The organism is Mesorhizobium loti CJ3sym (genome assembly GCF_000472785.1).
In the GTDB taxonomy this organism is placed as follows: domain Bacteria; phylum Pseudomonadota; class Alphaproteobacteria; order Rhizobiales; family Rhizobiaceae; genus Mesorhizobium; species Mesorhizobium loti_E.
Map to the genome: position 1 here is coordinate 57,672 of NZ_AXAL01000022.1, position 81,138 is coordinate 138,809.

The 81,138-nt window shown below is 62.3% G+C and carries 77 protein-coding genes, 1 tRNA gene and 1 riboswitch (1 of these 79 cut by a window edge); of the genes, 44 read left to right on the forward strand and 34 right to left on the reverse strand.

Features of this window, described 5'->3' with window-relative positions:
- On the reverse strand, window positions 1–75 hold the start of the coding sequence (locus tag A3A9_RS39565) for an amidase (protein WP_161634543.1). 1,338 nt of this gene lie to the left of the window's left edge; 75 of the gene's 1,413 nt are visible here — the first part of the coding sequence; it begins with the start codon at window positions 73–75; its stop codon lies off the left edge, out of view.
- Between the two features lie 272 nt (window positions 76–347).
- Between A3A9_RS39565 and A3A9_RS41905 the strand changes: the two genes are divergently transcribed.
- Window positions 348–1,430: a LacI family DNA-binding transcriptional regulator gene (locus tag A3A9_RS41905; RefSeq protein ID WP_051371187.1), complete on the forward strand. Its 1,083-nt coding sequence runs from the start codon at window positions 348–350 to the stop codon at window positions 1,428–1,430.
- A 6-nt stretch (window positions 1,431–1,436) separates the two neighbouring features.
- On the opposite strand, the gene A3A9_RS0126615 is transcribed toward A3A9_RS41905, so the two are convergent.
- Together A3A9_RS0126615 and A3A9_RS39575 are read right to left on the reverse strand one after the other, a co-directional pair.
- Window positions 1,437–1,814 carry a nuclear transport factor 2 family protein gene (locus tag A3A9_RS0126615; protein WP_033838813.1) on the reverse strand — a complete coding sequence of 126 codons (378 nt, stop codon included), beginning with the start codon at window positions 1,812–1,814 and terminating at the stop codon, window positions 1,437–1,439.
- 38 nt (window positions 1,815–1,852) lie between these two features.
- A complete protein-coding gene (locus A3A9_RS39575; RefSeq protein ID WP_161634544.1) occupies window positions 1,853–3,286 on the reverse strand; it encodes a pyridoxal phosphate-dependent decarboxylase family protein in 1,434 nt (477 codons plus the stop codon).
- Window positions 3,287–3,309: 23 nt separating this feature from the next.
- Here A3A9_RS39575 and A3A9_RS0126625 point away from each other — a divergent pair, with 23 nt between their 5' ends.
- From A3A9_RS0126625 to A3A9_RS0126655, 7 genes are all read left to right on the forward strand, one after another.
- Window positions 3,310–4,407 (forward strand): ABC transporter ATP-binding protein, encoded by a 1,098-nt coding sequence (locus A3A9_RS0126625; RefSeq protein ID WP_027061356.1) that lies wholly within the window; start codon window positions 3,310–3,312, stop codon window positions 4,405–4,407.
- An 11-nt stretch (window positions 4,408–4,418) separates the two neighbouring features.
- The gene (locus tag A3A9_RS0126630) at window positions 4,419–5,552 is read left to right on the forward strand and encodes an extracellular solute-binding protein (RefSeq protein WP_027061357.1); all 1,134 of its coding nucleotides are present in this window, start codon (window positions 4,419–4,421) and stop codon (window positions 5,550–5,552) included.
- 21 nt (window positions 5,553–5,573) lie between these two features.
- Window positions 5,574–6,467 carry an ABC transporter permease gene (locus A3A9_RS39580; protein WP_051371191.1) on the forward strand — a complete coding sequence of 298 codons (894 nt, stop codon included), beginning with the start codon at window positions 5,574–5,576 and terminating at the stop codon, window positions 6,465–6,467.
- Entirely contained in the window at window positions 6,467–7,285 is an 819-nt protein-coding gene (locus tag A3A9_RS39585) for an ABC transporter permease (protein ID WP_033838823.1), read from the forward strand. Before A3A9_RS39580 ends, A3A9_RS39585 begins: the two co-directional genes overlap by 1 nt.
- 103 nt (window positions 7,286–7,388) lie before the next feature.
- Window positions 7,389–8,615, forward strand: a complete 1,227-nt coding sequence (locus A3A9_RS0126645; protein WP_027061358.1) for a M24 family metallopeptidase — start codon at window positions 7,389–7,391, stop codon at window positions 8,613–8,615.
- Between the two features lie 57 nt (window positions 8,616–8,672).
- Window positions 8,673–9,452: a hydroxypyruvate isomerase gene (gene hyi, locus A3A9_RS0126650; RefSeq protein WP_027061359.1), complete on the forward strand. Its 780-nt coding sequence runs from the start codon at window positions 8,673–8,675 to the stop codon at window positions 9,450–9,452.
- A 3-nt stretch (window positions 9,453–9,455) separates the two neighbouring features.
- Window positions 9,456–10,334, forward strand: a complete 879-nt coding sequence (locus A3A9_RS0126655; protein WP_027061360.1) for a 2-hydroxy-3-oxopropionate reductase — start codon at window positions 9,456–9,458, stop codon at window positions 10,332–10,334.
- A 1,094-nt stretch (window positions 10,335–11,428) separates the two neighbouring features.
- Here A3A9_RS0126655 and A3A9_RS0126660 read toward each other — a convergent pair.
- The 3 genes from A3A9_RS0126660 to A3A9_RS0126670 are packed head-to-tail and all read right to left on the reverse strand — an operon-like array spanning window position 11,429 to window position 14,402.
- On the reverse strand, window positions 11,429–12,754 hold the full coding sequence (locus A3A9_RS0126660; RefSeq protein WP_027061361.1) for a HAMP domain-containing sensor histidine kinase: 1,326 nt from the start codon (window positions 12,752–12,754) through the stop codon (window positions 11,429–11,431).
- The gene (locus tag A3A9_RS0126665) at window positions 12,751–13,518 is read right to left on the reverse strand and encodes a response regulator (protein ID WP_027061362.1); all 768 of its coding nucleotides are present in this window, start codon (window positions 13,516–13,518) and stop codon (window positions 12,751–12,753) included. Before A3A9_RS0126665 ends, A3A9_RS0126660 begins: the two co-directional genes overlap by 4 nt.
- Window positions 13,519–13,535: 17 nt before the next feature.
- Window positions 13,536–14,402, reverse strand: a complete 867-nt coding sequence (locus A3A9_RS0126670; RefSeq protein ID WP_027061363.1) for a MipA/OmpV family protein — start codon at window positions 14,400–14,402, stop codon at window positions 13,536–13,538.
- Window positions 14,403–14,626: 224 nt separating this feature from the next.
- Here A3A9_RS0126670 and A3A9_RS44295 point away from each other — a divergent pair.
- Window positions 14,627–14,711, forward strand: a tRNA-Leu gene (locus A3A9_RS44295).
- Between the two features lie 145 nt (window positions 14,712–14,856).
- Here A3A9_RS44295 and A3A9_RS0126675 read toward each other — a convergent pair.
- A complete protein-coding gene (locus A3A9_RS0126675; RefSeq protein WP_027061364.1) occupies window positions 14,857–15,819 on the reverse strand; it encodes an AraC family transcriptional regulator in 963 nt (320 codons plus the stop codon).
- Window positions 15,820–16,033: 214 nt separating this feature from the next.
- Between A3A9_RS0126675 and A3A9_RS0126680 the strand changes: the two genes are divergently transcribed.
- Window positions 16,034–16,804, forward strand: a complete 771-nt coding sequence (locus A3A9_RS0126680; protein WP_027061365.1) for an alpha/beta fold hydrolase — start codon at window positions 16,034–16,036, stop codon at window positions 16,802–16,804.
- Window positions 16,805–16,956: 152 nt separating this feature from the next.
- Here A3A9_RS0126680 and sucD read toward each other — a convergent pair whose 3' ends face one another.
- The 5 genes from sucD to A3A9_RS0126705 all read right to left on the reverse strand — a co-directional run bounded on the left by sucD (window position 16,957) and on the right by A3A9_RS0126705 (window position 22,043).
- Window positions 16,957–17,856, reverse strand: a complete 900-nt coding sequence (sucD, locus tag A3A9_RS0126685) for a succinate--CoA ligase subunit alpha (RefSeq protein ID WP_027061366.1) — start codon at window positions 17,854–17,856, stop codon at window positions 16,957–16,959.
- Window positions 17,857–17,870: 14 nt separating this feature from the next.
- Window positions 17,871–19,055, reverse strand: a complete 1,185-nt coding sequence (locus A3A9_RS0126690) for a malate--CoA ligase subunit beta (RefSeq protein WP_027061367.1) — start codon at window positions 19,053–19,055, stop codon at window positions 17,871–17,873.
- Window positions 19,056–19,092: 37 nt separating this feature from the next.
- On the reverse strand, window positions 19,093–20,046 hold the full coding sequence (locus A3A9_RS0126695; protein WP_027061368.1) for an HpcH/HpaI aldolase/citrate lyase family protein: 954 nt from the start codon (window positions 20,044–20,046) through the stop codon (window positions 19,093–19,095).
- Window positions 20,047–20,059: 13 nt separating this feature from the next.
- Window positions 20,060–21,250 carry an aminotransferase class V-fold PLP-dependent enzyme gene (locus tag A3A9_RS0126700; protein ID WP_027061369.1) on the reverse strand — a complete coding sequence of 397 codons (1,191 nt, stop codon included), beginning with the start codon at window positions 21,248–21,250 and terminating at the stop codon, window positions 20,060–20,062.
- 124 nt (window positions 21,251–21,374) lie between these two features.
- On the reverse strand, window positions 21,375–22,043 hold the full coding sequence (locus A3A9_RS0126705; RefSeq protein ID WP_082222237.1) for a response regulator transcription factor: 669 nt from the start codon (window positions 22,041–22,043) through the stop codon (window positions 21,375–21,377).
- 396 nt (window positions 22,044–22,439) lie between these two features.
- Between A3A9_RS0126705 and mgtE the strand changes: the two genes are divergently transcribed.
- Window positions 22,440–23,852 carry a magnesium transporter gene (gene mgtE, locus A3A9_RS0126710; protein ID WP_027061370.1) on the forward strand — a complete coding sequence of 471 codons (1,413 nt, stop codon included), beginning with the start codon at window positions 22,440–22,442 and terminating at the stop codon, window positions 23,850–23,852.
- 153 nt (window positions 23,853–24,005) lie between these two features.
- Window positions 24,006–24,392 carry a MerR family transcriptional regulator gene (locus tag A3A9_RS0126715; RefSeq protein WP_006203215.1) on the forward strand — a complete coding sequence of 129 codons (387 nt, stop codon included), beginning with the start codon at window positions 24,006–24,008 and terminating at the stop codon, window positions 24,390–24,392.
- 8 nt (window positions 24,393–24,400) lie between these two features.
- On the opposite strand, the gene A3A9_RS0126720 is transcribed toward A3A9_RS0126715, so the two are convergent.
- Both A3A9_RS0126720 and A3A9_RS0126725 read right to left on the reverse strand, forming a co-directional pair.
- Window positions 24,401–24,871: a methyltransferase family protein gene (locus A3A9_RS0126720; RefSeq protein WP_027061371.1), complete on the reverse strand. Its 471-nt coding sequence runs from the start codon at window positions 24,869–24,871 to the stop codon at window positions 24,401–24,403.
- Window positions 24,868–25,866: a DUF1624 domain-containing protein gene (locus A3A9_RS0126725; RefSeq protein ID WP_027061372.1), complete on the reverse strand. Its 999-nt coding sequence runs from the start codon at window positions 25,864–25,866 to the stop codon at window positions 24,868–24,870. Before A3A9_RS0126725 ends, A3A9_RS0126720 begins: the two co-directional genes overlap by 4 nt.
- 219 nt (window positions 25,867–26,085) lie before the next feature.
- Here A3A9_RS0126725 and A3A9_RS0126730 point away from each other — a divergent pair, with 219 nt between their 5' ends.
- Window positions 26,086–27,285, forward strand: a complete 1,200-nt coding sequence (locus A3A9_RS0126730) for an MFS transporter (RefSeq protein ID WP_027061373.1) — start codon at window positions 26,086–26,088, stop codon at window positions 27,283–27,285.
- Between the two features lie 3 nt (window positions 27,286–27,288).
- Here A3A9_RS0126730 and A3A9_RS0126735 read toward each other — a convergent pair whose 3' ends face one another.
- Window positions 27,289–28,464, reverse strand: coding sequence for an aromatic ring-hydroxylating oxygenase subunit alpha (locus tag A3A9_RS0126735; protein WP_027061374.1), 1,176 nt, complete (start codon window positions 28,462–28,464; stop codon window positions 27,289–27,291).
- 136 nt (window positions 28,465–28,600) lie between these two features.
- Window positions 28,601–28,798, forward strand: a riboswitch (cobalamin riboswitch).
- A gap of 33 nt (window positions 28,799–28,831) precedes the next feature.
- Here A3A9_RS0126735 and A3A9_RS0126740 point away from each other — a divergent pair.
- From A3A9_RS0126740 to A3A9_RS39590, 5 genes are read left to right on the forward strand one after another with little or no spacing between them, the layout of a single operon-like run.
- Window positions 28,832–29,011 carry a CbtB domain-containing protein gene (locus tag A3A9_RS0126740; RefSeq protein WP_027029535.1) on the forward strand — a complete coding sequence of 60 codons (180 nt, stop codon included), beginning with the start codon at window positions 28,832–28,834 and terminating at the stop codon, window positions 29,009–29,011.
- 15 nt (window positions 29,012–29,026) lie between these two features.
- Window positions 29,027–29,830 (forward strand): CbtA family protein, encoded by an 804-nt coding sequence (locus A3A9_RS0126745; protein ID WP_027061375.1) that lies wholly within the window; start codon window positions 29,027–29,029, stop codon window positions 29,828–29,830.
- On the forward strand, window positions 29,823–30,338 hold the full coding sequence (cobU, locus tag A3A9_RS0126750) for a bifunctional adenosylcobinamide kinase/adenosylcobinamide-phosphate guanylyltransferase (RefSeq protein ID WP_027061376.1): 516 nt from the start codon (window positions 29,823–29,825) through the stop codon (window positions 30,336–30,338). The genes A3A9_RS0126745 and cobU overlap by 8 nt, the downstream gene beginning before the upstream one ends.
- A gap of 1 nt (window position 30,339) precedes the next feature.
- On the forward strand, window positions 30,340–30,954 hold the full coding sequence (cobO, locus tag A3A9_RS0126755) for a cob(I)yrinic acid a,c-diamide adenosyltransferase (RefSeq protein WP_027061377.1): 615 nt from the start codon (window positions 30,340–30,342) through the stop codon (window positions 30,952–30,954).
- 26 nt (window positions 30,955–30,980) lie between these two features.
- Entirely contained in the window at window positions 30,981–31,295 is a 315-nt protein-coding gene (locus A3A9_RS39590; RefSeq protein ID WP_051371193.1) for a hypothetical protein, read from the forward strand.
- A gap of 18 nt (window positions 31,296–31,313) precedes the next feature.
- Here the strand turns inward: A3A9_RS39590 and cbiB are convergent, their stop codons facing one another.
- Window positions 31,314–32,285, reverse strand: coding sequence for an adenosylcobinamide-phosphate synthase CbiB (gene cbiB / locus A3A9_RS0126765; protein ID WP_027061378.1), 972 nt, complete (start codon window positions 32,283–32,285; stop codon window positions 31,314–31,316).
- On the opposite strand from cbiB, the gene cobD reads away from it, so the two are divergent.
- Window positions 32,284–33,330 carry a threonine-phosphate decarboxylase CobD gene (cobD, locus tag A3A9_RS0126770; RefSeq protein WP_027061379.1) on the forward strand — a complete coding sequence of 349 codons (1,047 nt, stop codon included), beginning with the start codon at window positions 32,284–32,286 and terminating at the stop codon, window positions 33,328–33,330. The genes cbiB and cobD overlap by 2 nt on opposite strands.
- On the forward strand, window positions 33,327–33,836 hold the full coding sequence (locus A3A9_RS0126775; RefSeq protein ID WP_027061380.1) for a tyrosine phosphatase family protein: 510 nt from the start codon (window positions 33,327–33,329) through the stop codon (window positions 33,834–33,836). The genes cobD and A3A9_RS0126775 overlap by 4 nt, the downstream gene beginning before the upstream one ends.
- Window positions 33,837–34,120: 284 nt before the next feature.
- On the opposite strand, the gene A3A9_RS0126780 is transcribed toward A3A9_RS0126775, so the two are convergent.
- Together A3A9_RS0126780 and A3A9_RS0126785 are read right to left on the reverse strand one after the other, a co-directional pair.
- Entirely contained in the window at window positions 34,121–34,924 is an 804-nt protein-coding gene (locus tag A3A9_RS0126780) for a creatininase family protein (protein ID WP_027061381.1), read from the reverse strand.
- A 55-nt stretch (window positions 34,925–34,979) separates the two neighbouring features.
- Entirely contained in the window at window positions 34,980–35,363 is a 384-nt protein-coding gene (locus A3A9_RS0126785) for a RidA family protein (protein WP_027061382.1), read from the reverse strand.
- 265 nt (window positions 35,364–35,628) lie between these two features.
- On the opposite strand from A3A9_RS0126785, the gene A3A9_RS0126790 reads away from it, so the two are divergent.
- From A3A9_RS0126790 to A3A9_RS0126820, 7 genes are read left to right on the forward strand one after another with little or no spacing between them, the layout of a single operon-like run.
- A complete protein-coding gene (locus tag A3A9_RS0126790) occupies window positions 35,629–36,633 on the forward strand; it encodes an ABC transporter substrate-binding protein (protein WP_027061383.1) in 1,005 nt (334 codons plus the stop codon).
- An 11-nt stretch (window positions 36,634–36,644) separates the two neighbouring features.
- On the forward strand, window positions 36,645–37,463 hold the full coding sequence (locus tag A3A9_RS0126795; RefSeq protein WP_027061384.1) for an ABC transporter ATP-binding protein: 819 nt from the start codon (window positions 36,645–36,647) through the stop codon (window positions 37,461–37,463).
- Window positions 37,450–38,301, forward strand: a complete 852-nt coding sequence (locus A3A9_RS0126800; protein ID WP_027061385.1) for an ABC transporter permease — start codon at window positions 37,450–37,452, stop codon at window positions 38,299–38,301. The genes A3A9_RS0126795 and A3A9_RS0126800 overlap by 14 nt, the downstream gene beginning before the upstream one ends.
- A 4-nt stretch (window positions 38,302–38,305) precedes the next feature.
- A complete protein-coding gene (locus tag A3A9_RS0126805) occupies window positions 38,306–39,607 on the forward strand; it encodes a cytosine deaminase (protein WP_027061386.1) in 1,302 nt (433 codons plus the stop codon).
- Window positions 39,607–41,010: an FAD-binding oxidoreductase gene (locus A3A9_RS0126810; RefSeq protein ID WP_027061387.1), complete on the forward strand. Its 1,404-nt coding sequence runs from the start codon at window positions 39,607–39,609 to the stop codon at window positions 41,008–41,010. The genes A3A9_RS0126805 and A3A9_RS0126810 overlap by 1 nt, the downstream gene beginning before the upstream one ends.
- Window positions 41,010–41,591, forward strand: coding sequence for an NAD(P)H-dependent oxidoreductase (locus A3A9_RS0126815; RefSeq protein WP_027061388.1), 582 nt, complete (start codon window positions 41,010–41,012; stop codon window positions 41,589–41,591). Before A3A9_RS0126810 ends, A3A9_RS0126815 begins: the two co-directional genes overlap by 1 nt.
- Entirely contained in the window at window positions 41,591–42,178 is a 588-nt protein-coding gene (locus A3A9_RS0126820; protein ID WP_027061389.1) for an NAD(P)H-dependent oxidoreductase, read from the forward strand. Before A3A9_RS0126815 ends, A3A9_RS0126820 begins: the two co-directional genes overlap by 1 nt.
- A gap of 191 nt (window positions 42,179–42,369) precedes the next feature.
- On the opposite strand, the gene A3A9_RS0126825 is transcribed toward A3A9_RS0126820, so the two are convergent.
- The 5 genes from A3A9_RS0126825 to A3A9_RS0126845 are packed head-to-tail and all read right to left on the reverse strand — an operon-like array spanning window position 42,370 to window position 49,962.
- Complete coding sequence (locus tag A3A9_RS0126825; protein WP_027061390.1) at window positions 42,370–44,817, reverse strand: GcvT family protein; 2,448 nt, start codon at window positions 44,815–44,817, stop codon at window positions 42,370–42,372.
- On the reverse strand, window positions 44,814–45,995 hold the full coding sequence (locus tag A3A9_RS0126830; RefSeq protein ID WP_027061391.1) for a pyridoxal phosphate-dependent aminotransferase: 1,182 nt from the start codon (window positions 45,993–45,995) through the stop codon (window positions 44,814–44,816). Before A3A9_RS0126830 ends, A3A9_RS0126825 begins: the two co-directional genes overlap by 4 nt.
- Window positions 45,995–46,894: a homocysteine S-methyltransferase family protein gene (locus A3A9_RS0126835; RefSeq protein ID WP_027061392.1), complete on the reverse strand. Its 900-nt coding sequence runs from the start codon at window positions 46,892–46,894 to the stop codon at window positions 45,995–45,997. Before A3A9_RS0126835 ends, A3A9_RS0126830 begins: the two co-directional genes overlap by 1 nt.
- Window positions 46,891–49,344: a GcvT family protein gene (locus A3A9_RS0126840; protein ID WP_027061393.1), complete on the reverse strand. Its 2,454-nt coding sequence runs from the start codon at window positions 49,342–49,344 to the stop codon at window positions 46,891–46,893. The genes A3A9_RS0126835 and A3A9_RS0126840 overlap by 4 nt, the downstream gene beginning before the upstream one ends.
- Window positions 49,345–49,365: 21 nt before the next feature.
- Window positions 49,366–49,962: a helix-turn-helix domain-containing protein gene (locus tag A3A9_RS0126845; protein ID WP_430515896.1), complete on the reverse strand. Its 597-nt coding sequence runs from the start codon at window positions 49,960–49,962 to the stop codon at window positions 49,366–49,368.
- A 171-nt stretch (window positions 49,963–50,133) separates the two neighbouring features.
- Here A3A9_RS0126845 and A3A9_RS0126850 point away from each other — a divergent pair, with 171 nt between their 5' ends.
- Window positions 50,134–50,838: a nitroreductase gene (locus tag A3A9_RS0126850; protein WP_027061394.1), complete on the forward strand. Its 705-nt coding sequence runs from the start codon at window positions 50,134–50,136 to the stop codon at window positions 50,836–50,838.
- 39 nt (window positions 50,839–50,877) lie between these two features.
- Here A3A9_RS0126850 and A3A9_RS0126855 read toward each other — a convergent pair whose 3' ends face one another.
- The 5 genes from A3A9_RS0126855 to A3A9_RS0126875 all read right to left on the reverse strand — a co-directional run bounded on the left by A3A9_RS0126855 (window position 50,878) and on the right by A3A9_RS0126875 (window position 57,691).
- A complete protein-coding gene (locus tag A3A9_RS0126855) occupies window positions 50,878–52,320 on the reverse strand; it encodes an MFS transporter (protein WP_027061395.1) in 1,443 nt (480 codons plus the stop codon).
- A 205-nt stretch (window positions 52,321–52,525) separates the two neighbouring features.
- Window positions 52,526–53,113 carry a sarcosine oxidase subunit gamma gene (locus A3A9_RS0126860; protein WP_027061396.1) on the reverse strand — a complete coding sequence of 196 codons (588 nt, stop codon included), beginning with the start codon at window positions 53,111–53,113 and terminating at the stop codon, window positions 52,526–52,528.
- Window positions 53,106–56,114: a sarcosine oxidase subunit alpha gene (locus tag A3A9_RS0126865; RefSeq protein WP_027061397.1), complete on the reverse strand. Its 3,009-nt coding sequence runs from the start codon at window positions 56,112–56,114 to the stop codon at window positions 53,106–53,108. Before A3A9_RS0126865 ends, A3A9_RS0126860 begins: the two co-directional genes overlap by 8 nt.
- Window positions 56,111–56,407 carry a sarcosine oxidase subunit delta gene (locus A3A9_RS0126870; RefSeq protein WP_027061398.1) on the reverse strand — a complete coding sequence of 99 codons (297 nt, stop codon included), beginning with the start codon at window positions 56,405–56,407 and terminating at the stop codon, window positions 56,111–56,113. The genes A3A9_RS0126865 and A3A9_RS0126870 overlap by 4 nt, the downstream gene beginning before the upstream one ends.
- 24 nt (window positions 56,408–56,431) lie before the next feature.
- The gene (locus tag A3A9_RS0126875) at window positions 56,432–57,691 is read right to left on the reverse strand and encodes a sarcosine oxidase subunit beta (RefSeq protein WP_027061399.1); all 1,260 of its coding nucleotides are present in this window, start codon (window positions 57,689–57,691) and stop codon (window positions 56,432–56,434) included.
- 206 nt (window positions 57,692–57,897) lie between these two features.
- On the opposite strand from A3A9_RS0126875, the gene A3A9_RS0126880 reads away from it, so the two are divergent.
- The gene (locus A3A9_RS0126880; RefSeq protein WP_027061400.1) at window positions 57,898–60,387 is read left to right on the forward strand and encodes a mechanosensitive ion channel family protein; all 2,490 of its coding nucleotides are present in this window, start codon (window positions 57,898–57,900) and stop codon (window positions 60,385–60,387) included.
- Window positions 60,388–60,485: 98 nt separating this feature from the next.
- Here A3A9_RS0126880 and A3A9_RS45880 read toward each other — a convergent pair whose 3' ends face one another.
- The 3 genes from A3A9_RS45880 to A3A9_RS0126890 all read right to left on the reverse strand — a co-directional run bounded on the left by A3A9_RS45880 (window position 60,486) and on the right by A3A9_RS0126890 (window position 62,313).
- The gene (locus A3A9_RS45880) at window positions 60,486–60,776 is read right to left on the reverse strand and encodes a hypothetical protein (protein WP_245279126.1); all 291 of its coding nucleotides are present in this window, start codon (window positions 60,774–60,776) and stop codon (window positions 60,486–60,488) included.
- Entirely contained in the window at window positions 60,773–61,369 is a 597-nt protein-coding gene (locus tag A3A9_RS41350; RefSeq protein ID WP_245279127.1) for an NAD(P)H-binding protein, read from the reverse strand. The genes A3A9_RS45880 and A3A9_RS41350 overlap by 4 nt, the downstream gene beginning before the upstream one ends.
- Before the next feature lie 116 nt (window positions 61,370–61,485).
- Window positions 61,486–62,313, reverse strand: coding sequence for an AraC family transcriptional regulator (locus A3A9_RS0126890; protein WP_027061401.1), 828 nt, complete (start codon window positions 62,311–62,313; stop codon window positions 61,486–61,488).
- A gap of 220 nt (window positions 62,314–62,533) precedes the next feature.
- Between A3A9_RS0126890 and A3A9_RS0126895 the strand changes: the two genes are divergently transcribed.
- From A3A9_RS0126895 to A3A9_RS0126945, 11 genes are all read left to right on the forward strand, one after another.
- Window positions 62,534–62,797 (forward strand): hypothetical protein, encoded by a 264-nt coding sequence (locus A3A9_RS0126895; protein ID WP_027029501.1) that lies wholly within the window; start codon window positions 62,534–62,536, stop codon window positions 62,795–62,797.
- Window positions 62,798–63,023: 226 nt separating this feature from the next.
- A complete protein-coding gene (locus tag A3A9_RS0126900; RefSeq protein ID WP_027061402.1) occupies window positions 63,024–64,457 on the forward strand; it encodes a UbiA family prenyltransferase in 1,434 nt (477 codons plus the stop codon).
- A 2-nt stretch (window positions 64,458–64,459) separates the two neighbouring features.
- Window positions 64,460–65,809, forward strand: a complete 1,350-nt coding sequence (locus A3A9_RS0126905; RefSeq protein WP_027061403.1) for an FAD-binding oxidoreductase — start codon at window positions 64,460–64,462, stop codon at window positions 65,807–65,809.
- Between the two features lie 142 nt (window positions 65,810–65,951).
- Window positions 65,952–66,386, forward strand: coding sequence for an EamA family transporter (locus A3A9_RS0126910; RefSeq protein ID WP_027061404.1), 435 nt, complete (start codon window positions 65,952–65,954; stop codon window positions 66,384–66,386).
- On the forward strand, window positions 66,383–67,390 hold the full coding sequence (locus A3A9_RS0126915) for an NAD-dependent epimerase/dehydratase family protein (protein WP_027061405.1): 1,008 nt from the start codon (window positions 66,383–66,385) through the stop codon (window positions 67,388–67,390). Before A3A9_RS0126910 ends, A3A9_RS0126915 begins: the two co-directional genes overlap by 4 nt.
- Before the next feature lie 103 nt (window positions 67,391–67,493).
- Window positions 67,494–68,924, forward strand: coding sequence for an aspartate aminotransferase family protein (locus A3A9_RS0126920; protein WP_245279128.1), 1,431 nt, complete (start codon window positions 67,494–67,496; stop codon window positions 68,922–68,924).
- 21 nt (window positions 68,925–68,945) lie between these two features.
- On the forward strand, window positions 68,946–70,178 hold the full coding sequence (locus tag A3A9_RS0126925; protein ID WP_027061407.1) for a glycosyltransferase 87 family protein: 1,233 nt from the start codon (window positions 68,946–68,948) through the stop codon (window positions 70,176–70,178).
- Complete coding sequence (locus A3A9_RS0126930) at window positions 70,175–70,933, forward strand: FkbM family methyltransferase (protein ID WP_027061408.1); 759 nt, start codon at window positions 70,175–70,177, stop codon at window positions 70,931–70,933. The genes A3A9_RS0126925 and A3A9_RS0126930 overlap by 4 nt, the downstream gene beginning before the upstream one ends.
- A 155-nt stretch (window positions 70,934–71,088) precedes the next feature.
- Window positions 71,089–73,650, forward strand: a complete 2,562-nt coding sequence (locus tag A3A9_RS0126935) for a GcvT family protein (RefSeq protein ID WP_027061409.1) — start codon at window positions 71,089–71,091, stop codon at window positions 73,648–73,650.
- A 93-nt stretch (window positions 73,651–73,743) separates the two neighbouring features.
- Complete coding sequence (locus A3A9_RS0126940; RefSeq protein ID WP_027061410.1) at window positions 73,744–74,583, forward strand: DUF1194 domain-containing protein; 840 nt, start codon at window positions 73,744–73,746, stop codon at window positions 74,581–74,583.
- Between the two features lie 87 nt (window positions 74,584–74,670).
- A complete protein-coding gene (locus A3A9_RS0126945; protein ID WP_027061411.1) occupies window positions 74,671–75,012 on the forward strand; it encodes a peptidase inhibitor family I36 protein in 342 nt (113 codons plus the stop codon).
- 21 nt (window positions 75,013–75,033) lie between these two features.
- Here A3A9_RS0126945 and A3A9_RS0126950 read toward each other — a convergent pair whose 3' ends face one another.
- The gene (locus tag A3A9_RS0126950; RefSeq protein ID WP_027061412.1) at window positions 75,034–75,876 is read right to left on the reverse strand and encodes a hypothetical protein; all 843 of its coding nucleotides are present in this window, start codon (window positions 75,874–75,876) and stop codon (window positions 75,034–75,036) included.
- 90 nt (window positions 75,877–75,966) lie between these two features.
- Here A3A9_RS0126950 and A3A9_RS0126955 point away from each other — a divergent pair, with 90 nt between their 5' ends.
- The 4 genes from A3A9_RS0126955 to A3A9_RS0126975 all read left to right on the forward strand — a co-directional run bounded on the left by A3A9_RS0126955 (window position 75,967) and on the right by A3A9_RS0126975 (window position 79,475).
- Window positions 75,967–76,761 carry a class I SAM-dependent methyltransferase gene (locus A3A9_RS0126955; RefSeq protein ID WP_027061413.1) on the forward strand — a complete coding sequence of 265 codons (795 nt, stop codon included), beginning with the start codon at window positions 75,967–75,969 and terminating at the stop codon, window positions 76,759–76,761.
- 105 nt (window positions 76,762–76,866) lie between these two features.
- A complete protein-coding gene (locus A3A9_RS0126960) occupies window positions 76,867–77,817 on the forward strand; it encodes an ABC transporter substrate-binding protein (RefSeq protein ID WP_027061414.1) in 951 nt (316 codons plus the stop codon).
- Window positions 77,818–77,907: 90 nt separating this feature from the next.
- Entirely contained in the window at window positions 77,908–78,681 is a 774-nt protein-coding gene (locus tag A3A9_RS0126970; RefSeq protein ID WP_027061415.1) for an ABC transporter permease, read from the forward strand.
- Entirely contained in the window at window positions 78,678–79,475 is a 798-nt protein-coding gene (locus A3A9_RS0126975) for an ABC transporter ATP-binding protein (RefSeq protein WP_027061416.1), read from the forward strand. The genes A3A9_RS0126970 and A3A9_RS0126975 overlap by 4 nt, the downstream gene beginning before the upstream one ends.
- Before the next feature lie 25 nt (window positions 79,476–79,500).
- Here the strand turns inward: A3A9_RS0126975 and A3A9_RS0126980 are convergent, their stop codons facing one another.
- On the reverse strand, window positions 79,501–80,514 hold the full coding sequence (locus tag A3A9_RS0126980; protein ID WP_430515897.1) for a GlxA family transcriptional regulator: 1,014 nt from the start codon (window positions 80,512–80,514) through the stop codon (window positions 79,501–79,503).
- Window positions 80,515–80,857: 343 nt separating this feature from the next.
- Window positions 80,858–81,138: IS481 family transposase (locus tag A3A9_RS0126985; protein WP_027060141.1), on the reverse strand; the 281-nt coding region annotated here is incomplete at its 5' end.

The window sequence follows — 81,138 nt, forward strand, 5'->3', positions numbered from 1 at the left end:
GGCTGTGATCCGCCCCTGTTGCACGGCCTGGGCGATTTCAGTCACGGGTGACCATGGGCCCACTGGCGACGTCATGCTTGCATCCATGAGGCGGAAGGGATCATCGCCGCGCAACCTTCGCCATACTGGTGATCGCGACGATGGCACGGACGGTCAAACGATTTGATCCGATGGCTCGCAACGACAGGGCGCGACAAATCAGGAAGACGCCTCAAAACGGATGCTCCGATGCTCAGGGCTATTGCCACGATCAGGCAACCAGCGGTCAATTTCTACTTGAAGAAACGTTTCTTCACGTACTTTTATGCTCGCTCGACACTTTGTCAAGCCCCTGTTAAGAGAAAGCCATGAAGGCCCCGAGGAAACCGACAATCAGGGACGTCGCCGCCGCGGCGGGCGTGTCGCTGACGACCGTCTCCGACGCGCTGTCGGGCAAGGGGCGCTTGCCCGAGGCGACGCGCAAGAAGGTGCACGAAGTCGCCACGCAGCTCGACTATCGGCCGAGCGCCATCGCGCGGGGATTGCGCGGTCAGGGCCTGGGCTTGATCGGGATTTCGATCGCCACGGCCGAGCCGGCACACATTTCTGACGTCTGGAACTGGGCGTCGATCGCCATACACGCCAGCGATGCGACCTTGTCGGAAGGCTTCGCTCCGATTCTTCTGCCGCACAACGTATCGTCGCTGCACAAATTGCGCGTGCCGCTGGACGGCGTCATCGTGGTGGATCCCATCGAAGATGACGGCGTGCTCGCGTTCTTTCGCAACAAGGAAATCCTGACTGTTACGGTCGGCTACGATCCAAACAACCAGCACGCGCCGTGGATCGACGATGACAATGAGAGGGGCATTGCAGACCTTCTCGGCCAGACGGTCATCCCCGGCGAAAAAATAGCGTTCATTACACTGGGCGCACGAAAAAGCTTTGTCGTGGACGCCCTGCGCGGCATGCAACGATGGGCTTCCGATGCGGGTTGTGATGTTCGAGAATTTCACTGCGCGACGCTTGACGACGACAGTGTCGACGAGATCCTTAGGACGGTGCGCGAACTGCACAGCGATGTGATCGTGACCCAGAACGATCGCGTTGCCGTCAAGGTCCTGGCTCGCCTTCAGTCGCTGGGTATCGGCGTGCCGGCCGAGGTTCGCGTAGTTTCGGTCACCGATGCGCCAGCCCTACAAAATACGGAGCCGACAATAACCGCTCTGCGCCAACACCCAGGCCCGCTTGGCCAACTGGCGGTCAAGGTCCTGTTCGACCTCATTCGCGGCATTGAAACGAAAGACTGCCAGTTCCTGCCGCTCGAGGTCGTCCTGCGGGGCTCGGCCCCAGATGTTGGTCATCGCGCCGCGGCAGAGCCTGCACGCTTGCGTTCGATGGCGTCGCCCTCGGCCACGACCAAAGCGGTCCTGACGTCGAAACCATCCTGAACAGGCCTACGCCGGCACGTTCTTGCGCAACGTATCCTTGTGGCAGATGCGTCCGTCGCGAAACCGCAACAGATCCACGCCCCGCGCTTCAATGGCTTGTCCCCCGGCCTTGGTTCCCCGGAACGTCCAGGTGGTGAAACCCTGATCCCCACAAACAAAATGCTCAGCATCGGCCCAGCAGGCATCCGGAAAGGCCTGCCATATCGCGGCAAAGGCTTTTCCCAATTTTTCGTGTCCGACATGGCGGTCACCCGATGGCGCTTTTCCCGCGGCCGCATCGTAGATGCAGTCTTGTGTCATAAGCGCGAGCAGTGCGTCAACGTCATGGGCGTTCCAGGCTGCCGCATGCGCCTTCATCAGCTGGATTGCGTCATCCTCGTTCATCAGTTCACTCCATCAAGGGGTTGGGCCGGGCCGGGCGGTCAATGCAACTGCTGTTCGCGCAGTTCGGCGACGCAGTCGCGGACACCTTGCAGATAGGCGCCGACGACCGGAGCCTGATGCATGGTGATCATACCCATGTGGATCGCTTCGGGACGAGCCATCGGCCGCACAAACCAGCCCCGCATAGTCATCGCCGCGGCGACTGCGCCTATGGGATATTCGGGAACGCGCCACGCCAGGATCGGTAGGTCTGGAGTGCACACCAGTTCGACCCCGTCGATCGCCTGTAGCCCGCATTCAAGTTTCCGACTGGCTTCCAGGATCTCGCGGGCAATCCTGGTGTAGCCATCGCGGCCGAGATAGCGCATCACCGCCCATGCGGCAGCGATGGGCCCAGCCGATCGTGTTCCGGCCAGTCCGGTTGAGCCATAAGAGCCGATCGGCCAGTCGTCGAACTCAAACGCATAGGAGGCCCGCCAGCAGCGATGGCGAAACAGAGCCGCCGATGCTCCTTTGGCTCCGAAACCGTATTTGTGGATATCGGCCGAGATGGAGCGGACGCCCTCAATGGTAAAATCGAAGGCCGGAACGGCAACGCCGGCCAGCCTGGCGAACGGCGCGATGAGGGCGCCGATGCAGGCATCGACATGCATCCAGAGATTATGGCGAAGGGCGAGGGCGGCAATGTCCCCAATCGGGTCCACAACCCCGTGGGCGAATTGCGGGGCGGACCCGGCAACCATGACAGTTCTCGGACAGATCTGCGCCTGCATCGCTTCGACATCGGCCCGATAATCCGCACGCAGGGGCGTGCGCACGACCTCAAGACCCAGAATGGCACCGGCTTTTTCAAAAGCAGGGTGAGCGCTTTGAGGAACCAGTACCTTCGGCACCGCCAGATCGGGGCGGCGCGCCCTTGCCCAGTCTCGGGCCGCCTTGAGCGACATTAAGATGCTTTCACTGCCGCTGGCCGTGAAGCAGCCGTCCGCAAACGGTCCGCCGCCAACGAGGCTCAAGAGCCATTCAAGCACATCGGATTGCAGTTTCGCCACGCTCGGGAAAGCCGCCACGCCATGGGCGTTCTCGGAGTAAAAGAGATCAGCGGCACTGCGCGCGACGGCCAGGACATCGTCGCCGCCGAACTGCACGTAGAGGTTTGTTCGACCCGAGTGCCAGTCGACGTCTTGCGATTTGGACTCTCGCAGCTCTTCCATCACCGCATCTGCCGTAGAACCGGCCTGCGGAAAGCTCGATCTGGACATGCAACTCCTCTCTTGGACGCAAAACATTGGACCCACGCAAATCGGGTCTGGACAGAGATTATAGCTTGAAGTAACGTTTCTGCAAGGCGATTTTGGCGTGTTCTCGCCTCGAGCGACTTTCTGAGCGCTGCTAGGATGACGAGGCAAACGCCAGTGGCCTGTGCTCGCAGTGCTAAAGACCGCGACCGCGAAGGTAAGAGTGAAGCGCACAGTAGGCATCCAAGGGAAACAAGATGACTTCACCGACACTCAAGGCAGCCGAAGTCGAGTTCATCGGAGTTTCGAAGCGATATGGCTTCGGTCCGATCGCTATTGACAAGCTCGACCTGACGGTTCGGCCGGGCGAGTTTCTCACACTGCTTGGGCCTAGCGGCTCCGGCAAGACGACGGCTTTGAACCTGCTTGCCGGGTTCCAGATGCCGACATCAGGCCAGATCCTGATCGACGGAGCGGACATCAGCGCCTTGCCAGCTTACAAGCGCAACATTGGCGTGGTGTTTCAGCACTACGCACTGTTCCCGCACATGACGGTGCGCGAGAACGTTGGATACCCCCTCAAGCAGCGCCGGGTTGCCAAGGACGAGCTGCGACGCCGTGTCGACGAAGCGTTGCGCATGGTTGCTATCGAGGCGTTTGCCGACAGGCTGCCGCGTCAACTCTCCGGTGGCCAGCAGCAACGCGTTGCCGTCGCCAGGGCATTCGTCTTCCAGCCCCGGCTCTTGCTTATGGACGAACCGTTGGGCGCCCTTGACAGGAAGCTCAGGGAATCGGTTCAACTCGAGCTCAAGCGCATACATCGCGAGCTCGGCGTGACGGTGGTGTTCGTCACCCACGACCAGGAAGAGGCGCTTGTCATGTCCGACAGGGTCGCCGTCTTCGACGCGGGAAAAATCCAGCAGGTCGGAACCGCAAGCGAGCTGTACGATGCGCCCCTGACCAAGTTTGTCGCACAGTTTCTTGGTGAATCGAACTGTTGGGTCGGCGATGTAACGCACCAATCGTCCGATCGCAGCACGGTGTCGGGACCAGGCTGGACCGTTAAAGGCACGAGGATCGAACAGACACCAAGTTCAGGCCGGGCTGCCGTGGTCGTTCGTCCTGAGCGTTGTAGCCTCGTTGCCCGCGGTGACGCGCCGGCGGGCTGGAATGAAATTCCCGGCCTCATTCGCGACATCGTCTATCTCGGCTCGCTGCGCAAAGTCGTCATCGATCTGGAAGCCGGCGGCACCGCGGTGGTCTCGTCGCGGCCCGAGACCGAGTTTCCCCTCAATCGCGCTGTCAGTGTCGCCTTTCCGATCTCATCCGCACGGACGCTGCCGGCTGCGGAATAGAGCATTGACAGATGTCGCGCCATGCCGCATTTTCTGCCATGAAGAAACGTTTCTTCAATGTATTTATTGCAGTCTTTGGCCAAAGAATCAAGAATAGGGGAAATGAAATGGGAACTTCGAACAAGCGCCAAACGCTAGCCTTGGCGACCGTCGCACTGATTTGCCTGTCGAGCGCTGCGGGTGCGCAGTCGGCACCTGATCTGAAAGGCAAGAGCTTTGTCTTCGCCGGCTTCGGTGGCGATCTGCAGAAGAACCAGGACGCAGCCTGGCTGCAGCCATTCGCCGCCGCGACCGGTGTCACTGTCCAGCAGACAGACTCGCCAGATCTGGCGACACTCAAGACACAGCAAGAGGCCCAAAATGTCGGCGTCGACGTCGTAGAGATCGAGTCGAGCACGGTCGATGCGAATTGTGGCACTGTCTTTGCAAAAGCCGATATCGACCGGTCGCAGCTCGATCGGGCATACGACACGAACAAGTGTGGCGTCCCTGTCGTCAAATTCTCCTACGTGCTAGCCTACAACGCCAAGAAGTATACGAGCCCGCCGACGAGCGTCGCCGATTTCTTCGACACGGCCAAATTTCCGGGACCGCGCGCGGTCAATTCGCAAAGCAATTCGGGTCTCCTCGAGACCGCCTTGCTGGCGGATGGCATTGACAAGGCAAAGATCTATCCGATCGATCTTGAGCGCGCGATTGCCAAGATCAAAAGCGCAAAGGACTCGCTGGTTACGGTCGCAACCTTCGCCTTGATTCAAGACGGCCTTGCCAATGGCGAATACGACATGGCGCTGTTGCCCAACGGGCGTGCGCTGAATGCCTCGAAGACCAATCCCGATATCAAGGCGGTCTTCCAGGGTGCGGTCACGCTCTACGACAATCTTGCTATTCCAAGCGGCGCAAAGAACGTCGAAGCCGCGACCGCCTTTCTTCAATATACCGCCATGCACAAGACGCAGGTCGCACTCGCCGAACGGTTTCCCTATGGCATGGGCACCACCGGTGCGCCGCCCAAGCTTGACGATCAGGCAAAGGCCTTCTTTCCCGATAACTTCAGCGATCAGCTGCTGTTACAGGACGCGAAGTGGTGGAGTGATAACGATGCGATCGTCAAGGATCGTTTGACGACCCTGTTCTCGCAGTAACAAACCCGGGCCAAGAGCGTCATGTCGGTATCCAGCGGCATTACAGGCAAGCAAACGGGCGCGGTCTCGCGCCCGTTCCTCGCGCGCCTCGATCAATGGTGGCTTCTGGCCCTGCCGGTGTTTCTGTTTCTCGCCGTCTTCTTCCTCTACCCGACATCGATCATCCTGTTGCGCACATTTACCGAGTTCGACGCGCCGCAGAGTGGGGGGCTGGACAATCTGGCCTGGTTCCTCGGTGGCGAAGCCAACCGGACCATCCTCTTTCGCACCATCCTGGTGGCCGCCGTGAGCACAATCCTGACCAGCCTCATTGCCTTCCCATACGCCTATCTGATGACCGTGGTCAGTGCCCGCACGCGCACCGTCATGCTGGGAGCCGTTCTGATCTCGATGTTCTTTGGCATCCTGCTGCGCAACTTCTCATGGGTTGTCATGCTGCAATACCAGGGTTCATTGAACGATGTTCTGGTGGCCCTAGGTCTGAACCGGATCCGTTTTCTAGGTACGATGCCCGCAGTGCTTATGGGTATGACGCACATCTTGTTTCCGTTCATGCTACTGCCGCTTTACGCGGTTCTGCGCGGGATTGACCGGCGGCTGGTGCTGGCTGCTCAAAGCCTCGGCGCGACACCGAGCCGTGCCTTCTGGCAGGTGTACGTCCCTCTCTCCACCCCGGGCTTTGTGGCGGGTTCGATGCTGGTCTTCGTCCTTGCCCTCGGCTTCTTTGTCACGCCCGCTCTGCTCGGCTCACAGCAACAGTCCCTTCTCTCGCAACTTATGTTCACCCAATTCGACAAGACAGCAGCGTTTGGGCGCGCCGGAGCAATGGCGCTTGTCTTGATGATCGCCGCGACAGTCTTCGTCGTGCTCGGCAATGCGATCTCGCGGACCAGCCGCGCCTATGAGGCGTCATGATGCATGACAACGTTGACGCAGGCCGAGGGTCAAGGGTCATCCTGCCGCTTGTCTGCATTCTGATCGGGATTTGGCTGGTCCTGCCCCTGGCAATCATCGTGCCCATCAGTTTCAGCGGGGAAGACAGTTTTGCCTTTCCGCCACGCAGCTGGACAATGCGGCGCTATCTCGAGTTGGCGGACCCGGTCTGGACCGGCGCTTTTTTCAACAGCGTCGTAATCGGCATCATCGTCGCCGCGATTTCCGCCGTTTTGGGAACGCTCGCCGCCTTCGCGATCGCTCGCAGCCAGTCACGGCTGATTTCGTTCCTGCGCATCCTTGTGCTGGCGCCGCAGATCGTTCCGGTCATTGTCGTTGGCCTTGGCGTTTACCTCGTCTTCCTGCGCTGGCACCTGAACGGCACAATGACAGGATTTGTGCTGGCGCATTCGGCTATGGCGCTGCCCTTCTTCGTCATCCCTGTGGTCGCCTCGCTGCAGACCTTCGATCGTTCGCTCGAACGTGCTTCCGCGAGCCTGGGGGCCGGACCGCTCGCAACATTTTTCCAGGTCACGTTTCCAATCATCCGTCCTGCAGTCTTGAGCGGCATGTTTCTCGCCTTCCTAGCCTCCTTCGACGAGTTGGTGCTGGCCCTCTTCCTCCAATCGCCAACCTTCCTGACGTTGCCTGTTCTGTTGTACCGCCGCACCACCGACACGATCGATCCGACGGTAGCCGCGGTCGCCACCGTCGAACTGCTTTTCGTCACCACGTGCGTGGTCGCAGCTCTTCTGCTGCAGTCACGCCGTCTCGGTCGTGAAGCCATCCGAAACGAATGAGCAGGAAGGCCGTTTGAACCGGCCGGCCTTGGGTGTGCCGCGACACTGGGTATGCCCGGACGCTGAGGGTATCGGCATGATCATAAAAACTGGAAGTCCGCCAATGACCAATTTCATCGCCCGCCCGACCGCGTTGCTGCGCCCCGGTGACGCCGAGCTCAGCCATCGCAGGACACGCGCGCTCGAAGCGGCCGTCGCCGAAGGGCTGGACGGCCTGATCGTATGGGGCCGCGGATCGACGAACTCCGATGGCTGTCAGGACCTGCTCTATTTGACCAACCACATGTCGGCGGTGAGCCACATTCCAGACAGCCACGCCCATCGTGCACGCGGCCATGCTGCGCTTATCCTCGCGCCGGAACGCGAGCCGGTTCTGGTAACGGATTCCTACGACATCGACCACTCAAGTGTTGGCGTCCAGGACATCCGCCTGTCGACATTCGTCGACCGCGACGCGGCCCGCATTGCTGTCGAGCTGGGTCTGCGCGGCCGGCGCATTGGACTTGCAGGGCAGTCTGGCCTCCTGCACAGCGCTGCCGTCTGTCTCGCGGACGAACTTGGTCCGTCCACCAGTCTGCAGCCGGCCGATTACATCCTGACGCGATTGCGTCTGATCAAGAGTGCCCATGAACTCGAGCTGTTGCGGGACGCATCGCGCATTGGCTGCGAATGGATGCAGGTTATGCTTGAGGCAGCGCAGCCCGGATGCACGGAAGGCGAGGTGGTCGGCGAGGGGCTGCGCTGGCTCGCGGCGTCAGGCGGATGGGCCTATGATGTGGCGATCTCAAGCGGTCCGGTTGCTGAGCGCTACCGCCATCGCCAAGCACTTCCGACCTGGGATAGCACCAGACAGCTCCAGGCCGGCGATATGCTTCATATCGATCTTTGGGGTCCGGTTGCACACGGCTACTACTGTGACCTGACGCGCTCTACGGTGATCGGGGTGCCTCCAACCGGTGGTCAGGAGGCTCTGCTTGAAGACTCCATCGCGGTTATCGACAGCGTGATAGCCGAGATCGAACCGGGGCGACTTTTGTCTGATCTTCACGCGGCCGGAACCCGTGCGATGGCTCGACGAGGCGGCGGCGGCTCCGCTTTCGCGAACATGATTCCGTTCTTTGGCCATTCCCTTGGACTGGATTGTGAGAGCCCGTTCATCACCTCTTCCGCCCATGACGTAGTCGCTCCGAACATGGTGCTCGCCATTGAGTGCTTCCTGGGCGCCGAAAAGGGTCAGGGCGCCGGCTTTGAGCATGTGGTCCATATCGGTGAAAACAGTCTTGAGATCCTAACGGAAGCTGCCCCCACCCGACCGTGGCTGCTTGGCTAAGCCGCCGAGCTGGGCAACACGCTTGCAAACAACAGACCAAGTAAGGAGCCACCCGCAGTGCCCCGTTTTTCGGCCAATCTATCGATGCTGTTCGCCGATGTGCCGCTTCTGGCCAGATTCGACCGAGCGAGGGCTGCCGGCTTCGACGCGGTAGAGCTGCAGTTTCCCTATGAAGTGGCGGCAGACGCTATCCGTCAAAGGCTGTCGGACACCGGCCTGACATTGGTGCTTCATAATCTTCCTGCAGGCGATTGGGCAGCGGGTGACAGAGGTATCGCCTGCAATCCGGCACGCCAGCAAGAGTTTCGGGACGGGGTTGCCAAAGCCATCGACTATGCAAAGGCGCTCGAAGTGCCGCAACTCAACTGCCTGTCCGGGTTGTCGGGAGACGACGTCGACGAACATACAGCGCGTCGGACCTTCATCGAGAACCTGCACTTCGCGGCAGGGGAATGCCGGAATTCCAATCTGGGTCTGTTGATCGAGCCAGTCAACAGTCGCGACGTACCTGGTTTCTGGTTGGACACCGTCAGCAAGGCATTTCCCATCCTCGACGAAGTTGGCGCGGACAATCTGAAGCTTCAGTTCGACATCTACCATGCGCAGCGCTCGGGAGGCGAAATTGCCGCAACGATCGCCGAAAGCCTCGATCGCATCGGGCACATCCAATTTGCCGACAATCCCGGCAGAAACGAACCGGGGACGGGTGAACTGAACTTCGACTTCCTTTTCGCGCTTATCGATCGCATCGGTTATTCCGGCTGGATCGGTGCCGAATATAGACCCGCCGCCAGCACCGAAGCAGGCTTGGCCTGGCTTGAAAAGTACGGAGTCTAAGACATGAAACTCGGCTTTATTGGTCTTGGTATCATGGGTTCCCCGATGGCGGGGCATTTGTGCGCTGGCGGCCACGAACTATTTGTTCATACGCGCAGCAAGGTGCCACCGCAGCTTGTCGACGCTGGCGCTGCCGTCATGAGCAGTGCGGCGGAGGTTGCCACGGCGTCTGAAGCCATATTTCTGATGGTCCCCGATACACCTGATGTGGAGAAGGTGCTGTTTGGAGCGAATGGAATTGTCGACGGTCTGACGCCCGGCAAGACCGTAATCGATATGAGCAGCATATCGCCCCTTGCGACCAGGGATTTTGCACGACGCGTACAGGATCTTGGCTGCGACTACGCAGACGCTCCGGTGTCGGGCGGTGAAGTCGGCGCAAAAGCTGCCTCTCTGACCATCATGGTTGGCGGCAGCGAAAGCACATTCAATCGGGTTGAGCCGCTCATCGCTCTGCTGGGCAGGAACATCACGCATGTTGGCGACGTAGGCGCCGGCCAGATCGCCAAGATAGCCAACCAGATAATCGTTGCGCTGAACATTGCCGCGGTCGCTGAGGCGCTGGTCTTCGCCAGCAAAGCGGGCGCCGACCCGGCCAAGGTGCGCGAAGCGCTCATGGGAGGTTTTGCGGCAAGCCGAGTTCTCGAAGCCCACGGCGAGCGCATGATCAAGCGGACCTTCAATCCCGGATTCAGGATTGCTCTTCATCAGAAGGACCTAAACCTTGCCCTGCAGGGCGCCAAAGCCCTCGATGTCGCTCTACCTCAGACGGCCTGCGCGGCACAGCTGATGCAGACTGCGGCAGCCCATGGTTGGGACGAACTAGACCACTCGGCGATGGTGAAAGCGCTAGAGTTGATGTCGGACCATACCGTAGCGTAGACAATTATTCAGCTGGAGGGGCAACCCAACATGCGGTCGACCTAGATCCGCAAAACGGCTCGACGCTAGGTGGCAGTTCGATTCTGCCAACGTTCGTCGATCTCGCAAGGGCAGCCAATTGGGGCGACGTCTGCGGGTTGCAGCCGGACCGCCAGTTAATGTCTGGTCTTGGCGACTTGACCCCAACAGGCGACGGTCAGCTTTCGGCCCCCTTTTAGCCATCCGATCGAACGCCAGTAGGGCCATTCCTCAGAGCAATATATCGTTTCAGCGAGCAGCGATTGCCAATATCTCCTGCGCGCAGCAGGTTCGCCAAAGGGTGCAGTGGGGCGAAATCGACGCCGTATTGTGAGGCAGGGAAGGGCGCATGTCTTGCCCCAAACAATCCGCATCTGGTTGCGACCACCCGTTGCCCCGCGATCGAGTCGGTGGTGGTGGAATTTGTAAGCCATTGATTTGGAGAGGATTTAGATCGAGGCGTCGAACATTGTGATCCATCATGCCCGTGGGGTGTCGAGCGGGATTGTTATGCACCAGAATTATCGTGCGGTTTTGGTTGGAGACAAATTCTCCATTCAGCAAATGTCGGTGTCGGTGGTTGCGCCTCCCTGCAACCAACATAATTTGTAAATCGTGCGCCTCAACGTCATTGCTTTCAACGATGTGTCGAGGCGACCGGAGCAGAGTCTCAACTGGAATCATCATTACTGGGTTTCGCCACCGAATACGAGAACATACGAAGGATACGGTTTGGCGAACCATCCGGTAACTGTCTGATTTTGTATATTTCAATAAAATCAGGCATTTATGGCTCTACTCTGGAAAATTGTTGGGCCGCTCTCACAGCACAGCATAGCGATCCAGCGGCTATCGAGGCGATAGAAATGCACTGCAAATTGCACTACAAGTTTGTCGGATTATACACATAAGTCATTGATTTTACAGCAATGCCACGACATCCTAGTGCGTCTCGACCGCACCATTCTCCCTCCCGAGATTCGATTTGTGTCAGCCGCCGATGGCGGGCGGGGCGCATTTCGCTTGATATGCCCGTGCGTTACCTTGGCATGCGCTCGGCGGCCGGCGCCAAGCGTTCATGACGGCAGGATACCTGGTCCATTCGGCAGATCGACGATAACGACGAGGCCGGTTGGCTGGTTGTCGTGCAACTCGATCTTGCCACCGTGACCCTGGATGATATCGGCGACGATCGACAGGCCAAGGCCGAAACCGTGCTTCGACGCGACGCCGCGTGACATGTCCTCCTTGAAGAAGGGTTCGAAGACGCGGGAGCGTGCCGTCGTCGAAATGCCCGGCCCATCGTCGCCGACCGCGATGCGCGCCGCCGTGTCGGTCTGCGTCAATGCGACGGTGACGTTGCCGGCGAATTTGACCCCGTTGTCGCACAAATTGGTGATCGCACGCGCCAGCGCATTGGGTTTGCACCAGCCCAGAAGCCTGTCCGGTCCGGAATAGGAAACCGAAAACCCGACATCGGAGAATTCGGCACAGACGGTTTGCAGCACGCTGGCAATGTCGGCCCGCTGCAGCTGTTCCGTCGAGACATCGTTGCGCAGATAGGTCAGCGTCTCGTCGATCAGATCTTCGATGTGCTGGACGTCGGACAGTATGGCAGTTCGAACGGGCCCATCATCCATCCGCTCAGCGCGAAGCCGCAGCCGTGTCAAAGGCGTGCGCAGATCGTGGCTGACGCTGCGCAACATGCGCGTGCGGTTTGCGATCATGGTGCGGATACGCGCCCGCATCCTGTTCAATGCGCGCGCCAGGCCGATCATTTCAATGGAGCCGCGTTCCGCGAAAAGTTCATCGCCATTCTCGATCTCGGCTTCCCCGACTGCCGCTGAAATGCGCTTCAACGGCTCCGTCACGGCCCAGACCGCGAACAGCCAAATCAGCAAGGGCAAGGCGACGAAAGCCATGAACCTGTAGAACGAGACACGGACGAAGCCCGATGTCAGCCAGGAATCGGGCATGCCGAAATGAGCGAGGACGCTCTGCCGGTCGAGGTCTAGAACAAACGCATCTTGGCCGCCGATCCTTATCCAGCGCCCAGCGATCGGGCCCCTGTCGATCTGGAGAAGCCATGCGATGCTTCGCCATTGCAGATAGGAATCTGGAACATTGCTGATCTGTTGCCTGGGCAGGATCTTAAAATCAAAGCCGGCGCGCGTTGCAGCGGCCAGAACAGCGCTGCGGGCTTCGGTTGGTGTTTCGCGCAACAAGGCAGCGACTACGCCTGCTCGCTTGGCGGCGTCTTCCACAACGGGAAGGTCGATATTCTCGATCAAACCTTCGACGACCGAGCCGACGGACATGATTGTAATCACCGCGATGAAAATGATTGCCGTGAACTGCCCACGCACTGACTGCGGCAGGAAACGGCGGACCAAACCCCTCACGCTTCCTCCACCGTCGCGGTGAAGATGTAGCCGCCCAGCCGAACGGTCCTCAGAAGCACTGGATCGCGTGCGTCCTTTTCGATCTTCTGGCGGATCCGGCTGACATGGACATCGACGCTTCGCTCGATCGGCCCGGCAAGCCCGGCGTGGGTGACGCTGAGAAGCTCCTCGCGCGAAAGAACCCGGCCGGCATTGCGGCAAAACGCCAGCAGCAGATCGAATTCATGCGTTGTGGTCGTAACCCGCGCATTGCTTGGGTCATGCAATTGCCGGCGAACGGGATCGAGGCGCCAGCCGTTGAAGCGCAGCACCTTCGATCGGTCCCGCTCGTCGGGCGCGTAAGCGGTGCGACGCAGCAACGCCCGTATCCGTGCCGTCAGTTCGCGCGCGCTGAACGGTTTGGTCACGTAATCGTCGGCGCCGATCTCCAGTCCGAAGATGCGGTCGATTTCCTCGCCAAGCGCGGTCAGCATCAAGATCGGAACATTCGTGTGCGCACGAAGCCGGCGGCAGATGCTGAGGCCGTTCTCGCCAGGCAGCATGATATCAAGCACGATCAGATCGAATTTCTGGCTGCGAAGTGCTGCGTTCATGCGGACGCCATTGCCGGCGATTTCCACGATCATGCCGTTCTCAGCGAGCGTCTCGCCCAGCATGCGCGCGATCTCGATATCGTCTTCGACAATGAGGATATGCGGCCCGTGCCTCGTCGATTTAAACTCGGCGTTCAAATCCGTACGGCCGGCGTTTGCCGCAGCCTGCATTGGCAGATGTGTGGGCATCAAAACCTGTATCCGACAAGGAGCATCCCCGAGGGCTGGACCTTGTCGACGACCACAGGGCTGTCGGCGGCGTCCCCCACAAGAATGCCGACCCCCGCCTGGCCACGCACCATCCAGTTCTGATTGAGCATATATGTGGCGGAAATCGAAAAATCGGCACGCTTCAATCCGGCGCCGGCATCATACTGGGCCAACCCCGAGCGAACCGATTGTTCGGGCGTGACGCCAAAATAGGCCTGCATGTATTTTTCGTCGGCGAAAACGACCGATGCGCCGGCGCCGACCATCAAGGATTGGGAGAGAGGCTGGGTTAGCTCAACGCCAAGCGTGCCCTCCAGGCCGTCGCTGCCGCCGATGGTCTTGTCCAATTGCGCGAAGATTTCCGCCGGGCCGAACTTCAGCACCGCTTTGCCGCCGACGATCGCGCCCATGTCGACATCCCCCAAGCCGCGCAGATCATCGGCATCGTCTTCCTTGCGGCCCATGTCGTAGCCAAGCCGGGCACTGAATTCGAACGGCCCTTGTTCATAGAGGGCGATGTTGGCGCCCGTCGGATCGATCGTCACCGTGTCGTGGAATGTCGCCGATATGAACGGCACCGGCATAACCTTGAACTCGTTGCTGCCCTCATATTTGGGGGCGATGATGGCGCCACCGCCGAGGACGACATGCCAGTCCGTCAGTTTCTGTTCGAAGCGCCCGAAACGGGAAGGCTCGGGCGGCGGGGTCAAATCCCCAGTATCGGCATCGGTGTCGACGGCAATGGCGTCTGCCGCCAGCGCGATTTGCGAATGCGTTGAAAACAGGATTGCCATCGCGGCGAGAGAGGCTCGGCCGGCGAAGATTCCAGAAATGATTTTGAACATGCATGCTCCACAACAGCGAGGGAGTAAGAGCCCCCTGATGTTGCGACTATTTCAGGTGAAGATGGCTGCATGCGTGAAGTGATGTTAAGTTTTGTTGCGCAATCTTGGTCTGATCTTGGCTCTGTGCGTGCGCCTCTGGTTGGCGCGCCCACTCGACTATCCTCAGGAGGTCGCCTGGCTGCGCGTGCAGGGCGCGCCGTCTCGTGCTCCGGCTCCTACCAAGTGCTGGTCGTGGCGGAATTGGTAGACGCGCGGTGTTGAGATCGCTGTGGGGCAACCCGTGGAAGTCGATTCTTCCCGATCGCGCCATTTCGGTGGAAAACTGGGCACTCCTGCCGGAGCCGCTCCGCCGTCCATCACCAGACTTTCAGAACCCCCCGCCTTCCGAGAATACAGATTTCCGTGCCGTCCACATCGACGTTGTCGATCACCGCGCGGCGACAAGCACGGGAGGTCAACCGGCGACTTCTGCTTCCAGAACGGCCCCTTGCGTTCGGCCCCCGTCAGACCGGCGAACTGCTCGATAACGGCCAGGCGATAGGCCATGATGTCGATGGAACAGCTTCGAGAATGCGGCTGCGGTCTCATAGCCGACACGGGTCGCAATCCGAGCAATCGCCTCGTCGCTTGTTTCGAGCAGAAACGCGGCCTCCGACATCCGGCGTGCGATCAGATAGCTGTACATGGACTCACCAACGAGCTTGGTGAAGCGGGCCGAAAACGCCGAACGACCAAGTCCCACGCTTTGCCCGAGGTCGCCAAGCGTCCAGGGCTGATCAGGTCGTTCATGGATCAACTGGAGCGCCGGTCCTATGTGCGGGTCCGCCATCGCCCCCAGCCACCCGCCTTCTCCGGGGCCAAGCGACTTGATCCAGCTTCGCAACACCTCGACAAAGAGCACTTCAGTCAGACGTGAGAGCGCAACGCCTTGTCCAGGGCGCTCGAACGCCGCCTCGCTCACCATGCGTCGCAGAATCGCCGCGAGCCATCCTCCGTCTTCCGTCGGTTTCAGGAGAAGCAAGGGCGGAAGCAATTCCAAAACGCTGCCGCGCGAAGGCCGTGCGACAGTGAAATTACCACATATCATCGTCGCGCGCGGCTGCTCGCCGCCTCCATGACGAATGAGGCCAAGACGCCCGTTCAGTCGATCGATGTCGAGAATCGGTAACGGCTCCGTTCGGCTATCCGAGTAGATCACATGGGGCTCGCCCCGCGTGACGACAACAAAGTCGCCCTCGGTCATGTGAAGCTCTCGTCCCTGTTCGAGCGCGAGGGTAGCCGAGCCACGGCTGAGATAGTGGAACAGGGCATAGGGGCGCTTCGGCAACGCGAGATTCCAGGGATGGCCGAGCTCGAAGTGGAACAGCAAGGTTCCGCCAAGGCGAACGCGATCGAGCACTTCAGCGAGGATATCCATGCCACTGACGTTAGTCCTCCGGACGATCCGACACAACATTCGGACGATTGTGCCCTAGCGTCCGCGACCTTCGCGGACGATCTCATGTCGCAGCGGCCTGACGCGTCGTGCGGTCATCCATCTCGCAAAACGGCAGATGGAAGAACCGCGGCTTCGCACAGACGGCTGCCCATTCCCGGACGCGCGTCGTCCGTCATCCCGACAGGAGCAATCAATGCGAAATCTTCTACTTTCCGTCGCCACAGTCCTCATGGCCGGAGCAACAATTGTCGCACCCGCCCAATCAGCTCAACTGCCCAAGGGGGCGGCTCATAATATCGTGCTCGTCCACGGCGCTTTCGTCGACCAGACAAGCTGGAAGCCTGTCGCCGACATCCTCACGAAGAAGGGCTACAACGTAACGCTCGTTGAAAATCCGCTCACCTCTCTCGAAGCGGACGTTGATGCCACCAAACAGGCGCTCGCGAAACAAAACGGCAAGACCGTTCTCGTTGGCCACTCCTGGGGCGGCGTTGTCATTACGCAAGCAGGTGACGATCCGAAGGTCTCGGCGCTCGTCTATGTCTCCGCATTCGCGCCCGACGTAGGACAATCCCTTGCCATCCTGGCAAAGAGCGGTCCGGCAACCGAAGGCGGCGCGGCGATTCACCCCGACGAAAAGGGTAACCTCTACATCGATCCCAAAGTGTTTCCTTCGGCAGTTGCGGCCGACCTTCCTCCGGAGATCGCCGAATCCCTGGCAAACCATCAGCTCCCGTTGAACCACACGGCGTTCGAGGCTCCCGTCGATAAGGCAGCCTGGCACGACAAGCCGACGTTCTATGTGGTCAGCACGAAGGACAAGGTAATCGCACCCGAGGTCCAGAGGATGTTCGCCAACAGAATGAAGGCCCAGACGACAGAGGTTGCGGGCAGCCACGCCTCCCTCGTCGTCCATGCGAGGGAAGTCGCCGCGGTGATTGAAAAGGCCGCACTCGTGAAGTGACGATACCGCTCCCGGCACTTTCGTGCCGGGAGCACCACGCGTGCTCGGCGGACTGAGGAATGCCTTACAATCTTGTTACGCGAATGCGCGTACTAAGCTCATGATGACGCGCGGGCGTATGTGAGGGACCTCCAGCGTGAGAGGCGCGGGAATCAAGCCGCCTTCTTCATCCCGGCCAGCGTATCCGCCACGACCTCGCCGAACGACGATGGCGTCGGCACGATGACGACGCCCGCCTCCTTCAGGATCTCCACCTTCTCTTGCGCCGATTCGCCGAAGGCCGAGATGATGGCGCCGGCGTGGCCCATGCGGCGGCCCTTTGGGGCGGAGAGGCCGGCAATGTAGGCGATCAGGGGCTTGCGCATGTTGTCGCGCGCCCAGATCGCGGCTTCGGCTTCCTGTGGGCCGCCGATTTCGCCGATCATCACCACCGCGTCGGTGTCGTCGTCCTGCTCGAACAGCTTCAGCATGTCCTTGAAGGAGGAGCCATTGATCGGGTCGCCGCCGATGCCGACGCTGGTCGACACGCCGATGCCGAGCGCCTTCATCTGCGAGGCGGCCTCGTAGCCCAGCGTGCCCGAACGGCCAACGATGCCGACGCGGCCGGGAAGGTAGATGCTGCCCGGCATGATACCCATCAGCGCCTGTCCGGGCGTGATGACGCCGGCACAATTCGGCCCGATCAGCCGCATTCGGTCCTCGTAGCGGTAGCGCAGCATGTAGCGCTTGACCTGCATCATGTCCTGCGAAGGGATGCCGTCGGTGATGCAGACGCAGAGTTTTATGCCGGCGTCCGCTGCCTCCATGATCGAATCGGCGGCGAAGGGCGGCGGCACGAAGACGATGCTGGCCTCCGCGCGGGTCTCGCGTACCGCGCCCTTGACTGTGTTGAAGACGGGCAGGCCGAGATGCTTCTGGCCGCCCTTGCCGGGTGTGACGCCGCCGACGAGCTTGCTGCCATAGCGCTTCATGTCCTCGGCATGGAAGCTGCCGATCTTGCCGGTAAAACCCTGGACGATGACGCGGGTGCTGCGATTGAGCAGGATTGCCATTTTTTCGACCTCCCTCAGGCTGCTTTTTTCTTGGCGGCCGCGCGCCAGGCGGCGACGGCTTTTTCGGCGGCTTCGGCCAGCGTGTCGGCAACAATCACCGCCTCGCCGGAATCGGCCAGGATACGGCGGCCTTCCTCGGCCTTCGTGCCGGAAAGCCGCACCACCAGCGGCACGTTGACGCCGACCTCGCGTATCGCCTTGATGACGCCTTCGGCGACCCAGTCGCAGCGATTGATGCCGGCGAAGATGTTGACCAGGATGGTCTCGACATTCTTGTCGCCGAGCACGGCGCGGAAGGATTTCGCCACCCGTTCGGGCGAGGCGCCGCCGCCTATGTCGAGGAAATTGGCCGGCTCGCCGCCGGCGATCTTGATCATGTCCATGGTCGCCATGGCGAGACCAGCGCCGTTGATGATGCAGCCGATGTTGCCGTCCAGGCCGACATAGGAAAGGCCGCGGTCGCTGGCGAAGGTCTCGCGCGGATCTTCCTGGCTCTTGTCGCGCAGTTCCGAAATTTCCGGCCGCCGGAACAGCGCATTCTCGTCGAACGACATCTTGGCGTCGAGCGCGATCAGATTGCCGTCGCGGGTCACCACCAGCGGATTGATCTCCAGCATCGAGGCGTCGTAATCGCGAAAGACCTGGTAGCAGCTGAAGATAGTCTCGGTCGCCTTGCCGATCAGATTGTGGTCGAGGCCAAGCCCGAAGGCGATCTCGCGTGCCTGGAAACGTTGCATGCCGACGCCGGGATCGACCGATGTGCGCAGGATGGAATCGGGCGCCTTTTCGACGATGTCCTCGATTTCCATGCCGCCGGCGGCCGACGCCACGATCATGACGCGCTCTTCCTTGCGGTCGAGGACAAAGCCGACATAGAGTTCCTGCGCGATGTCGACGGCCTCCTCGAGATAGAGCCTGGAGATCAGCTTGCCGCGCGGGCCGGTCTGCTGGGTCACCAGCTTGCGCCCCAGCATCGCTTCGGCCGCGTTGGAGATTTCCTCGTCATTGGCGCAGAGCTTGATGCCGCCAGCCTTGCCGCGGGCGCCGGAATGCACCTGCGCCTTCAAGACCCATTTGCTGCCGCCGATCTCGCGCGCCCGGTAAGTCGCCTGCTCGGGGCTGTAGGCCAGTCCGCCGCGCGGCACATGCACGCCGTGGCGGGCGAGCAGTTCCTTGGCCTGATATTCATGTATGTCCATTTTGTTCTCCCTGAACAGTCAATGCGTGGCGCGGTCGTTAGCTAATCAGTTGGCCGGCGCGTTCGATGGCCTCGTTGACCACCAAGACATTCCTCGCCATGCGCTCCGACGCAGCGTCGATCATCTTGCCATCGAGTGCGGCCGCTCCCTTGCCCTGCGCCTCGGCCTCCTTCAGCACTTCGAGAATGCGTCTGGCGCGGGTGACCTCCTTTTCCGGCGGCGAGAACACGTCGTTGGCGAGCGCAATCTGCGACGGGTGGATTGCCCATTTGCCTTCGATGCCAAGCGCCGCGGCGCGTCTTGCCGCGGCCTTGTAGCCTTCCGGGTCAGAGAAATCGCCGAATGGCCCGTCAATCGCGCGCAGGCCATAGGCGCGGCAGGCAACCGTCATGCGCGACAGCGCGAAATGCCACTGGTCGCCGGGATAGTCGGGGTTGAGGCCGCCAATGTTGACGGTGCGCGCCTTGCAGCTCGCGGCATAGTCGGCGACGCCGAAATGCATCGCTTCCAGCCGTCCTGATGTGGCGGCAATGGCCTCGACATTGGCCATGCCGAGCGCCGTCTCGATCAGCGCCTCAAGGCCGACGCGGGTCTTGAAACCCTTTGCCATCTCGATCTGGTTGACCATGGCCTCGACCATATAGAGATCGGCCGGCACGCCGACCTTCGGCACCAGTATGGTGTCGAGACGGTCGCCGGCCTGTTCCATCACGTCGACCACGTCGCGGTACATGTAGTGGGTGTCGAGCCCGTTGACGCGCACCGACACGGTCTTGCCCTTGGCGCGCCAGTCGATGTCGTTGAGCGCCTGGATGATGTTCCTGCGGGCGCGTTCCTTGTCGGGCGGGGCGACCGCGTCCTCGATGTCGAGGAAGACGAAGTCGGCGGCGCTGTTGGCCGCCTTGTCGATCATCTCCGGGCTGGAGCCGGGAACCGCCAGCTCGCTGCGCTGCAGCCGGAGTTTCTTCAGATGGTTGATGGTGTGGCTCATCGTCGGCTCCCCCTCAGGCCGCTTCGGCGACCGGCACGGCGGCCGAGGCGCGGAAATGCTGGATGGCGGCGCCGACGCCCGAGCCCGGCGCCAGCCGCGCGCCGCAGTCGAGCAGCGCCATTTCGGCCGCCGACAGCGAGGCCAGCACCATCACCTCGTTCAGCCAGCCGAGATGGCCGATGCGGAACACCTTGCCGAACACCTTGTTGAGGCCACCGCCGAGCGATGTCTGGTAGGTGCCGTAGGCGCGCTTGACGACGTCACCGCTGTCGATGCCATCCGGCACCAGGATGGCGCTGACCGTATCGGAGTGCCATTTCGGCGCCCTGGCGCAGAGTTTCAGGCCCCAGGCGTCGACCGCCTTGCGCACGCCTTCGGCGAGGCGATGGTGACGGGCAAAGATGGTGTCCAGCCCTTCCTCGGCGATCAGGTCGAGCGAGGCGCGCAGGCCGCGTAAGAGCTGTGTAGCCGGCGTATAAGGAAAATAGCCGGCATCGTTGGCGCGGATCATGTCTTCGAAGGAGAAGAAGCAGCGCCTGTGGGTGGCGCTCCTCGAAGCGACAAGCGCCTTCCGGCTAACCGAGAGGAAGCCGAGGCCGGCCGGCAGCATGAAACCCTTCTGCGAGCCGCTGACGGCGCAGTCGACGCCCCATTCTTCCTGGCGGAAATCGATCGAGCCGGTCGACGACACGCCGTCGACGAAGAGCAAAGCAGGGTGGTGTGCGTCGTCGAGCGCTGCGCGGCAGCCGGCGACGTCGCTGGTCACACCGGTCGCCGTTTCGTTCTGGGTGCAGAAGATGGCCTTGATGCGGTGCGCCTTGTCGGCCTTCAGCCGCTCTGCGTAGAGCTCGAGCGGGACGCCGGTGCCCCATTCGCAGTCGATGACATCGACCTCGAAGCCAAGCCGCTCGGCCATGTCGACCCACAGATGCGAGAACTGGCCGAAGCGCGACATCAGCACGCGGTCGCCGGGGCTGAGCACATTGGTCATCGCCGCTTCCCAGGCGCCGGTGCCGGAGGACGGGTAGATGAAGACGCGGCCGGTCTCGTTCTTGAAAACCTTTTTGATGTCCTCGAACAGCGGCAAAGTGAGATCGGGGAAGGATGCGGCGCGCATGTCCTCCATCGGCAGGTTCATCGCCTGCCGGACCTGTTCGGGAATGTTGGTCGGCCCGGGAATGAAAAGATGGGTGAAACCGGCCATGGTGCAAACTCCTCCTGATCCAGCAAAGCGGTGGTGGGGAGTTTCGTTTCGACGGCTAACGCCAACAACACCTTGGCGGGTAACATCTCGCCGCGCGCGGGTGGGGTAGTCCTACCCGGTTCTCCTACCCGAAAGGCTGCTTCTGGGTACGCCGCTCCCGCGAATAGAGCGCGACGGCCATCGCCCGGTTGCGGACGTCGAGCTTGTCGTAGAGATTCTTGAGGTGGTACTTCACCGTGTTCTCGGAGATGCCGGTCCGCGTCGCGATCTGCAGATTGGTCCAGCCATCCGAAAGCACCGCCAGCAACTCGCGCTCGCGCACCGTGAGCAGCGCCAGGGGCGTGTCGTTGACCTTGTTGATGTCGATGTAGGGGATGCAGATCCGCCCATGCGCGACGGCCAGGATCGTCTCGAAGATGATCGATGGGTCGTCGAACTGGAAACAGTAGCCCTGGGCCCCAAGGCGCACGCACTGTTTCAGGATGCCGATGTCATGGTCGTTGGAAAAGACCGCGATGCGCACATTGAGCTTGCGGCTGTGGACCTCGGCCAGGACATCCGCCCCATCCATGTCGGCGAGCTTCCAACCGATCACGGCGACATCGAATTCGCCCGCCATTGCCAGTTCCAGGAAATGCCTGCCGCTCTGCACCGAAGCCAGGAGTTCGAAGCGCCCGTCACATTCCAGCATTTCGCGCAGAGCCGATACGACGAGCGGATTGCGTTCGGCGACGACCACGCGAACGCGCCGCTCCTCGATTTCCTTGTTCGCTGTCTGCGACCTGATCTTCAAGGCTTTCCGGCTGTTCTGGTTTACGGTTAGGCGGGTCCAGCAACTGCCTGGACCTGCATCATGACAATTCTGCCTCAACCGTGCAGGGGTGCTCTTTCCCCAGCGACATCAGCTGTCGCGCCGGTTTGAAGCTGGAGCGCGTCGTCTTTTGATGTACTCCACGGGTCTGTGCCCGCACGAGAACGTCGCATCGATCGAAACCGGTGCCGATGGGCAAGGGTGTAGTTTTCCAGAAATTCCAGTGGGTTAGAGCGATGGGGCTGCGAAGTCGAATCGTTGCGTGTCCCGGTGTTTCTTCTGTTTTGCGCGCCGGACCCAGAACCGGTTTCCCCTTTTCGGGATCATGGTCTAGACCAGACAGATACCTTTTCGGAATCCTGACGGCGGTAGGGGCTGGTGGAGGACAAGCAGACGATCTCCGCCAAGGCGGCTGACGACGCCCACGCCGACATCTATGGCGAGGACGGCGCCGTCCTGTCCTCCTTCCTGGCGCAGATCGGCGCGGCCATCGCCGACCGCGACACGCCGACGCTGAAGCGCGACGTCGACGACCTGCACCAGTCGGAACTCGGCGATCTCATCGAGGCGCTACATCCCGAACAGCGTCGTGCCCTGGTCGAGCTTCTTGGCACGGACTTCGACTTTTCGGCGCTGACCGAGGTCGACGAGACGATCCGCCGCGACATCGTCGATCATCTGCCCAACGCGCAGATCGCCCAGGGCGTGCAGGAGCTCGATACCGACGACGCGGTCTACATTCTCGAAGACCTCGAAAAGGAAGACCAGGACGAGATCCTGTCGCAGCTGCCGTTCACCGAACGGATCAGGCTGCGCCGTTCGCTCGACTATCCCGAAGAGACGGCCGGTCGTCGCATGCAGACGGAGTTCGTCGCGGTGCCGCCATTCTGGACCATCGGCCAGACCATCGACTACATGCGCGAAGACAAGAACCTGCCTGAGCGCTTCAGCCAGATATTCGTCATCGACCCGACCTTCAAGCTGCTTGGCGCCATCGACCTCGACCAGATTCTGCGCACCAAGCGCACGGTCAAGGTTGGAGAGGTCATGCACGAGACGCGCCACGCCATTCCGGCGACGATGGACCAGGAAGAAGCGGCGCGTGAGTTCGAGCAGTACGATCTTCTCTCCGCTGCCGTCGTCGACGAGAACGAGCGGCTGGTCGGCGTGCTGACCATCGACGATGTCGTCGACGTCATCCAGCAGGAGGCCGAGGAAGATCTGCTGCGCATGGGCGGCGTCGGCGACGAAGAGCTTTCCGACAGCATTCTCTCGACGTCGCGCTCGCGTGTTCCCTGGCTGCTGATCAATCTCTTGACCGCATTCCTGGCGGCTTCGGTGATCAGCCTGTTCGACCGCACGATCGAGCACATCGTGGCGCTTGCCGTGCTGATGCCGATCGTCGCCGGCATGGGCGGCAATGCCGGCTCGCAGACCATGACCGTCACCGTGCGGGCGCTGGCTACGAAGGACATCGACATCTACAATGCCGGCCGCATCATCCGCCGCGAAATGGGCGTCGGCTTCATCAACGGCTTCATCTTCGCTGTCCTGATTGGCCTTGTCGCGGCCGCCTGGTTCCGCGATCCCAATCTGGGCGGCATCATCGCGGCGGCGATGATCATCAACATGTTCGTGGCAGCACTTGCCGGCATCCTGATCCCGCTGCTGCTCGACCGGTTCAAGGTCGATCCAGCGGTTGCTTCTGCCGTCTTCGTCACCACGGTGACCGATGTCGTCGGCTTCTTCGCCTTCCTTGGTCTCGCCACATGGTGGTTCGCCGTGCCGTGAAGGCCGAAGCATCTCCCAATTGACTTTTACGTAAATGCCGTGCGAGGCTTGCGCGGGGTGCCATGTCGATTCCGCCATGGCACGGGTTTGGTTCGGGACGGAAGGGCGCGCCGCATGGTGATCGCCTTTGAATTCCGGCGTGCGGGAGTGACAATGCGGGAATATTATTCGATCACCGAGCTGACCCGCGAATTCGACGTGTCGACGCGGACGCTGCGGTTCTATGAGGATGAGGGGCTGGTGCAGCCGGTACGGCGTGGGCGTACGCGGCTGTTTCGCCCGTCCGACCGCCATCTTATCCGGCAGATCATGCGCGGCAAGAGGCTCGGCTTCTCGATCAACGAGATCCGCGAAATCATCCAGATGTACAAGGAACCGCCCGGCGAGGTCGGTCAACTCAAGCTGATGATCAAGCGCATCGAGGAAAAGCGTGAGGATTTAAGGCAAAAGCGCCGCGACCTCGAGGAGACGCTGGCCGAACTCGACCAGGCCGAGGAATCCTGCGTCGAGCGGCTGGTGGAGCTCGGCGTCAACACCTGAGCCGCTGTTCAAATCCAGCGCCGCACCCGTTTGGCGTAGTCCCGGTATTTCTTGCCAAACTTCGCCGCCAGGATCTTTTCCTCGCCCTCGATGGCGACCTTCTGCGTGACGAAGGCGGCAATGAAGGCAAACAGGAAGAACCAGGCTATCCCCGAGACAAAGGCGACACCGATCAGCATCAGCGTCAACCCCAGATAGATTGGGTTGCGGGTGATGCCGAAAGGGCCTGAGGTGACGAGATGGTCGGGCAAGGCGGTCGGACTGAGCGTGGTCTTGGCCCGCATCATGGTGCGGATGGCGGTGACCCAGAGTGCCGCTGCGCCAAACAGCACCACCCAGCCGGCGGCGAACAGCAGGTCGCCCAGCAGGTCGCCGATCCAGGGCAGGGGATAGAGCATGCCGAGGATGACGCTGATGGCGATTGCCGCGGCGTAGATCACCGGTGGCCACGGGATCACTCCCGGCTTCGGCTCGGTCATTGCTGCCCTCCCTCCGTCATCTTGTCCTCGGTCTGGGCCGTGCACATGCCGGCGAGATCGGACAGATGCGCTTTCCATTCCGCAGTCTGGTCGTTGTTGTACAGCCGATCAAGAGAGGCTTCTTTTTCAAGCGTGTCGAGCATGCAGCCGCAATAGCTCGAACAGAAGGTCGCGTTGCGCGTCTGTTCGCACGACACCTGGCAGGTTTTCAGGAACTCCACCTGCGGGGTTTCGGCCGGGGCGGGCATCACCTGCGAAAACAGCCAGACGCAGCCGAACAGTATCGGTTGGTGGATCAGGTAGAAGGCAAGGCTGTGCCGGCCGATGAAGAGCAAGGGATTGGCCCAGCGGCCGGGCGTAAGGCTCGCCAGCCGCTGCAGCAGACCCGAGGTAGAGGCAAGCTTGGCCACTGCGAGGCCGGCAAGCACCACGCCGAACCACGGGAACAGCGGCACGTAGTCGTTGGAGCGGGGATTGATGGCGGAGAGGCCGACCCACCACAGCCAGGGATGATCGAAGGATTCCAGGCTGACATAGAAGGGCACCACGATAATCACCGCCGCGACCAGCAAGGTGAGCAGTGCCGGCAGGCGCAGGAAGGCGACACCGAGCAGGCTTGCCAGCGCTATCTCGTGCAGGATGCCGAAGAAGATGAAACCGCCCGGCGTAACGAACCAGGTGACTGCAGATATGGCAATCGCCGCCACGGCGACCATGGCGAAGCGTTTCCAGAAGCCGGTCCAGCGGATCTGTCTGCCGTGAGCGAGGAACAGGCTGACGCCGACCAGGAACAGGAAGGTCGAGGCGATGCAGCGCGCGTAGATCTTCCACCCGCCGAAGGCTGTCAGGCCGGGATCGGTGTAGTGAAAATTCTCCAGGTCCCAGGTGAAATGGTAGCTCGCCATGGCCAGCAGTGCGATGCCGCGCACGATGTCGATGGCGACGATGCGCTTTGATGGCTCCGGAACGGGTGCGGTCGGCGTATGGATGGTCATGGTCTCGCGATCTGATTCAGCCCTGCCTGAGGACTATCACGGTTGGGCGTGACAGAAGAAGGCCGGGAACACGGCGATGCCGGCATCGAACGACGCTTTAGGCCAGAATCGGGAAGCCTTTGACCGGTTTCGCTTTTTGCCGGTTACGCGTCGGTTTCCTCTTAATCGCTGGGGAACGGCCACGGCAGATTTGACCGGTGATTCTGCTTTGGGGAAGCAATGTCCACCCATGTGCGCCATCCGATCTGGCTCCCGGCCCTCAAGGCCGCGGATGCGCGTACCTTCGCCTCGCTCTACGCGGTCGAATCGTTTGCCCGGGCCACGGTGTCTAGCGTCATCCCGATCCAGGCCTACGAAATCCTGCACAATGAGCAGATCGTCTCGATCCTCTACACCATCGTGGCGCTGCTCGGCCTGTCGGTGACCCTGTGCATGCCGATGCTGATCCGCCGCTTTGCCAGGCGTTGGGTCTATACGGCAGGCGCCTGTCTGCTCGCCATCGGCTCGCTGTTCTTTGTCACCCATACGCTTGCCGGACAATTGGCGGGAATGCTGTGCCGTGTCATGGGCGCCAGCGCGCTGTCGATCACGCTAAACCTCTACATCATGGACCACATTCGCAAGACCGACTTCATGCAGGCCGAATCGCTGCGCATGGCGTGGTCGATGTTTGCCTGGACCGGCGGACCGACGCTCGGCATCTTCCTCTACACACGCTTCGGCATCTACGCCGCGCATGGCGCGGTGGCGGTGTTCGCGCTGGCCCTGCTGGCGCTGTTCTGGACCTATCGGCTGGGCGACAACCAGTCGATCCGGCCAGGCAAGACCCGGCCAGCCAACCCGCTCGCCAATATCGGCCGCTTCATCGCGCAGCCAAGGCTGAGGCTCGCCTGGCTGATCGCCTTTGGCCGGTCTTGCTTCTGGTCGACCTTCTTCGTCTATGGGCCGCTGTTCATGGTCATCACCGGCGAGGGCGAACTGGCCGGCGGCCTGCTGGTCTCGGCCGGCAATGCGCTGCTGTTCATGGCGATCTTCTGGGGCAAGGCGGGAAAACGCTTTGGCGGCCGCAAGACCATGACCTTTGCCTATTTCGCCATGTCGGCGATGCTGCTGGCGGCGGGCACGGTGGGAGCGACCGCGCCGTTGCTGACCGGCGCCTTCCTGCTTGGTGGCGCGTTCTTCACCATCGCGCTGGACGCATTGGGTTCGACCGCTTTCATGCGCTCGGTGCGCTCCTATGAGCGGGCGCAGATGGCGGCGGTCTACCGCACCTATCTCGACTTTTCCGAACTGACGCCGCCGTTGGTCTATTCCGTCGTGCTGGCTTTCTTCGGGCTGGGCTCGGTGTTTATCACGCTCAGCCTGCTCGCGGCGGTTTGCGGCTTCGTGACCTGGCGATACCTGCCGAAGTCGCTGTGAGGATCAGGCAGAAAGTGCCGCATGCCGCTCACGCACCCAGTTGTGAAAGCGGTGCAACTCATATTCCTCGGGCATCAGGACGCCGGCTTCGTGGCGCATCGAGCGCAGGCCCCTTTGGTTGATCTCGCAGATCGCCGCATCCTCTTCCAGCACCTGCGTGCCAAAGGCGACGATGTTGTCAATGTCGGTTGATGGGTCGCTGAGCGCCTCGGGCGTGAACAGCCATTCGGCGATAAGCTCGGTCTGTTCGGGGCCGAGCGGCATCAGTCGCACGGTCCTGACATAGTCGACATGACCGACAATGAACATCGAGGGCAGGCTGGTGGCGTAGGTCTGGCCGGCTGCACGTTCGGCTGGTGTCAGGCCCGGGAAGACCGGTCCATGCGCCTGGCCATCGCGCGACCAGGTCTCGGCCCCGGCGCGCAGGCCGCCGGAAAACTCCGGCGCGTCATTGTCGGCATGGCGCGTCCATTCGGGATCGTCGTGGCGGCTCATCAGGCCGCGACCATAGATCGGCACCAGCCGCGACAGGTCCTTGTGAACGCCCGGGCAATGCAGGCACTCGTTGAAGTTCTCCCAAAAGATCTTCCAGTTGCAGTTCATCACCTTGCGCAGCACATGGCCTGAGACCAGCGCTTCCAGCGGCCAGTTGCCGAGATTGCCGGAGGCAGGGTCGAAGGATGCCTGCGCCGAGCCTGCCGCGTCTTCCTGCAAATTGATGAAGACGAAGCCCCGCCACACCGAAAGGGCGATGCGATAAAGCGGATGGTCGGCCTTGTCGAAACCATCCGGCGGCGATTTCGACGGCACGCGCACGAGATCGCCGCGCAGCGAATAGGACCAGGCGTGGTAGGGGCACGTGATCAGCCGCGCCTTCAGCCGGCCCTCGCTCTCTTGGCAAAGCTGCGAGCCGCGGTGGCGGCAGGTGTTATGGAAGGCGCGCAGCTCGCCAGTGTCGTCGCGCAGCACGACGATGTCCTGTGTGCCTATGCGGAACCTGCGGAAAGCCAGCGGCTGGGCCAGATCGGCCTCGCGGCAGACGAGCAGCCAATTTTTGTACCAGATGGCATCAAGGTCGCGCTGATAGGCTGCCGCATCCCAATAGGCCGATGAGGGCAGCGTCGGCTCGGCCCGGGTCAGGCCGTTATAGGGATCGCGCTCGCTGGCAATGGGCTGCATGGCTGGCTTCCTGTGAAGAGGTCAGCCGACACCCGGCCATGACAATTGTCAATTGTCGCGCCGATGATCCCTCTGGCATGGCGCAATCGCGCTGATTGCCGGCGGAATTTGGTTTGCCGCCTGTAGTGATTTTCCCTATAGTCATACAGTCGTCGGTTCCGTTTTGGAGCCAAGAGGGAATGCGGTGCGGGCTGAATTGTTGCCCAATGCCGTGGCTGCCCCCGCAACTGTGTGCGGTAGTCCTCTCCATATGCCACTGAAGATTCGTCTTCGGGAAGGTGGAGAAGGGCGCTGATCCGCGAGCCAGGAGACCTGCCGACGACGGCAAAACTGACAGGCCCTCGGGTGGAGGGTGAAAGGACAAGATATGACTACCGCTTCCGTCTCCCTCGGCGCCTCCGTCTCCTCGCAGTCGCGCTTCATGCAGCTGGCGCTCGCCGCACTGCTCGGCACGTTCATCATCGGCTTTGTCGGCTTCTCGCACATCGATGCGGTCCACAATGCCGGTCATGACAACCGCCATTCGATGGCATTTCCCTGCCACTGACGAGGATTTGACATCATGAATCTGTTTCGCAACGTCGTGTTCATCGCGGCGATCGCCGGGCTCGTGGCCGGCGTCGTTCTCGCCTGCATGCAGGCCTTCGCAACCGACCCTCTCATCCTCCAGGCCGAAGTTTACGAAAAGGCCGGCGCCGGCCATCAGCACGACCATGCCGCGGCACCGGCCGAGAACGCGGCTGGCACCAGTGCCGCCAGCAGCACGGCGCCCGCCGCAAACACCATGAGCATGGCGCCAGCAGCCGCGACTGCGCCCGAACATGAGGATGAGGGCTGGGAGCCTGCCGACGGCTTCGAGCGTCACGCATACAGTGCGGTTTTCAATGTCGCCACCGGCATCGGCTTTGCGCTGATCCTGGTTGCGGTTTCCGAATTCGCCGGCGGCATCGGCAATTGGCGCCAGGGCGTGTTCTGGGGGTTGGCTGGTTTCGCCGTGTTCACGCTGGCGCCCGGTCTCGGCCTGCAGCCCGAACTGCCGGCGATGCCTGCGGCCGATCTCTTGCCGCGCCAGATCTGGTGGACGGCAACGGCAGCGGCCACAGCGATCGGTCTCGCTTTGATTGCTTTCCGCAGATCGCTGCCGCTGGTGATCCTGGCAGTGGCGTTGATCATCGCACCGCACATTGTCGGCGCGCCGCAGCCCGAAAGCTTCGAAACACCGATCCCGGAAGGCCTGCACCACCAGTTCGTGGTGGCGGTGACGGTGACCAATCTGGTGTTCTGGCTGGTGCTTGGCGCTGTCGTCGGCGTGGTGCGCGGACGGTTCACCGGCACCGCGACCAGCCTGCGCGACAGCTTTGCCTGATCGCAGCAAGCTGATCTTCATCATCGGCGGTGCGCGCTCCGGCAAGAGCGCGCACGCCGAAACCCTGGCGACGGCGTTGCCGTCACCATGGACCTATATCGCCACAGCTGAAGCCTATGACGACGAGATGCGTGAGCGCATCGCGCTGCACCGCTCGCGGCGCGGCGAGGGCTGGATAACCGTCGAAGCATCGCTCGATCTTGCCGGCGCGATTGAGGCCTTGCCCGACAACCAGCCGGTGCTTGTCGACTGCCTGACGCTGTGGCTGACCAATCACATGCTGGCCGATCACGATCTCGAGCTGGAATGCCGGCGGCTGGCGGATTTGCTGTCGCGGCCGCGCGGGCCGTGGTTCGTGGTTTCCAACGAAGTCGGGCAAGGCATTGTGCCTGACAATGCCCTGGCGCGCCGATTTCGTGATGACGCTGGGCGGCTCAACCAGCAGATCGCGGCGATTGCCGACACCGTGCTGCTGATGGTGGCGGGGCTGCCGCTCAAGGTGAAATGAGATGACCGACATCGACAATAAGGACGAAGAGCGCCACCGCGCCAAGATGGCCAAGCGCAAGGCGGTGCAGGACGCCGAAGTGGCGAGCAAGACGGTCGAGAAGGGGCTGCTGATCGTCAACACCGGCCCGGGCAAAGGCAAGACGACGGCCGCCTTCGGCCTGGCGCTCAGAATGCTCGGCTATGGCAAGCGCGTCGGTGTGGTGCAGTTCATCAAGGGCAAGTGGCACACTGGCGAGAAGGATGCGTTTGCCGCCTTTGGCGACCGCGTCGTCTGGCATGCGATGGGCGAGGGGTTTACCTGGGAAACGCAGGATCTGAAGCGCGATATCGCGGCTGCGGAAGCTGCCTGGGCCAAGGCGCTGGAGTTGATCGCCGATCCCTCGATCAGCCTCGTCGTGCTCGACGAACTCAACATCGCGCTTCGCTACGACTATCTCGATCTCGACAAGGTCATTTCCGCGCTGAAGGCGCGGCGCGAAGGCCTGCATGTCGTCGTCACCGGCCGCAATGCCAAGCCGGCGCTGGTCGAGGCGGCCGATCTGGTTACCGAGATGGGCGTGACCAAACACCATTTTTCGGCAGGCGTGAAGGCGCAGCAGGGGATAGAGTTCTAAGCCCCTTGGCAAGCGGGAGCGTTGTCTTGGAACAAGCGGTAATCGTCTATCTTCGTCTCAATGACGGCCAATTTGGAACGTCGGAAGAACGCGCATCCATTCTTGAGCTGGAGAATCGACTGGAGCAAGCCGTCGGGAATGCTTCGGTCGGCGAGTTTGATGGCGATGAGTTTGGCGAGGGCAAGTGCATCCTCTACATGTACGGGCCAGATGCTGAAGGACTTTTTGTTGTGATCGAACCATTGTTGAAATCGTCTCCCGTGGCTGCCGGCGGGTATGCGATCAAGAGGTTTGGCGAGGCAGCCGATCCCGGCGCGAAGGAAGTCCGTGTCACTTGGTAGGTTGGGGTTTCGATCTAGTCACGCCAGAATGACGATGACCGAAACCACCCCAAACAGCGCGATCAGCAGATAATCGGCGACGCGATAAAGTTTCAGCGCCCGCCTGATGTCGCCGCTGTCGACGTCGCGGCGGCCGCCTTCGCCCATGAAGACGTCGTCGACCACGATGCCGCCGTAGCTGCGCGGTCCGGCGAGTGCCAGCCCAAGTGCTCCGGCCATGGCCGCTTCCGGCCAGCCGGCATTGGGCGAGCGGTGCTTTTTGGCGTCGCGCCACACCGCCTGCCAGGCACTGCGAGGGTCGGCATCCCTGACCAGGAAAGCCGCCAGCACGATCAGCAGTGCGGTCAGCCTTGAAGCCGGCAGGTTGATCCAATCGTCGAAGCGCGCGGCGGCCCAGCCGAAAGCCTCGTGGCGCGGCGTGCGGTGGCCGATCATCGAATCGGCGGTGTTGGCGGCCTTGTAGGCGGCGCCACCGGCCAACCCGCCGACGCCGGTCCAGAAGGCGGGGGCGACAATCCCGTCGGAAAAATTCTCGGCCAGGCTTTCGATCGCCGCACGGCAGACGGCGGCGCGGTCGAGCGCTTCGGGATCGCGGCCGACGATTCGCGAGACGGCGACGCGGCCCATGGCGAGTCCGCCGCTGTCGAGCGAGTCCGCCACGGCCTCGACATGGTCGTAGAGGCTCTTCTGCGACAGAAGCGATGTCGCCAGAAGCGCGGCGATGAAGAGCCCGAACGGAACGAACCAGAGCAGGACAAGCTGCACACACAGGCCAATCACCGCCGGCACCAGCACGATGACCAGCAGCGCCTGGACGCCGCGTTGGCGACGCAGCGCGTCGGGATCAGTGGCGCGGTTGAGCCTGCGATCGAGAAAGGATATCAGCCTGCCGAACCACGTTACGGGATGGCCGATGGCGCGGAACAGCCAGTCCGGATACCCCAGGACGGATTCGACGGCCAATGACAGGAAAGCGATCAGGACTGACATGAAGCTTCTTGATGGAGCGGTGGACCATGGTGGAAGTCTTGGCCGGGCGAGGGTGCTTTTCCCCAACGCCGTGCTGCCTTTCGTCGACCTCTCGACTGGTATCAATCCGCACTCCTACCCGCTTTTCGACCTACCCGCCACCTCGCTGTCGCGATTGCCGGAAGCGGCGCGCGGGCGCGAGCTGACAGAAATCGCGGCCAGCACCTATGGCGCGCCGTCGCCAGCCAACGTCGTCGCGGCGCCTGGCACGCAGATCCTGCTGCCGCGCGTGGCCTCGCTGGTCAGGCCCGGCAATGCGTTGGTGCTGGGGCCGACCTATGCCGAACATGCGCGTGCCGCGGCGATTGCCGGGCATCAGGTGACCGAAGTCAGCGATTTCGCGGCACTGGCGGACGCCGACCTTGCCATCATCGTCAACCCGAACAATCCGGACGGTCGCGTCATCGAGCGCGACCGGCTGCTGGAATTGGCGGCCGGGCTGCGCGCCAAGGGTGGACTGCTGGTCGTCGACGAGGCCTTCATGGATGTCGGCCCGCGCGAGCACAGCCTCGCCGGCGATGTCGACGAGGGCGGCATTGTCGTGCTGCGCTCGTTCGGCAAGTTTTTTGGGCTTGCCGGCCTGCGGCTTGGGTTCGCGCTATCCAATGCCTCGACAGTCCAGCGGCTGGAAACGCAGTTCGGCCCATGGGCCGTCGCCGGCCCAGCGCTGGAATACGGCATTCGCGCGCTTACCGATATCGGCTGGCAGGATGCAATGCGGGCATCCCTTGCCGAGGCAACGGCGCGGCTCGACGAACTGTTCGGCCGTTTCGGCGTGCCCGTCGCCGGCGGCACCACATTGTTCCGCTATCTCAGCCTGCCGGATGCGGCCAGCCTGTTTTCAGCGCTTGGCGAACGCGGCATCCTGCTTCGGCATTTCTCCGACCGGCCGCATGTCCTGCGCGCCGGGCTGCCGGCGAGTCAGGAGGAATGGCTGCGGCTCGAATCCGCCCTTGCCGAATGGGCGACGCGGCGCGAGGATCGATCAAAGGGTTCAAGAAAATGATCCATGTCTGCTCGCTGGCGAAGATCGAGGAAACGGTGGCAAGGACCGGTGCCGACCGGGTATTGTCGCTGCTCTCCGCTGGAACGGAGGTGGTCCGCCCGGCCTCGATAGCGAGAGAAAACCATCTTCACCTGGTCATGCACGATATCGCGGTGGCGCAGGACGGCATGACCATGCCGGGCGAGGAGCATGTCCGCAATCTGCTCGATTTCGCGCGCCGCTGGGACCGGGCAAGGCCGATGGTGGTGCATTGCTATGCCGGCATCAGCCGCTCGACCGCTTCGGCCTATATCATCGCCGCCGCACTGGCGCCGAAACGCGACGAGGTCGAGCTGGCCCGGACGTTGCGGGCGCTGTCGCCCTCGGCGACGCCCAATCCGCGGCTGATTGCCGTGGCTGACGCGCTGCTTGACCGCAATGGCCGCATGATCGAAGCGATCGAATCGATCGGGCGCGGTGCGGATGCGTTTGAGGGCGCGCCGTTTGCGCTGAAGATTGATGAGTAGCCACTCGACCCCGTGAGATTAGCCGAAGCTTCTCCGCCTTCGTCATCCACGGGCGGAGCAGGAGCGAAGCTCCGTCGCGGCGACCCGAGGATCCATGCCGCGCCATCGGCCGTAGAGTGCAACAGAGCAGAATGCTGCACCGTTGTGGCGCTTCCGAGTCCCGGCATGGATCCCGGGGGTCTGCGCTGCGTCGCTACGCTCCTTGCTTCGCCCCAGGATGACGAAGTCCGGGGCTTCTGCCAATCTCAGAAGGGTGCGATGCGTATCTGTGTCAGGCAACCATCCTACTTCAGCCACTCCGCAAGCTTTGCCTTGCGCACATCCCTGACCAGGCTGATGAAGCCGTCGGCCTGATGCTCCGCCGTCAGTTGGCCTTTTTCGGCCGTTGCGATGCTGGCGTCGCCGACCACGCCGTTCGGGTTGAGATCGCTGGCGATCCAGGCGAAGGCGTGGGTGCCGGTGTGGCGAAGCAGCGCAAATTCCTGCTCGGCCCTGGCGACGTTCGAAACGAAATTGTCGGCCTTGGCCATGTCGACGAGATCTGGCCGGAAATGCAGCATCAGCGACGTCTCGACATCGCCGCCATGGATGCCGTGGCGGTCCTCGAGTTCGGTGTACATGCCGGCCGGGCGGCCAAAGCGCTGCCAGCTGGTTTTCACGGCCAGCATCTTTTCGCGCACGCGCAACTCGCGCGTGATGATGCCCATGATCTCCTCATTGCCGCCATGCGAATTGACGACGATCAGCTTGCGCACGCCGGCGCGCGCGATCGACAGGCCAAGCTCGGTCCAGGCCTCGACCAGCGTCGTTGCCGGCAAGGTGAGGGTGCCCGGCGCATGCAGATGCTCGTTCGACTTGCCCACCGCCTGGACCGGCAAGATGCGGATGTCGAGATCGTCTGGCAGGCGGGCGATCACCGTGTCGAGCATGCCGTTCATGATCGAGGTGTCGGTCGAGACCGGCAAATGCGGTCCATGCTGCTCGATCGCCGCCACCGGCAGCACGGCGATCGTCGCCTCGGGATTGATCGAGGCATATTCGGTGGTCCGGTAGTCCCCCCACCAAACGCGTCTTTTGGCTGCGGTCATGTCATGCCTCTTCAATGGTCAGGGGAGACCTAACGCGGGAAGTGCCTTCTGTCGATCATCCAGCCGCGATGGCTTCGACCTCGACCTTGAATTCGGGCCGGGCAAATCCGCTGACGATCATCAGCGTCGAGGCCGGCGCCGGGCTCGAAAACAACCGGTCGCGAACGTCCATATAGGGGCGCAGATGCGCGCGGTCGGTGACATAGGCGTTGATGCGCACGATATCTCCTAGTCCCAGCCCCGCCTCGCCGAGTACCGCGGCGATGTTGCGGAAGCAGAGCTCGGCCTGCGCGCCGGCGTCTTCGGGAATCTGGTCGTCCGCCGTGACGGCGACCTGGCCTGAGCACAGCACCAGCCGCTTGCCCGGGGGCACCTCGACACCATGGCTGTAACGGGCAAAGGGCGGCTTGATCGACTTGGGGGTGAGGAATTTAAACATGACAGTCTCCTAGATGCCGCCAGCCTAGGGCGGCATGTGTTGCAGCTTCAAGATGGCGGTGCAAGTTCCCGGTGCGATTGTGGACAGGCGTTTAAAAAATAGGCACGATGCCTCCGGTGCAGCACGACCTTTCCGGCTTTCGCAGATGGCTGTGGTGCAGGCGGGCGGGTCCCGGCGCGAGGCGCCGGTGGCATGTGTCTTGCTTCTTGAATCTTTGGTGTCGAGCCTGGCGCGTGGCGCCGGAGCAAACAGAGGGTGGTTGTCGATGTACGCAAAACAGAAGATCTCGGTGGCGGTGGTGGCCTTGCTGGCGGCCAGCACGCTGGGTGCCGCGGCGAATGAAAAAGTCACCTTCGGCACCAACTGGTTGGCCGAGCCGGAGCACGGCGGCTACTACCAGGCCGTGGCGGATGGCACCTACGCCGCCTGCGGCCTGGACGTCACCATTATGCAGGGCGGCCCGCAGGTCAGCGGCCGGCCGATGCTTTTGGCCGGCAAGATCGATTTCTACATGGGCGGCAATCTGCTGTCGGCCTTCGACGCCGTCCAGCAAGGCATTCCGATGCGCGTGGTGGCCGCCGACTTCCAGAAGGACCCGCAGGTCATCATGTCCCATCCCGGCGAGGGGCTGGACAAGTGGGAAGATCTGAAGAACGCCGACCAGTACATATTGGGTGATGAGGGCGTGCAAACCTTCTTCCAGTGGATGGTCACTGCGCTCGGCTTCGACGCCGCCAAGCGCGCACCCTACACCTACAACACCGCTCCGTTCCTCGCCAACAAGAAGTCGATCCAGCAGGGCTACGTCACCTCGGAGCCGTTCGCGGTCAAGAAGGAAGGCGGCTTCGTGCCGAACCAGTTCCTACTCGCCGACTATGGCTGGGACACGTACTCGACGACGATCGAGGTGATGCAGGACACGATCGACAAGAAGCCGGAGGTCGTCCAGTGCTTCGTCGATGGCTCGGCCAAGGGCTGGTACAAGTACCTCTACGGCGACAACAAGGCCGCCAACGACATGATCAAGAAAGACAATCCTGACATGACGGACGACCAGATCGCCTTCTCGATCGAGCAGATGAAGAAGTTCGGCCTTGCCGATTCCGGCGACACGGAAAAGCTCGGCATCGGCGCCATGACCGACGCGCGGATCAAGAGTTTTTACGACAAGATGGTCAAGGCCAAGGTCACGCCTGCAGGCATCGACATCACCAAGGGCTACACGCTGGCCTTCGTCAACAAGGGCGTCGGGCTCGATCTGAAGAAATAGGCCAGCCCGGCATGATGAGGGAAAAGGTGGCGCAAGCGCCGGACGTCACTCCGGCCTTGCTGGCGCTGAGGGGCGTCGGCAAGGTATTTTCCAATGGGGTGACGGCGCTGAGCGACGTCGACCTGACAATCCGGGAAGGCGATTTCCTCAGCCTCCTCGGCCCGTCCGGTTGCGGCAAGTCGACGGCGCTGCGGCTGATCGCGGGCCTGTCGACGCCGACCTCCGGCGTGCTCGACTGGCGCGGCGGCGGTTCACTCGACCGCGCCAATATCGGCTTCGTCTTCCAGGAGCCTACGCTGCTGCCCTGGGCCAGCGTCTTCGACAATGTCTGGCTGCCGCTCAGGCTAAAAGGTATTTCCCGCGCCAAGGCCGCGCCGGCGATCACCGAGATGCTGGCGCGGGTGCACCTGACCGGCTTCGAGGACGCGGTGCCGCGCGAACTGTCGGGCGGCATGAAAATGCGCGTGTCGATCGCGCGCGCCATGGTGACCAAGCCGCGCGTGCTGTTGATGGACGAGCCGTTCGCCGCATTGGACGAGATCACTCGCTTCAAGCTCAACAATGACCTTCTGGAGCTGTGGCAGGACGAACGCTTCACCGTCGTCTTCGTCACCCACAGCGTCTTTGAAAGCGTCTTTCTCTCCAACCGCGTCGTCGTCATGGCAGCGCGGCCGGGCAGGGTGTTCGACGAACTCGCCATCGAGGCCGCCTATCCGCGCGACGAGGTGTTTCGCACTTCACCCGACTATGCGGCGCTATGCCGGCAGGCTTCCGACGTGCTGGTCAATGCCATCAATTCAACATCAGGCGGGCATCATGACGGCCATTGACGAGCGCACCCTCAAACTCGATCCCGAGGAAGCGCGCCGGGTACGGCAGGAGCGGTTCGAGCGCATCGGCCGCTGGGTGCTGCCGCTGGCGATCATGATCTTGGCGATCTGGCTGTGGGACCGCATCTGCGTCTGGAAAGAGATTCCGCAATATATCCTGCCGCGCCCCGGCGTGGTCTTGCAGACGCTCTACAACGATGCCGGGCTGCTATTCTCTTCGCTGCTGGTCACCTTGCGCATCACTTTCCTCAGCCTGGCTTTGGCTGTCATCGGCGGCGTTGGCCTGTCTGTGCTGTTTGCGCAATCGAAATGGGTCGAGATGTCGTTCTTCCCGTTCGCCATCGTGCTGCAGGTGACACCGATCGTGGCGATCTTTCCGCTGATCAACATCTATGTGAACAACCAGACGACCAAGCTTCTGCTCTGCGCCTGGATCGTCGCCTTCTTCCCGATCCTGTCCAACACGACGCTTGGCCTCAACTCGGTCGACCGCAATCTGCGCGACCTGTTCAAACTCAATGGCGCGACACGCTGGCAGCAATTGCGCTATCTCAGGCTGCCGGCGGCGATGCCGTATTTCCTCGGCGGCTTGAAGATCGCCGGCGGTCTGTCGCTGATCGGCGCCGTGGTGGCCGAGTTCGTTGCCGGCACCACCGGCCAGTCGTCAGGGCTCGCCTCGCGCATCATCGAGGCCGGCTACCGGCTCAACGCGCCACGGCTGTTCGCGGCCTTGCTCCTGATCTCGCTCACCGGCATCCTGATCTTCCTCGTGCTGTCGCTGATTTCGCATCTCATTCTCAGGCGCTGGCATGAAAGCGCGCTGAAGCAGGAGCGCTAGGCCCTTGATACCCAACGCAGGTTCATACTGGCTCGCCAACGCCCGGCTTCACGCGTCCCTGACGCCAGGGTTCGCCGCGACCTATGACAATGACGGGTTTACGCTCGCTGATATCGCTGTCGCAGACGGCAAGATTTCCGCCATCGCAGGGCATGATCGTGCAGTCGTATCCAGCGATGCTATCGACCTCGCCGGCCGCGTAATCTTGCCCTGTTTCGTCGATTGCCACACCCATATCGACAAGGGCCACATCTGGCCGCGAAAACCGAACCCCGATGGCACGTTCATGGGTGCGCTGAACGCGGCCGGGGCCGACCGCGTCGCCCGCTGGAGTGCCGAGGACCTGGCCAAGCGCATGGATTTTTCGCTGCGCTCCGCCTATGCGCATGGCACCAGGGCGTTGCGCACCCATCTCGACAGCGTCGCGCCGCAGGAGGAAATCTCCTGGCCGGTGTTCGAGACGATGCGCGAGACATGGCGCGGGCGCATCGAGTTGCAGGGTGCCTGCCTGCTCGGCATCGAGGGCGTGCGCGACAAAAAGTGGTTTGACAGGCTGGCGAAACGGGTTGCCGCCGCCAAGGGCGTGCTTGGCGTCGTCACCTATATGGTGCCGGATCTGGAAGAACTGCTCGACCATGTCTTCGCGCAAGCGATCAAGCATGGGCTCGACCTCGATTTTCATGCCGACGAGACCGACGACATTGCCGCGATCTCGCTGAAGAAGATCGCCGAAGCGGCACTTTGGAACGGCTTCGAGGGCAACATCCTCGTCGGCCATTGTTGCTCGCTGGCGCGGCAGCCTGACCTCGAGGTGCTGGACACGCTGGACAAGGTGGCGAAAGCCGGGCTGGCGGTGGTGTCGCTGCCGATGTGCAATCTCTATCTGCAGGATCGGCGTTCCGACGCCACCACACCGCGCTGGCGGGGCGTAACGTTGCTGCACGAGATGAAGGCGAGGGGCATTCCGGTCGCGGTCGCCTCCGACAACACGCGCGATCCCTTCTATGCCTATGGCGATCTCGACATGCTGGAGGTCTACCGCATGGCGACGCGCATCCTGCATTTCGACCATCCGGTCGCCGACTGGCCGGAAGCGGTCGCCGCGACGCCGGCCAAGGTGATGCGGCTCGATGGCTTCGGCACGCTGGCGGCTGGCGGGGATGCCGATTTCATCCTGTTCAAAGGTCGAAGCTGGACCGAATTGCTGTCGCGGCCCGAATCGGATCGCATCGTCGTGCGCGCCGGCCGCGCGATCGACCGGCACTTGCCCGACTATGCCGAACTCGACGAGCTGATGGTGGAATGATGGATGTTTCGGCGCTCAAACGCGATCTCGACGGGATAAAATTCGACGACAATCCGGCCATCGTCCAGCAGAAGAGCCGCGATTTCTACTGGTACAGCCCGGTGCTGAAAAAGCAGCTCGACCATGTAACCGGCGACCTGATCGTGACACCGAAGACCGAGGCAGAGCTGATCCGTGTGCTTGCCGCTTGCCATCGGCATGGCATTCCGGTGACCCCGCGCGGCAGCGGCACCGGCAATTATGGCCAGGCGATGCCGCTTTCGGGCGGCGTCGTGATCAATCTGGCCGAGATGAACGAGATCAAGTCGATTGCGCCGGGACGCGTGGTGACTGGGCCGGGCGCGGTGCTGGCCGATATCGACAAGGCGACGCGGGCGCATTCCGGACAGGAGCTGCGGCTTTCGCCGTCCACCTACAACACGGCCTCAATCGGCGGCTTCATCGCCGGCGGCTCGGGCGGCGTTGGCTCGATCAATTTCGGCGGGTTGCGCGACTTCGGTAATGTGCTGCGGCTGCGTGTGGTGACGATGGAAGCCGAGCCGAAAGCGCTCGAACTCACCGGCGAGGATTTGCACAAGGTCACCCACGCCTACGGCACCAACGGCATCATTACGGAAGTCGAGATGCCGCTGACCGCGGCCTATGAATGGCTCGATGTCATTGTCGGCTTCGATGCCTTCATGGATGCGGCACGCTATGGCAATGCGTTGGCCTGCCAGGACGGCATCCTGACCAAGCTGATCACGCCGATCGCCGCACCCGTGCCGCAGCTCTATTTCAAGCGGCACCAGAAATTTTTCAGGGAGGGGCAAAGCATCTGTGTTGTCATGGTGGCGCAACATGGGCTGGATGCTTTTCTAGCGTTCACCCGGCGTGCCGGCGGCGATGTGATCTTCAATGCCGCGACCGCGACACCCGAGGAGAAAAAAGGCCTGCCGCCGGCCTACGAGTTGGCCTGGAACCACACTACGCTGAGGGCGCTGCGCGTGGACCCTTCGATCACCTATCTGCAGTCGCTTTATCCCTTTCCCAACCAACTGGCGCTGGTCGAGAAGATGGACGCGATGTTTCCCGGCGAAGTGTTCTCGCATCTCGAATTCGTCCGGCTGGACGGCAACATCACCTGCTTCGGCCTGCCATTGGTGAAATTCACCAGCGAGGCGCGGCTTGACGAGATCGTGCGCCTGCATGAGGAGAATGGCTGCCCGATCTTCAACCCGCACCGCTACACGCTGGAAGAGGGCGGCATGAAGCAGACGGATGCCGTGCAGCTCGCCTTCAAGCGCGAGACCGACCCGCAAGGCCTGCTCAATCCCGGCAAGATGATCGCTTGGGAAAATCCGGATTACGATTATCGTTCGGGAAGGACTTTTTTGTTCAAAGGGCTGCAGAGGGCAGGCTGATGAACATCCTCGTCCTCTACGCGCATCCGGTCGAGACCAGCTTCAATGCCGGCCTGCACCGGTTGATCGTCGAGCGGCTGACGGCGGCGGGCCATAGTGTCGATGACTGCGACCTCTATGCCGAGGATTTTGACCCCAGACTGACGCGCCAGGAGAGGCTGGACTATCACAACCCGCGCGGCGCCGCCGATCCCGCGGCACCGCATGTCGAGCGCCTATTGCGGGCCGATGCGCTGGTGCTTTCCTATCCGGTCTGGAACTACGGCTTCCCGGCGATCCTGAAAGGTTTCTTCGATCGCGTCTTCCTGCCTGGCGTCTCGTTCAAGCTGGTCGATGGCAAGGTGCAGCCGTCGCTCCACAACATCAGGAAGGTCGCGGCGGTCACCACCTATGGCGGCAGCCGGTTCCGCGCCATCGTGATGGGCGATCCGCCGCGCAAACTGATCAAGCGCATGCTGCGCGCCACGGTAAAGCCGGGCGCACCGGTGACCTATCTCGCGCACTACGCGATGAACCTGTCGACCGACCAAACACGGAAAGCCTTCATGTCGAAGGTTGCTGCGAGCATGGATGTGTTCTGATGCGGGTTCTCGTGGTCTATTGCCATCCCGTGCCCGAAAGCTTCTGCGCGTCGATCCGCGACACCGCCATGGAGGTTCTGAAGGCGAGGGGCTGGCAGGTGCGGCTGCTCGACCTCTATGCCGAGAAATTCGATCCGGTGATGGGCTGCGAGGAACGGCGCAGCTACAATGACCAGGCGCCGGAGGACCCAGCGCTAAAGCCGCATTTCGAACTGCTCGCTTGGGCCGAGGCGATCCTGTTCGTCTATCCGACCTGGTGGTACGGGCTGCCGGCGATGCTGAAGGGCTGGCTCGATAGGGTGTGGGCCACCGATGTCGCCTTCAAGCTGCCTGTCGGCAAGGGGCGGATCAAGTCGCTGATGACGCATGTCACCAAGGTCGGTGTCATCACAACTTGCGGCGCGCCGACCTGGTGGAGCGTCGTCGTCGGCCAGCCCGGACGCAAGACCTTGCTGCGCGGCATGCGGGCGCTATGCGCGACGCGCTGCAGGACGTTCTTCCTGGCGCATTATCTGATGGATGCCTCGACGCCAAAGACGAGGACGGCGTTTTTGGCGAAGGTGCGGGTGAAGCTGGAAAGGTTTTAGCTTCTTCGCCCCGTTTACGGGGGAGGTGAGGAATGGTTCGCGCAGCGAACGAAAAAGCCAATTGCTTGGCTTTTCGAATGACGAACGGCGGCAGGCAGATGAGGCGCAGCGCGAACTTTCGAATGCTAGCGCCGCCCCCCATCCGGCCCTATCGGGCCACTTTCTCCCTGTGAACGGGGCGAAGGAGGACACTACATCTTCACCCGCTCCGCCTTCGGATCATACATCGGCTTCAGCGACGCCTCCGCCGCGAAACGCTCGCCGGCGATTTCGATCTCGTAGGACGAGGCCAGCACATCCGCCTCGCTTTCTCCCTGGCACGGCACATAACCCAGCCCAATCGCGCCGCCGAGGTGATGGCCGTAATTGCCTGATGTGATCGGGCCGACGATCTTGCCGTCGCGCAGGATTGCTTCGTTGTGGAAGAGCAGCGGCTGCGGGTCTTTCAGGCGAAACTGCACGAGCCGGCGTGACAGGCCGACTTCCTTCTTCTTCAGCACGGCATTGCGGCCGATGAACTCGCCCTTGGCAGTTTTGACCGCAAAGCCGAGGCCGGCCTCCAGCACATTGTCCTCGTCGGTGATGTCATGGCCGAAATGGCGAAAGGCCTTTTCGATGCGGCAGGAATCGAGCGTATGCAGGCCACAGAGTTTCAAGCCGACATCGGCGCCTGCCTCGTCGATCGCCTCGAAGACATGGGCGGCCTGGTCCGTTGAGACGTAAAGCTCCCAGCCGAGTTCGCCGACATAGGTGACGCGGTGGGCGCGGGCCAGCCCCATGCCGATCTCGATCTCCTGGAACGTGCCGAACGGGTTGTTCTCGTTGGAGAAATCGTTGGGGCTGACCTTCTGGATCAGTTTTCGCGCATCCGGGCCCATCAGGCACAGCACGCTTTCGGCTGCCGTGACATCGGTGACGACGACGAATTCGTCGCCGACGTGCCGGCGCACCCAGGCCAGATCGCGCTGCAGAGTGGCACCCGGCACGACGAGGAAGTAGGCCGTATCCGAGAGCCTGGACACGGTGAGGTCGCTCTCGATGCCGCCGCGCTGGTTGAGCATCTGCGTGTAGACGATCTTGCCGGGCGCCACATCCATGTCGTTGGCGCAGAGTTTTTGCAAGAAGGCACAGGCGTCGCGGCCCTCGACACGGATCTTGCCAAACGAGGTCATATCGAACAGGCCGACCTTGTTACGGACGGCCAGGTGCTCCTCGCGCTGGTTGTCGAACCAGTTCTGCCGCTTCCAGGAATAGCGGTATTCGCGCTCCTGTCCCTCGCGGGCGAACCAGTTGGCGCGCTCCCAGCCGGCGACCTCGCCGAACACGGCGCCGCGCGCCTTCAGATGCTCGTGCAGCGGCGAGCGCCTGACATTCCTCGACGTTGCCATCTGGCGATAGGGGAAATGATCGGCATAGAGCAGGCCGAGCGTTTCGGAGACGCGTTCCTTGAGATAGCGGCGGTTCTTCTGGAACGGCTGGGCGCGGCGGATGTCGACTTCCCAGAGATCGAAGGGCGCTTCGCCGTCGTTGATCCATTGTGCCAGCGCCATGCCGGCGCCGCCGGAGGAGACGATGCCGATCGAATTGTAGCCGGTCGCCATCCAGTAGCCCCGGAGTTCCGGCGCCTCGCCGAGATAGTAGCGATCGTCCGGGGTAAAACTCTCGGGGCCGTTGAAGAAGGTGTGGATGCCGGCGGTGGCCAGCATCGGCATGCGGTTGACGCCCATTTCGAGGATAGGCTCGAAATGGTCCATGTCCTCGGGCAATTGGTCGAAGCAGAAATCCTCGCGGATGCCGTCCATGCCCCAGGGCTTGGCCACCGGCTCGAAGGCGCCGAGCATCATCTTGCCGGCGTCTTCCTTGTAGTAGGCACACTCGTCCGGCACGCGCAGCACCGGCAACCGGCCGAGGCCAGCGATCGGTTCGGTGACGAGATAGAAATGCTCGCAGGCATGCAGCGGAATTGTGACGCCGTTCTGAGCGCCGAGTTCACGCGCCCACATGCCGGCACAGTTGACGACGATGTCGGCTTCGATGGTGCCTTGCTCTTCGCCTTGCGCCCAGGACACGCCGGTGACGCGGCCGGCTTTGGTGTGAACCTTGGTGACCTTCACATTCTCGACGATGGTGGCGCCGCGCTGGCGCGCACCCTTGGCCAAGGCCATGGCAATGTTGGCCGGATCGCACTGGCCGTCGAGCGGCAGGTGCACGGCACCGACGACGTCGGACACGTTGAGATGCGGGTACATCTGTTTGACTTCGTTGGGTGAAATCTCGCGCACGTCGACATCGAAGGCGCGCGCCAACGACGCCTGCCGGTAGATTTCGTGCTTGCGCTCCTCGGTCAACGCCACCGTGATCGAGCCGACCTGGCGCATGCCGGTACCGACTTCGGTCTCGGCTTCCAGCTTGACGTAGAGGTCGGCCGAATATTTCGCCAGCCGCGTCATGTTCTGCGAGCCGCGCAGCTGGCCGATCAGGCCGGCGGCGTGCCACGTCGTGCCCGAGGTCAGCTGCTTGCGTTCCAAAAGCACGATGTCGGTCCAGCCGAGCTTGGCCAAGTGATAGGCGACCGAACAGCCGGAAACGCCGCCGCCGATGATGACGGCGCGGGCCTTGGTGGGGATGGTCTTGGTCATGCGGCCTCGCGGCGATAGCTGGAAGCAAAACGGCGCAGCCGAAGTGCGGCTTCTTGGAGAATCGGCTCCGGCTGACAGAGGCTGATCCGGATGTGGCCGGCGGCGGCTTCGCCGAAGCTGGAGCCCGGCATCACGCCGACATTCTCCTTGTCGAGGAAAGCGAAGGCGAATTTCTCGTCGTCGGGTTCGACCTCAGATATGTCGAGCATGACATACATGCCGCCTTCGGAACCGCGCAGGGCGACATCGTTCATGCCGCGCACGGCGTCGATGAAGACCGTGCGGCGTGCCGCGTAGCGCTCGGCGATGTCCTTCACGCCGTAGTGGTTCTCCAGCGCCTCGGCGCAGGCGACCGAGATGAAGGCCGGCAGGCCGTAGGTCGTCACCAGATTGAGATTGATGAGCAGCGTGATCATCTCTTGCGGACCGGTCAACCAGCCCATGCGCCAGCCGGTCATGCCATGGCTCTTGGACATGGAATTGATGACCAGCGTGCGCTCGGCCATGCCGGGCAGCGAGCGCGGCGACACATGCTCGCCGCCGCCCAGCGTCCAGTAGACCTCGTCCGACAGCAGCCAGAGGTCGTGCTCGCGGCAGATTTCGGCCAGCTGTTCCAGCCGCTCGCGCGAATAGACCGCACCGGTCGGGTTGTTCGGCGTGTTGATCAGGATGGCGCGTGTGTTGGGCTTGAGTGCAGCGCGGATCATGTCGGCGTGCGGCTGGAAACCATCCTCGGCCGGCGTCTCGACGACGGTGAAACTGGCACCGGCGGCGCTGAACGTGTTGGGGTAGGTGGCGTAGTAGGGGGCAACGACGATGGCGTGGTCGCCCTGGTCGAGCACGGCCTGCACGGCAGCGTAGAGTGCGGCCTGGCCGCCGGGCGTGGCGATGACCTGATCCGGTGTCGTCTCCACACCGGTGCAAGCGCTGGAGGCCGCCGCCATCGCTTGGCGCAGGCGGGGCAGGCCCGGCAGCGGCGTGTAGTGGTGATTGCTGCCGCGAACAGCAGTCACGCAGGCCTCGATCGTTTGCGAGGGCGTGTCGAAATCATGGTCGCCGACCGACAGCATGATGATGTCTTCGCCGGCCGCCTTGCGCGCCCATGCGGCGGAATGGACTTCCCAGCCGTCCTTGCCGGAAGGCACGATGCCGGAAATGCGCGATGATGGTTTTGGCATTAGTGAACTCCCGAGATCTGGTAGCCGGCCTTTTCGAGCCGGTCGCGCAGCGCAGCGATATGGGCAGGGCCGACTTCGCAGCAACCACCGACGATGTCGGCGCCGGCCGCGACCCAGCCAATGGCCTGATCGGCATAGGCCTCCGGATCGAGGTCGTGGCGCGCATGCAGCACATCGACAGTGCCGCCATGCTTGAGCGCCTCGGTGGATGTGAAGCCGTTGGCATAGGCACCGACCGGGCCGCCGAGGTCGATCAATTCAGGCAAAGCCGCGGTGATCGCTTCGGGCCGGCAGCAATTGATCAGCCGTGCCGCGACCGGCAGGTCGCCCAGTGCTGAGGACGCGGCAGCTAGGGCTTCGCCGCTGCGCAGCCTTGGCGTACCATGATCGGCGAGCGTCCACGACACCCAGACAGGCTTGCCGCTTTCTGATGCCGCGGTGACGGCCGCGCGCGCTTCCTCGGCCGAAGCCATGGTCTCGCACAGGAAGAGATCGACGCCATCCGCCTGCTCGGCAACGATGCGGCGGTAGATGTCGAGCGTCTCCTGATAGGAAATGGTCAACGCCGGCGCGTAGCTGCCGAAGAGTGGCGACAGGCAGCCAGCGATCGCGGCATCGCCGGCTTGCTCGCAGGCTTGTCGGGCAAGCTCGATGCCACGCTTCTGCAAAGGCTTGAACAGGTCCTCGGCGCCCTCTCGCGCCAGGCGTTCGGGTGTCGCCGAATAGGTGTTGATGGTGATGACGCGAGCGCCGGCGCGGATGAATTCGGCATGCAGGCCGCGCACCAGATCGGGTTCGTCGATCAGCACCCGGGCCGACCACAACGGCGTCGGCTCGGATTTGCTGCGGCGGACCAGTTCCTGGCCCATGCCGCCATCGGTGAGGATGATCGTCTTCATGCGCGCAGCCTCTCGTTCTTTGGATCCCAGAGCGGTTCATCGTTCTGCACGACCGCCTTGAAACGGTCGCCGAAGATTTCGACCTCGACGGCGGTCCCGGGCTCTGTCAAATCGACGCGCAGCACGCCGAGCGCGATCGACTTGTCGATGCGATGGCCCCAGCCGCCTGACGTGGTCTCGCCGACGATCTGGCCGCCGTGCCACAGCGTCGACATGTAGGGCGCGTCGCAATCGCCGGGGTTTTCTACCACCAGCGTGACGAAACGCTTCTTCACGCCCTGCTGCTTTTCGTTCTGCAGTGCGGCCTTGCCGCGAAAGTCGGGCTTTTCCCATTTGACGAAGCGTTCCAGCCCACCCTGCAGGATGGAATAGTCGGTCGACAGATCACCCTTCCAGGTACGGTAGCCCTTCTCCAGCCTGAGCGAATCCAGCGCGTACATGCCGAACGGCTTCAGGCCATGCTTCTGCCCGGCCGCCCAGATAGCGTCGAAGATGGCGGCCGTGTCCTCGATCTTGGTGTGGATTTCCCAGCCGAGTTCGCCGGCGAAGGAAACGCGCACCAATTGGCACCAGCGCCCTGATATCTGCGCCGACTGGTGCGAAAGCCAGGGCAACGACAGGTCGGCGTCCGTCAAACCAGAGAGGATGTCGCGTGATTTCGGGCCGGACAGGATCTGGCAACTGAGAGCCTCGGTGAGATTTTGCAGAGTGAGCTCATTGGGCTGCGGCAGATGGTTCTGCAGCCACTCCAGGTCATGCTGCTCCGCCACTGAAGCGGTGATCAAAAAGAAGAGATCCTCGGCAAGCGCCATGATCGACATCTCGGTGACGATACGGCCCTTGTCGTCCGAGAAGTAACCGAGGCCGATGCGGCCAGGTTTTGGCACAAGACCGGTGATCATCGTCGCCAGCCATTCACGCGCGCCAGGGCCTTGCAACCGGAAGCGTGAGAAGCCCGGTAGGTCCAAAATCCCGGCGGCGTCGCGCACTGCCAGGCATTCCTCGCGCACGCGATGCTGCCAGGGGCCCTCGCGACGGAAGGTGAGCGTTGCTTCCTCGGAGATATCGTCGCCGGGCTGCGCGTACCAGGTGGCGCGCTCCCAGCCATTATAGGCATCGAAGCGGCCGCCTAGCGCCTTGGTGCGGTCGTGGATCGGTGACAGTTTGCGGTCGCGCCCTTCCGGCCATGCATGGCGGGGGAACTGGATGGCGTATTCGTTGCCGTAGATTTCCAGGCCCTTGGCGACGCAATAGTCCGGTGCAGAGGCGAAGGAGGTGAAGCGGCGCGGATCGCAGGACCACATGTCCCATTCGGTCTGGCCTTGGGTCACCCATTCCGCCAGCACCTTGCCGGCGCCGCCGCCCTGGGCGATGCCGAAGGTGAAGACACAGGCCTCGAAAGCGTTGGGAACGCCAGGCATCGGCCCGATCAGCGGATTGCCATCAGGCGCATAGGGGATAGGGCCGTTGATGACCTTGGACAGGCCGGCGGTGCCCAGGATCGGCACGCGGGCGACGGCGTCGGCCAGATAATGTTCGAGACGATCGAGATCGTCGGGGAAGAGCTGGAAGGAGAAGTCGTCCGGCATCTGATCGCCAGGGGTGGCCCAGTGCGCCCGGCAATTGCGCTCATAGGGGCCGAGATTCATGCCCGCCTTTTCCTGGCGCAGATAGTAGGAGGTGTCGACATCGCGCAGCAGCGGCAGCTTCTTGCCCTGTTCTTTCGACCATGCGGCGAGTTCGGGGATTTCCTCGAACAGGATGTATTGATGGCTCATCACCATCATCGGCACCTCGCGGCCGAATATCTTGCCGACTTCGGCGGCACGATAGCCGGCGGCGTTGACAACGATCTCGCAGCGGATCTCGCCTTGCGGCGTGGCGACCACCCATTCGTCGTTCTCACGGCGCACGCCTGTCACAGGGCAGAAGCGGATGATCTTCGCACCCATGTCGCGGGCGCCCTTGGCCAATGCCTGGGTGAGCTGCGCCGGGTCGATGTCACCGTCGCTCGGGTCGTAGAGCGCACCCTTCAGGTCATGCGTCTCAATGAAGGGATAGCGACGCTTGATCTCGTCGACGCCGACCACGTCGATGTCCATGCCCTGGTAGCGGCCCATGCCCTTGGCGCGCTGGAACTCCTGCATGCGCTCCTTCGAATGGGCGAGCCGCAGCGAACCGGTGACGTGATAGTTCATGGGATAGTCGACTTCGGCGCCCAGGCCCCGGTAAAGCTCGGTCGAATAGCGCTGCATATTCATAAGCGACCAGGACGAGGAGAAGGTCGGCACATTGCCGGCGGCGTGCCAGGTCGAGCCTGAGGTGAGCTCGTTCTTTTCCAAAAGCACGCTGTCGGTCCAGCCTGCCTTGGCGAGATGATAGAGCGAGGAGGTGCCGACCACGCCACCTCCGATGATCACCACGCGCGCCGTGCTCGGCAAACCCGCCATGTTTGTCTCCCAGAAATTGACTCAATAGACGGGTGGCGAAACCACCCAGATGATAACCGCGGGTTCCGTGCCCGGATTGCGCCAGCGATAGGGCTTGCCTTCGAAGCGGAAGGAATCGCCTTCACCGAGCCGGTGCCAGATACCAGCTATCTCGATCTCGAAAATACCCGAGGCGATGTAGCCGGCTTCCTCGGTCGGCCGCAGCTGCTCGGTCTTCATCTCCGCGCCTGCCGCGAAGATCGAGCGCACCATCTCGAAGCTGCCGCCCAGATCGGGCGACAGAAGTTCCTCCACCAGGCCGGTTTCGCTGGTGCCAAGCGTGCGGCGCCTGCCGGCGCGCACCACCACGCCGCGCTCGCTCTCGACCGGCACGTCATGGCTGAAGAACAGGCTGATCGGCACGCCGAACAGTTCGGCAAAGGCCCTGAGGTCGCTCAGCGACGGCGTCGACAGGCCGCGCTCGACCTGGCTGACCCAGCCGACCGAACGGCCGAGTTTCAGCGCGATCTCGGCCAGCGTCAGCCCGCGCGCCCTGCGCAGCGCCCTGATATCGCTGGCCAGCACCCGTTCGTCAGGTCCCTGCAATGTTCGTGCAGTAGGGGAGGGCAAAACGCTCACTTCATGAAAAATTCCATTCGAATTTCATGAGAGATCAAGCTCATGAAAAAATCAAGTGGATTTTCACCGATGCTCAAGATTTGCTTGCAGGATTTTGATGGTTCATGCAAAGGCTCCGCCTTGACCGGCGAGTGGGGACGTCCGATCGACACAAAGGCTAAGGGACGGCCCATGCTGGAAAAGAAGGCTCGAATCACGGCTGATGCCGAGATCGTCGACGAGGCGATCATATCGCGCCGTTCCGTGCGCGCATTTCTGCCCGACCTGATCGACGACGAGACGATCCGCGACATTCTGGCGGTTGCGGCACGCGCGCCGTCAGGCACCAACATGCAGCCATGGCGGGTCTACGTTACCAAGGGCGAGACCAAGCAACAGATCACAGATGCTGTTCTGAATTCCGGTATCCGGGCTGAAAAGGCCGACTGGGATGAATACAAATATTATCCGACCCAGTTCTTCGAACCGTATCTCACCCGCCGCCGTGCCAATGGCTTTGGTCTCTATGGCGCGCTCGGCATCGGCCGCCGCGAAGTCGACAAGATGCGTGCCCAGCACGACCGCAACTTCGTCTTCTTCGATGCACCGGTCGGCATGATCTTCACCATCGATCGCCGTCTCAACCAGGGTTCTTGGATCGACTATGGCATGTTCCTGCAGAACATCATGGTCGCGGCCAGGGGCAGGGGCCTGCACACTTGTCCGCAGGCAGCCTTCGCGCCCTATCACCGGCAGATCCGGCCGGTGCTCAATATTCCCGACGAGGAGATCGTCGTCTGCGGCATGGCGCTTGGCTACGAAGACACGTCCAAGCCCGAAAACGCTTTTCGCACCGATCGCGTGCCGCTGGAAGAGTGGGTGACGTTCAGCGAATAGAGCGGCTGCCCGATCGAAGATTTGGCCGGCTCGCGCTGGCTATTCCGTATTCATCTGTGCGCCGTGACCGCTGACATGGGCGCCGTCCTGCGGCGTCAGCTTGAGATAGGCTAGCAGCGCGCAGAGCGTGATGACGCCCTCGATTGCAAACAGGATGCGGAAGTCGCTGGTCACAGCCGGCCCGCCGCCGGACAGGAACGACAGCATCGCTGCGGCGAGGCCAACGCTGATCGCCACCGCCAGTTGCCACAGGATGTAGTAGAGCGCGCTGAAACGGGCGAGTTGTTCGGGCGCGATGTCGGAATAGGCGAGATTGCCGGTCGAGGCCCATTGTATGGAACGAAACACGCCAAACGCAAAGATGTAGCCAAGCACGATCCAGATCGGCGTGGTCGCCTGCATCAGGGCAAAGCCTGCAACCATGGCGGCCACGAACGGCGTGTTGAAAACCAGCACGCGGCGGAAGCCGAACCGGTTGAGGACGCGCGGCATGAAGAAACGCATAACCACTGACCCGAGCGCGGCAACGAAGGTCAGCGATCCCGCCTGCACGGCGCTCAAGCCGAAGCCGAGCTGGAACATCAGCGGCAGCAGGAAGGCGACGGAGCTGAGTCCGATCGTGTCCAGTCCGCCGCCGGTGAGGAACGAGATGCGGAAGGTGCGGATGCGCAGGAGCTTGAGGTCGAGCAGGGGATTGGGCACGCGAAGGCAGTAGAGCGAAGCAATCGACAGGATGACTACGGCCATTGCCAGTTCACCGGCAACCATGCCGCCGGCGGCGTCCTTGGCCGCAAGCGAATCCATGCCGAAGACCAGCAGCACCATGCCACTGCCGACCAGCACGAAGCCGGGAAAATCGAAGCGCGTGCGCACAGGCTTGGTCACAGTCGGGAACAGCGAGGCGGCAAGGATTGCCGCCGCCAGCGCGAACGGCACATTGATGAAGAAAATCCAGCGCCACGAAATGTAGGTTGTCAGCGCGCCGCCGACGAGCGGCCCGACCAGCGGGCCGGTTTGGCTGGCCACCGAAATATACATGTTGACCTTCAGCGTGCGGTTGCGCGGAAAGGTCGACAGGATAACGACCTGCCCGAGCGTGCCCATCAGTGCGCCGCCAAAGCCTTGCAGCGCACGGGCACCAACCAGCATCCAGATATCGTTCGACAGTCCGCACAGCGCCGACGAGGCGGCAAACACCAGCAAGGCAAAGCAGTAGACGTTGCGTAGGCCGAAGCGGTCGGCGGCCCAGCCGCCGAGCGGCATCGAGATAATCAGGCTGGCGACATAGACGGTGATCAAGAGGCCGAGTTGGCTGGGCGGGCGGCCAAGGCTTTCGCCGATGCCAGGCAGCGCCGTCACCACGACATTCTGGTCGAGGCTGGTCATGAATACGCCGCAAGCGACGGTCAGCGGCAGCAGGAGCAGGGCCCTGGCCGACACATCGGCGCGATCCGTGGCGCCGGCGGATAGTTCTGCGGTCATGGGAATGTTCGAACCAAACGAATGTGCCGACTCTGAGACGGGACTTTTGTATCCCTTGGACCGGTTAGGCGGCCATGTCTTTCAATCATGGGCGCCTGCCGTGCGATTCTCTAGCGGCAGAACCGGCCGGCATTGAGGCCAGAAGCGGCGGGGCCGCAATGCAATTCCGGACGGAAAACCGCTTCACACTTTTCCTGGAATTGCTCTACTGCACCTCGTAGCCGACTTCCTCGCTGGCATGGCAAAGCGCCTTCCAGAACGAGCGCGCGAAGGAGCGGAAGACATAGATGTCGAACTGATCAGCGCTGGTGCGCTGGATCTGGGCGAAGACGTCGTGATGGGTAGTCGAGCGGCCGGCGCCGATGGGGAAGGCCGGCAGCGCGAAGTCGATGGCAAAGAATTTCGCTAGCACCCATTCGGCCTTCGGTCCGGCAATGCGGATGGCGATGCGGCCATGCGAAAGGTCGGTCACGGTGCCGATGGCCGGCGTCACCACCTTGGCGAAGGCTGCGGCCAGCCCTTCGGCTTCATCAGTCACGGTGAATTTTCCGGGCGCGAAGCCGAACACCGACTTCGCGCCGTCGCTCAGGCCGCCGCCGGCACCGTCGGGCAGCGCAAGGCCGGTGAAGGTGCGGATGGCCGCCATCAGCGTCTTCTCTTCGCCCGGCCAGGCGGTGAGCTGCACGATCGAACCCGGCCTTGTTTCGGTGAGAAGAATCTCGACGCCATGCTCGAAATTGCCGTGCGAGCCGGTGTGAAACTCCGGTTCCAGCGGGGATTGGCGCTCAACCATGCATGCGGGTCCCTTCCGGATCGTAGAAATGGTTGGAGACGATCTCGACCGGTCCGAACCGGTTGCGCAGCGGATCGGAGACGTGGGCGCGGGTGCCATGCCGTGACTTGCCACCCTCGACCAGAGCCAGCGCGATATGCTTGCCGAGCGCCGGCGAATAGCAGCAGGCGGTGATGTGGCCGATCGAGCCATGCGGATTGGCCTCGTCGAGTTCTTCGACAATGTGCGCGCCGCCATTGAGCGGCCGGTTGTCCAACGCGATAAGGCCGACCAGTTCCAGCCGGTCGGACGCGATCAGGCCTTCGCGGTCCATCGTCGCCGAGCCGATGAACGGCTTCTTCTTCGACAGCATCCAGTCGAGATGCAGGTCGCGCGCCGTGGTGCGCCCGTCGATCTCGGCGCCGGTGACATGGCCCTTCTCGATGCGCATCGTGCCCAGCGCCTCGAGCCCGTAGGTAACCAGCCCGAACGGCTTGCCGGCTTCGACCAGCGCTTCCCAGACATGGGTGCCATGGCCGGCGCCGGAATAGACTTCGAAGGCCATCTCGCCGGAGAAGGACAGCCGGCAGATCATAACGGCCACGCCTGCTATCTCGCCACGCACGATGCCCATGAAGGGCAAGGTGGCATTGTCGACCGCGGTGCCGGTGACGCAGGCGGCGAGGATCTGCCTGGCCTTCGGCCCGCCGATCGCCGCACCCGCCCATTCGTCGGTCACCGAGGTGACGTGGACTTTCAGCTCCGGCCAGATCACGTCGAGGAAATATTCCAAATGCTGCATCACCTTACCGGCGTTGGCGGTCGTAGTGGTCATCAGGAAATCCTGATCGCCAAGCCGCCAGGTGGTGCCGTCATCGAAGGCAAGGCCGTCCTCGCGCAGCATCAGGCCATAGCGGGCCTTGCCGACAGCGAGTGTCGAAAACATGTTGGTATAGACACGGTCGAGGAACGCGGCGGCGTCAGGGCCCTGCACGGCAATCTTGCCGAGCGTCGAAACATCGACGATGCCTGCGCTTTCGCGCGTTGCCCTGGCTTCGCGCACATAGGCCTGTTCGATGGTTTCGCCCGAAAGCCCGTAGATCATCGGCCGGTACCAGAGGCCGGCGGAATACATGTTCGCGCCATTGGCGAGATGCCAGTCGTGCATCGGCGTCAGCCGCTCGGGTTTCAAATCGCCAAAACGCTCCGCCGCCAGCGAGCCGATCGACACCGGCGCGAAAGGCGGGCGGAAGCGCGTCGTGCCGACCTCGGGGATCGGCTTGCCCAACGCTTCGGCCATGATGGCAAGGCCTGGAATGTTGGAGCTCTTGCCCTGGTCGGTCGCCATGCCGAGCGTGGTGTAGCGCTTCAGATGCTCGACCGAGACAAAGCCTTCGCGGTGCGCCAGCCGCACGTCTTCAGCCGTCACGTCATGCTGGAAATCGACAAAGCTCTTGCCCTTGGCCCTGATCTCGAAGACCGGCGCCGGATCGGGATCACCCGGTGCAGCCTCGACCGTGGGCAACGCCGCCGGCGTGCTCGTTCCACCTGCGGCAGCAAGACCGGCAGCGCGGCCTTCGGCGATCGCCTCGGCAGTGGAAAAACTGCCGGTGAAGGCGCCAGCACCAATCCATTGCTGTGTTGGCCACTGCTGCGTCGGCTTCGGTGGCAGAAAAGCTTGCCGTGCAGCACTCCATTCCGCCTTGGCGCCGGCCTGGCTGGCGAGATGGATTGTGGGCGACCAGCCACCGGACATCAGCAGGCAGTCGGTATGGATGCTGCGTTCATCGCCGCTCAACGCTCCGGTGACCATGTCGAAACGCTGCACCTTGATACCCGAGAGTGCCTTGCCACCCTCGGTGGCGATCACGGCATGGCCGGCAAAGATTTCCGCTTCGGCCTCCGTCGCCAGCTTGCGCATCTCTGGCGAAAGCTCGGACCGGACATCGGCGATGGCGACGATCGCGGCACCTGCCTTTTTTAAGGCGATGGCTGCGCGATAGGCACTGTCGTTGTTGGTGAACAGTGCGATCCGCTCGCCCGGCAGCACACCGAACTCGTTGGCGTAGCGTTCCGCCGCATGCGCCAGCATCACGCCCGGCCTGTCATTGCCCGGGAAGACCAGCGGGCGCTCAAAAGCGCCGGTGGCCAGCACCACGGATCTGGCGCGGATCGCCCAGTAGCGATGGCGCGGCTCGCCCTTGGCGGTCTGTTCCTTGTGGTCGCTGACCCTTTCGAGTGCTGCAAGCGTGTTGTTGTCGTAGTAACCCCAGACCGTGGTGCGCGGCAGAAGCCGGACATTGTCGCGGCCTTCAAGCTGGGCAACGGTGCGGCGCGCCCAATCGGCGGCCGGTGCGCCATCGATGGTTTCATCGGACCAGTTGGTCGAGCCGCCGAAACGCGGTTCGAGATCGGCCAGCATAACGCGGGCGCCTTGATCGGCGGCGGTCTTGGCGGCCATCAGGCCGGCCGGGCCGGAACCGACCACCAGCACATCGCAAAAGGCGTTCATGCGCTCGTAACGGGCCGGGTCTTTTGCCGATCCGGCGCTGCCGAGGCCGGCGGCGCGACGGATAAAGTGCTCGCAGAACATCCAGAAACGTGTGCCCTTGAGCGGACCGATCACCGGCCCCATGAAGGTCTTGTAGTAGAAGCCGGCCGACAGGATCTTGCCGCCAAGCTGGTTGACGGCGTTGATGTCCCAGGCCAGCGAGGGGAAGCGGTTCTGGCTGATCGCCACCAGTCCGTCATGGATCTCGACCATGGTCGCCGGGATATTGGGCTCGCGCACCTCGCCCTTCAGCACCGTCACCAGCGCATTGGGCTCCTCGACGCCCGCCGTGAGCAGGCCGCGCGGGCGGTGGTATTTGAACGAGCGCCCGAAAAGCGTGACACCCTTGGCCAGCAGCGCGGATGCTAGCGTGTCGCCGGCATGGCCGGTATAGGCAACGCCGTCGAAGGTGAAGCGGATCGTCTTCAGCCGGTCGATTCGGCCGCCGGTGTCGGTGCGGCGCGGGCTCATGCCTTGTCCTCCGCCTTGCGGCGCGTGGCCGGGGCATGGTCGCCGCGCACGAAGGCGACACTTGAAATCTCATGCGTCAGCGTGTTGCGCACGACCCTGAGATGCGCGCGGCAACCGCCGGAATGCTGCCAGATCTCGTTATGGTCGCCGGCCGGGTTCAGCCGGTCATAGACATAGGCGTTCCACGCCTCGAAATTCTGCGAGGCAGGGTCGGGACGCTCACGATTGCCATCACCCTGATAGGTGAACTCGATGACGTCGCGCGGGCCGCAATAGGGGCAAGTGATGAGCACAGGATGTTCCTAATGAAGCCTTGCTTAGTGAAGTCGGGGATTCGCGCCCTGGCCCTTGTCGTCGATGACGAGGCCGCGGTGGAAACGGTCGAGCGTGAAGGGCGCGTTGAAGTCGTGCGGTTCGTCCTTGGCGATGGTCCAGGCAAAGGTCCAGCCAGAGGCCGGCGTCGCCTTGAAGCCGCCATAGCACCAGCCGCAGTTGAGATACATGCCGGGCAAGGGGCCGGTGGTGATGATCGGCGAGCCGTCCATCGACATGTCGCAGACGCCGCCCCAGGAGCGCAGCATGCGCACACGCGCAAGGCCCGGAAACAGCGCCAGCATCTCGCTCATCACCTCGTCGACGATGGGCAGGTTGCCGCGCTGGGCGTAGCTGTTGTAGCCGTCGATGTCGCCGCCATAGACAAGGCCTCCCTTATCGGACTGCGACATGTAGAAATGGCCCATGCCAAAGGTCACGACGGTGTCGATGAAGGGTTTCAGCGATTCCGTCACGAAGGCCTGCAGCACATGGCTCTCGATCGGCATCGTCTCGATGCCGGCGAGCTGCATGACGCGCCCGGTGCTGCCGGCCACCGCGACCGCTACCTTCTTGGCGCGGATGTCGCCGCGCGACGTGCTGACGCCAGTAATGCGATGGCCATCGCGCAGGAAGCCGGTGACTTCGCAATTCTCGACGATATCGACGCCGCGGCGGTCGGCTCCGCGCGCATAGCCCCAGGCCACGGCATCGTGGCGAGCGGTGCCGGCGCGCCGTTGCATCAGGCCGCCGATCACCGGGAAGCGTGCATCACTGGAGATATCGAGCGCCGGGATCAGGCGCTTGATCTGCGCCGGGGTCATCAATTCGGCGTCGACGCCGAGATGGCGCATGGCATTGCCGCGTCTGGCATAGTCGTCGAACTGGGCCGGCGTGTGCGCCAGGTTCAGGCAGCCGCGTTGCGAGAACATGACGTTGTAGTTGAGCTCGTGCGATAGGCCCTCCCACAGCTTCATCGAATGTTCGTAGAAGCGGGTGTTGGCGGGCAAGAGATAGTTCGAGCGCACGGCCGTAGTGTTGCGGCCGACATTGCCGGAGCCGAGCCAGCCCTTTTCCAGGACGGCGACATTGGTGATGCCATGTTCCTTGGCCAGATAGTAGGCGGTCGCCAGACCGTGACCGCCACCGCCGATGATGATGACGTCATAGGATGCCTTCGGGTCGGGCTTGCGCCAGGCCGGCTTCCAGTCCTTGTTTCCCTTGAGCGCGTTCGCAAGCAGCGAAAAGGCCGAGTACTCTGCCATTGATGTCATCCGGTTCGGGCGATGCGGCATGGTATAGAGCAGGCCGCATGCGCAAAGCCAATATTGCGCCATGGCCTTTCGACTGGCCGACGCCCACGATCGCATGGGACAGCGATCGGATGCTACGGCTTGCCCCATGATATGGCCGTCTTTATCAAGGACAGGCTCTTTGACTGCCTTTGCCGCTCGTGAGTCGCCGATACGTCATGCTTTTTCGATTGCTTCGCCTCATTCTTGTTATCGCGCTAGTCGTGTCGGCCCCGTTGTCGTTCGAAGCGGCCGCGCAAGGCGTCGGCCAGGCGCCCGCCGGACTGGTCGCCGACCAGCAGAAGATCATCCAGGCCCTGACGACCAAGACCGACAATTTTGACAAACAGGTCCAGCAGAATGCCGATGACGACAGCAGCCTGGTCGATGTCCGCCTGCAACTCGAGGAACTGTCACGGCAATCGCTGACCAGCGCGCTGGCCTTCCGCACACGCCTTGGCGAGATCAACAGCCGGCTTGAGCAGATCGGGCCGGCACCAGCGGCCGGCCAGTCGCCGGAGCCCGACATCGTCAGCGGCGAGCGTGAGGCGCTGACATCGGAAAAAGCTGAGATCAACGCGGTCATCTCACAGGCGCAGGCCTTGTCGATCCGTATCAACGGGCTGATCGACAAGATCGGCAAGATGCGCAGCGATTTGTTCCGTAACTTTCTGACCAAACGCTACGTGCTGTCCGACGCACTCAGTCCGCAGGTGTTTTCCGACGCCAGGGACGAATTCGGCAATTTCTACAAGGCGGTCTCGTCCTGGCTGAGCTTCGCCATCAAGTTCAAGTTCCAGGCCATTCTGGCGGCAACCTTCGTTGCGCTCGGGCTGGCGCTGGTGTTGCTGGTCGGCGGCAGAAGGCTGTTCGGAAGGGTTTTCGAAGCCGAGGCCAAAAATGAAGATCCATCCTATCTCAGTCGCCTGTCCGTGGCCTTCTGGTCGACATTGCTGCCGACACTGGCGGTTGGCGCCTTTCTTGTCTCGACCATCTTCTTTTTCAACTATTACAACGTGTTGCGCGGTGACATTGGCCTCTTCCTGAACGCGCTGGCAACTGTCATCGGCGTCGTGTTCTGCGTCAACCGGCTGATCAATGCGGCACTATCGCCACGGCTGCCGAACTGGCGCCTTATCCCGGTCGAGACCGGGCCGGCGCGCTGGCTGGTGCGCCTGGCCACCGCCATGGCCGTGGTCATCAGCGTCAACACCTTCCTGTCGGTCATCAACGACAAGATGGGCTCGCCGCTGTCGCTGACTATCGCCCGCAGTTTTGTCGCCACCATCGTCGTCGGCATCATCCTGATCCTGATGGCGATGCTGAGGCCATTCAAGGCGCGCGACGGAAGCTGGCGGCCGTGGCCGGCATGGCTGCGCTATCTGTCGCTGGCACTTGGCCTGTTCACCATCGTCGCCGCCTTGCTCGGCTATATCGGCCTTGCGCTGTTCGTGTCGCTGCAGGTCGTTGTCACCGGCACCGCGCTCATTACCGCCTATATCGGCTTCCTGTCGGCGCGGGCGATCGGCGAGGAGGGGGCTTTCGCCGACACCTCGATCGGGCGCTGGCTGTCGGCCAATTCCAGCTACGAGGATACGGCACTCGACCAGCTCGGCCTTGTCGTCAGCGTCGCCATCAACGTGATGATCGTGCTGGTTTTCCTGCCCCTGATCCTGCTGATGTGGGGGTTTCAGCCCGGTGACATCGAGGCCTGGGCCTACAAGCTGGCAACCGGGATCAATATCGGTTCGGTGACGATCTCGGTCACTGGTATCCTGTCCGGCATCGTCGTCTTCATCATCGGCTATTTCCTGACGCGCTGGTTCCAGGGCTGGCTCGACGGCTCTGTCATGGCGCGCGGCAAGGTCGACACTGGCGTGCGCAACTCGATCCGGCTGGCGGTCGGCTATGCTGGCGTAGCGTTGGCGGGGCTGGTTGGCATATCGGCCGCCGGCATTGACCTTTCCAGCCTTGCACTGGTCGCCGGTGCGCTTTCCCTCGGTATCGGTTTTGGCCTGCAGAATGTCGTGTCCAATTTCGTCTCTGGCCTGATCCTTCTGGCCGAGCGGCCATTCAAGGTCGGCGACTGGATCGTGGCCGGCGACGTCAGCGGCACGGTCAAGAAGATCAGCGTGCGCGCCACCGAGATCGAGACCTTCCAGCGGCAGTCGGTGATCCTGCCCAATTCGAACCTGATCAACAACGCCGTCGGCAACTGGACGCACCGCAACAAGCTCGGCCGTGTCGAGATCAAGGTCGGCGTCGCCTATGGCAGCGACGTCAAGCAGGTGCATGGCATCCTGCTGGAAATCGCGCGCAGCCATCCGCTGGTGCTGAAGAATCCCGAGCCCTTCGTTCTGTTTTCCAATTTCGGTGCGGCTGCGCTGGAATTCGAAATCCGCGTGTTCCTGGCCGATATCATGAACGGCAGCGCCGTACAGAACGACATTCGTTTTGCCGTGCTGGAAAAATTCAACGGCGAGCACATCGAGATCCCCTCGACGCCGCGCGCCGTGGTCGAGGTGTCCAAGCCCAAGGCCTGGCCGACCGACGATGACAAGATCGAGGCCGATTTCGTCGAACAGGAGCAAGCGAAGGCAGATGCCGTGGCCGAGGCGAAGAAACTCGCCAAATCAGGACGCAAGGTGCGCAAACCCGATCCCGACTAGAGCAGTTCACCTTTTCACGGAAACGGTGAACTGCTCTAACTGTTTGTTTTGACGCAATTCCGGGCGGAAAACCGTTTCAGACTTTTCCTGGAATTGCTCTAGACCTTTTCGCGGTTCTCGATCAGCGCGGTCAGCACCGCGCGCAGATCGGTCTTGCCGCGCCTGATCTCGCCGACGCCTTGTTCCGCATCGATGCGGCCGGCATTGTGAGCGTCGAACATCGTCGCCACCAGTTCGGCGTAACTCGCGCTGATGCCGCCGCCGGTGAGCGCGGGGACCCAGTCCTGCCTCGGCAGTTCGCGGGCTGATATCTCGCGGCCGGCGATATCCCCAAGCGTTCGCGCCACGTCGGTTGCGCTGTAACGATCAGGCCCTTCGGCATGGATCACGCGCAGCGCATCGCCATTGCCCGAAAGCAGGAGATCGGCCGCATCAGGCCGACATCGCCGGCCGACACGGTCGGGAAGGATTTGGAGACGGGATGATGCAGGCTCGGCAGTATGCCGGTCTCGATCGCCCGGCCAACCAGGCGGTTCCAGTTCTGCATGTGCTCGGCGGAGCGCAGCACCGTCAAAGCCGCCGGGATCGTCTTCAATTGCGATTCCAGATGGTGGAAGGTGAGCGTGATGCCGGTGCCGGCGGCAAGCTGCGCGCCATAGCCCGAGATCGCCAGAATGCTTTGTGGCCTGACTTGATCGAGCGCATCGACGACGGAGCGGATGGTGGCCTCCATCTCAGCCGAAGCATCGTCGGCGCGGGCGCCGGTCGGGCAAATGACCTGTACGGCAGTCGCGCCCCTTGTTGCCCGCGTCAGAGATGGCGTGTCGCGCAGGTCTGCAACATCTACCTCGCAGCCGAGCTCACGGAATTCTTCGGCGTGCGACGAATTTCGTACCACGGCTCTGACCGGAACATCACCTTTACGCAGCGCACCAATGGTGGCTCGTCCGATCTTTCCAGCAGCGCCCAAGACAACAAACATATCCGTATCCTTCAGTCTGACCGATGAATGCTAGGAGTGCCGGATCGGTGTGCTCAGGTCGCTCACATATGGACGGCGGAGCGCAAGAACGGATGATCAAGTTGGGGTTCGACGCGTTATCGCTGCATGCGGACAAGTGCGGCAGGCGTGACGCCGAGGATGCGCTTCATGCTTTGCGCCATATGGCTCTGATGCGCGAAGCCTGCCTCCAACGCGATCTGGCTGAGCGGCATTTTCCCTTGATGCAACAAGGTCTTGGCCCGCTCAACGCGGCGATGGATGACATATTGGTGGGGCGGGAGACCGAAGGTGCGGCGAAACAACACTTTCAGGTGTGAAACGCTTGTGGCGGCCACCTGCGCCAACTCATCCAGCGAAAGATCCTGGTCGAGATTGGCTTCGATGAAATCGGCCAGCCGTCGCTTCTGGCTAAAGGAAAGCGTTTGCCTGGCTGGAACGTCCGGCTTTGACGCAGCACCCTGGATGATCCGCACCGCCAGCGCCTTTGCCAGGCTTTCGAAATACAGCCGGTCGGATGGCACGTCCGGGCTCAGCCCGGTCGCCAGCGCATGGGCGATGTGTTCGATCCTCGGATCGCGGCGCTGGAACTGCGGATTGACGACGACCCGGTCCGGATCGATGTCGAGGTCCTCGGCGGCACGCCGAACGAGAGCCGGACTGACCCACAGCCGCAGGATGGTGCAGTCCGCGTCATCTTGCCAGTCGCCGTCGAGCCCGGCGGGCACGATATCGATGTCGCCGTCGGACTGGACCCGCCGATGATGTTTTCCATCGCAATGGCACGACGCGTTGACCGGTGCTCCAACATGGATGCCGAGCCGATGGTTGATCGATGCCGGCACATAATGGGTCAGCCCGGCGGTAATCCTTCGCGACTCAACCCCAACGCCGATCGTTTCCAGCCAGTTGTCGTGCATGGTCATTCTTCGCGTTTGCCGTCTACGGCATCATATCGTGCCGTTCGGCGAAATTAACAGAGGCCAAGGAGTGCGCCCACGGACGCCACCGGAGAACCCAAAGCCAATTGCGGCATGAATGCGGCATTCAGTTGCGGTTCAGCTTCCATCTCATATAAGCTCCCATGCAAAGGCGAAAATGCCTTGCGAAATGCAACAGAGGCGGTGGGAACACCGATATTGCAAAATGTGGAAGTCTCTCGTCGCTGCCGTGGCCTTGCTTGCCGTGAGCGGTTCGGCCCATGCCGCCAGCGCGGTCAACAAGGATGCCGAGACCCGCACGCTGGTCGTGACGGAGGGCGGCAGCAAGACCGAGCTTGCGCTGGCCGGCGGTGAAACCGTCGAGTTCTGCCAGAATGGCTGCTTCGTCACCTTGCCCAACGGTGACCTCGAAGCCCTGACCGGTTCGGAAATCGTCGAAATTTCCGGCGGCGTCGCCCGCATCAAGTAATCTCGACGGCATGATTGCAAAGGCCGGGCATTTGCTCGGCCTTTTATCGTTTCCGGTAGCGGTTGCTTAACAATGACGCCGGAAATACCACCGCGGCAGCCGCCCACAACCGGGCGTTTTAACGTTCGCTACGCCATCCCCCGCTATACCAGTGTGAAGACGCCGAAACGCGGCGCGCAACGGGATTCCGGATTTCCGGATCACACGCTGACAGGGCAGGACGGGCATGGACGCGCGGTCGGACAGGAACGCAATACCGCTTGCGGTCGATCTAGACGGTACTCTGATCGCAACCGACCTTTTGTGGGAAGGATTGTTCCTCCTCCTCAAGAAGAACCCGCTCTACATTTTCCTGGTGCCATTCTGGGTGGCTGGCGGGCCGGCGCGGCTGAAGCAGGCGATCGCGCAGCGCATCGACATCGACCCTGCGACGCTGCCCTATCGCGCGCCGTTGCTCGACCGGCTCCGTACTGAACACGCCGAAGGCCGCAAGATCGTGCTGGCGACGGGTACGCCGCGCAAGTTCGCCGACGCCATATCAGCCCATCTCGGCATTTTTGACCGGGTGCTGGCAACCGACGGCCTCGACAATCTCACCTCGGGCAAGAAGCGTGCTTCGCTGGTCGCGGCCTATGGCGATGGCGGCTTCGACTATGCCGGCAACAGCCGCCATGACCTTCAGGTCTTCGATGCCGCGCGCAACGCGATTGTCGTTGCGCCCGACCGTCATGCCGCGCGCTGGCAAGCGGCGCATGGCGCCGAAACGATGCCGGCGCCGAAGCCGACCTTGCGGACGATCGTCAAGATGCTGCGCGTGCACCAGTGGCTGAAGAACTCGCTGATCGCCGTGCCGATGGTGCTGTCGCACGAATATTTCAATTCGAACATGATCTGGGAATGCCTGCTGGCGTTCATCTCGTTCAGCGCGGTTGCGTCGGCGATCTACATCCTCAACGATTTCTTCGACCTCGCGCTCGATCGCAAACACACCACCAAGCGCAACAGGGCGTTTGCCAGCGGCGCGCTGTCGATCCCGTTCGGCCTTGGCGCGATTGTGGTGCTGCTGGCGATCGGTGTCTGCACCGCGCTCTTTCTCTCGCCCGAATTCCTGGCTGTGCTCGGCGGCTACATGGTCGTCACAACGGCCTATTCGCTGTCGTTCAAACGCATGCTGCTGGTCGACGTGCTGACGCTTGCCGGCCTTTACACGATCCGTGTGATCGCCGGTGCGGCCGCAACCGGCGTCGCCGTCTCGTTCTGGCTGCTCGCCTTCTCGATCTTTTTCTTCCTGTCGCTGGCGCTGGTGAAGCGCTTTGTCGAACTGCGCACCACCGCCATTCCGCCCGGCGAACGCATTGCCGGCCGCGGCTATCGCACGGAGGACCAGGAGATCGTCGCCCAGGCCGGCATGGCGTCCGCCTTCTCGTCGGCGCTGGTGCTGGCGCTCTACATGGACAGTGTCGCGGTGCGCGAACTCTATCCACATCCCTGGCTGATCTGGCCGCTGCCGCCGATCGTGCTCTACCTCACCATACGCGTCTGGATTCTGGCGCGCCGCGACGAGATGAATGACGACCCGGTCGTCTTCATCATCCGCGACTGGCGCAGCCAGATCGTGGTGCTGATCGGCGCCGTGCTGCTGGTCATCGGGGGCTGGTAGGCATGGCGGGACGGTTCCAGAGCTTTGGCCGTGCCACGCCGCCAGCGCCACGTGCGATCCACGCGGACGATGCCATTGCGCTGCTGAAGGGCGGCCAGGCAAAGGAAGCGTCGCTGCTGGCCTATGGCAACGGGCGTTCCTACGGCGATTCCTGCCAGAACCAGGCCGGCGCGGTCGTGAATATGCGAACCCTGAACCATATCCGCGCCTTCAACGCCGAGTCCGGTGTGCTCGAAGCGGATGCCGGCGTGCTGTTGTCCGATATCATCGCGCATGCAGCACCTTACGGCTTCTTTCCGGCGGTGGTTCCGGGCACGCAATTCGTCACGCTTGGCGGCGCCATCGCCAACGATGTGCACGGCAAGAACCACCATCGGCGTGGCACGTTCGGCTGCCATGTGGAAAGCTTTACGCTGCTGCGCTCCGATGGAAAAACCTATCGCTGCTCGGCATCAGACAATCCACGCCTGTTTGCGGCTACCATCGGCGGCATGGGGTTGACCGGTCTGATCCTGTCGGCCTCGATCCGGCTGATGCGGGTGCATTCGCTCGACATCGTCGAGAAGACGACGCCGTTTCGCGACCTCGGCGAATTCTTCGAGCTGGCCGAAACGGCCGACGAGGCCAATGAATATGCCGTCGCCTGGATCGACCAACTCGCCGGCGGCCGCAACAGCGGGCGCGGACTGCTGTTCACTGGCAACCACGCCGAGCATGGCTCGCATGCGGCGACGCGCGCCGGCGGCAGTCTCGGGGTTCCGTTCCAGCCGCCGTTCAATGTGCTCAACCGGCCGTTCCTGACCGCTTTCAATGCAGCCTACCGGTGGAAGAAAGGCCGTGGGACCGTGCCGCGTCACACCGGCTACCTCGGTTTTTTCTTTCCACTCGACGGTGTGCGTGACTGGAGCCGGCTTTATGGCCCCAATGGGCTCTTCCAACACCAGAGCGTGGTGCCGGAAGAGGTTGCGCGCATCGCTGTGCCCGAGTTGCTCGCGGCGGCCCGCCGGGCCGGGCAAGGCTCCTTCCTCACCGTGCTGAAACGCTTCGGTTCGATCCGCTCGCCGGCGCTGCTGTCGTTCCCGCGGCCGGGCTATACGCTGACGCTGGATTTTCCCCACAGGGGAGCAGCGACGCTTGCCCTGCTTGGCGAGCTCGACCGCATCACCATCGCGGCCGGCGGGGCGGTCAACCCTTACAAGGATGCGCGCATGAGTGCTGCAACCTTCGCCGCCTCCTTTGCGGACTGGCCGCGGCTGGAGGCGCTGCGCGATCCTGCCTTCATGTCTGATTTCTGGGCACGCACGGCTGGCCGCATCGACCTGCTGCGGCGCGGCGCCGAGGCAGCGGAGTAGATAAGATTGGGCGAATAGATAAAATTGGAATGAATCGTGGTTATAGAATGATTAATCGTAAGGTTTACTCAAAACATTCTTGTGAGTTCACGAAATCTTTTCAGGTTTGTATTACTCGATGTCACGGGGTTGGTGAGCAGGCATGAAATATATCGTCTTCATTCTCTTTACGGTCATGACCAATGCCGCTGCGCAGCTGATGCTCAAGCAAGGCATGATGTCGCTTGGCCCGATCTCGTTCGAGGGCGTCAATCCGCTCCTCAAGCTGCTGCAGATCGTCTTCAGCCCCTGGGTGTTCCTTGGGCTCTGCACCTTCGTGATTTCCATGGCCTCGCACCTCTATGTGCTGTCGAAGGTCGAGCTCTCCTTTGCCTATCCGTTCCTCAGCCTCGCTTATGTCGCTGTCGCCATCTTCGCCTATTTCGTTTTTCGCGAGGACCTCAATGGCTGGCGCATCGCCGGCATCGCCTTCATCTGCGTTGGCACGATACTCATCGCGCAGAGCGGGCGTGTGCATGACGAACAGACGGCTTCCCTTTCGCCCGACAAGATCCCTGCAAACGAGACCGTTCGATGAGACATGTGATTTTCGGCGGTGACGGCTTCGTCGGCCGTCATCTTGCCCCGAAGCTCGTGGCCGATGGCGAAGACATCGTCGTCGCCGACATAGTCAAGAGCGACCTGCCGCACTATCGAAACGTCCGCTTTATCAAGTGCGACGTCACCAATCCGGCGTCGGTCGCCGCCGTCGGGCTCAAGGCCGACGACATGGTCTACAATCTGTCGGCCAAAATGCTGTCGCCGATCCAGGTTCGGGCCAAGCGGCACGACTTCTTCTTCCCGGTCAATTTCCATGGCACCGAGCACATCATGCAGGCCATGGACAAGGCCGGCGCGCCAAGGCTCGTCCATTACACGACCGACATGATCTACGGTCACACGGTCACCCAGCCGATGACCGAGGAGCATCCGGTCGCACCGCTCGGCGAGTATGGCTGGTCAAAGCAGAAGACCGAGGAACTCGCCGCGCAATGGCGCAAGCGCGGCATGTCAATCTCGCTGTTTCGGCCGCGCCTGATCATCGGGCCGGGCCGGCTCGGCATCCTCGAGAAACTGTTCAAGTTGATCGACTGGAACCTTCCGGTGCCGATGATCGGTTCGGGCCGCAACCCCTATCAGTTCATTTCTGTTTTCGATTGTGCGGAAGCTGCCCGCGCCGCCTGGAAAGCCGGCGTGCCCAACGAAGCCTATAATCTCGGCTCGCTCAATCCGCCGCCGGTGAAGAAATTGCTCGGCGATTTGATCCGGCATGCCGGCTCGAAATCGCTGCTGATCCCGACACCCGGATGGGCTGTCAAGCGCACGCTCGACCTGCTCGATCTCATGAACATGCCGATCATGGATCCGGAACAGTATCTGATCGCCGACGAGGAGTGTGTGCTCGACGTGTCCAAGGCCGAGCGTCAGCTCGGCTGGGTGCCGCAATATCGCGACGAGGACATGCTGATCGCCGCCTACAGTGAATACCGCGCCAAGAAGGCCGGGCATGCCGTCGCCACCAAACATGTGCCTGCCGAATAGTGGGCCTGCCAAACAGTTTTAAGGCGCACGACGTTGGTCGTAAGCGCGGACAGGAGATTGAATGACCGTCATGGCCAAGCCCGAACAGACGAATGCACGCACCATGGTCAGCGCGCCGGCGCTGTCGCCCGTCACCATTGCCAAGCCCGATCTGATCAGCGTCGAGCAGGCCAAGGCGATGGACGTCGCGCGCATGACCGATCTGTTCAAGGCGCATCTCAATCCCGGCCAGCTTCATTTCATGAAGCTGCTCGGCTTCCACAAGATCAAGATCGAGCGCGCCGAAGGCATGTTCTACATCGACCAGAGCGGCCGCAAGATACTCGATTTCTTCGGTGGTTTCGGCTCGCTGGCCTTCGGCCACAACCATCCGCGCATCCTCGAAGCGCGCAAGAAGTTCCAGGAGGAGAAGCGCCAGGAAATCGCCATCGCCTTCATGTCGCAATATGCGGCAGCGCTTGCGCACAACATCGCCAAGTGCTCGCCTGGCGACCTCGACATGGTTTTTTTGGGTTCGTCCGGCTCGGAGGCGATGGAAGCGGCGGTGAAGCTTGCCGAACGCGCCGCCGGTCCGAAGCGGCCGAAGATCGTCTATGCCGAGAATTCCTTCCACGGCAAGACCAAAGGCGTGCTCGGCATCACCGACGGCCAACTCTACCGCGCCGACTTCAAGATGGCCGACAATACGGTGCGCATTCCCTTCGGCGACATTGAGGCGGTCGAGCGCCTGTTCCGATCCGATCCGGAGGTCGGCGTCATCGTGCTCGAAACCATCCAGGGTGGTGGCGGCATTATCCAGGCCCCGGCACAATACTGGCAGAAGCTGCGGGCGCTCTGCGACCAGTATGGCGTGCTGTGGGTCGCCGACGAAGTGCAGTGCGGCTATGGCCGCTCAGGCCGTTTCTATGCGTTCGAGCATTACGGCGTCGTTCCCGACGTGACGGCGCTGGCCAAGTCGCTCGGCGCTGGCAAGGCGGCTGTCGGCGCGATGATCGCGCGACGCAAAGTCTACATGAAGGCCTATGGCACGCCGAAAACGGCGATGATCCATGCCATGGCAACCTTCGGCGGCATGGGCGAGGCCTGCGTCACCGCGATAGAGGGGATCAACGTGCTCTATGACGAGGGGCTGATCGACAACGCCGCCGTCACCGGCGACTATTTGCTGCAGCGCCTGCAAGCGCTCAAGGACAAATATCCGAAAATCATCAAGGATGTGCGCGGCAAAGGCTTCATGATCGGCCTCGAGTTCCACGACTTCTCGCAGACCTTGCCGATGGTGCTGCGCCCGATCGTCAGCGTGCTCGACGACAAGCTGAAGGGCTCGCTGTCGGGTTTCGTCGGCGCGCTGTTGCTGCGCGACTACGACGTGCTCGTCGCCTTCACCGAATACAACCGCAACGTCATCCGGCTCGAGCCGCCGCTGATCTGCCAGCGCGAGCATGTCGACCGCTTCGTCGATGCCTTCGACAGCCTGCTGTCGCGCGGCATCGTGTCGATCGTCAAGGATTTCGTCAAAAGCCAGGTCCGTTAAAGCGAAGTCGTTGAGCACAAAATGCTGACCAAGTCTCCCGCTGCGAAAAACCCGCTCGACCGGCTCACCGAGGCCGGCCTGGCGTGGGGCGAGGGGACCTATACGCGGCTGGCCGCACCGATCGGTGCGGCGGCCTTCGCGCTCTACATCCTGTTGACCGCGTTCACGGCCTGGGTGATGCCTGATGCCAACTGGGACATGCTGCCCTATCTCGCAATAGCGGAGGAAGGCACCTATCCCGACGCGCAGGCGCTGCATGATTATGCCTACAGCACCGTCAAATCAGGCGTGTCGGCCGGTGACTACAAGACGCTGATCGACGATGGCGGCGGCTTCCGCAGCCACATGACTGAGAATGCCGCCGACTTCCATTCGCTGCTCGGCATGTACCGAATCAAGTTCCTCTATACCGAGATCCTGTCGACGTTGAGCGCGGTGATGCCGCCGGTCGAGGCGATGCGGCTGGTGCAGGTGTTTTCGGTACTGCTGTTCGGCGCGATCGCGCTGCTATGGCTGCGCTGGGAGCGAGCGCTAGCGCTGGCGCCGGTGATCGGCGCGGTGCTGATCATGGCCGATTTCGGCGATGCGGCGCGTGCCTCTACGCCGGATCTGCTGACGTCGGCGCTGCTGCTCGGCGGGCTCTACGCCTATATCAGGGGCCGCGAGGTGGCGACGGCGATCCTGCTCTTCCTCGCCTTCATGGTGCGGCCGGACAATATTGTTTTCCTTGCGATTTTCGCGGTGCTGCTCATGGTATTCCGGCAGAAGGCCTGGGGTGTGCTGGCCGGCTTTGCTGCGTCCTTCGTCGCCTATTCCGCTATCTCGCACTGGGCTCATCATCCTGGCTGGTGGCCACATCTGTGGTTTTCCAGCATCGAGCAGCACTACAATATGGACGGGTTCGAGCCGGCGTTCTCGGTCACCGCCTATCTCAAGGCGTTTGCGACCTCGCTGCTGCGTGCCGTCAGCCTGAACAGCTGGGTCGGCGTCTCGGCGCTGGCGCTGGCCGGCTGGTTTGCGGCTGGCCGTGCCGGTTTCCGTCTCGACCGCCGGGCCGGCATATTGTTCGCCGCACTGGTGCTCGGCGCCCTGGCGAAGTTCACGGTCTTCCCGATCCACGACACGCGCATTTATTTCCCGCATTTGATCCCGCTCTTCCTGCTGCTGGCGACGCCCTTCATGGCGCTGTGGGCAACAATGGCGCGCGGTCAGCATCGCGCCGCCTTTCAAATCATTCCCGGAGACAAGCCATGAGTTCGCTATCCAGCCTGGCGCGCATCGCCTTGTCGCTTGGTCTTCCCTCAGGCCTGCTCGATCGCGGGCCGTCGCTGCGCGGCACGAAATTCCTGGCCAAGGCGGCGCTGAAAGCGCGCTTCGGTGGATCAGGGCAGCCGTTCCAGATGGTCAATGTCGGCGCTTGCGACGGCGCGCTGTTCGACGACGTTACGCCATGGCTGCATACGATCCCCGGTGCCCGCGCCATGCTGGTCGAGCCGATCCCGTACAATCAGAAGCGGCTGCGCGCCAACTATCCCGACACGGACCGCTTCATCATCGAGCCGGTGGCGGTCACTAAGACCAAGGGCACGATCACCGTCCACACTTTCGACGCCGCGGCACTCGAGGCCGGCACGCTGCCGATCGAATTCATCGGCTGCTCCTCGGTCACCGACACCAACCTGATGTCGGGCAAGAATGCCTGGGGCGAGGCCGACGCCAACTTCAACAAATTCGCGCCGCATCTGAAGGACATCGAAGTGCCGTCGGAAACACTACAGACGCTGCTCGACCGCAACGGCATCAGCCATATAGATGCCTTCCTTGTCGATTGCGAAGGCGCCGACTGGATCGTCTTCGAGCAGCTTGATCTGAAGCGGTACCGTCCGGGCATGATCAAGGTCGAGGTAGGCGCGCTGCCGGCCCCGGAGATCGGCCAGGTCGTGGTCAAGCTGAAGACAGCGGGCTATCAGGTAGGCCTCCAGGCGGAGGATGTCTGGGCCTTCGCCTGAGACTCTTCCAGCTAAATCGGCATCAGCCAAGGCCAGGGATGTAAAGCATTCTGCCCTGTGGTCGCTCGGCTTTTTACCAATGTCGCAAACAGGCTTCATCAGGCCTGCCGCTCCGCCCTATAGTCCGCCCGCAAAACGCTTTGGAGTCGCGGGCAATGGCAGAGTTTCCGAAAAAGGCGAAGGTCGTCATCATTGGCCTCGGCGGTATTGTCGGCGCATCGATCGCCCATCATCTGATCGAACGCGGATGGGATGACATCGTCGGCATCGACAAGTCGGGCATCCCGACCGACATCGGCTCGACCGCGCACGCTTCCGACTTCTGCTACACGACCAGCCATGATTTCCTGTCCTGCTGGACGACGCTCTATTCCATCGATTTCTACGAGAAGATGGGCCACTACGCCCGCATCGGCGGCCTCGAAGTCGCACGTGTCGGCGACGACGGCCGCATGGATGAGATCAAGCGCAAGATCGCCTCGGCAAAGGCTTTTGGAACACGCGCGCGTCTGATCGAACCGGCCGAGATCAAGGAAAAGTTCCCGCTCATCGAACAGGACATGGTGCAGGGCGGCCTGTGGGATCCGGATGCAGGCCTGGTCATCCCGCGCTCGCAGACCGTTGCCGGCAAGCTGGTCGACCAGGCGGAAGCTTCAGGCAAGCTGAAGCCCTTTGCCAACACGTCGGCCAGGTCGCTCGTCGTCAAGGACGGCCGGATCACTGGTGTCGTGACCGATCGCGGCACGATCGAGGCCGACTATGTCATCGTCTGCGCCGGCATCTGGGGCCGGCTGATCGCAGAAATGGTCGGCGAAGATCTGCCAGTCATGCCGATCGACCATCCGCTGACCTTCTTCGGCCCCTACAACGAGTTCGCCGGCACCGGCAAGGAGATCGGCTGGCCGCTGCTGCGCGACCAGGGCAATTCGGCCTATATGCGCGATACCGGCGACCCCAAGACCGCCGAAGGCGGGCAGATCGAATGGGGTTATTACGAAGAAAACAACCCGCGCCTTTGCCATCCGCGCGACCTCTTGGAAAAGCATGAGGCGCGGCTGTCGCCCTCGCAGCGCGACCTCGACATGGAGCAGATCCTGGCGCCGCTCGAGCGCGCCATGGAACTGACGCCGATCCTGGGCGAGCTCGGCTACAACGAAAGCCATTCCTTCAACGGCCTCTTGCAGGTGACCGCCGATGGCGGTCCATCGATGGGCGAGAGCCAGAAGGTGCGGGGGCTCTGGTATGCCGTCGCCATCTGGGTCAAGGACGGCCCGGGCATGGGCAAGCTGATCGCCGACTGGATGACGGACGGGCGCACCGCGATCGATCATCACGCCATCGACTATGCGCGCTTCTATCCGCACCAGACCAAGGAGCAGTTCATCTGGGATCGCTGCACCGAGACGGCGATGAAGGTCTATAATCCCGCGGTGCATCCCCGCGAGCCGTTCTCCAAGGGCCGCAACATCAGGCGCTCGCCGTTCTGGGAGCGCGAGAAGGAACTTGGCGGCTACTTCATGGAACTGGGCGGCTGGGAGCGCGCGCATGGCTACGCCGCCAACGAGCACCTTTTGGAGAAGTACGGCAACCGGGTTCCCGTCCGTGAGAACGAATGGGACAACCGCCATTTCTGGCGCGTCTCCAATGCCGAGCACCTAGCGATGAGCGAGGATTGCGGCATCGTCAACCTGTCGCATTTCTCGATGTATGATATCGAGGGACCTGACCATGTCGCGCTGCTGGAATGGCTGTGCGCGGCCAAGGTCGGCGGCGACAACAACATCGGCAAGGGCATCTACACCCACTTCCTCGACGAGGAGGGCATGGTGCGCGCCGACTTTACCGTCATCCGCATGGCTGATCGCTGCCGCTTGATCGACGGCGCCGACGCCGGCCCGCGCGACTTCCGCTACATGCAGCGCACCGCGCAGGACAAAGGTTTCGATGTCACCATCACCGATGTGACCGAGAAATACGTGACCATCGGCATCTGGGGCCCAAATGCTCGCACGACCTTGCAGAAGGTGGTCGAAAATCCGGACAGCCTGTCGCTTGAGAACTTCCCGTTCGCGGCGATCAAGCCGGTCAGGATCGGCGGCAAGGACGTCACCGCTTTCCGCATCTCCTATGTCGGCGAACAGGGCTGGGAACTGCATATGCGCTATGAGGACGGGCTCGCCGTCTGGGATGCGCTGCGCTCGACCGGCGTGATGCCGTTCGGCGTCGAGACCTATGCCAACACGCGCCGCATGGAAAAGAGCCTGCGGCTGCAGAACGCTGACCTTTTGACCGAGTACAATCTACTGGAAGCCGATCTGGCGCGTCCGAAGGTCAAGGAGAATGATTTCTGCGGCAAGGCAAAGCATACGGAATACCGTGCCCGCGAGCACCAGCCGGCGACGTTGTGCACGCTGGTGATGACCGAAAACACCGATTCCAAGGGTGTGGCGCGTTATCCCGTTGGCATCATGCCGGTGCTGGATCCGGCCACCGGCGAGACGCTGGTCGACGAACTCGGCCGCCGATCCTTCACCACCTCGGTCGCCTATGGCCCGACCATCGGCAAGAACATCGCGCTTGCCTATCTGCCGCACTCCTATGCGCAGGAAGGCCGCAAGCTCAATGTCGAGTATTTCGGCGAGACCTATCCGGTCGAAGTCGCCGGCGTCGGCTACAAGCCGCTCTACGACCCGGAGAACCTCAAACCGCGCAGCTGATCGCCCGGTGGCGCAACGGACTGATCGCAAAAGCCTGGCTTCGAGCCGGGCTTTTGTCTTTTTAACCGGGCGGTTTTCGCTTACCCTTGCGTCATGTCTGCTTTCCCGTGTGCAAGACATCTCCTTTCCGGCTGTGCCGCGCTGGTGCTGATGCTTTGGCTGGCGCCGGGATCCCGCGCGGACGAGCCGGTCGATGTCGAGCTGGTGCTGGCGGTCGACGTTTCGCTGTCGATGTCGGCGGACGAGCTCGAGATCCAGCGCCACGGCTACGCGGCAGCACTGACGCATGACAATGTGCTGCAGGCGATCGCCGATGGCGCCTATGGCAAGATCGCCGTCACTTATGTCGAATGGGCCGGCACCACTTGGCAGAAGGTCATCGTGCCGTGGACGGTGATTGCCAGCCGGGCCGATGCGGAAAAAGTGGTGGCGCAGCTCGATGCCCATCCTCCCGACAGCGCGCGGCGCACGTCGATCTCCGGGGCGATGGAGTTCGGTGCCGATCTGTTCGCCGAAAGCGGCTACCAGGGGACCAAGCGCGTCATCGATATTTCAGGCGACGGCCCCAACAATCAGGGCCCGCCGGTCAATTTCACCCGCGATAGCGTGGTCAGGCAAGGCATCATCATCAACGGCCTGCCGCTGATGACCCGAGGCGGGTTTTCGGGCGTCTACGACGTCAACAATCTCGACCGCTACTACAGCGATTGCGTCATCGGCGGCCCCGGAGCCTTCATGATCCCGGTCAACGACTGGACGCAATTTCCCGAAGCCATACGCCGCAAGCTGGTGCTGGAGCTCGCCGGACCGGCGTCGCCGCAATGGGCGGCGGAGGAGGCGGATCATCCACCAGTGGTGCTGGCTCAGGACAAGCCCGCCAGCGACTGTCAGATCGGCGAGAAGATGTGGCGCAACCGCAGTGGGAGCCGCTAGCGCTTCTTCGGACCGGAGCATTGGCAAATTGGCTGGATCGCGCTATCCAGCCGATGGGGGCCGCGGTCCAAACCGAGGAAACATCAGATGAAACGCCTTGCCATCCTGACGGCTGTCGCGTCCGTGCTTTTTGCCGACGGCGCCAGCGCCCAATACAACGACCAGCCCGCCTGCGTCATGTTCGAGCACGTGAATTTTCGCGGGCGGTCGATCGAGATGCAGGCCGACGATTCGGTCAGTTTTCGCGGCGGCCAGTTCTGGAATGACCGCGTGTCGTCGGTCTTCGTTCGCCGCGGCTGCAGCCTCGTTGCCTATGAGGATACGCGAATGGGCGGCCGTTCGATCGAAATCAGGCGCAGGGCCCGTGAGCTCGGAGGCGACTGGAACGACCGCATCTCATCCGCCGAGTGCGTCTGCGACGGATACTAGTCCCTGGCAGGCCGGGGCTATTCACCCCAGCCGGATCATTTTTTCGAAGCCGCTGGCCATGCCTGCGGGCGACGCGACTTCGCCCGCCGATCTGGGGACCCTTCCCGGCGTCTTGTTGGCGTCCATCAGGTAGGATTTGCCGTCGTGAACCGCAAAATCGAACTTGCCATAGTCAAACCCCAACGCCTCGCGGCGACGGCGCAGGTCTTCAGGGACGGCACAAGGCTCGCTGCGGAACACGCCGGGGCCTTTGACCATGGAACCGCGTGAAACAAAACGGCCGCAGAAATCATAGCCGCCACAAAAGACCCAAAAGCGCAGGGCGAAGCCATCTTCCACGACTTCGGGCAGGAACCGTTCGACAAGGAAGTCCGGATCCGCGAAGAAATCCGCAGGCACATCCGACGCCCGGTCGAACAGCTGGTAGTCCCTCATGGCTCTTGCGGCGGGAAAGGGCGCCGGCTTGCCTGCGCGCCGGGCCCGGCGATTAAGACGCTCTTCCGGCACGCCTCCGCTGTTCAGGACAGGTTTGACGATGACCGGTCCCGTCCAGCCGTCACCAGGCACGACCCTTGCCTGACTGATCCGTCCCTTCGAGATATCGGACACAGCAAGATTGAGGCATAGCGGAAAGCTGCGTCCATATTCGACATAGGCTGGGTCGATGTACGTGGCGTCGACGTGAAGGACCGCGACATCTCCCTTTATCCTGTTCGATGGTCCCTGCGCGACCGTCCACGAGTGGCCGCGCATGCGCAGGTTTTCGAGAATGGAGTGGATCATATAGCCGCTGTCGGATCGCCGAAAAAACTTTCGCTCGATCAGTCGATCGTACTCGTGCGTGATCACCACGATGTGCGCCATTCGGCCCCCGGCCATCTTTCACTTCATCAAGTGATAATATACTGGAATCCGCCGGGGCAAGTGCGTGGCACGACGAAGGGGCGAGGGGGCATGTCCGACCTGTGGGCCAATCTGTTTCGTACATGGGATCTCATAAAAGCGCCTCTGCGGCCGCCCGCCGATGTCGTGGAGGTGTTGAAGCGCCTGATCGATACGGACAGCGCCGAGATGGCCCTGCTCGGCGTCACGCCGGAATTGGCAAGGCTCGGCAAGTCGCTGGTGGCGATAGACGCCAACCCGCATATGATCGGCGCGTTGTGGATCGGCGATAGCGCGACCCGCAAGGCGGTTCTGGGAAACTGGCTCGATCTTCCATTGCCGGACAAGAGCATCGACGCAATTGTCGGCGATGGATGCCTTTCGGCCGTGACGAGCGAGGCTCAGCGGCTTCGGTGCCTGGAGGAGATGGCCAGGGTGCTGAGACCGGGCGGTCGCGCGTGCATCAGGCTTTTTGCGCGCCCGGCCAAGACCGAGCCGCTCGATGCGATAAGGGCCGATGCGCTGGGCGGCAGGATCAAGGCACTCGCCGAGATCGTCCTACGGACCGCTTTGTCGCTTCCTGCCGCAGCGCCTGACTATGGGTTGAAGATGTCCACCGTTCTGGACGCCATCAACGAGATGTTCTGTGACCGGAAGGAATTGATGGCGGCAGGCGGATGGGCGCCGGATGCCTTCGCCTTCATCGACCTCTATCAGGGGTCCGATACGATATGCTGCTGGCTGAACGAGGCGATCCACGTGGCGGAGGCTGCACGTTACTTCGCCGATGTCCGTCTCGTGCCAAGCGGTACTTACCCGGTCGCCGATCGCTGTCCGATCCTTCTGCTTGGCTCGCCGCACCGATAGCGAAAGTCTCGCACGGGTTCTTGGAATGAAACACGTTCCTGTTGATTGACAAGCCGATTGGCGTCTGTGAACAATTTCCCCAGAGAAAACAAAAGGGGAACTCACATGAACAGGATCACCGTCTTCGCCACAACTTTAGCGCTTGCCGCCGGTCTGTCCGCGCCGGTGATGGCCGCCACATCGGTCACCATCGGCATCAGCGGCTGGACCGGCTTCGCGCCGCTGACGCTTGCCAAGCAGGCAGGCCTCTTCGAGAAGCATGGGCTCGACGTGACCTTGAAGAAGGTGCCGCAGGCCAGCCGTCCTCTGGCCATCGCCAGCGGCGACCTGCAATGCGCCGCCACCACGGTCGAAACCTGGCTGGTGTGGAACGCCAGCGGCGTCACCACCAAGCAGATCTTCCAACTCGACAAATCTTATGGCGCCGATGGCATCGTGGCGCGCAACGACATCAAGACCGTAGCCGATCTCAAGGGCAAGAATGTCGCGTCCTCGGCACCGGGCACGTCGCCATACTTCATGCTGGCCTGGGTGCTGAACAAGGCCGGCATGTCGACGAAGGATGTGACCGTCGTCAACCTTGAGCCGGACGCGGCGGCGCAGGCCTTCCTTGCCGGGCAGAACGATGCAGCGGTCACCTATGAACCATTCATTTCGGCGGTGCGCGACAAGTCCGATCAGGGGCACATCCTGGCGACCACGCTCGACTACCCGATGGTGCTCGACACGGTCGGCTGCACGCCTGAATTCCTCAAGGCCAACCCCGATGCGGCCAAGGCACTGGCCGACAGCTATTTCGAGGCGCTTGAGCTGATCAAGAGCGACCCGCAAAAATCCTATGAGATCATGGGCGCCGACGTGAAGCAGTCGGCCAAGGAATTCGAGGATTCTGCCAAGTACCTGAAATGGGCTGACAAGGCCGATAACAAGCAGTTCTTCACCAAGGAATTCCAGGATTTCTCCAAGACCGCCGGCGATCTGCTGCTGCAGATGGGGCTGATCAAGGAAGCGCCCGATGTCACCACGCTGGCCGACACCAGCGCTGTGGCGAACTGATAGCCTCACCTTTGCCCATCAGGCGGCGGCGCCTGGCGCCGCCGCCTTCTCCTGGACGAATGACAATTTGAAGATGGGGACGATGTGAAGATGCGGCCCTTGCATCCAGTCTCGCCGGGCCTGCGAACCGTGCTCGGCATTTCGTTTTTCGTGCTGTTCATTGCGTTCTGGGCCTGGATCACGCTTGGCGGCCATGTCAACCGCATCTTCCTCGCTGATCCGCTGTCGATGCTGCGGGACGGCTGGCGGCTGCTGGTCGAGGACCGTTTCTGGCTCGACATACTCATAACCATCTGGCGCGTCTTCGGCGGCTTTGTGCTGGCCTCCGTCGTCGCCGTGCCGATCGGCATCGCGATGGGCGCCTGGAAGCCGGTGGAGGCGTTCCTGGAGCCCTTCGTCTCCTTCGCCCGCTATCTGCCGGCCTCGGCCTTCATTCCGCTGCTTATCCTGTGGGCCGGCATCGGCGAGCTGGAAAAGCTGCTGGTCATCTTCGTCGGCTCGGTGTTCCAGATCATCCTGATCGTCGCCGTCAAGGTCGGCTCCACGCGACGCGATCTGGTCGAGGCGGCCTACACGCTGGGCTCCACCAACAATGGCATCGTTCGCCGGGTGATCATGCCGGCCAATGCGCCGGAGATCGCCGAGACGCTGCGCCTCGTGCTCGGCTGGGCCTGGACCTATGTCATCGTCGCCGAGCTGATCGGTTCGTCCTCGGGCATCGGCTACATGATCATCAACAGCCAGTCGCGGCTGGCGACCGGACAGATCATCTTCGGCATCATCGTCATCGGCCTGATCGGGCTGTTGTCCGACTTCGCCTTCAAGGCGTTCAACCGCTGGCTCTTTCCGTGGAGCCTGGCATGAGCAAGCTTCTCATCGAAGGCGTGTCGCGCACTTTTGCCGGCGTGCGCGGCGGACAGCCGGTCAAGGCACTGATGCCGGTCGACCTGGCGGTCGCCGCCAATGATTTCATCACCATCCTGGGGCCGTCAGGCTGCGGAAAGTCGACGCTGCTCAGGATCGTTGCCGGCCTCGAGGCGCCGAGCGAAGGCCGCGTGCTGCTCGACGGCAAGGCGGTGACGCGGCCGGGGCCGGATCGCGGCATGGTCTTCCAGTCCTACACGCTGTTCCCGTGGCTGACAGTGGCCGAGAATATCGCCTTCGGCCTGCGCGAACGCGGCATGGCGCAAAAAGAGCGGGACGGGATCGTTGCCTCCTATGTCGACCTCGTTGGGCTGAAGGGGTTCGAGAACCATTGGCCAAAGCAGCTGTCCGGCGGCATGCAGCAGCGCACGGCGATTGCTCGCGCGCTCGCCAACGATCCCGAGATCCTGTTGCTGGACGAGCCGTTCGGAGCGCTCGACAACCAGACCCGAGGGCTGATGCAGGAACTGCTGCTCGGCATCTGGGAACGGCGCAAGAAGACAGTGCTGTTCGTCACCCACGACATCGAGGAGGCGATCTTCATGGCCTCGCGCGTCATCGTGATGACGGCGCGGCCGGGCCGTATCAAGTCGGATGTCGCCATCGACCTGCCGCATCCGCGCCATTACACGCTGAAGACCAGTCCGGAATTCTCAGGCCTGAAGGCGCGGCTGACCGAGGATATCCGCGTCGAGGCGATGCGCACGACGCAAGTGCAGCCGGCCGAGGCTTGATCCGGGATTAAGGTTTGATCCTGGATCAGGCCGCCAGAAGCTGCTTGCGGTCGACACGCTCCTGTTGCGGCGAACGGGCATAGAGCTCGCGGTAGCATTTCGAGAAGTGCGAGGCCGAGACGAAGCCGCAAGCGACCGCCACCTCGACCACCGGCATCGATGACTGGATCAGCAGGTGCCTGGCGCGATCGAGCCGGATTTCCAGATAGTAGCGGGCGGGCGACCGGCCCATCTCGGTGCGGAACAGCCGCTCGATCTGGCGGCGCGACAGGTCGACATGGTCGGCGATCTCGATCAGCGACAGCGGCTCGGACAGATTGCCTTCCATCAGCTCGATGATGGTCAGCACTTTCGAGTTCTGCACGCCGAGCCGGGCGCGCAGCGGCAGGCGCTGGCGGTCGGTCGGGCTGCGCACGCGGTCGGTCAGCACCTGTTCGCAGACGCGGTTGACAAGGTTGTCGTCGAAATCGTCACCGATCAGCTTCAGCATCATGTCGAGTGCGGCGGTGCCGCCGGCGCAGGTGTAGATGTTCTGGTCGATCTCGAACAAGTCGGCAAAGACATTGGCCTTCGGGAACGCCTCGGAAAAGCCGGGCAGGTTTTCCCAGTGGATGGCGCAGCGCTTGTTGGACAGGAGCCCGGCGGCGGCCAGGATATGGGCGCCGGTGCAGAGGCCACCGACGGCAACGCCGCGATTATACTCCTCGCGCAGCCAGGCGAAGGCCGACTTGTTCTGATAGCGTTCGACATTAATGCCGCTGCAGACGATGGCCATATTGGGTCGATCGGGGCCTGCCATCTTCTTGCGTTCTTCTTCGAGCGAGGTGTTGACCGCGCATTCGACACCGTTGGAGGCGCGCACCGGCTTGCCGTCGATGCTGGCGAGGCGCCACCGGTAGGCCTCGTAACCGAGCATGCGGTTGGCGGAGCGCAGCGGGTCGAGCGCGGTCGCAAAAGCGATCATGGTGAAATCGGGAACAAGGAAGAACACAAACGACCGCTTGATCGGATGCTTGACGGCGTTCAAAGGGAACCTCATCTGGCCATGACGCGAACAGGATGTCGCGAATAGCATAGCGACATCAGGAAAAACCTTGCCTGTCAATCGGCTACGCCGTCTGGACGAGATTAAATTTGCGACATGGGTCGCAAATGGGCAATAGGCGTGCAGCGATGCCGGGAAAGCGGCAGTAACTGTTCAAGGCGCGGGCAAAGTGCGCAAAACAAACAAAAACGCCGCTTGGCTGGAGCCAGGCGGCGTTGCAGTTTTAAAGCAGCGGCAGGGATGCGCTGCCCGGAAAAAGGTCAGGCGACGAAGCCGAGGCGCGCCGCAGCCATCGCGCCGGTCTGGCCAGGCATGGTGTTGGCAAGGCGTTGACGCTCTAGATGTGGAGCCTCAACAGGTTGTCCTCGGTCCAGCCGAGGCGGCTGATTGGTGTTAGTGACTTTAGGCTGCCGTGCGGACGATGCCAATTGTATCTGTGAAGCCAGACTGGAAGCTCGGCTGCACGGCTATCTGAGGTCGGATAGGCGACGGCATAAGCCCACTCCCGCAGGGCGGTCTGAATGAAGCGTTCGGCCTTGCCGTTGGTTTTTGGCGTATATGGCTTTGTGCGCACGTGCTTGAGCCCGAGCTTGCGGCAGGCTCTGGCGAAGGCCTTCG

Bases quoted from the DNA above. Each gene is read 5' to 3' on its own strand.
- A3A9_RS41905 (WP_051371187.1), top strand. From the start codon at position 348: ATGAAGGCCCCGAGGAAACCGACAATCAGGGACGTCGCCGCCGCGGCG.
- A3A9_RS0126615 (WP_033838813.1), bottom strand. From the start codon at position 1,814: ATGAACGAGGATGACGCAATCCAGCTGATGAAGGCGCATGCGGCAGCC.
- A3A9_RS0126625 (WP_027061356.1), top strand. From the start codon at position 3,310: ATGACTTCACCGACACTCAAGGCAGCCGAAGTCGAGTTCATCGGAGTT.
- A3A9_RS0126630 (WP_027061357.1), top strand. From the start codon at position 4,419: ATGTCGCGCCATGCCGCATTTTCTGCCATGAAGAAACGTTTCTTCAAT.
- A3A9_RS39580 (WP_051371191.1), top strand. From the start codon at position 5,574: ATGTCGGTATCCAGCGGCATTACAGGCAAGCAAACGGGCGCGGTCTCG.
- A3A9_RS39585 (WP_033838823.1), top strand. From the start codon at position 6,467: ATGCATGACAACGTTGACGCAGGCCGAGGGTCAAGGGTCATCCTGCCG.
- A3A9_RS0126645 (WP_027061358.1), top strand. From the start codon at position 7,389: ATGACCAATTTCATCGCCCGCCCGACCGCGTTGCTGCGCCCCGGTGAC.
- A3A9_RS0126655 (WP_027061360.1), top strand. From the start codon at position 9,456: ATGAAACTCGGCTTTATTGGTCTTGGTATCATGGGTTCCCCGATGGCG.
- A3A9_RS0126665 (WP_027061362.1), bottom strand. From the start codon at position 13,518: ATGCAGGCTGCGGCAAACGCCGGCCGTACGGATTTGAACGCCGAGTTT.
- A3A9_RS0126670 (WP_027061363.1), bottom strand. From the start codon at position 14,402: ATGTTCAAAATCATTTCTGGAATCTTCGCCGGCCGAGCCTCTCTCGCC.
- A3A9_RS0126675 (WP_027061364.1), bottom strand. From the start codon at position 15,819: ATGGATATCCTCGCTGAAGTGCTCGATCGCGTTCGCCTTGGCGGAACC.
- A3A9_RS0126680 (WP_027061365.1), top strand. From the start codon at position 16,034: ATGCGAAATCTTCTACTTTCCGTCGCCACAGTCCTCATGGCCGGAGCA.
- sucD (WP_027061366.1), bottom strand. From the start codon at position 17,856: ATGGCAATCCTGCTCAATCGCAGCACCCGCGTCATCGTCCAGGGTTTT.
- A3A9_RS0126690 (WP_027061367.1), bottom strand. From the start codon at position 19,055: ATGGACATACATGAATATCAGGCCAAGGAACTGCTCGCCCGCCACGGC.
- A3A9_RS0126695 (WP_027061368.1), bottom strand. From the start codon at position 20,046: ATGAGCCACACCATCAACCATCTGAAGAAACTCCGGCTGCAGCGCAGC.
- A3A9_RS0126700 (WP_027061369.1), bottom strand. From the start codon at position 21,250: ATGGCCGGTTTCACCCATCTTTTCATTCCCGGGCCGACCAACATTCCC.
- A3A9_RS0126715 (WP_006203215.1), top strand. From the start codon at position 24,006: ATGCGGGAATATTATTCGATCACCGAGCTGACCCGCGAATTCGACGTG.
- A3A9_RS0126720 (WP_027061371.1), bottom strand. From the start codon at position 24,871: ATGACCGAGCCGAAGCCGGGAGTGATCCCGTGGCCACCGGTGATCTAC.
- A3A9_RS0126725 (WP_027061372.1), bottom strand. From the start codon at position 25,866: ATGACCATCCATACGCCGACCGCACCCGTTCCGGAGCCATCAAAGCGC.
- A3A9_RS0126730 (WP_027061373.1), top strand. From the start codon at position 26,086: ATGTCCACCCATGTGCGCCATCCGATCTGGCTCCCGGCCCTCAAGGCC.
- A3A9_RS0126735 (WP_027061374.1), bottom strand. From the start codon at position 28,464: ATGCAGCCCATTGCCAGCGAGCGCGATCCCTATAACGGCCTGACCCGG.
- A3A9_RS0126740 (WP_027029535.1), top strand. From the start codon at position 28,832: ATGACTACCGCTTCCGTCTCCCTCGGCGCCTCCGTCTCCTCGCAGTCG.
- A3A9_RS0126745 (WP_027061375.1), top strand. From the start codon at position 29,027: ATGAATCTGTTTCGCAACGTCGTGTTCATCGCGGCGATCGCCGGGCTC.
- cobO (WP_027061377.1), top strand. From the start codon at position 30,340: ATGACCGACATCGACAATAAGGACGAAGAGCGCCACCGCGCCAAGATG.
- cobD (WP_027061379.1), top strand. From the start codon at position 32,284: ATGAAGCTTCTTGATGGAGCGGTGGACCATGGTGGAAGTCTTGGCCGG.
- cbiB (WP_027061378.1), bottom strand. From the start codon at position 32,285: ATGTCAGTCCTGATCGCTTTCCTGTCATTGGCCGTCGAATCCGTCCTG.
- A3A9_RS0126775 (WP_027061380.1), top strand. From the start codon at position 33,327: ATGATCCATGTCTGCTCGCTGGCGAAGATCGAGGAAACGGTGGCAAGG.
- A3A9_RS0126780 (WP_027061381.1), bottom strand. From the start codon at position 34,924: ATGACCGCAGCCAAAAGACGCGTTTGGTGGGGGGACTACCGGACCACC.
- A3A9_RS0126785 (WP_027061382.1), bottom strand. From the start codon at position 35,363: ATGTTTAAATTCCTCACCCCCAAGTCGATCAAGCCGCCCTTTGCCCGT.
- A3A9_RS0126790 (WP_027061383.1), top strand. From the start codon at position 35,629: ATGTACGCAAAACAGAAGATCTCGGTGGCGGTGGTGGCCTTGCTGGCG.
- A3A9_RS0126795 (WP_027061384.1), top strand. From the start codon at position 36,645: ATGATGAGGGAAAAGGTGGCGCAAGCGCCGGACGTCACTCCGGCCTTG.
- A3A9_RS0126800 (WP_027061385.1), top strand. From the start codon at position 37,450: ATGACGGCCATTGACGAGCGCACCCTCAAACTCGATCCCGAGGAAGCG.
- A3A9_RS0126810 (WP_027061387.1), top strand. From the start codon at position 39,607: ATGGATGTTTCGGCGCTCAAACGCGATCTCGACGGGATAAAATTCGAC.
- A3A9_RS0126815 (WP_027061388.1), top strand. From the start codon at position 41,010: ATGAACATCCTCGTCCTCTACGCGCATCCGGTCGAGACCAGCTTCAAT.
- A3A9_RS0126820 (WP_027061389.1), top strand. From the start codon at position 41,591: ATGCGGGTTCTCGTGGTCTATTGCCATCCCGTGCCCGAAAGCTTCTGC.
- A3A9_RS0126825 (WP_027061390.1), bottom strand. From the start codon at position 44,817: ATGACCAAGACCATCCCCACCAAGGCCCGCGCCGTCATCATCGGCGGC.
- A3A9_RS0126830 (WP_027061391.1), bottom strand. From the start codon at position 45,995: ATGCCAAAACCATCATCGCGCATTTCCGGCATCGTGCCTTCCGGCAAG.
- A3A9_RS0126835 (WP_027061392.1), bottom strand. From the start codon at position 46,894: ATGAAGACGATCATCCTCACCGATGGCGGCATGGGCCAGGAACTGGTC.
- A3A9_RS0126840 (WP_027061393.1), bottom strand. From the start codon at position 49,344: ATGGCGGGTTTGCCGAGCACGGCGCGCGTGGTGATCATCGGAGGTGGC.
- A3A9_RS0126850 (WP_027061394.1), top strand. From the start codon at position 50,134: ATGCTGGAAAAGAAGGCTCGAATCACGGCTGATGCCGAGATCGTCGAC.
- A3A9_RS0126855 (WP_027061395.1), bottom strand. From the start codon at position 52,320: ATGACCGCAGAACTATCCGCCGGCGCCACGGATCGCGCCGATGTGTCG.
- A3A9_RS0126860 (WP_027061396.1), bottom strand. From the start codon at position 53,113: ATGGTTGAGCGCCAATCCCCGCTGGAACCGGAGTTTCACACCGGCTCG.
- A3A9_RS0126865 (WP_027061397.1), bottom strand. From the start codon at position 56,114: ATGAGCCCGCGCCGCACCGACACCGGCGGCCGAATCGACCGGCTGAAG.
- A3A9_RS0126875 (WP_027061399.1), bottom strand. From the start codon at position 57,691: ATGGCAGAGTACTCGGCCTTTTCGCTGCTTGCGAACGCGCTCAAGGGA.
- A3A9_RS0126880 (WP_027061400.1), top strand. From the start codon at position 57,898: ATGCTTTTTCGATTGCTTCGCCTCATTCTTGTTATCGCGCTAGTCGTG.
- A3A9_RS41350 (WP_245279127.1), bottom strand. From the start codon at position 61,369: ATGTTTGTTGTCTTGGGCGCTGCTGGAAAGATCGGACGAGCCACCATT.
- A3A9_RS0126890 (WP_027061401.1), bottom strand. From the start codon at position 62,313: ATGACCATGCACGACAACTGGCTGGAAACGATCGGCGTTGGGGTTGAG.
- A3A9_RS0126895 (WP_027029501.1), top strand. From the start codon at position 62,534: ATGTGGAAGTCTCTCGTCGCTGCCGTGGCCTTGCTTGCCGTGAGCGGT.
- A3A9_RS0126900 (WP_027061402.1), top strand. From the start codon at position 63,024: ATGGACGCGCGGTCGGACAGGAACGCAATACCGCTTGCGGTCGATCTA.
- A3A9_RS0126905 (WP_027061403.1), top strand. From the start codon at position 64,460: ATGGCGGGACGGTTCCAGAGCTTTGGCCGTGCCACGCCGCCAGCGCCA.
- A3A9_RS0126910 (WP_027061404.1), top strand. From the start codon at position 65,952: ATGAAATATATCGTCTTCATTCTCTTTACGGTCATGACCAATGCCGCT.
- A3A9_RS0126915 (WP_027061405.1), top strand. From the start codon at position 66,383: ATGAGACATGTGATTTTCGGCGGTGACGGCTTCGTCGGCCGTCATCTT.
- A3A9_RS0126920 (WP_245279128.1), top strand. From the start codon at position 67,494: ATGGTCAGCGCGCCGGCGCTGTCGCCCGTCACCATTGCCAAGCCCGAT.
- A3A9_RS0126925 (WP_027061407.1), top strand. From the start codon at position 68,946: ATGCTGACCAAGTCTCCCGCTGCGAAAAACCCGCTCGACCGGCTCACC.
- A3A9_RS0126930 (WP_027061408.1), top strand. From the start codon at position 70,175: ATGAGTTCGCTATCCAGCCTGGCGCGCATCGCCTTGTCGCTTGGTCTT.
- A3A9_RS0126935 (WP_027061409.1), top strand. From the start codon at position 71,089: ATGGCAGAGTTTCCGAAAAAGGCGAAGGTCGTCATCATTGGCCTCGGC.
- A3A9_RS0126940 (WP_027061410.1), top strand. From the start codon at position 73,744: ATGTCTGCTTTCCCGTGTGCAAGACATCTCCTTTCCGGCTGTGCCGCG.
- A3A9_RS0126945 (WP_027061411.1), top strand. From the start codon at position 74,671: ATGAAACGCCTTGCCATCCTGACGGCTGTCGCGTCCGTGCTTTTTGCC.
- A3A9_RS0126950 (WP_027061412.1), bottom strand. From the start codon at position 75,876: ATGGCGCACATCGTGGTGATCACGCACGAGTACGATCGACTGATCGAG.
- A3A9_RS0126955 (WP_027061413.1), top strand. From the start codon at position 75,967: ATGTCCGACCTGTGGGCCAATCTGTTTCGTACATGGGATCTCATAAAA.
- A3A9_RS0126960 (WP_027061414.1), top strand. From the start codon at position 76,867: ATGAACAGGATCACCGTCTTCGCCACAACTTTAGCGCTTGCCGCCGGT.
- A3A9_RS0126970 (WP_027061415.1), top strand. From the start codon at position 77,908: ATGCGGCCCTTGCATCCAGTCTCGCCGGGCCTGCGAACCGTGCTCGGC.
- A3A9_RS0126975 (WP_027061416.1), top strand. From the start codon at position 78,678: ATGAGCAAGCTTCTCATCGAAGGCGTGTCGCGCACTTTTGCCGGCGTG.
- A3A9_RS0126980 (WP_430515897.1), bottom strand. From the start codon at position 80,514: ATGAGGTTCCCTTTGAACGCCGTCAAGCATCCGATCAAGCGGTCGTTT.